This is a genomic window from Nocardia sp. NPDC050793, from assembly GCF_040654065.1.
Taxonomy (GTDB): Bacteria; Actinomycetota; Actinomycetes; order Mycobacteriales; family Mycobacteriaceae; genus Nocardia.
Map to the genome: position 1 here is coordinate 586,377 of NZ_JBFAHG010000002.1, position 115,343 is coordinate 701,719.

A 115,343-nucleotide genomic window follows, 5' to 3' on the forward strand; every position below is an offset into this window, starting at 1 on the left:
TTCGCGGAACTCGTGCGGGCCGACGGCTCCGGCCCCGTCGCCGACCTCGGCTGTGGACCGGGGAGAATCGGCGCGCACCTGGCGTCGCTCGGCGTCTCGACCTTCGGCATGGATCTCTCACCGCGAATGATCGAACTGGCGCGCAAGGAATACCCGGGCCTGCGGTTCGAAGTGGGATCGATCGAGGAACTGGACATCGAGGACGGCGCGTTGGCGGGACTCGTGGCCTGGTATTCGATCATCCATCTGCCGCCGGAACGGGTGCCGCACGTGTTGCGCGAGTTCCACCGGGTACTCCGCACCGGAGGGCACGCACTGCTGGCGTTCCAGACGGCGGACGCCGCCGACACCGCGCTCGCTTTCGACCACAGGGTGACCCGCGCCTACTGCTGGTCACCCGACCGGCTCGCCGAGCTGTCGCGCGAAGCGGGTTTCACGGTGGTCGCCCGGATGGTCTGCGCCCGGCAGGCCGACGAACGATTCGATCAGGGATGCCTGATGGTCGCGAAGGTCGCCGATCCGGTGCGCTGATAATGCGCACGTCCCCGGGCGTAGCCGGGTAACTTTGGCACGGGTGCCCAGGTTTCTGTGGTGCGTCCCACCCGACAGCGTGGTCGATTGTTCATCGCACAAAATCTCCACCGTCGTCAGGGGGCGACACATATATGGAACTCATCGCACCGGTTGATGCCGTGTTCTTACTGGCCGAATCCCGCGAGCACCCGATGCACGTCGGCTCGCTACAACTGTTCGAACCGCCGGAGGGAGCCGGTCCGGAGTTCGCCGCGCAGACGCACCAGAAGCTGTTGTCCTGCCGCGAGATTCATCCGACCTTTCGCAGGCGCCCGGCCAACCTTCTCGGCTCGCCACAACTGGCCTGGACGCTGGACGACGAGGTAGAGCTGGACTATCACGTTCGGCGCATCGCGCTGCCCGCCCCCGGCAGCCAGGAGCAACTGATCGAGCTGGCCTCCGGGCTGCACAGCGCCCTCCTCGACCGGCATCGTCCGCTGTGGGAGATCCATCTGATCGAAGGGCTGCAAGACGGCCGGTTCGCGCTCTATTCGAAGATGCACCACGGCCTGATCGACGGCGTTTCCGCCCAGCGGCTGCTCCAGCGCACCCTGACCGACGACCCGTACTCGACCGAGACCCGCGTGCCGTGGAACCTGCCGAGCTCGCGACGCAAGAAGGAGCCGCAGCGATCCGGATTGCTCGGCGCGGCAAAGAATCTCGTCGCGGCCGCCGCGTCCGGCCCGCCGCTGCTGCGCGCCGCGCGGTCCGCGTTGCGCGAGCAGCAGGTGACCCTGCCGTTCGAGGCGCCCAAGACCATGTTCAATGTGCCGATCGGCGGCGCCCGCCGCTCCGTCGTGCGGTCGTGGCCGACGGAGCGAATCAAGCAGGTGCGCAAGGCGACCGGGACGACGATGAACGACGTCGTGCTCGCGATGTCGTCGGGAGCGCTGCGCGCCTACCTCGCCGAGCGAGGCGCGCTGCCGGACAAGCCGCTGATCGCCATGGTGCCGATGTCGTTGCGCTCGGCGGACGACACCGAGACCAACGGTGTGAAGGTCGGCGCGCTCCTGTGCAATCTCGGCACCCAACTGGCCGATCCGATCGCCAGGCTGCGGACGGTGAGCGAGTCCATGCAGAAGAGCAAAGAGGTGTACAGCGAACTCTCGCCGGTCCAGTCGATGGCGCTCTCGGCGCTGATGGTCAGCCCGATCGCGCTGAACCTGGTGCCCGCGCTCGTTCCGTGGACCACGCCACCGTTCAACATCGTCATCTCCAACGTGCCAGGCCCGCGCGAGCCGATGTACTGGAACGGCGCGCGGCTGGACGCCATCTATCCGCTGTCCATCCCGTTCGACGGCCAGGCCGTGAACATCACGCTCACCTCCAATGCCGAGAACCTGGACTTCGGTCTGGTCGGCTGCCGGCGCAGCGTGCCACAACTGCACCGCATGCTCGATCATCTGGAGGACGCGCTCGCGGAGCTGGAGAACGCGATCTGACGCAGGCCGCGGACCCCGCCAAGGAAGGGGTACCGCGACAAAACTAGAACGTGTTACTGTCGATCTATGGTGCCCCCACCGGTCGATGACGACGCCGCCGCGGCATGGCGATACCTGCGGTATGCGGCGGATTCGGCCGGTCGGGGCGTCCGTCCGCCGCGCGCGAGGCGAAGCCGGCGCGGCCACTATGCAACCCGTTCTAGGGCGTCCGCGGCCGCCGTGATCTGTTCGCGGCATAGGTAAGGGAGATCAGCACCCGATGCGTACCGAAATCTGCGACCGGCTGGGGATCGAGTTCCCCATCTTCGCCTTCACCCACTGCCGCGACGTGGCGGCCGCGGTCAGCAATGCCGGTGGGCTCGGCGTCCTGGGCGCGGTGGGCTTCACCGCCGAACAGCTCGAGGTCGAGCTCGCCTGGCTCGACGAGCACGTCAACGGCGTGTACGGCGTCGACCTGGTGATCCCCTCCAAATACGAGGGCAAGGGCATCGACGACCTGACGCCCGAACAGCTGGAGGCCAAGCTCGGCGAGCTGGTGCCCCAGGGCCACCGGGATTTCGCGGAGAAGATCCTGGCCGATCACGGCGTGCCGCACCTGCCCGCGGAGGAGCACCACAACCAGCTGCTCGGCTGGACCGCGACCACGGTGGCCCCGCAGATCGAGGTGATCCTGAAGCACCCCAAGGCCAAGCTGGTCGCCAACGCGCTCGGCACGCCGCCCGCGGACGTGATCGAGCAGATCCAGGGTTCCGGCAGGCTGATCGGCGCGCTGTGCGGTTCGGTCAAGCACGCGCTGAACCACAAGGCCGCCGGCCTGGACTTCGTGGTCTGCCAGGGCACCGAGGGCGGCGGGCACTGCGGTGAGATCTCGTCCATGGTGCTGTGGCCGCAGGTCATCGACGCGATCGGCGATATGCCGATGCTCGCGGCAGGCGGCATCGGCGACGGCCGCCAGGTCGCCGCGGCCATGGCCATGGGCGCGGCGGGCGCGTGGACCGGCTCGCTGTGGCTGACCGTCGAGGAGGCCAATGTGCCGCCCGCCCAGATGCAGACCTACATCGACGCGAGCAGCCACGACACCGTGCGCTCGCGCTCGTGGACCGGCAAGCCGTGCCGCATGCTGCGCAACGACTGGACCGACGCCTGGGAGTCGGCCGAGACCCCCGACCCGCTGCCGATGCCGCTGCAGATGATGGTGGCGCTGGACGGCGTCAAGCGCGGCCACCGGTATCCGGAGGCCGCGAAGGACGTCAACTTCAACCCGGTCGGTCAGGTGGTCGGCATGATGACCAAGGTGGAACGCTCCGCCGATGTGGTCCAACGGCTGATCAACGAGTACGTCGAGGCGTGCGACCGCCTCAACAAGCTCAACGGCTGATCACGAGGGCCATTCCGGCCAGCGCGCCGCCTTCTGCTCCAGCACCGGATCGGTGATGCCGCCCCAGCAGGCCAGCCGGTCGGCATCCCATCCGGCGAGCTCGGAGCCGTTGGCGTAGACGGATTGGAAGAACTCGAGCGCGGCGCCCACCGGGTCGGCGGTGCGGCGCGCGTTCGCGTAGGCGTAGTACGCGGAGTGGCCCGATCCGGATGCCACCCACCGTGCGCCCGCAGGCTTCAGCGTCCGGTCGGACAGCCCGTCCGGTTCCGGCGCGACGTAGGAGTAGAAGGTCGGCTCGGGCACTTTGTCGTCGCCGAACCAGAAACCGGCGCTGATCACCTCGCGCGAATAGGCTTCGCGGGTCACCGAATCGACGGACGACGGCAGGTCGATCCGGCGCGGCGAGAACCGCTGCACCGCGAGATCGAAGGTGTGCCAGAACAATTGGACGGGGCTGATCTTGCCGGAGTAGGTGGCGCTGAACTCCTCCAGTATCCGGCCGACCTGGCTGTGCACGCGAAACGCCCTGCGCGCCTTGTCCGGATCGTAGGCGGCGTGGTCGGTGTCGTCTTCGAACGGGCGGGCGGCGTCCGGCAGATCGAAGGGGTGCGGGTGCGGCATGACGACCTCGATGCCGAGGTCGTCGAGCCCGCCCATGACATCGGTGTAGAACGTGGCAACGGACTGCTGGAGTAGATCGATCTCCACCTCTACGCCGTGATCGGTCGCGATGCGCAGCACGTGGTCGAAGAAATCGAAGGAGATGGTGAACACCGGCCCCGCGCGGGCGGTGCCGAGCGGGACGGTGGTCCAGCCGCGGGCGGTGAGCCGGAAGGTCATGTGCCACCAGTGGTTGCGGCGGATGCCTTTGGCCAGGGCGACCTTGCCGACCACCTGGGCGAAACGGTGCAGCGTCTCCTTGGTCGGACGCCAGGATTCCAGCGGTATGTCGGGCAGCGAATCTGCTGACTCGGTCATGACGGAAACGGTACGACCGGCTCGGGCTATTCGCCAGCAAATCGCGGATGCGGCCTGCCCGCCCCGTCACCGACACCCGGCCAGTCCGATGACGGGACGGCCCGGCGCCGTGAGCGTCGGCGCCGGGTCTGCGGGGTCGCCCTGCGCGATCGAAGGTCCGGCCGCGCCGATCACCCTTCCCCGTGATCGGCCCGCGGCAGCGGGAGCTTCGAGCGCGTCGCGCGACGCCGTCCAGCCAGATTCAGCATACCTGTCTCAGACGCAAAGATCGACTATCTGTAATGAACAAGTGACCAACTAGCCCGGGAGTCGGCGCGGAGGAAGCCGCGCGAATCTGAGGGACTCAGACAGTCCGTTTCGTGCGATTTGCCGGTTTCAGGCGGTGGCCGCGTGCGCGTCCTCGACGTCGGTTTCCTCGCCGCCGAGCAGCTCCTCGAACCGGGCGATGACCTTGTCGTGGTACATCCCGAACAGGTCCTCGAACAGCGCGAGCTGCGCCTCCGACGGGCCGGAGCCGGATTCCCATACCGCGACGAGCGCCCGCCACACCAGCACGTGCAGGTCGGCGGCGCCTGCGAAGTACGCCTCGATCGCCTCGGGCACCTCGAGCACCATCTCGCCGATGGTGTTCATGATCGCGCGCTGCATGCTCAGCCCGAGCGCGGTCAGCAAACGCCGAACCAGGGCGACCTCTATGGCCAGAATCTGGCGGTAGTCCGGAACCTCCAGCCGGGCAAGGGCTTCCAGTTCGTCGATGGCCGCCTTCAGCTCGGCCGGGTCGATCTCCTGTTCGCTCGCGGTGTACGCGAGCAACGTCTCCATGACGATGCCGCGCTGCACGTCGACGATGTCGTGGAACATCTCGATCGCGACGTCCGGCATCGGTACCGAGAACCGGAACAAGTGGCGGTACACGTCGAGGCCGCCCGCCTCCCGCACATCGCGAATGGTGAAGCCCTTACCGCGACGCGCCTCGACGAATCCATACGATTCCAGCCTGCCCAAGGTCAACTGCGCGGTCGCACGATTCATATCGAACTCTTCGGCGACCTGGCGGACCGACGGCATCAAATCCCCCGGCTGATATTCCCCCGCGGCAACCCGGCGCGCCAGCTCGTCGGCAACGTCGGCGACTACCGTTTGGGATCCCATCGGATGCCACCTTTCGACTGTGTTACCAATACGTCCCAGACAGTCTAAGCGCTGCCGTACGAGACCGCATCTGCGTAACACCGATCCGCCCACAGTGTGAGGTGATTCATGAGGCCTCGTTTCGTCGCGCGCATTCGCGAGAAGCTCAGCGGGACAACCACTCCCGCCACGCGGGCAGGATCAACGCGGCGATCGCGTCGTAGCCGCCCGCTCCGGGGTGCGCGCCGTCGCCCGCGCGCACCTCTCCCATCCACACCTCGTTCGCACGCAATTCGTGGTGCACGCGTACGTACGGCGTTCCGGCCGTGGCACAGATCTCGGCGAAGCGTTCGTCGAGGCGTGCGGTGCGCGCGTTGTGGGCGTCGTCGTCGATCGGCGGCGGCGCGACGACCAGTGCGGGCCAGCCGCGCTCGGCGGCCGAGGCGAGCACGGCGATCAGATTGGCGGCCGACGCGTCGGGTTCCACACGCGGCGAACCCTTCTCGTGCATGGCGTCGTTGACGCCGAACGAGAAGACCACTCGCGCCTCGGTCCCCTCGAGCAGCCGCGGCGCGCACTCGGTCTGCCAGCGCGCGGCGATGTCCGCCGAGGTCTGGCGCCGGACGCCGAGGTTGTATCCGGTGAAGGGCATGGCGTCGGCATGCGCGGCGACGCCGAGCCGTCCCGCCCATCCGTAACACAGCGGATCGCCGACGCCCGCGACGAACGAGTCACCGACGAAACAGATACGAAGATCACGAGCCACCGGTCGATCCTCTCGCGTCCGGTCCTGCGCCGGGATCCCGGCCGCTCGAAATTCGGGCGAGGAAGGCAATAAGATCGGCGTGTTCGACCGGGAGGGAGTGACGTTGTCAGGGGAATCGGTGAGTCAGGCGTTCGCGCCGCCCGCGTGGTTCACGGAATTGTTCGCCCATCGGCGCTGGATCCGCCGGTCTGGACCGTTTCCGCACGTGTACGTGCGCGATGTCTTCGTCGACGACTTCTACCAGCGGCTCGCCGACGAATACGAACGCGTGCACGCCGCGCGGGCGGGCTCGTTCGAGAGAGTGGCCGACAACTACAGCGCCGACGCGATTCCGCTCACCGATCTGCGCAACGGACCGCTGGCACTGTTCACCTCGCGGGAGTGGCACGACCTCATCGCGTCGGTGGCCGGCGTGGAAGTGACGGGCGACGTGGAGGGTTCGATACACCACCACGCGCCGGACAGCCCGGCGGGCTGGCCGCACAACGACCTGAACCCGGCGTGGTTCTCGGGCACGGCTCCGGGGCCGGGTGAGGTGCGGTTGCCGGATTCGAGCGTGAACACCAAGACCGGAACGAAATCCGACGGCGTCACCGCCCGGGAGACCGTGCGCGCCGTCGCTGTGCTGTTCTATCTGGGCAATCCGGGCTGGCAACCGGGCGACGGCGGGGAGACCGGGTTGTACGCCAACATCGCCGATCCCGCGCCGACGCTGGCGGTGCCGCCGCTGGACAACTCGATGGTGCTGTTCGAATGCACCCCGCGGTCCTGGCACACCTACCTCGGCTACAACCGGGCGCCGCGCAGCAGCATCGTGATGTGGCTGCACCGGCCGAAAGAGGACGCGATCCAGCGTTGGGGAGGAGACCGCATTGTCTACTGGTGACTCGGCCCGCGGCGACCGGCGGGTCTGCCTGCTCACCGGTGCGGGCGGCACGCTGGGCGACGCCTTCTGCCGCGCCCTCTACACCTCCTACGACATCGTCGCCGTCTGCGGCGCACGCATACCCGCGACGCCCTCGCAGCACGAGTGGTTCGTCGATCCGTTCGATCCGCGGGCCGTCGTACCGGAGAACGATTCCCGGGTCTTCCTCATCCGTTCCGACCTGACCGCGCCGGGCGAGGTCGAGCGCGTCATCGATCTGGCGCTGGCCAAGTTCGGCGGCATCGACCTGCTGGTCAACAATGCCGCGAGCCTGCGGCTGCATCCACAGGGGATCATCGACGGAGACACCGCGATAGATGACTTCGAATCCCAGTTCGCACTGAACGTGGGTGTGCCGCTGCGACTCTCGGCCCGGCTGGCGCAGCGCGGCTGGATGCACGACAGCGAAGGCAACCGCGCGCGCAACCGCAACATCGTCAATGTCTCCAGCCTCTCGGGCTCCAAGGTGTACCCGGGCGGCCAGGCGGTGTACGCCGCGTCGAAGGCGGCGCTGAACCATCTGACCCGGCACCTCGCGGCGGAGTTCGAGGAATTCGGCGTCCGCGCGAACGCGGTGGCCCCGGACAGCTTCCCCGCCCGAGTTCCGACGGAGAAGGTGCTGCAGGCGATCGTCGAACTGGACGCGGGCGCGATGAACGGAGGCGTGTACAGCGTCGTCGCGAACTGAGCCCGCCGGGCCGGCGCGGCGCCGTCTCTGGCAGTGTGATCAGGGGCAGAAGCGGCACAGCGCGACGCCGTATCGCCGCGGCGTGTTGGTGCCGATCGCCCACGGCGACCTGCTGCATACTCACGGAAACGTGAGCCAAGGGGTCGCCGAGCCAGCGCCAACTCGATCCGAAAGTGCCGATACGACATGCGAGTCGACGGACGGGAGATCCCGGTAACGGGCAATCTCCTGGAACCGCTGATCCGGCGGACCACGGACATCGTCCGGGTCATGCTCGCGGCGCTGTGGCTCGGCGTGGTGATCGCGGCCTCCTTGATCACCAGACCGGAGTGGCTGGCGCTGGAGCGTTCGGTGTCCGGCATCGTCGACTTCCTCACCCCGGACCAGTCCAACCTGGTCTACCTGATCTACGGCATAGCGATCCTCATCCTGCCGTTCGCGATCCTCATCGAACTGGTCATCGGCGGGCAGTGGAAGCTGCTCGCGGGCTACGCCGCCGCAGGCCTCGTCGCCGGTCTGCTGCTCTCGATCACCGGCACCGGGCTCTCCGCACCGCAGTGGCACCTGCAGGTGCCCGACCGGCTCGACACCTTCCTTTCCCAGTTCCTCGACGACCCGCGCTGGATCGCGATGCTCGCCGCGGTGCTCACCGTCTCCAGCCCGTGGCTGCCGACCAAGCCGCGGCGCTGGTTGTGGTTCCTGCTGCTGGCCTTCGCGCCGATCCATCTCGTGGTCAGCACCGTCGTGCCCGCGCGGGCGATGTTCGGGCTCGCGGTGGGCTGGCTGGTCGGCGCGGTGATCGTCTGGGTGGTCGGCACCCCTGCGCTGGAGGTGCCGTTGGAGGCCGCGGTGCGGGTACTCGCCAAACGCGGGCACACCGTCACCGGATTCACCGTGGTGCGGCCGGCCGGTTCGGGTCCACTGGTGCTCGCGGCCGCCGTGACCGGTCCGGAGCGCCAGCTGACCGTCGAGATGTACGGCAAGAACCAGCGCAGCCACGGCGCGCTGCGCATGCTGTGGCGCTGGCTCACCTTTCGCAGCAGCGAGACCGGGGCGCTGCACGGTTCCATGCACCGCGCCGTCGAGCACCGCGCGCTGATGACGATCGCCGCGGGGGATCTCGATCTCGCCGGTCAGCAGGTGGTCGCGGTCGCGGCGCTGGATCGCGGCTGGATGCTCTACGCGCACACCGACTCCGGCGGCGTCCCGATCGCCGAGACCCCGATCGAGCGGCTGCCCACGGTGTGGAAGGCGCTGGACGCGCTGCACGGCGGCCGGATCGCGCACGGCGACCTGCGCCCCGACGACATCCGCATCACCGAGGACACGGTGATGTTCAGCGGTTTCGGCAGCGCCGAGTTCGGCGCCTCGGACACCCAGATCCAATCCGATATCGCGCAGCTGCTGGTCACCACGGCCGCGATCTACGGCAAGGAATCCGCGGTGCGCGCGGCCATCGACGCGCTCGGCGAGCAGACCGTGCTCACCGCGACCCGCCGCCTCATCAAATCGGCCATGCCCTCCGGCATCAGGATCTCGATTCCGGAGTGGGGGTCGATCGTCTCCGAAACCCGCGACGAGGTGCGCAAGCAGACCGGCAAGGACCGGATCGAGGCCGATCAGATCACCCGGTTCTCCCGCAACCAGATCATTCAGCTGGTGCTGCTGATCGGACTGGTCTACGTGGCGTACCCGTTCATCAGCCAGGTCCCGACCTTCTTCACCCAGCTGAAGACGGCCAACTGGTGGTGGGCGCTGCTCGGGCTCGCCGTCTCCAGCCTCACCTACGTCGGCGCCGCCGCCGCGCTCTGGGCCTGCGCCTCCGGCATGGCGAACTTCCGCAACCTGGTCACCATGCAGATCGCCAACACCTTCGCCGCGACGACCACGCCCGCCCGCGTCGGCGGTCTGGCCTTGAGCGTGCGGTTCCTGCAGAAGAGCGGGCTCGGCGCGGTGCGCGCCACCGCGGCCGTCGCGCTGCAACAGGCGGTGCAGGTGATCACCCACATCAGCTTGCTGATCCTGTTCAGCGTCGTGGCGGGCACCTCGGCGGACCTCTCGCATTTCGTGCCCGATCCGACCATCATCTATCTGGCCGCCGGTGTCGGCGTCGGCATCATCGGCACGTTCATGTTCGTGCCGAAACTGCGGCGCTGGCTGAACAATTCGGTCCGGCCCCAGCTCCAGGAGGTGCTCGGCGAACTCGGCCAGCTGGCCAGGGATCCGAAGCGGTTCGCCATCATCGTGGCAGGCTGCGCCGCCATCACCCTCGGCATGGCGGGCGCGCTGTGGGCCAGCGTGGAGGCGTTCGGCGGCGGCACCACCTTCGTCACCGTCACGATCGTCACCATGATCGGCGGCACCCTGGCCTCGGCCGCTCCGACCCCCGGCGGTGTCGGCGCCGTCGAGGCGGCCCTCATCGGCGGCCTCGCCGCCTTCGGCCTCCCGGCGAACATCGCGGTGCCCGCGGTGCTCCTCTACCGTGTCCTCACCTGCTGGCTGCCCGTGTTCTGCGGCTGGTTCACCATGCGCTGGATGACCGCGAAGAACATGATCTAGGCGATGGAAGCGTTCGATCTTGCCGTTGGTTTGTGGTCGGTAGGGTCGGGTGCGTTTGTGGACCACGTCTTCGAGCGCGGCGGCGAAGGCTCGGGATCGGTAGCAGGAGCCGTTGTCGGTCAACACTTTCCGGACTGTGACGCCGTTGCTGGCGAACCGCGCGTTGCCAGAACGCGGCGGCGCTGTGTTGGCCTTCTGCGGGCAGGAGTTCGCTGTAGGCCAGCCGGGAGTGGTCGTCCAGGGCGGTGTGCAGGTAGTGATAGCCGATGACGGGGTGTTTGCCGGCTCTTCGCAGTTGAGGGTGTAGCGCCGAGAACATAGAGCTGTTGGGCGGTTGGATGTGAGTCGTCAGGAGGTGCGAGAGTTGTAGTTCTCGCGGTTTGCGAGGACCTCGGCCATGTGTGTTTGCGCCCAGTTTCTGAGCCCGCGCGTCATGTGGTGGAGCGAGAGGCCGAGGCTGGTCAGCTCGTAGGAGACGGTGACAGGGACGGTTGGCGTCACGGTACGGGTGAGCAGACCATCGTGCTCCAGCGACCGTAGCGTCTGGGTCAGCATCTTCTGGCTGACCCCGGCCAGAAGACGAGAGAGCTCGGAGTAACGCATCGCTTTCGGAGCGTCTGCGTGTGCTGCACCGGGCTGGCCAGGGCTGTTGTCGCCGCCCAGCGCACACAGGATCAGGACGACCCACTTGTCCGAGATTCGGTCGAGCAGCTGCCGGCTGGGGCACCCTGCCAGGAACGCGTTGTACTCCACCTTGGCCTGAGCCCTCTTCTGGGCCGCCTTCGTCGTCGTCACTGATCGCACCTCTCACCGATGGGTGGGTTACGCACTCCAAAGTGCCTACTTCCCGGCAGGAAGTTTCTCTCCAATGCTGATGCAGGGAGGCAGCAGGCGCTACCCCCAAGTGCACGACGAAAGGCAACAGGATGAGCACACCTTCCCTCTCTCTTCCCGGCGGCACCTGGACTCTGGGTGACCTGACCGTCACCCGGTTCGGCTACGGCGCCATGCAACTGGCCGGCCCGTGGGTCATGGGGCCGCCCACCGATCGCGAGGGTGCCCTGGCCGTTCTGCGTGAAGCGGTCGGCCTCGGTATCACCCACATCGACACCAGCGATGCCTACGGGCCGCGCGTCACCAACGAGTTGATCCGCGAGGCACTGCACCCTTATCCCGAGTCGCTGCACATCGTGACCAAGGTGGGCGCGACCCGCGACGAGCAGGGTGGCTGGCCCACGGCCCGGCGACCCGAAGATCTGCGCCGCCAGGTCCACGACAACCTCGAGTCCCTCCGGCTCGACGTACTCGACTTGGTCAACCTCCGGCTCGGCAACGCCGAAGGTCCCCAGCCCGGCTCGCTCGCCGAGGCGTTCGAGACGCTCGTGGAACTCCAGCAGCAGGGCCTGATCCGCCACCTCGGGGTCAGCAACGCGACCGAGGAGCAGGTCACCGAGGCACAGAGCATCGCGCCGATCGTGTGCGTGCAGAACATGTACAACCTCGCCCACCGCCACGACGACAAGCTCATCGACCGGCTCGCCGCCGACGGCGTCGCGTACGTGCCCTTCTTCCCCCTCGGGGGCTTTACCCCGCTTCAGTCCTCGGCGCTCTCGGCGGTCGCCGCTCGATCGAAGGCGACACAGATGTCCGTCGCGCTGGCCTGGCTGCTGCAGCGATCACCGAACATCCTGCTCATCCCCGGCACGTCATCGACAGCGCACCTGCGCGAGAACATCGCCGGCGCGGGACTCTCCCTCTCTCATGAGGACTCGACCGAGCTGGACGACATCGGCCGCTGATATCGACGTGGATCAGGTCGCCGGGGTGGGGGTGTTCGTAGCGGCGCACGGGTTGGCTGGTGGCCCGGTCCAGCCATCGCAGCCGGGCCAGCCGGTAGCGGGTCAGGATCCGGTGCACCGTCGAGGGGTGCAGGCCCAGCAGGTAGCCGATGCGGGCCGGTCCCCATCGGCGCAGGACCCGGAGTTTGATGATGCGCCGTTCGGTGCGGGTCGGTGTTCGTCGTGGGCTGTGGTGGGGGCGGCTGGACCGATCGGTCATCGCGGCCGCGCCGGCCTGACGGTAGCGGTCCTCGACGACACAACGAGCCAGCCGCAACCGACCCAACTCCGACAACGGGGCATTACGGTGGGACACGAAGACCTCCGATCGGTGAATGCGTTTGCTTGGCAGCTCGCACTTCACCCGGAGGTCTTCACCCTTGTCAGCCCGACACGCCGTCACCAACCTCTGTGGTCAATACATCTAGACGAGTGATTCCTATCGTCAGTGGTCGTAGGCGGTGAGTGATCGGCTGGTCGGGGCGTTGGTGGTGAGGTTGTGCCAGATCGCGGCGGCCAGGGCGAGCAGGCGCTGGGCGGTTCGGGCGAACAGGCCGGCACGGGTGCGGGCGCCGTGGGCTTCGAGGGAGAGCTGTCCTTTGCAGGTGTCGTAGACCGATTCGATGAGTTGGCGGATGCCGCCGAGGTTGCCGCTGCGGTGGGGTTCGCCTTTGCGGTCGGGGCGGACGAAGTGCACGCCCTCGAGCGCGGCCATGCGATGAAACTCTTTGCCCGCCAACCCTTTATCGCCGATCAAGGTGCAGTCGGGCGGTAGCATCGCCCGGTCGTGGGCGTGACCGATCAGTTCGGCAGCGACCTCACGTTCACCGATTTTCGGGTCGGCGAGGCACCAGGCGATCGGCATACCGTGGGCAGTGGTGATCAGATACAGCTTCACACCCCAGTACCAGCGTGACAGTGCAGTGCAGTAGCCGTAGTTGGCGAACCCGGCCAGTGCGGATCGTTTGACGGTGGGCACCGAGGTGCCGCACGGGATCGGGGTGGCGTCGATGAACCGGAACTGGTCACTGGTGGCCGAGACCTGCGCGGCCAACTGCTCGATGGTCGCGGCGATCAAGGGCCCTGCCGCGTTGATCCGCTTGTTGTAGCCGGGCTGGTGGGGCAGGTACGGAAACAGTGTGCCCAGACGGGCGAAGCAGAACCGCAGCCAGTGGTGCTGGGACGGAAAACCCAGCAAGACCTGGGCCACCGCCAGGCAGATCAGCTCGGCATCGGTCAGCTTCTTCGGCCGACCCGGTCGCCGCGAGTGCGTCTGCGCCACGTGGTCATCGACATGGACGTACAGTGCGGTCAGAACGGTATCGAGGTCTTTCGTCACAAATCGACGTCGATACCCTTCTTCCTCTCGAAACTCGACTGCCCACGCCGAGTTTCCGAATGGGCTCATCCATGGCCAGGCGGCGGTTCGTCCAGCCGCTGCGTTGCATCCTGTTGAGCTCGCTCCACCTCGTCCTGCCAGCCGGACTCTCCGAACCAGCGTTCATGTCCGGGGCCTGCGATCTCTGCGCGTTGGAAGTCGTGGACTGGATCACCGTGACGCCACTGTGCGCGGTCGACGAGACCGGAATCGACCTGTGGATAACGGATTACGTTGGGTATCCCGGTTGCCGAGACTTCGATCCGTCTCACAGCATCTGCGCGGAGGAGAGTCTGCTGCCATGTTCTGCAATCGTCGATTCGGAACCCGATCTTGCTTCGGCAGCGTGCACAAGCGATATTGGCTCCCCCCGAGCCTGTAATGCCGAGGCAGCCGAGATCGTCGTCTGTGTCGACGAGCAACACCGTGTCGCGGGTATCGCCGGGATTCAGCACATACTGCGCGCCTTCCGGCCCCAGATAGCGCCGCCCATCCGGCCGGACGTAATCGATCGGTGGATATGTGTGCACAGCGAAGGTGCCCGCTATCATCCGCGCCGGTAGAAGCTCCCAGATCTGGTGCGGAAGTTCGGGCAACTCCTCATCGCTACGCCACGGGACTTCGCGAAGCGGGACGCTCACCAACACGCCGCACCCGACGCAAACGAAGACCCACATGATGCCACCATCGGCCAACGTCCTCAGCCGCGCAACTACGGGTTACCTCTGGTGGGACGGGGTTGCCTCTGCCAGAGGTAGCGCCCATCCATTCGAGGGCCGTCGATCAACTCCTATTCGGAATCACTCGTCTAGGCGTACCTTCGTTTTCGCTGCGGCCATGCGCGGGCTATCGGCGGACTGCGTCCGGCAGTGTCAATTCGGCGTACTCCACCTTCGCTCCGGCCATGCGCGGGGCAATCGAAGGACTGGCGTCCGGCAGCGCTCTCTACTCCTTCGTCGCGAGGAGGATTCCGGCGATCGGGGGGACGGTTGCGAACTCGATCGAGCGGAAACCCGCTGCTGACAAGGGCTCTCGGTAGCGGCGGATGTCGATGGCGGCCAAGGGGTCGGCGTGGTGGTCGGCTGCGGTGTCGTGGGTGCGGCGGGCCGCGAACCGGGACATCGCGCGGATCGCGGCCGGTAGTACCCGGCCGGTGGGGTGGGTGTCGGCGAGCAGCAGCCTGCCGCCGGGGCGCAGCACGCGATACATGTGGGCGAGCGCGGCCTCGCGTTGCGCCTCGGGGATGTGGTGCATGACGAAGGTGCAGGTCACCACGTCGAAGGAGGCGTCGGGCAGGTCGAGGGTCTGCGCGGGTCCGAGCTCGAAGCGGCAGTTCGGCTGTTTCGTGCGCGCGGTGGCGTAGGCGATCATCTGCGGCGACGGATCGCGGCCGACGACCTCGCCTTCCGGACCGACGCGGGTGGCGAGTGCACGGGCGAGATCGCCGGGACCGCATCCGATATCGAGCACGCGGTTGCCGGGTGCGGCACCGCTGCGGGCGATGAGCTCGGCGTCGAGCGCGTGCCCTCGGCCGAGCACGAACGCGGAGCGGATGACTCGATAGCCGCGCGGGCGGGTGATGAGGATGCCGATCTCGGTGGGTTGATTGTTTACGGACTGTTGTGTGTTTCCGGACATATGTTCATGATCGAAGGTGGCCGCCGCGGCGACCAGAAGCAGAAGTACGGAATCCGTCCGGTTCGGGACATCGCGGCCCGATCCGTCCGGAAACGCAGGGATTGACGATGCACGAGACCACTGACCGCAGGGTGCGGCGCACCAGGGCGACATTGCACCGGGCGCTGATCGAACTACTCCTCGAACGCTCCTACGAGCGAATCACGGTGCGCGACATCCTGGATCGCGCCGACGTCGGACGCTCCACCTTCTACGCGCACTTCCGCGACAAGGACGATCTGCTGCTGGTGAGCAGCACCGAGTACCTGCGCGCGGCCATCACCGCCGCGCGCCCCGACGACCCGGCCGCACCGCCGCCTTCGGTGCCGCTCGCGCCGATCTACACGCTGTTCCGGCTGGCCTCGGAGCATCCCGAGGTGTATCGCGCGCTGCTCGGGCGCAAGGCGGGCGGCCAGCTGCTGCGCGCCACCCGCGGCATGGTCGGCCGAGTGCTCACCGAACAACTGTCCGGTCGCTTCGCCATGGACGACGAGGAATTCGCCGCGATGGTGAACTTCCTGTCCTGGGGCGTGGTCGGCACGCTCGGCGCGATCGCCGACGCGGACCCGCCGATCCAGGCGGACGTCGCCTACCGCCGGTTGGAGTCGCTGCTCGGTCCCGGCCTGGCGGGACAGCTCCGAGTGGGTTGAACCCCCGCCGTTCCGCGCGCCTGGCGCGGCGATTACATCGGGTGCTGTGTTCGTATGGGCGCGTTGCGCACTCAGTTACGGACGAGGTCGATGGCGTCCGCTGCGGTCAGGCAGCCTGCGGTGACGAGTTCGAGATTGGCGAGGGCCGCCTCGTGGGCGGCGGGATCGACGCCGGTCACGCAGTCGGCGACGGGGTGGACCGTGAAACCGAGATCCGTCGCGTGGCGGGCGGTCTGCTCGACGGTCAGGTTGGTGGCCACGCCGGTGAGGAACAACGTGTCGAGGCCACGCTCGGTCAGCCAGTCGGCGAGGGCATTGCCCGCGAGCCCGGAGAGTTTCTGATTGTCGTAGGTCGCGCTGGGCTGACCCGCCATCTCCGTGATGAGCTGGGTGCCGGGCGATTCCGGGCGGAACTCGGTCTGGGCCGCGCCGACCGATCGCATGAAACCGGTGTTGCGCACCAGCGCACCCTCGCCGACAGGGATGGTGAAGCGAGTGAAGATCACCGGGACCTCGGCAGCGGCGGCCGCGGCGTGAAAGTCCACCGCGCGCGGCACGACACCGCTGGCCGCGACCGGCGCGGCGAGCATCGGACCGAAGAATCCCTCCGGCCGGATGACGTTGACCTGCCAGTGCAGGGCCAGCACGGCGGCGCGGATGCGTGGAATCGCCATCCGCCGATCCTGACGCATCCGCGCCGCGCGCGTGGCCGGTTTCCACGACCCAGTTCACGGAAACCGGCGCGCAGGCAAGGTACTAGGACGAATAGTCCTTGCGCAGCTGGACTTTCACCACCTTGCCGCTGGCGTTGCGCGGCAGCTCGGGCACGATCACCAGGTCCTTGGGGTGCTTGTACCTGGCCAGGTTCTCGTTGAGGTACGGCTCCAGCTCGTCCAGGGTCAGCTCGGCGTCGGGGTCGATCAGCGCGACCACGGCGACGGGCACCTCGCCCCACTTCTCGTGCGTGCGCCCGACCACGGCGGCCTCGCGAATCTTGGGGTGCCCGAAGAGCACGTTCTCCACCTCGGCGCAGTAGATGTTCTCGCCGCCGGAGATGATCATGTCTTTCTTGCGGTCGACCACCCAGACGAACCCCTCGTCGTCCGCGCGGACCAGATCGCCGGAGTGGAACCAGCCGCCCGCGAAGGCCTCCGCGGTGGCTTCCGGCTTGTTCCAGTAGCCCTGCATGAGAGTCGGTCCGCGATAGACGATCTCGCCGACCTCGCCGGGTGCGACGTCGTTCATCTCGTCGTCCACGATGCGGGCCTGGATGGTCGGGATCGGCTTGCCCACCGAACCGAGCTTGCGCAGCGCGTCCCCGCCTTCCAGCACGCAGGTGATCGGCGACATCTCCGTCTGGCCGAACACCGCGACGTTGGCGGCGTTCGGGAAGCATTCCGCCATGGCGCGCAATACCGAGTCCGACGCGGGCGCCGCGCCCCAGCTGAGCATGGTCAGCGCGAGCTTGCGGTCCTTCACCGTTGGCTCGGCGCAGATGGCCTGCCACTGAGCGGGCACGCAGAACGCGGTGGTGGCCTGCTCCTTCTCGACGGCGTCCAGGAACTCGGTGGGATCGAACGCGCCGAGCGGATGCAACACGGTCTTGCCGCCGAGCAGGAAATACGGTGCGAGACTGCCGAGTCCGGCGATGTGGAACAGGGGCGAGGTGCAGAAGCCGATGGATTCGGGTCCGAGATCCATGGCCCGGATACAGGTCAGCGCCTGCGCGTTCATGTTCGCGTGTGAGAGCACCGCGCCCTTCGGGCTGCCCGTGGTGCCCGAGGTGTACATGATCAGGGAGGGGGTGTCCTCGGGAATGTCCAGCGGCGTGTGGGCCGTCCCCTCCTCGGCCAGCACGTCGTCGTAGCCGAGCACGCCTTCGCCACTCTTTCCGCCTATCACGATGCAGGTCTCCAGCGCGGAGGCCTGCGCGAGCATGGCGGTGGCCAGCGGCCGCAAGACCGTGTCGGTGACGATGGCCTTGGCCCCGCTGTCGCCGACGATGTAGGCGACCTCCGGCGGGGTGAGCCGGAAGTTCACCGGCACCGCGATGGCGCCGAGCGCGTTGATGCCGAAGACCGCCTCGATGTATTCGGGGTAGTTCAGCGCGAGGACGATCACCCGGTCGCCGAACCCGACGCCGCGCCTGGCCAGCGCGTCGGCGAACTTCTGCGAGCGCTCGTGCAGCTGCTGCCACGTCGTGTCCACGCCACGGAACCGAAGGGCGACCGCGTCCGGGCGCATCTGCGCGTGGGAGGCGATCTGGTTGTTCCAGTGGTTGCGCCGCGACCTGAACGGCTCGTCGAGCGCCTGTGCACCGGTGGTCATGCCACGTACTCCTCTCGGACCGCCTGCCGCGTCCGCCGGCTGGCCGATCGCGTGGGCTGAGTTGAGACGAGAATAACAACTAACTTAACCGAGCAGCAAGAGATCAAGAGATGAATCATCGTTAATTGACTCAATGCGGTTCCATGGTCGACAAAACTGCCTCCAGCTGCGATTTTGCAGGGATCATTCGTCTTCATTCGCTCCCATCGAGCGATTCACACGCACTTAGTCATGCGAACGACGACTCACTTACCAGTTGTACGCAAGCCGATTCTCGTGTCACCATCATGGCGTCGGGGCGGGCCGGCACGCCCGCGCGGCACGGCTTTGCGGCGCGCCGAGCCGCCACGATTCGACGAACACAAGCGGTTCCGGCAGCACAGCGGTTCGGGCGCAAAGCGGTTCGAGGAACACAGCGGTTCCAGCGACACAGCGGTTCGGGCAACAGCGGTTCGGGCAACACAGCGGTTCGGGCAACACAGCGGCGAGCGATCCCCGGACGCCGCCGTCACACGGAGGAGAGCGCAATGCTGCGTACCAGGTTCACCGAGGAATTCGGGATCGAGCACCCGATCGTGCAGGGCGGCATGATGTGGGTCGGCCGGGCCGAACTCGTCGCCGCCGTCGCCAACGCGGGCGGGCTCGGCTTCATCACAGCGCTGACCCAGCCGACCCCCGATGCTCTGCGCGAAGAGATCGAACGCACCCGGGAGCTGACCGACAAGCCCTTCGGCGTGAACGTCACCATCCTGCCCTCGATCAACCCTCCGCCGTACGCGGAGTACGTGCAGGTCATCATCGAAAGCGGCGTGCAGATCGTCGAGACGGCGGGCAGCAATCCGGAACCGTTCCTGCCGTACTACAAAGAGGCCGGGATCAAGGTGCTGCACAAGTGCACCAGCGTGCGGCACGCGCTCAAGGCGCAGACGATCGGCGTCGACGGCGTGAGCATCGACGGCTTCGAATGCGCCGGTCACCCCGGCGAGGACGACATCCCCGGTCTGATCCTGATCCCCGCCGCGGCGCGCGTGCTGGATATCCCCATGATCGCCTCCGGCGGCATCGCCGACGCCCGCGGCCTGGTCGCCGCACTCGCGCTCGGCGCGGACGGCGTCAACATGGGCACCCGCTTCCTGTGCACCGCGGAGTCGGCGATCGACCAGAAGGTCAAGGAGCAGATCGTCGCCAACAGCGAGCTCGACACCCAGCTGATCTTCCGCACCCTGCGCAACACCGCGCGCGTCGCGGACAACGCGATCAGCCGCAAGGTGGTCGAAATCGAAAAGGCTGGCGGCACTTTCGAGGACGTGCGGGAACTGGTCGCGGGAGCGCGTGGCCGCCGGGTCTTCGAAGAGGGCGACCTGGACGCCGGCATCTGGTCGGCGGGTCTGGCCCAGGGCCTGATCCACGACATCCCGACCTGCGCCGAGCTGATCGGCCGCATGGTGGCGGAGGCGGAGGAGCTCATCAGCGCTCGCCTCACCTCCATCCTCGCCTGAGCCGCGCCGTCGACTCCCGGCCAGGCGCGCACGCCCTCGGCGGCGATGGTCTCCAGAGCGGTCATATCCCGCTGCGCCCGGCACGGTGAGCCGGATGGAGCGGAGAGCCGCGGCGGCTCGGCGACGGCCGCGCCAATAGGTCGGTGCCGGGACGGCGCAAGCGCAGCAACCGCGCCGGAGTCGCGGCGAGCGCGGCGCAGCAGCGCAGCACGTGGGCAGCGTCGGCGTCCGCTCGGCGCGCGTGGCACGGCGGCTTCCGGCACGGTTGTCACGGTAAGTGACGGGCTGGCTTCCGGAAAGCATCCGGGCGACACGCGGGGGATCGGAAACTCCTGGCGTGTCGCCAAACGCGCAGGCGCGCAGCGGAAAACGGACGTTTTCCGGCCCCTCCCCGGTGCGGCATAATCGCGAGGGTACCGTTCCCGGGCCGCGAACCGCCGGGAGACGGGGAGGGAGGACGAGATGCGGCCCAGTCACCCGGACGGGCGAAGTGATACCGATCGAAACGGCCATACCGACGTGCGCGGCAGGCGTGCCGCGCTCACCGACGCCGCGGTGGCCGCGATCGCCGAGCTACTCGGCGTCGAGCCCGCGGCCGCGTCCACCGGTACGCCGTTCGCCGAACTCGGCCCGAGCTCGGCGCAACTCGCGCGGCTGACCGCACAGCTCGAGGACGCGATGGGCGTCGAGGTGTCGCTGGAAGCCGTGTACGACCACCCCGATATCGAGCAGCTGGCCGCGTTCCTCGCGATGCCATGACGGCGGGCACTCCGTCCACGCAGCCACCGGTCGCCATCATCGGCATGGCGTGCCGGGTACCCGGCGCAGCGGGCTTGGACGAATTCTGGCGACTGCTGACGAGCGGGCGCGACGCCACCGGCGATCCACCGCCGGGCCGCGCGGTGACCAGGCGGGCCGGCTATCTCGACGACATCGAGTGGTTCGACAACGACTGGTTCGCCATCTCCGCCCGCGAGGCCGCGCTGATGGATCCGCAGCAGCGCGTCGCGCTGGAGGTATCCGTCGAAGCGCTCGACGACGCGGGCATCGGCTATCGCACGCGCGGTTCGGACGCGGCGGTGATCTTCGGCGCGTGCGGATTCGACCACGGCGTCACGGTGCTCGGCGGCGGCGAGCAGGACCCGCCGTACGCGGTGACCGGTTCGGCATTGAGCATCATCGCCAACCGGCTGTCCTATGCGCTGGATCTGCACGGGCCGAGCCTGGTGGTGGACAGCGCGTGCTCGTCCTCGCTCGCGGCCGTGGATCTGGCCCTGCGGCTGCTCGCGGACGAGACGGTGCCGCTCGCGATCGTCGGCGGCGTGAATCTGACGCTGCTCCCGCACACCTCCGACTATCTGGCCGAGAGCGGATTCCTCGCAGCCGACGGACGCAGCAAACCGTTCTCCGCCGCGGCCGACGGCTACACGCGCAGCGACGGGTGCGGCGTGCTCGTTCTGCAGCGCACCGCCGACGCGCATCGGGAGGGGAACCGGGTGTACGCCGAGATCCTCGGCGCGGCAGTCGGTTCCGACGGACGATCGGACGGCCTCCACGCGCCGAACGGGCGCGCCCAGCGCGAAACCATCCGCACCGCGTGGTCCCGCGCCGGGCTCGACCCGCGCGACGCGGGCTACATCGAATGCCACGGCACCGGAACGTCTCTCGGCGACGCGGTGGAAGTGGGCGCGCTCGCCGCGGTGCTCACCGGCGAGAATGCCGCGGACACCTGGATCGGCTCGGTGAAGTCCAATCTCGGTCATCTCGAGGCGGCGGCCGGCGTGACCGGGTTGATCAAGACCGCGCTGTCGATCCACCACGGTGTCATCGCGCCGACCATCCACTTCGACACCCCGAATCCGCTGCTGAAGCTCGACGAGCGCGGCCTGCGGGTGCCACGGGAGCCGGTCGACTGGAGCGCGACCCCGCCGCGGGAGCGGCTGGCCGGGGTGAGCTCCTTCGGGTTCGGCGGGACCAACGCGCACGCGGTGTTGCGGGGGTATCCGGAGACGGCGGCCTCGCGCGGCGAGCAGCCCCCGCTGCTGATCCCGGTGACCGGGCGCGACGTAGCCGATCTGCAGATCCAGGCGCTGTCGCTGGCGCAACGGCTCGACGCGGCGGACGAGTCCGCGGCGAGTGCCTTGGCCACGGCGGCGGCGCGGTTGCTGCCCGAACACGCGCGCGCAGGCGTACTCGCGCATGACCGGGCGGAGGCGATCGCCGGATTGCGCGCGCTGGCCCGCGGCGAGAGCGGCCCCGGGATCACCGGTCCCAGCACGGGCAGGCAGCGCGGCGGTGTGCTGTTCCTGTTCTCGGGGCAGGGTGGGCAGCATGCGCGGATGGGGCGGGCGTTGGCCGCGCGCTATCCCGTGTTCGCGCGCGCACTCGCGGAGGTCGCGGACGCGATCGCGGCACAGGGCGGGCCGCGGGTGTGGACACCGCGCTACGGATTCGGTCTCGGCGGAGACGGCCGCGCGGCCACCGAACTGGTGCAGCCCGCGATCTTCGCCTACCAGGTGGCATTGGCGAAGTTGTTGGACTCCTGGGGCGTTCGTCCCGACGCCGTCGTCGGACACAGCCTCGGCGAGATCGCCGCGGCCGCGGTGAGCGGCGGGTTGACGCTCACCGACGCGGCGCGGGTCGCGGTGCAGCGCAGCCGCGCCTTGGCGCGGCTCGACGGACAGGGCGCGATGGCGTTGCTGGAGGCGACGCCGGACGAGGCGAAGCGGCTGGTCGCGCCGGTCCAGGCCGAGGTTGGGATCGCCGCGGTGAACGGACCGCGTTCGGTGGTGGTGTCGGGGACACCGCGCTATGTCGACACCATCGTGCGGCGGGCGAAGCGCCGCGGCATGTTCGCGCAGCGCATCACCGTCGACTTCGCCGCGCACAGCCCGCAGGTGGCCTCGGTGCTCGCCGAATTCGTCGATGGGTTGGCCGATTTGGCGCCGCGCGCCCCGCACACGCCCGTGTACTCCACCGCGCGTCGCGCCGCCGTACTGACGACGGCCGCGCTGGACCGCGACTACTGGGCCGAGAACGCCTCGGGCACCGTGGAACTCGCGGCGGCGCTGGAGCGCGCCGCCGCGGACGGACTGGCAACCGTGCTGGAGCTGGCCCCGCACCCCGTCCTCACTCCGGCGGCCCGGGAATTGCCCGACTTCCGTGATGCCACGCATCCGGTGGCGGCCCGCGACGACGAGGCAGGGACCTTCCTGCGCTGCCTGTCCCGGCTCTACGACGAGGGTCGCTCGCTCGACTGGTCCGCGAGTGGACCGTATCTCGGCTCGCCGCCGCGAAGACGCTGGCAGCGTAGTCAATTCGCGTTGGTGACACAGACGCGCACGGAGACGACGATCCCGGCCTTCCGCCCGGACTCGCTGGACGACCATGTGGTGCAGGGCATTCCGACCGTCCCGGCCGTGTACTGGATCCGCAGACTGCTGCACCTGGCGCACGGTGCGGCGGCCGGGATGATCGCCGATTTCGTGGTCAACGAACGCGCCGACCTGACCGTACTGACCGCCGCCGAGTACCACGCGGACGACACCGGCGTGCGGGTGCGCGCGGGCGACACCGTACTCGCTTCGGCGCGTCCCGCACCGGGACCCGCTCCCGCCGACATCGTCGCCTGGATGCGCGCCGTCGACGCGAATCGCGCTGCCCAGCATCGGATGCGGCCGTTGGCGCCCGGCGCCTTCTACGACGCGCTGCGCCGCAGGGGACTGGAGTACGGTCCGCGATTCCGTTCGCTCCGTTCGCTTTCGGCGACGCCTGGCTGCGCGGTCGGGCACTTCGACGCGGCCGAATTGCACAGTGCCGCAACCCTGGACGGTTGTCTGCATCTCCTCGCCGCCGCGGAAGGCGCACTGCCCGACGGACTCGTCCCGCTACCCATCGCGATGGACGCGGCGTGGGTGTCCACCGAGCCGGGGCGCGTCGCGGCCGAGGCGCACGCCGTCGTCCGTGAGCGCACAGCGCGTGGGTTGATCGGCGACATCGTCGGTACCGATCAGCACGGTGTGCCAGTCCTGGCGTTCTCCGGTGTGCGCGTGCTTTTCGCCGACGCGGCGACGCTGGATCACGTTGGCCAGGGTGACGATCTCGCCGACGGGGAACGCGGCGTCTTCCGCATCGAAACGTGGCAGCCGGTCGTCGCGGACAAGCCGAGCGCGGCGCGAACACCGCGAAATAGTTCCGGCACGAACGCGTCCGGTGTCGCACATCTCAGGCGAACGCTCGTGGTCGGGGAATCCGATCTCGCCGTCCGCCTGTCCCGTGCGCTGGAGCGCTCGCTGCCGACCGAACGGATCGCGCGCGAACCCGATGCCGCGAGCGCCGCTCTCGCATCGGTATCGCCGGCCCGCGATGCCGCCGACCGCACCGCGCTGGTGGTCGTCTGGCCGGACGACAGCGCGGATCTGACCGCGACGACATCGCTCGGCCGGGTGCTGGACCTGCTGCAACGCGCCCAGTCCGACACCTCGATCGTCTCGCTGACGGTGGTGCTTCCGGCACGTGCACGGCGCGGCGGGGTCATCGCCAACGCCCTGGCCGGACTCACTCGCACGCTGCAACTCGAATCGGGCCGCGAGGTGCGTTTGGTGTGGGCCGACTCCGATCCGCGCACGGTCACCCGGCTCACCGAGCTCGTCACCGAGCCCGACGACACTCTTCCGACGGAACTCGAAGTGGCCGAAGGCGAGACGGCCGTCCGGCGGTTCGTCCCGGCCGCGCCCGATGCCGCGCCGATCGTGATCGATCCGAGCGGAACCTACGTGGTGACCGGTGGTCTCGGTGCGCTCGGAGCGGTAGCGGTGCGCTGGCTGCTCGACTCCGGCGCGCGCGACGTGGTGGTGCTGACGCGTTCGCCCCGCCCGGTGCCCGCAGTGCTGGACGGGTCCGAGGATCTCGTGGTTGTCGTCCGCTGCGATGTGACCGACCGCGGCGATCTCGCGAACGCGCTCAACGACATTCGCGAATGCGGCTCCACCATCCGGGGCGTGGTGCATGCCGCGGGTGAGCTGGAGGACGCGGCCTTCGATGCCGTGAACGCGGATCAGCTGGCGCGGATGTTCGCGCCGAAGGTCGGCGCCGCGGCCGACCTGCTGGCGCTGACCGCGGCCGACCCGACCGATTTCGTGCTGCTGTTCTCCTCGGCCACCGGCGCTTTCGGCGCACCGGGCCAGGCCGCCTACGCCGCGGCCAACGCCGCGATGGACGCGATCGCGGCGTCGACGGATGGCGGTCGCGTGCTCAGCATCGGCTGGGGAGTGTGGACATCGGGCCTCGCGGCGGCGGCAGGCGGCGCGGAGCATCTGCGACGAGCCGGGATCGCCGCCCTCGACGCGGAGCGCGGCGCGGCGATGCTGGCCAAGACCTTGCGGTACCGCGGACCGTATCTGCTGGCATTGGACTACCCGCCCACCGGCCACAGGTCCCCGGTCGCGGACCGGCTCCGCGAGCTCTTCGGCGAATCGGTATCCGGTCGGGTTCCGGACGGGATCGGTGAAGCGGCCTCTACATCGCGGGCAGGCTCGAGGACCTGATCGTGGTGGAAGGCCGCAACCACTATCCATCCGATATCCCCGAGCGCCTGAGAAGTCAGTCCTCGGTGCGGCCGAGCAGACGGTCGGTCTCGCGGCGCTCGCGTTTGGTGGGGCGACCGGTGCCGCGATCTCGGCGCGGCATGGTCGCGAGGATCTCGCGGGAGGGCGGCGGCGGGCTGCGGTCGATCAGGCACTGCGCGGCGACCGGAGCGCCGACGCGCTTGGTGATGACCCGCTCGACGATCACGATGCGTTCGACACCGCCTGCCCGGATACGGATTTCATCACCCGGCCGCACCGGTTGGGCGGGTTTGGCCGTCGAGCCGTTGACGCGGACGTGCCCGCCTCGGCAGGCCTCCGCGGCCGCGGACCGGGTTTTGAACAGGCGTACCGCCCAGGTCCAGGAATCGACCCTGGCCTGCGACGGAGCAACCTGTTCTCCCTGTGGCACTGGACCAGACTATGCGTACTGCCGTCGCCGCTCCAGCCGTGCGGCGGGCGACGACGGATCTCGTCCGACGGTGTTCGTCAGTCCACGATGCGACGCGCGGTGACCACCATGTCCGGACGCAGCGGGGTGTAGGACACCGGCTGGCCCGACTGAACGGCGTTGAGCAGCTTGCCGTCGCCCGCGTACAGGCCGACGTGGCCGCCGCCGTTGGTCACGACGATGTCACCGGGCTGCAGGTCCTGGAAGGCGACGGGAGCGCCGACATGGGACTGCTCGAAGCTGGTGCGGGGCAGCTCGATGCCGGCCTGCCGGTAGGCCCACTTCACGAGGCCGGAGCAGTCGAAGCTCGACGGACCCGCGGCGCCCCAGGAGTACATGGCGCCGACCTTGGACTTGGCGGCGTCGAGAGCGATATCGCCCGGGCTGTTCTGCACCTCGAACGGGTTGGGCATCTGGAAGTTCGGGAACTGCGGCGCGGCGAGCGGCGCCTGCGGGGCGCCGTTCTGCGGCGCGGCGAGCGCCTGCTGAAGCTGCTGGTTGAGCTGCTGGACCGGCGCCTCGAACTCTTGGGGGACCGGCACATCGAAACCACCGATGCCGGGGATGTTGATCGTGGCGGCCATCGCGGGCACCGCGGGCATCGCGCCGGTAGTGGCGGCCACCGCACCCATGACGAGAGCACCCTTCACGGAATTCGGCAGTCGCGATTCCCGCTGCAAGCTGTGTTTACCCACCGAGCTGAGTCTCCGATCTTCCTGCTCTTCCGCCGACCGGGTTAGCTGACGGGTTCGGGCCGGGAAGATCGGCCCTACCACTCCGGCCCTGCGACCTTTGCGGATTCACCCCAGACGAACCTGTGGGTCCCCGGTACGACAGCCGGATCCTGGTGGCCCGGCAGCCGATTAGGCGGTGACTCCATGGCGCCACTCCACTTACGAAGCGACTCCCTCCACGAAGTCACGAAGAGATTACGATGCCCGGCGTGGTGTTGTCCAGCGCACAGAGCGGCTATTTCGGAGTCTTGTGAAAATTCACTGGACGACCGGGCGAAATGCTGCTTGGCCCGTTAGGTCACGGCTAGGTCTCGGTGGGAACGGCAACTGTTACGAACCGCGCGAGGCCGGTTCACGATCGCGAGTCGCGATCGGCGACCGCTCGCTCCAGCTCCAGGATCCGCCCGCGCGCCTCGGCGAGTTCGGCTTCGAGCCTGCCCACCGCCAGCTCGAGTTTGCCCAACGCCATCACCAAGGGGCCGACAGCGAGATCGGCGACCAGTTGCGGGTCGTCGTAACCCTGTTCGATGGCGACGAGGATGTTGGACCGGATCAGCCCGGCCTGGATCGCGCCCGCGGGCACGGTCCACGACTCGACCACCTCGGCGGTGGTGTGGGGAGCTGACTCCTCGGACATAACCCCTCCGTTCCCGCGCCGACCGTTCACCGAACCGACCCAAGCGTAAAGACTTCCGCGCAGAAGACAAGCGCGAAATACCCCTCTCTACGACATCACGTAGAGATAGGAAGATTCCCGTGTCCGAACGCGCTACGGTGTGTGGGCATGGACCCCGTGCGCAACCCGTATGCACCCGGGGCGGGTCAGCGCCCGCCCGAACTGGCCGGGCGCGACAAACAACTCGCCGCCTTCGACATCGTGCTCGAGCGCATCGCACGGGGCAGGCCCGAGCGCAGCGTGATGCTCACCGGATTGCGCGGCGTCGGAAAGACCGTGCTGCTCAACCAGCTTCGCTCGGCCGCCATCTCGCGCGGCTGGGGCACCGGCAAGATCGAGGCGAGACCGGATCAGGAACTGCGCAGACCGCTCTCCTCCGCGCTGCACATGGCCACCCGCGCCATCGCCATGGCGCACCGCAATCCGGAGCGGGTCGACGATTTCCTCGGCATTCTCAAGGCCTTCGCGTTGCGGGCCACCGCCGACAAGGGCATGCGGGAGCGTTGGCAGCCCGGCATCGACGTGCCCGCGGTAGCGGGACGCGCCGATTCCGGCGACATCGAGATCGATCTGGTGGAGCTGCTCAAGGAAGCCGCGGCGCTCGCGGGCGACATCGGCGTCGGCATGGCGATATTCATCGACGAGATGCAGGACCTCGGCGCCGCCGACATCTCCGCGATCTGCGGCGCCTGCCACGAACTGAGCCAGGACGGCGCGCCGCTCATTGTCGTCGGGGCGGGTCTGCCGCACTTGCCCGCGGTGCTCTCCGCGTCGAAGAGCTATTCGGAGCGGTTGTTCAGCTACCACCGCATCGATCGGCTGGACCGGGAGTCGGCCGACCGGGCGCTGATCGCACCCGCCGAGCGCGAGGAGGTGAAGTTCACCGAGGAGGCGCTGGAGGCGCTGTACGAAAAGGCCGATGGATATCCGTATTTCGTGCAGGCCTACGGCAAGGCGGTCTGGGACCAAGCGCCGGAGAGCCCGATCACCGCCGAGGATGTCGAGGTGGCCTCTCCCGCGGCCGAGGAGGAGCTGGCGGTCGGGTTCTTCGGATCGCGTTACGAACGGGCAACCCCGGCGGAGCGGGAGTACATGCGGGCCATGGCGGATCTGTCCGGCGACGACGGCCCGGTCGCGACCGCCGCGGTGGCCGCCGAGCTCGGACGCAAACCGGCCTCGCTCTCGCCCGCGCGCGACGGCCTGATCAAGAAGGGGCTGATCTATTCGGCCGAGCGCGGCACGATCGGCTTCACGGTCCCGCATTTCGGACGCTATCTGCGCAGCGTGTGATCGCCGCTTCGACGGGGGCGCACCCACCGGAGGACGTGGTCCGTCCGCAGCCCGCGCCCGACCGGAGCGCACAAGCGTATTCATCTTTCTATCAAGATCATTAGAAATCGGTAGAAATCCATACGCCCATTCACCTACCGGTGAGTAACCAACTTTCCTACACTCGAATGTGATTCTGATCACGTCCGAGGAGGACACCATGGCGACTGCCGCGAAAGTCGACGCCACCGAAGAACAGGCTCGCGCACTTGTCGAGGAATCCCGCGAAACCAGCTGGGCCAAACCGTCGTTCGCCAAGGAGATGTTTCTCGGACGGTTCCGGCTCGATCTGATCCACCCCTACCCGCGGCCGAGCGCGGAGGACGCCGCCCGCACCGAGGCCTACCTGGCGCGGCTGCGGCCGCTCTGCGAGAGCATCGACGGGGCGGTGATCGAGGCCGAGAGCCGCATCCCGGACGAATACGTCAAGGGTTTGGCCGAACTCGGCTGCTTCGGCCTGAAGATCCCCGAGTCCTACGGCGGCCAGGGCCTGTCCCAGTACGGCTACAACCGCGCGCTCATGCTCGCCGGCTCGGCGCATCCCAGCCTGGGCGTGCTGCTCTCCGCGCACCAGTCCATCGGCGTGCCCGAGCCGCTCAAACTGGCGGGCACAACCGAGCAGAAGGCGGAGTTCCTGCCTCGCTGCGCGGCGGGCGCGGTGAGCGCGTTCCTGTTGACCGAGCCCGACGTCGGTTCCGATCCGGCTCGCATGGCGAGCACCGCGACCCCGACGGCCGACGGCGAGGCCTACGAACTGAACGGCGTGAAGCTGTGGACCACCAACGGTGTCGTCGCCGAACTGCTCGTGGTGATGGCGCGGGTGCCCAAGAGCGAAGGGCATCGCGGCGGAATCTCCGCGTTCGTGGTGGAGGCCGACAGCCCCGGAATCACCGTCGAGCGCCGCAACGCATTCATGGGTCTGCGCGGCATCGAGAACGGCCTGACCCGTATGCACAACGTGCGTGTACCGAAGCGCAACCTCATCGGCAGGGAGGGGGACGGCCTCAAGATCGCGCTGACCACGCTCAACGCGGGCCGTCTCGCCATCCCGGCGTTGTGCACCGCCGCCGCCAAGTGGTCGTTGAAGATCGCCAGGGAGTGGAGTGCCCAGCGCGTGCAGTGGGGCAGGCCGGTCGGCGAGCACGCCGCGGTGGGCGAGAAGATCTCCTTCATCGCCGCGACCACCTACGCGCTGGAAGCGGCGCTCGACCTCTCGGCGACCATGTGCGACGAGGCCCGCAACGACATTCGCATCGAGGCCGCGCTCGCCAAGCTGTGGGCCAGCGAGATGAGCTGCCAGATCGCCGACGAACTGGTGCAGATCCGCGGCGGACGCGGCTACGAGACCGCCGCATCGCTCGCCGCCCGTGGCGAGCGGGCCGTCGGTGCCGAGCAGCTGCTGCGCGACCTGCGCATCAACCGGATCTTCGAGGGCTCCAGCGAGATCATGCGGCTGCTGATCGCCCGCGAGATGGCCGACGCGCACATGGCTGCCGCCGGCGCGCTCGTCGACCGCAACGCCGAGCTCAAGGACAAGGCCAAAGCCGCCGTCGGCGCCACCGGCTTCTATGCCAAGTGGTTCCCGCAGCTGGCCGTCGGCGCGGGCACCGTCACCGGCACCTACGCCGAATTCGGTTCGCTGGCCAGGCATCTGCGGTTCATCGAACGCAGCTCCCGCAAGCAGGCGCGTTCCCTGATGTACGCCATGGCGCGCTGGCAGGCCGGGCTCGAGTACCGGCAGAACTTCCTCGGACGCATCGTCGACATCGGCGCCGAGCTGTTCGCCATGTCCGCGTCCTGCGTGCGGGCCCAAGCGCAGCTCGCGAGCGGAGGACCCGAAGGGCACGCGGCCGTCGAGCTCGCCGACACGTTCTGCCGCCAATCGCGCGTCCGGGTGCGCAGGCTCTTCGACGCGCTGTGGGAGAACACCGACGACGAGGACCGCACCCTCACCAGGGGCGTGCTGGACGGGCGATACCAGTGGCTGGAGGACGGCATCTTCGACCCGAGCGAGGGCACCGGGCCGTGGATCGCCGAATGGCAGGTTGGCCCGTCCACCGAGGCCAATCTGCTGCGTCCGTTCCTGCCTTCGACGCGAACCCACGCCACGTAGGGGTCGGCGAGGAGCGCCCGGTGGGACTCGCCCCCACCGGGCGTCACCCGAATCTGCGCGAGTGTTGCCGATTCGGTAGAGAGACATAGATTGCCGACCCCGGTGTGTCCGCAAAATCTAGAGGTTTCTAGGAGGTTCGGTAGGCAGCCCGATACGAAGGTCGCGAAGCGGCCGTCGAGCAGAATCTATATCTATCTAGCTGTCGCGCTAGGTTTTCGTAGATTCTCCTGCGAAGGGGTCGATCGACCGAAACCGATCGACCGGCGGCCTCGGTTGGACAACGTGTCCATAACGTCCGGTATGGACAGCTAACGGCGCGGAAATGGATATCGAACAACCTGTCAAGACGCTCCGGCACAGGTGCCAGGCCGCAGGGGAGAGAGCCAATGTCGACGATCGCCCGCCGCGCCGCCGATTACGACGGCCACCGTGTCACCGTGTCGGCCGACGACGGTGTCCCGATCGCGGTCCGCACCTTCGGCGCCGACGACGCGCCGCTCACCATCGTGTTCGTGCACGGGCACTGTCTGCACACCGAATCGTGGTCCTTCCTGCGGGAACAGCTGACCCGGCAGTGGGGCGACGCGATCAGGATGGTCTTCTACGATCACCGCGGCCACGGCGCATCCGGCGTGGCCCACCCGTCGACCTACACCATCGACCAGCTCGGCCACGATCTCGACGCGGTGCTGCGCGCGGTGACTCCGGTCGGCCCGGTGGTGCTCGTCGGACACTCCATGGGCGCGATGGTGCTGCTCGCCTACGCCCGGCTGTTCCCGGAGGCCATCGGGACGCGCGTGGTGGGCGTCGGCCTGATCGCGGGGGCCGCCAACGGGCTCACCGAGGTCGGCGTCGGCCGCCTGCTGCACCGGTACGCGGTCGTCTCGCTGCAAGCCGCGGTGCTGCGCGCGCCGCGGGTCATGCAGGCGTCGAAGCGGTTCTCCCGGCGCATCTTCGAGCCGATCATGCGCGAGGCAGGCTTCGGCACCAGGAAGATCAATCCGAGGATGATCGCCGTCGCGACGGCCATGCTCAATGAGACGCCGCTGCTGACCATGTCCAGCTTCCTCGGCTCGCTGATCACCTTCGACGAGACCGCGACACTGCACCGGCTCGGCAGCATCCCGGCGCTGGTGCTCGCGGGCTCGGCCGACATCGTGGTGCCCTTCGCGCACTCGGTGGTGCTGGCCGCGCAGCTGACCAGCTCCGAGCTGGTCCGGGTCGAAGGCGCGGGGCACAGCGTCATCCTGGAGCGCGCCGAGGAGGTCGCCCTGTCGATCGTCGCCTTGGTGAACCGGGTTTCGGCGACGATGACCACCCCGGGTCCGGAGTACGCCGCCGCGAGCTGATCCTGCCGAACTTCGCCGGTGCGGTTGCGAACCGCCGCGGGCGCGGGCACCCTCGAATCACCCCCCGAAGATGCGGGCAACATATCCGCAAATCTGAGAATCCCGAATCGCACGAGCTTGTTCGGGATTCTTTCTGTACTGTGTTGTAGATCACGTTGTGTGGTGAGTCACACGACTCGGTGGCGCGCGGCCCTGGGGAGATCCCCGGAACCGCCCGTGCTGGCCGGGCTCGCACGGCCACCGGGGAACTCAGGAGGTAACGATGACACGCAGCGATATCGCGGAACTGCGCTACGCGGTCAACCAGCTCCGGCAATCCATCGGCGCACTGCGCACCCACTACGGCGACGCGAAGACGGTGCGGCGACTGGAAAACGACCTCGACCGGCTCGTCATCGATGCCGACGAGTTCGAGCAGTCGCCGCCGCCCGAGGTGAGTCAGCGTGCCCAGGAGACCATCTACGTACCGGACAGCAAATCCGACGAGGCGGCCTGGATGGGCGCACAGGACGAGGGCCTAGGCTTCCACTCCCGCCCGCGCACCAAGTAGCGCCTCGACAGTGGTGCTCGCCCATCGATTCGGGCGAGCACCGCTGTGTATCGGCCGCACGGGATCTCTGCCCGACCGACGACGCGCCGTGGTCGGCCGGGTCGACACCACAGGCGGTCCAATCCGGTCGAGCCCGTGGAACCGCGCGATCCATCGTCGTTGTCGCAGAAGCCGATTCGAAGCGGCACTGCCGGGACCGGCGCCTGTCGCGTCCGGCCCGGAGTCACCCCGAGGCGCGCACGCGAACCGCGGTCGGATCGAGATCGCCGAGTGCGAAGCCGGGGCCATCCAGCGGTCTTCCCACCGCTCACACCGCGCGGACCAGGGCCGCGGCCGAAATTCCGTCGCCGCCTGGCCATCCAGCCGTAGCCGCATTCGGCCTCGTGTGTGGCGCAAATCATAGGCGGCAGGCCGGGTCGGTATTGCCAGGACCGCGCTCGCGCAATAGCTGACGTGTCGTATGGTGCTCAGCATCACATTGGATCGCGGGCGGTATCGATTCCGTCCGCACAGCAGATCAGCGAGGCATCCACCTGTGAGTGCCGCACCGACCGCCACCCCCCAAGGGACCGGCGTTTTCAGCAAGACCAGGGCCCGAATCTCCGAGCGCACGCTCCGCACCGACCGCTGGTGGGTGCCGCCGCTGTTCACCATGCTCGGGCTGGCCGCCTTCGTCATCTACGCGACTGTCAGATCGTATGTGCGAACGGCATATTGGGTGCCGGACTACCACTACCTGACGCCGTTCTACTCGCCGTGCCTGAGCGTCTCGTGCGTCCCCGGCTCCAGCCACTTCGGCGAACCCTTCCCCGAGCTGCCGATGTGGATACCGCTTGGCTTCGTGGTACTGCCCTTCCTGCTCGGCTTCCGTTTGACCTGCTACTACTACCGCAAGGCCTACTACCGCGCGGTGTGGTTCTCCCCGCCGGCCTGCGCCGTGGCCGAGCCGCACGCCAAGTACACCGGCGAGACCCGGCTGCCGCTGATCGTCCAGAACGCGCACCGCTACTTCTTCTATGTGGCCGTGGTGGTTTCGGTGATCAACAGCTACGACGCGATCGTCGCCTTCCACGGCAAGGACGGCGGGTTCGGCTTCGGCCTCGGCAACATCGTCCTGCTCGGCAACGTGATCCTGCTGTGGGCCTACACGCTGTCGTGCCATTCCTGCAGGCACATCGCGGGCGGCAGGTTGAAGCACTTCTCGGCCCACCCGGTGCGGTACTGGTTCTGGACCCAGGTGTCCAAGCTCAACACCCGTCACATGGCGCTGGCGTGGACCACGCTCGGCACCCTCGTGCTGACCGACTTCTACGTGATGTTGGTGGCCAGCAACACCATTTCGGACCTGCGGTTCATCAACTGACCGCTCGACTCAGGAGTACTCGCGGCAATGCCAGAAGTGGAACGGCACAAGTACGACGTCGTCGTTATCGGTGCCGGTGGCGCCGGACTGCGCGCGGTGATCGAGGCCCGCGAACACGGGCTCTCCGTCGCGGTGGTGTGCAAGTCCCTGTTCGGTAAGGCGCACACCGTGATGGCCGAGGGCGGCTGCGCCGCCTCGATGGGCAACGCCAACGAAAAGGACAGTTGGCAAACGCATTTCAGGGACACCATGCGCGGAGGCAAGTTCCTCAACAACTGGCGCATGGCCGAACTGCACGCCCAGGAGGCCCCGGACCGGGTCTGGGAGCTGGAGACCTACGGTGCGCTGTTCGACCGGACCGCGGACGGCCGGATCAGTCAGCGCAATTTCGGCGGCCACACCTACCCGCGGCTCGCGCACGTGGGCGACCGCACCGGTCTCGAGATCATCCGCACCATGCAGCAGAAGATCGTCTCGCTGCAGCAGGAGGATCACGCCGAGACCGGCGACTACGAGTCGCGCATCAAGGTGTTCGCCGAGTGCACCATCACCGAGCTGCTCAAGGACGGCGACCGGATCTCGGGCGCGTTCGGCTACTGGCGCGAATCGGGCAAGTTCGTGCTCTTCGAATCGCCCGCGGTGGTGCTCGCGACCGGCGGCATCGGCAAGTCGTACAAGGTGACCTCGAACTCGTGGGAGTACACCGGCGACGGGCACGCGCTGGCGCTGCGGGCCGGCGCGACGCTGATCAACATGGAGTTCCTGCAATTCCACCCGACCGGCATGGTGTGGCCGCCCAGCGTGAAGGGCATCCTGGTCACCGAGGGCGTGCGCGGCGACGGCGGCGTGCTGAAGAACACCGATGACAAGCGGTTCATGTTCGACTACATCCCTTCGGTCTTCAAGGGCCAGTACGCCGAGACCGAGGCCGAGGCCGATCAGTGGCTGAAGGACAACGACTCGGCCCGCCGTACGCCGGACCTGCTGCCGCGCGACGAGGTGGCCCGGGCGATCAACTCCGAGGTCAAGGCCGGGCGCGGCACCGAGCACGGCGGCGTCTACCTCGACATCGCGTCCCGGCTGCCCGCCGAGGAGATCCGGCGCCGCCTGCCCTCGATGTATCACCAGTTCAAGGAGCTTGCCGACGTCGACATCACCAAGGAGCCGATGGAGGTCGGCCCGACCTGTCACTACGTGATGGGCGGCATCGAGGTCGATCCGGACACCGGCGCCGCGACGGTGCCCGGACTGTTCGCGGCGGGCGAATGTTCCGGCGGCATGCACGGCTCGAACCGTCTCGGCGGCAACTCGCTGTCGGATCTGCTGGTCTTCGGACGCCGGGCCGGGCTCGGCGCGGCGACCTATGTGGAACAGCTGACCGAGCACCCCGGGGTAGCCGACGCCGATATCGCGGCGGCGGCGAAAGCCGCTCTTGCGCCGTTCGATCCGCCCGCCGACGGCTCCGGCGAGAATCCCTACACCCTGCACACCGATCTGCAGCAGGCGATGAACGACCTGGTCGGCATCATCCGCAAGGAACACGAGCTCGAGCAGGCCATCGAGCGTCTGGATGGGCTGCGGAAACGCTTCGAGCTCGTCACCGTGGAGGGGCATCGGCAGTTCAACCCCGGCTGGCATCTGGCCATCGATATGCGCAACATGCTGCTGGTCAGCGAGTGCGTGGCGCAGGCCGCGCTGCTGCGCACCGAGAGCCGCGGCGGGCACACCCGCGACGACTTCCCCGCGATGGACGCGGCCTGGCGCAACAAGCTGCTGGTCTGCGCGATCGACCCAGCCGACGCGTCGGCCACCGTGCCCCGGGTGCGGGTGACGCCGGAGGATCAGAAGCCGATGCGCGCCGACCTGCTGGCGCTTTTCGACCTCACCGAACTCGAAAAGTATTACAACTCCGCCGAGCTTGCCGGCCATCCGGCCAGTTCGGTCACAGAAGGTGAGGCGTAGCAATGGGTTACGACGCCAAATTCCGCGTGTGGCGCGGTGATCAGGACGGCGGCGCGCTCGAGGACTTCACCGTCGAGGTGAAGGAGGGCGAGGTGGTGCTCGACATCATCCACCGGCTACAGGCCACCCAGGCGCCCGACCTAGCGGTGCGGTGGAACTGCAAGGCGGGCAAGTGCGGTTCGTGCTCCGCGGAGGTCAACGGCCGTCCGCGCCTGCTGTGCATGACTCGCATGTCGACTTTCCAGCCCGACGAGCTGATCACCGTGACGCCGTTGCGCACCTTCCCGGTGATCCGCGATCTGGTGACGGACGTGTCGTTCAACTACGAGAAGGCGAGGGAGATCCCGTCGTTCACTCCGGCGCCGGATCTGAAGCCCGGTGACTACCGGATGAGCCAGGTGGACGTGGAACGCTCGCAGGAGTTCCGCAAGTGCATCGAGTGCTTCCTCTGTCAGAACACCTGTCACGTGGTGCGCGACCACGAGGAGAACAAGGAGGCGTTCGCCGGACCGCGCTTCCTGATGCGCATTGCGGAGCTGGAGATGCATCCGCTCGACGTCGCCGATCGCCGCGAATTGGCCCAGCAGGACCAGGGTCTCGGCCTGTGCAACATCACCAAGTGCTGCACCGAGGTGTGCCCGGAGAACATCAAGATCACCGACAACGCGCTGATCCCGCTCAAGGAACGGGTGGTCGACCACAAGTACGATCCGCTGGTCTGGCTGGGGAACAAGCTCTTTCGGCGCTGAGCCTTAGATGGCGGCCTTACGGGGCGGCCTTACAGGGCGCCGATGACAACCGGCCGGGTTTCGGCCCGGCCGGCCGGCGCACCCGTTCACAGCGTCGCGACGACACCTATGGCGACAAGCCACACCAGCGCACCGACGAACAGGGCCGACAGCAGTGAGCTGGTGAGTACATACACGCCCACCGATGACACCGCGAAGAGCAGCGCGACGATCAGCCATTCCACCCAATCGTCCGGCCGCAGCTTCTTGTACCGGGGTGGGGAGTTCTTCAACCCACGGTCCACAAGCTGTGGGCTACCCGCTCTTGGCCGAGGTAAACGTGTAACCGTTGTCGAATCTGCTCCGTTTCGTGATCTCTACGTCAAAGATGATCACGGTCCCGGATACGTCACGGCCCGGCCCCCGGGCTTTCGCGCCGCCAGGCCGGGCCGTCGAACGTCAAGGTAGATCGAACTCGCCGTCGTGCACCCCCGCGGTGAAGGCGACCCATTCCCCCGGGGTGAACACCAGCACGTGACCGTCCGGGTCCTCGGCACTGCGCAGCGCGACGTGACCCGCCGCGAGCAGCGCCACTTCCACACCCCCGGATCCCGCGCCGCCCGCGCTGCGCCACTCCGCGCCGGTCAAATCCACTGTGGCGCCGAGCTTGCCGTGCGCGGTGTCCTCGGACATGCTCACGGACGGGCGAATTCGCCGTCGGCGACGCCCGCCGAGAAGGCGTCCCACTCGCTTGGCGTGAAGACCAAAGCCGGACCCTCGGGATTCTTGCTGTCGCGCACACCGACCTGCCCGCTGGGCAGGAAGGCCACTTCCACGCAGTCCCTACTGCCCGAACGGGTGCTCTTGATCCAGGTCGCGCCGACGAGTTCGGTGCTCATGCCGCACACTCCTTCGCTAACTGCCGAAGCAGATGTCTACTGGGTTGGATGTCCAGCGCAGAGCGCTGGAGGCACTCGTGTGCCAGGTGGTAACGCTGAACATCGGCCGGTCTTTCGAGGTAGAGGTCCCCGGTGAAGCCTTCTACGTACACCACCGGAGGCTCGACCTGATGTCCCTTGCTGTCGGTGCCGAACTTCAGAACGGAGAACGGACCCGTGGAATCGCCGAGCGGGACGCCGGCCGCGAACGGCAGGATACGCAGGGAGACATTGGGTCTGGTGCTGAAATCGGCGAGATGACGTAGCTGCGCCGCCATCACTTTGGCGCCACCCACCGCACGGTGCAGCACGGACTCGTGCAACACCACGTCCACCGTAGCCGGTGAGGCCTTCCTCGTGACGAGAGCTTGGCGTTGGATGCGTAGTTGCACGCGCCGCTCGATTTCGTCCTCGGTGTCTTCGGGGTAGCAGAGCCGGTTCAGTGCCCGCGCGTAGTCGGGGATCTGCAACAGGCCGAGCACGAGCTCGGGTTGGTAGGAGCGCAGCTCCCGCGCCGAAGCTTCCAAACCGACATAGACGTCGAAGTTTTCGGGGATCAGATCGCCGAAGGCGTGCCACCAGCTCTTCACCGCGGCCTGCTGCGCCAGGCCCTTGAGCCCGTCGCAGAGCTCGCCGGGGATGCCGTAGATGCGACACAGCTCCTGGATGTCGATGGTGCGGATGCGGTCGGCCTGCCCCTTTTCCAGCCGCTGCAAAGTGCTGGCGCCCCACTCCATCAGGCGGGCGGCGTCGGCGATGGTGAGCCCGGCCTGGGTACGCCAGTCCCTGAGGTATCGGCCCAACTGCCGACGCGGTAGGGTGGAGGAGCCGTTGTCGGAGGCCGCGGGCGAGCGGTGGGTCTCCGAAACCGCGCGCTCCGAATTCGCTGCTGTTCCTGCCGAACTCGCTGACACAGTACGCTCCGTTCTGTGCTCGGACTCCTCACCCGAGGCGATCCGGGGCGCACCAACAAGCTCGGTTCCCCGTGACTTCGCTTGGGCAATAAGGGCAATGGGGCTTCGTGTGGCACTGCTGGCGTTGTCCAACGTCGGTGGCGGACTTCTTCATCCACTATGGAGAATCCTGCCCTCCCGGTTGGATTTCGTGCTGGGAATTCGCGCGAAATCTTCTGAGATCCCCGAACACTGCCGTGTCGTGGCGACTGCAGTGGTGTGCTGGAAGTGTGCTCGGATCGAGCGCCGCACCCGAAACGGACCCAGGAACGAGGAGTCATGGCCGTACACGTCATAGGGTCGTCGTTGATGACCAGCGATCTGACCCCGCATCGAGCGCGCAGCGTCGGACAGGAGAGCTGGGTGGTCTCGTACCTGCCCGGGCGCACACTCACCTGCGCGCAAGCGGTTGCGGCGCTGCGGGTTGCCGAAGTGGTGCCAACCCTGCTTGACACCGTCGGTGGGCTCGCCGACGAGGTGGGGCTCACCGCGCTCGAGGCGGTCGGCATGGCGGTGCACCAAGCGCCGTGGGACGAAAGGCCTGCGCCGCGGCGCCCCCGACTATTCGGCGCCGCCCGCGAGCGGGTGGGAGTCGCCTGATGCAATCGACGAATCTGAACATGCACGTCGCCGGACTGCTGGTCTGCGGACGCGACCCAGGCGTGATGACCGACGAACAGGCCCACGCGGCAATGCAATTACATATCGACTGCACCGTCGACAGCTGCCTGGTGCGCCGACGGGCCAGGACCACGCTGGTCGAATCCGGCAAATGCGTCTTGGACGAGCGGGCGCTGCAACTCTGAGTCAGTGCCAGGTGTGATCGGTGAGCGGAGTACGCGGGCCGAATTTCGGCTTGAATGCCAGGCCGCTGATCTCCAGCAGACGGATAGCCCGATAGCGATGGGGGCGAAGGGGTTCGAGGTACTCGACCATCGCCTCGTCGTCGATCGGGCGTCCGAGCAAGGTCCAGCCGACGACGGCGGACAAGTGATAGTCGCCGACCGAGAGCGCGTCGGCGTCGCCGTAGACGCGCTGGGCGGTCTCGGCGGCCGTCCATATCCCGATGCCAGGCACCGAGCACAGCCTGCGTGCCGCTTCCGCCGGATCCTGATCTGCGGTGCGCTCCAGCGACTCCGCGAGCCTGGCCGCGCGCACGATGGTCTGCGCGCGCTGGGGACCGACGTTCGCGCGGTGGAAGGTCCAGGACGGGATGCGCCGCCAGGTTTCGGCATCCGGTGGCAAGCGTAATCCCTCCGGAGCGGGCCCCGGCGCTGGTTCACCGAACTGACGCACCAGCTTTCGCCACGAGGCGCGCGCCGAGATGGTGTGCACCTTCTGTTCGAGAACGGCGGGCACAAGTGATTCGAGAACCAAGCCGGTCCGCAGCATGCGCAGACCGGGGAAGCGGCGGTGCGCCTCGACCACCTTGGGATGCTCAGGAGCGAAATCGGACAGGTCCTCGTCGAGGCAGAGCATGTGCTCGAGCCGGTCGAGGAATTCGGCCGCGCCGGGCCCCCACGCTTGCCCGCGCACCGAACACCGGTCGTCCTGGACGAGCCGGTAGGTCACCGGACCGCTCGGCATTCGCGATGCATGCCAGTGCGCGCCGTCGGCGGTCTCCCGGTGGCAAGGGTCGCCCGCCCCGCGGCGCAGCGGCGCGATGGTGTGCGCGAGATCGATCGGGCGGTCGGACCGCACCGTTCGAAGCAGGCCGGACCGCGCGGCCATCGCTATCTGTTCGCGCACGGACCCATTGTCCTGGTGTCCGGTGAGGCGAGCGCACCGGGCCGGTCGTTTGCGGCAGATCGGCTCGGGCGCGCACTGTGCTGCGCGCGCTACGACGCCCGAATTTCGTAACGTGATCAATTGGCGTCGCGATATTCGTTCGATCGGCAAACAGCTGGCAGTCGACACAATGGAGGATTGAATGATCACCAACGCGCTCAACTGGCTGCTCAATGCATGGGGGAGCGTCTTCGCGGGCAGCTCCGGTTACCAGATCCCCCCTGGCACGCTGCCCTTCGGCAGCTGAGGCAAGCATGCGCACTCGCCGCGCATATTCCGCGGCGAGTGCGCGAAATCCTCACTCACCCAGCAGAAATTGCGCCAGATGTCGCCCGGGTCGACCGGTCAGCTCAGCGCTTTGGGTGCGGCACGAGAATCCGTCGGCGAGGAATATCGCGTCTTCGGCGGCGTCACGCAGTGCGGGCAGCAATCCATTACCGGCCACCGCTACGGAAATGTCGTAGTGGCCTTTCTGCATTCCGAAATTTCCGGCCAGGCCGCAACATCCGCTGACCTCGGTCACTTTCGCACCGGTGCGGGTCAACACCCGGCGATCCGCATCGAAACCGACCACCGAATGCTGATGGCAATGCGGCTGGACCACCACCTCGGCGTCCGGCCGCGACGGTGGACGCCAGTCCGGGTGTCCGGCCAGGAACTCGGCGAGCGTGCGGACGGCCGCCGCGGTGGGCGCAGCGCGCGGGTCGTCGGCGAGGAGTTCGGGCAGGTCGGCGCGCAGGACCGCGGTGCACGAAGGCTCGAGGCCGACGACGATGCCGCCCGCGCGAACGTGCTCGTCCAACTCGACAACGGTGGCGCGGAGTTTGGCGCGCGCACCGTCGAGTTGTCCGGTGCTGATCCAGGTCAGGCCGCAGCACACCCGTCGCCGTGGGATGCGCACGCGGTGGCCGAGCGATTCGATCAACGTCACGGCGGCCTGTGCGATGTCGGGGTCGAAGGCGTCGGTGAAGGTGTCGACCCAGAGGAGTACATCGACCGGGGGTCGGGTGTCGGTGTTCGAGGCATCGTCGCGTGCGATCGCGGTGCCGGTCGGAGCGGTGTTGTCGCTCGAGGCATCGGCTGATGCGGCGCTGAGGGGATTGCCGAGTGCGGGGGTTCGCTCGAACGACAGCAGCGCACGCGCCCGTTCGGTGCGACGGAAGGGACGGTCGGCCAGCCGGGGTATGTCGCGGCGCGGGTCGATACCCGCCGCGCGCAGGCCGATTCGGCGCAACCGGTCGACACCGGCGATCGCGTTGGCGGCGCGCGGTATTCGGCTCGCTGGTCCGAGCCAGCGGGGCAGCCAGCCGAGCACGTAGTGGTCGAGCGGGCGCGGCCTGCGACGGTAGCGGCGGTACAACGCCTCGGCCTTGTAGGTCGCCATGTCGACGCCCGCCGGACAGTCGGAGCGGCAGGCCTTGCACGAAAGGCACAGGTCGAGCGACTCCGCGACGGCCGGCGCTGACCAGGGCAGCTCGCCGCGCACCACCTCTTGCAGGACGCGTGCGCGTCCGCGTGTGCTGTCTTTCTCGTCGGCGGTGGCCAGGTACGACGGGCACATGAAGCCGCCGGCGGCGGAGCTGTCGGCGCGACATTTGCCGACGCCGACGCAGCGGTGCACCGCGGTGCCGATGTCGCCGTCGTCGTGTGGGAAGGCGAAGCCGCCCGCGGCGGGAACGCGCGGCAGGCCCGCGACGCGCAGGTCGGCGTCGACCGGGCGCGGCTCGACCAGCACGCCGGGGTTGAGCACGTCATCGGGGTCGAACAGCGCCTTGTATCCGGCGAAGGCCGCCAGCGCCTCAGGGGAGTACATCACCGAGAGCAGTTCCGAACGGGCCCGGCCATCGCCGTGTTCGCCGGACAGCGAACCGCCGTAGCGCATCACGAGTTCGGCGGCGTCGAACACGAAGGCGCGGAAGCGTCGCGGCGCTTCGGTGATCGGCAGGTCGAGGCGCACGTGGATGCAGCCGTCACCGAGGTGGCCGTAGAGCAGGCCGTCCACACCGTGCTGTGCGGTGAGCTCGGCGAAATCGCGCAGGTAGGCGCCGAGATGTTCGGGCGGGACGGCGGAGTCCTCCCAGCCTGGCCAGGCCGGGCGGCCGTCGGCGGTGCGTCCGGCCAGACCGGCGCCGTCGGCGCGGATCCGCCAGAGCGCCGCGGTCGCGGCGGCGTCGGTGACGATGCGGTTGTCCAGCGCGTGCGTGGTCCGGCACAGTGTCTCGGCCACCGCGAGCGCTTCGGCCGCGTTCGCACCGGTGGTCTCCACGAACAGCCAACCATCGCCACGCGGAAGTTCGGGCACCGAACCGACATGCGCGCGCACCACGTCGACGAGCCGGGCGTCGATGCCCTCGACCGCGATCGGCGCGCACGCCATCACCGCGGCGACATCGTCGGCGGCGGTGGCGATGTCCGGGTAGCCGAGCACCGTGAGCACGGTGGCGCGCGGCAGTTCGACCAGCTCGACCTCTGCGTCCAACAGCAGCCCGCAGGTGCCCTCGCTGCCGACGAACGATTTGGCGAGGGATGAACCACGTTCCGGTAGCAGATGTTCCAGGCCGTAGCCGGAGGCCTGCCGTTCGAAACGGCCGAGGTCGGTGCGCAATACCGCGAGGTTGGACCTGGTGAATTCGGCCAGCCCGGGCACCGCGGCGGGGTCGTTCGCGAGGACGCGCTCGGTTCCGGTTCCGTCCAGGATGCGCAGTTCGCGCACGGTGTCGGAGGTACGGCCCCACGCCACGGCGCGCGGCCCGCAGGCGTTGTTGCCGATCATGCCGCCCAGGGTGCAGCGGTTCTGCGTGGAGGGATCGGGACCGAGCCGCAGCCCGTGCGAGCGGGCCGCGCTCTGCAATGCCGATAGCACGACGCCCGGCTGCACCCTGGCGGTTCGCCGGTCCGGGTCGATGCGCACGATCCGGTTCATGTGACTGCTGAAGTCGAGCACCAGGCCGGGCCCGATCGCGTTGCCCGCCACCGATGTTCCCGCGCCGCGCGCGGTGACCGGGAGGCCGTGTTCGCGAGCGAAATTCAGGGTTTCGGCGACGTCGGAGTCGGTGCGGGGGAAGACCACCGCGGTAGGCGGCACACGGTAGTTGGACGCGTCGGAGGAGTACTCCGCGCGTCGCCGGGGTGACGCGTCGACCTCGCCGTCGACCCGTCCGCGCAGCGCTGCCAGCATCCGCTCGTCGGTCACGATGTCAGCCTAGGCGCGGGAGAGGCGACCTCGGCGACAGCGACGGACTGGTGGACCGAGATCGAGTGCGGACGCGTCGGCGCGGTTACCCAGGCAGCGCGGCTTTGGAACCCGGGCTGGTGTCCGTCGATCGGGGCTCGGCCAGAGCGGCGCTCGGCTGGTGAACGGGGTTGGCCGGGTTGGCGAGGCTGCGCGGGTTGGCAGGGCCGGGCGGGTCGGCGAGGCTGGACGATCGGGTCGGCGGGGTCGGCCGGGTCGACGAGGTCGGGCGGCCGGGTCAGCGGGGCTGGCCGGGTCGGCGAGGCTCCGCGGGTCGGCGAGGCCGGACGATCGGGTCGGCCGGGTCGGCGAGGCCGGGCGGCCGGGTTGGCGAGGCCGGGCGGCCGGGTCGGCGAGGCCGGGCGGGTCGGCCGGGCCGGGCTACCGGGCGAACGCCGAAGCGGAAGCTCGGCCGCAGAGCGGGCTGCTTGTTCGCCGAGCGCGAATCCAGGGGCGCGCCGGAATCGACTTGATCTCAACCATCGTTGAGGTCCTAATGTCGGTGACCAGCAGTTGGATGACGGGGGTCGAGAGGGAACGATCGTGAGTATCGAATCGGTGGCGTGGAGCCAGATGTATCGGCGGATGAACGCGCCCGACGAGCAGCGTCCGTTCAGTCTCGCCACCGCGAAGCGGATCCTCCGGTTCGCCGCGCCACATCGGCGGCGGATCGGGGTGTTCCTGGTGCTCAGCGTGATCTCCGCGCTGCTCGCGGTGGCGACGCCGGTGCTGGCAGGCCGGGTGGTGAACGACATCGTCGGCGGGGCCGCGCCGCGGGTGGTGGCGACGGTCGCGGCGATCATCGGCGTGCTCGCGGTGCTCGACGCGGCGCTCGGGCTGGCCATCCGCTGGCTGTCGTCGCGGATCGGCGAGGGCCTGATCCTCGATCTGCGCAGCGCGGTGTTCGACCACGTGCAGCGGATGCCTATCGCGTTCTTCACCCGCACCAGGACCGGCGCGCTGGTGAGCAGGCTGAACAACGACGTGATCGGCGCGCAACGCGCCTTCAGCGACACGCTCTCCGGCGTCGTCGCGAACCTGGTGACGCTGGCGCTCACGCTAGGCGTGATGCTCAGCATCTCGTGGCGGATCACGTTGCTGGCGCTGGTGCTGCTTCCGGTGTTCGTGATCCCGGCGCGGCGGATGGGCAACCGGCTTGCCGGACTCCAGCGTGAGGCGGCGCAGCTGAACGCGGCCATGAGCACCCAGATGACCGAGCGGTTCTCCGCGCCGGGCGCGACCCTGGTGAAGCTGTTCGGCCGTCCCGAACAAGAATCCGACGAGTTCGCGCTGCGGGCGCGGCGGGTGCGCGACATCGGTGTGCGCACCGCGATGCTCCAAACGGTGTTCGTCACCTCGCTGACGCTGGTCTCGGCCCTCGCGGTCGCCCTTGTCTACGGGCTCGGCGGCTGGTACGCGCTGCGCGGGCAGCTGGACGCGGGCGCGGTCGTCGCGCTCTCGCTGCTGCTGACCAGGCTGTACACGCCGCTGACCGCGCTGGCCAGCGCCCGGATGGAGATCATGTCCGCGCTGGTGAGCTTCGAGCGCGTCTTCGAGGTGCTGGATCTGCGTCCGCTGATCGAGGACGCGCCCGACGCGATCGCGGTGCCGGAGGGTCCGGTCGCGGTGGAGCTGGACGGCGTGACCTTCGCGTACCCGTCGGCGGACAAGGTGTCACTGGCCTCGCTGGAGGAGGTCGCGACGCTGGACACCAGGGGCGGGGTGGACGTGCTGCACAATGTGTCGCTGCGCGCCGAACCCGGGCAGCTGGTCGCACTGGTCGGCTCTTCGGGAGCCGGGAAATCGACCATCGCCCAGCTGGTTTCGCGCCTGTACGACGTGGACGGCGGCGCGGTACGGCTCAACGGCGCCGACGTGCGGAAGATCGGCGCGCGCTCGCTGCACGAGACGGTCGGCCTGGTCACCCAGGACGGGCACCTCTTCCACGACACGATCCGCGCGAACCTGCTACTGGCCCGCCCCGAGGCGACCGAGACCGAGCTGTGGGACGCGCTGCGGCGGGCCCGCCTGCACGATCTGATCGCCGGGCTGCCGGACGGGCTGGACACCATGGTCGGCGAGCGCGGTTACCGCCTCTCCGGCGGGGAACGCCAGCGCCTCACCATCGCCAGGCTGCTGCTGAAGCAGCCGCGCGTGGTGATCCTCGACGAGGCGACCGCGTCGCTGGACTCGACCTCGGAAGCCGCCGTGCAGGAAGCGCTTTCGGAAGCGCTCGAGGGCCGCACCGCACTGGTCATCGCGCACCGCTTGTCCACGATCCGCGCCGCCGACCAGATCCTGGTGCTGGAGGACGGCCGCGTCGTGGAGCGCGGCACCCACACCCAGCTACTGGCCGCCGAAGGCCGCTACGCCGAGCTGTACCGCACCCAGTTCGCGGACGATCCGGTCACCATCGCGGCCTGAGCGGGTCTGCTTGGCAGGCCGCGTCGGGGCGATCTCGACGCGGCCTGCTGCCTGTCCGGCTCAGAACTCGCCCGCGACGCCCAAAACCGTGCGGCCGGAGTGCTTTCCGCTCTTGATGTCGGCCAGCACGGATGCCGCCTCGGTGATCGGTGCGTAGCTTTCCAGGGTCGAAAGATGCTGGGGGCGGAGATCTTTGCCGAGGCGCGACCAGAGTTCGCGACGCTTCTCGATCGGCATGTTGACCGAGTCCACGCCGAGCAGTGCGACGCCGCGCAGGATGAAAGGCATGACCGTGGCGGGCAGGTCGTGGCCGCCGGTGAGGCCGCTCGCCGCGACCGCGCCGCCGTAACCGATGCAGCTGAGCACGTAGGCCAGCGATTTCCCGCCGACGCTGTCGACCGCGCCAGCCCACCGCGCCTTGGCCAGCGGGCGCAGGTTCGCCTCGGGATCCTCCGGCAGGCGGCCGATCACCTCGTTGGCGCCGAGTTCGGACAGCAGATCGCCCGCGTCCTTCTTGCCGGTGGACGCGATGACCTCGAAGCCGAGACCGGACAGGAGGTCCACGGCAACGGTGCCGACACCGCCGGTCGCGCCGGTCACCAGGATCGCGCCGTCATCGGGGGTGAGGCCGCGGGCGAGCAGCGCCTGCACGCTCATCGCCGCGGTGAAACCCGCGGTGCCCAGTGTCGCGGCGTCGCGGGTGGTCAGGTCGTCGAGCTTCACCACCCACTCGTCCGGCACCTTGGCGTATTCGGCGAAGCCGCCGTTGTGCGAGACGCCGATACCGTAACCGTGCGCGACGACCTGGTCACCCGGCGCGAAGTCGTCGGACTCGGAGGCGATGACCTCGCCGGTGATGTCGATGCCGGGCACGATCGGGTAGTTGCGGACCACACCGCCGCCCGGCGTGATGGCGAGTCCGTCCTTGAAGTTGGCGCTCGAGTAATGCACCTTGATCGTGACAGTGCCCTGGCCGAGGAATTCCTCGTCGACCCGCTGCCGCGTCAACACGATCCCGCTGTCCGATTCGTGTGCCACCATCGCCCAGAACTCCATGCGGTCGAGCATACGAGGATCGGCGTCCCCTCGCGGCGGTCATGGCGCGGCCGCCTGGTACCCCGCGTGGCGCTGCGCCTATTGGGCGGCTGCTCGATTTCTGGGGCCATGACCGCGGCTGGCCCGACGCCATGCGCCGGAGACAACTGGCTCATCCGCGGCGCGCCACCGGTGGGCCGACGGCGGCGCGACTACTCCTCGGGCACGAACTCCAACCGCACGCCGAGCAGGCGCACCGGACGGTCGAGCTCGAAGCGGTCGATGATGCGCAGGGCGGTCTCGGTGATGGTGGCGACGTCGGCGGTCGGTTCCGGGAGTTTGGCCTGTTTGCTGCGGGTGTAGAAGGTCTCGGTCCGCACCGTGACGGAGACGCGGATGCTGATCCGCCCGGCTTCGGCCATTTCCTCGGCGACCTCGGTGGCGATCCGCGCCACCTGCGCGCGGATCTCGGCGGGATCGGTGAGATCGTGCGGAAAAGTCTCGGACTTGCTGCGGCCCACCGGGATTCGCGGCTCGGTGGTCACTTCCGTGTCGCCTTTACCGTGGCCGAGCACCCAGAGGTAGGGGCCGGTGGTGGGTCCGAACGCGTCGGCCAGGCGGTGCCGGTCGGCCGCCATCAGGTCGGCGACGGTGTGGATATCGAGTTCGGCGAGGCGGGCGGCGATGCGGCTGCCGATGCCCCACAGGGCGTCGGTGGGGCGGTGCGCCATCACCTCGTTCCAGTTGGCGGCGGTGAGCCGGAACATGCCCGCCGCCGCGCCCGCGCCCGGCGCGTCCGAGGATTTACCCGCGGACTTGGCGAAACCCGTCGCGAGCTTGGCGGTGAGTTTGTTGTCGCCGATGCCGATCGAGCAGGTCAGGTCCAATTCCGCGATGGCGCCGCGGATTTCGCGGGCGAGCAGTTCCGGATCGTCGGTGTCGGCGGCCAGGAACGCCTCGTCCCAGCCCCACACCTCGACCCGGCCGGGAAACGTGCGCAGCAGCGCCATGATCTCCTCGGAGGCTTCTTCATAGGCGGCCATGTCGAGCGGCAGGAACACACCCTCCGGGCATTTGCGTAGTGCGCTGCGCAGCGCCATGCCCGCGTGGACGCCGTAGGCGCGGGCGGGATACGACGCGCAGGTCACCACCTTGCGCGGTTCGTTCGGGTCGCCGCCGCCGCCGACGATGACCGGCAGCCCGCGCAGTTCCGGATGGCGGCGGAACTCCACCGCCGCCTGGAACTGGTCGAGATCGACGTGCAACAGCCACCTGGCCACCTATCCGTCATACCGCACGGGTATGACACCCAGGCACTTTTCGCGGCACACGGCATTGCACCGGCCGGAAAACAGAACTAAATTCTGGGTATGAAGATCCGAGATCGGTTGCTGCTGGCGGCCGAGCGCCAGTTCGCCGACCACGGGGTGCTGGACGTGACGCTCGCGCAGATCCGCGAGGCGGCGGGCGCCAGCGTCGGCGCGCTCTACCATCACTTTCCGGACAAGGCGGACCTGTACCGGCAGGTGTGGGCGCACGCGCTGACCGATTACCAGCAGCACTTCTGGGTGGTGGTCGGCCAGAGTACCGACGCGCGCGAGGGAATTACCGGAGGCGTGCGGGAGCACCTGCGCTGGGTGACCGAAAACCAGCACCGGGCAAAGGTTCTCACCTCGGCCCGCCCGCCCGGCGTCCGCGAGAGCGAAAGCAACCGCACCTTCATGACCGACATCGCCCGCTGGTACCGCACCCATGCGGCGTACGGCGCGGTGCGCTCGCTGGATCTGGATCTCGTCTACGCACTCTGGCTCGGCCCCGCGCAGGAGTATTCGCGGCAGTGGCTGGGCGGCAACATCCGCACCGCCCCGACGGAGGTCGGCGCGGAACTGGCCGAGGCGGCCTGGCTGGCCCTCGACGCCGGATCGACACCGAAAAGAATGGAGCGGCAATGACCGTCGGCACCTCAGCACTCGATTTCCGCCAGGCCGAACAGGTACTGGCCGCGCAACCTTTCGCGGGTCTTGTCGGCACCGAGATCACCCGATTCGGCGACGGCGCCGCCACTCTCGTCATCCCGATCCGGCCCGAGCTCGGCCAGCAGTTCGGCTTCGTGCACGGCGGTGTGCTCGCCTACGCGGCCGACAACGCACTCACCTTCGCGGCCGGGACGGTGCTCGGCGCGAACGTGCTGACCGGCGGCTTCACCATCACCTATCTCCGCCCGGCCGCGGGTGTGCGATTGCGAGCGGAGGCATCGGTGACGGGGTCGACGCGTCGGCAGGCGGTGGTGCGGTGCGAGATCTACGCGGAGTCCGAGGAGGGCGAGGTGGTGCTTTGCGCTGTGGCGCAGGGGACTACGCGCAGTGTTGAGCGGGAGCTCGGGGGCGCTTGATTGCGTGCAGGGTTGGTTTTGTCCGGGCGGGGCGGTGGTTGCGTGCGGGTTCGACTTTCGACCAGGCGGGTCGGTGGTTGCGTGCGGGTTCGACTTTCGACCAGGCGGGTCGGTGGTTGCGTTGGTGGACGTGGTTCCGGGGGCTAGGGCTGCACAGTTCACGCGCGCCTACCCAGGTTTGCCTCGAACGGTGCTGGGCACGTCGGGTGCCGTACCCGGCTTACCTCCCGCGGTTGGGTGCGCGGGGTTCGGCTTCCGGCGTGGTCATCCGGCTGTGGTTGCGTTCTCCGGGGTAAGAGGGTGGGGGCTGTTCGGTGATAGGTGCGGGGTTTTGGTGTCGTGGTGCGACCCGGAAGCGGGTTCGCCGTTCACCATGTGAGATGGCTGGGGTCCCGGAAAATCGACGGTAGTCATATGGTGGCTATTCGATCGTGGACAGCAACCATTTGACTACCGTCGAATCCATTTCTCTATCGACGGTAGTCAAATGGTGGTTGAGGCCTTGACAGACCAACGAGCTCTTCACACCCACTTGCACTCTCTGAACGCAACCACAGCCAGTCGACCACGCCGGAAGCCGAACCCCGCGCACCCGACCGCGGGAGGTAAGCCGGGTACCGCACACGACGTGCCCAGCACCGCTCCGAGGCAAACCGGGGTAGGCAGACCTCCTGAGCGCCTGCAACATTGGGCGGAAACCCCGGGTAGGCGCACCCCTTGGGCACCCGCAACACCGGGAACCGTCACCCCACCGCAACACCCGCACAAATCGCGCCCCACCGAGAACCGGTTTGGCGCAACACCGCTTCCCACACACCCACCACACGCCCCACAGAGGCACCGCCTATGTGGCGCGTGTGGAGAATATGTGGCACCAGTCAGTCGCAACGAAACCCGGCTCGGCACATCCCCTTGGTCACCCGCAACGGACCGTCACCCCACCGCAACACCCCACCGAGGACCGGTTCGGTGCACCACCGCCTCCCACACACCCACCACACGCCCCACAGAGGCACCGCCTGTGTGAGGCGTGTGGAGAGTATGTGGTAGCAGTCAGGCGTAAACGAAACCCGGCTGGGCACGCCACCCTGGGCTACCGAAATCGTGGGAATCCGCAAGCCCGCCAACGCGACCCGAGAAGGGCCGGGCACGGTCTACCGCACCCGGCCCAACCACCTCACGCGCTAGCAGCGAACGCAGGCCGATCCACCGCAGGCTCCACAACCGGTTCGATGGCGTAGGCCAAGATCTCCGCCACATCGGCAACCGGCCGAACATCCAGCGCCGCAAGCACTTCGGCGGGCACCTCGTCCAGATCCGGCTCGTTGCGGGCCGGGATGAACACGGTCTTCAGCCCCGCGCGTTGAGCGGCGAGCAGTTTCTGCTTCACGCCGCCGATCGGCAGGACCCGGCCGTTCAGCGTGACCTCGCCGGTCATACCGACATCCGAACGCACCTGTCGGCCGAGCGCCAGCGACACCAAGGCGGTGACCATGGTGACGCCCGCGGACGGGCCATCCTTGGGCACCGCGCCCGCCGGGAAGTGGATGTGGATGTTGCGGTCGAGCACCGACGGTTCGATGCCGATCTCCTCCAGGTGCGAGCGCACGTAGGTCAGCGCGATCTGCGCCGATTCCTTCATGACGTCGCCGAGCTGGCCGGTCAGGGTCAGCGAGCGTTCGCCCTCGGCGGCGTTGGCTTCGATGTAGAGGACGTCGCCGCCCGCGCCGGTCACGGCAAGGCCGGTCGCCACGCCGGGGACCGCGGTGCGTTCCACCGAATCCGGGGTGAAGCGGGGACGGCCGAGGTAGTCCTTCAGATCGCCGAGACCGATAGTCAGGCGGCCGGAAGAGATTGTCGGCGCCACGGTTTCGGGCGCGTCATAACCGAGCTCCGGGTCGTAGCCGAGTCCGATGCCGGACACCGTTGCGCCGGAACCGATTTCGCCCTCCGAGAGCCGAGTCGCCGCCTTGCGCAGCGCCTTCGCGATCAAGCGCTCCATCTGCCGCACGCCGGCTTCCCTGGTGTAGTTCGCCGCGATCTCGCGCAGCGCCTCCTCGGTGATGGTCACCTCGTCGGCGGTCAGCGCGTTACGCTCCAGCTGCCTCGGCACCAGGAAGTTGCGGGCGATGGCGACCTTGTCGGCCTCGGTGTAACCGTCCACGGTGATCAGTTCCATGCGGTCCAGCAGCGGACCGGGGATGGTCTCCATGACATTGGCCGTCGCGATGAACAGCACGTCGGACAGGTCGAGATCCAGATCGAGGTAGTGATCGCGGAACGTGTGGTTCTGCGCCGGATCCAGCACCTCGAGCAGGGCTGCCGCCGGGTCGCCGCGGAAATCGGAGCCGACCTTGTCGATCTCGTCGAGCAGCACGACCGGGTTCATCGAGCCCGCCTCTTTCACCGCGCGCACGATGCGGCCGGGCAGGGCGCCGACGTAGGTGCGGCGGTGGCCGCGAATCTCGGCCTCGTCGCGCACGCCGCCCAGTGCGACGCGAACGAACTTGCGCCCCAACGCCCGTGCCACGGACTCACCCAGCGAGGTCTTGCCGACACCGGGCGGACCGACCAGCACCAGCACCGCACCGGAACCGCGTCCGCCGACGACCTCCAGCCCGCGCTGAGCGCGCCGGGCCCGCACCGCCAAGTACTCGACCATGCGGTCCTTGACCTCGTCCAAGCCGTGGTGGTCGGCGTCCAGCACCGCGCGGGCGGCCGCGACATCGGTGGAGTCGGTGGTCTTCTCGTTCCACGGCAGCTCCAGCACGGTGTCCAGCCAGGTACGGATCCAGCCGGATTCCGGGCTCTGGTCGCTGGCCCGCTCCAGCCTGCCGACCTCGCGCAGCGCCGCCTCGCGGACCGACTCGGGCAGGTCGGCCTGCTCCACGCGGGTGCGGTAGTCCTCGGCGCCATCGGGCTCGTCCTCGCCGAGTTCCTTGCGAATGGCGTTGAGCTGTTGGCGCAGCAGGAATTCGCGCTGGGTCTTCTCCACGTTCTCGCGGACCTCGTCACTGATCTTCTCGGTGACCTCGGCCTCGGCGATGTGCGCCTTTGTCCACTCGATGAGCTTGGTCAGGCGCTTGGTGACATCGGGAGTCTCGAGCAGTTCGCGCTTCTGATCGGCGGTCAGGTACGGCGCGTAACCCGCGGTGTCGGCGATCGCCGACGGGTCGGTCAGCTGGTTGACCGCGTCGATGATCTGCCACGCTTCGCGGCGTTGCAGCACCGAGACGACCAGCTTCTTGTATTCGGCGGCCAGCTCCTTGGTGCGGCCGTCCGGGGCGGGCGCCTCGACCGGCTCGGCCTCGACCCACAGCGCGGCCCCCGGCCCGGTCACCCCGTGGCCGATCTTGGCGCGCCGCTCCGCCTTCAGCACCGCCGCGGGCGCTCCACCGCGCATCCGGCCGACCTGTTCGATGGTCGCGACGACGCCGTAGGAGGCATAGCCCTCGGTCAGTCGCGGCGCGAGCAGCACCGCGTCGGTCTTGGCGGCGCGCGCGGCGTCGATCGCGGCCTGCGCCGATTCGTCCAGTTCGATGGGCACGACCATGCCCGGCAGCACGATCGGATCGGTCAGGAACAGCACCGGCAGATTCTGAGGTGTAGTCACGTGTTCGACCCTTCCAAAAGTTGAGCGATGCCTACTCAACCCCACCCATTCCGGGTTTGTTCCACCCCTTCCTGGACGTTCGCTCAGGGCGAAGGCTTGATCGAAACGCGGCCGTCTGTGACAGTGCCCGCCCCTGCGTTGACACCCTCGCGAGCGCAATGAGAATGTGGGGACCTCTACAGCTCACGGCACTAAGGGGAACCGAGGATGGACACTCTCGCGTCCGGGGTGTTCATCGACTGGGAGGAGCTCACCGGCCAGACGAAGTTCGTGGTCGACCTGGTCACTTTTCCTATCTTCAGCGCACTCGCGGGCTGGCTGACCAACTGGACCGGCGTGCTGATGCTCTTCTGGCCGGTACAGTTCCGCGGCGTCCGCGTGCCGGGCCTGCAGGTGCTGTACCCGTACCTGCCGCGGCGAGTGCAGGTGCTGCCGACTTTCTCGCACGACGGACGCAGGCTCGGCTTCCAAGGCTTCATTCCGGCGCGGGCGGAGAAGATGGCGAGCATCTGCGTCGACAAGGCGCTGATGCGAATCGGCAGTCCGCGGGACTTCATTCACGAGCTCGATCTGGACGGAATCGCCGACTACATCGCCGAGCTGGCGCGCAAACAGGTGCGGCCGCTCGTGGACGAGGTGATGTACCGGGAGAACCCGGACCTGTGGCGCTCGGTGCCGCGACAGATGAGACAGGTCATCTACCAGCGGGTCGACCGGCAGCTGCCGAGACTGTGCCGCAGGGGCTTCGACTCGCTCGGCGACAACATCGATCAGCTCATCGACATCAAGAGCTTCGTCATCCGCTATCTGCGCGAGAACCCGTACATCCTGAAGGATCTCACCACCACCATCGCGGCACCCGAGCTGAAGTTCATGGTTCGCATCGGCCTGCTCGGTGCGCCGTTCGGCCTGCTGATGGCGCTGTATCTGCATGTGCACGACCGCATTCCGGTGCTCGGCTGGGTGCCTGCCTGGGTGATCGTGCTGCTCAGCGCGGCCGCGATCGGCGTGATCGTGAACGTCATCGCGGTGAAGATGGTCTTCGAACCGGGCGAGCCGCAGCCGCGCTACAAGTACCTGTGGCGCCAGGCCCTGCTGGCCAAGCGTCAGTCACAGGCCGCCACCGACCTCGCGCGCATCCTGGCCTACCAGGTGCTCACGCTGCCCAATCTCTCCGCGGAACTACTGGAGGGACCGAACGGAGACAAGACACGTCAGCTGATCGAGCGACTGATCTCCGAGGAGATCCACCGTCAGCTCGGGCCGACGCATTCGATGGTGCGCGCCGCGTTCGGCAAGCGGCAGTTCGACAACCTGACGGTGGGCGCGGCCGGGGCCGCGGTGGGTTTGGCGCCGAGCATGGTCGAGGACGAGGAGTTCGCGCGCGAGCAGGCGAAGAAGATCGACGAGTTCGCCGCGCGCAAGCTTCAGCAGCTGAGCCCGGGCGAGTTCATGGAGATGTTCTACGCCTCGGTGGAGCAGGACGCCTGGCTGCTGTACCTGCACGGCGCGGTGCTCGGATTGGCCGTCGGAGCGGCCCACCTGGTGCTTTTCGGCTGGTGAGACCGGTCGAGAAATACAAGCACGCGTGCTTGCATTTTTTTCGCGGCGCTGCGATGCTGGGTCACACCTGGCACACGCGGCGGTGTGCCCGCGATCGGCAAGGGAATTCATGGCTGACCTCGAGGCGCTGCTCGGCGATTTCGCCGACGAATGCGCGGACCTGGAACGACTGGTCGCCCCGCTGGCCCCGCAGGACTGGGGTCGGCCGACGCCCGCACCCGGCTGGAGCATCGCCCACCAGATCGGGCACTTGACCTGGACCGACGAGATCGCCACCGTCTCGGCCTCGGACGCCGAGGAATTCGCGAAGCAGGTGGCCGCGGCCGCGCCCAAGGCGCTGACCTTCGTCGACGAGGCGGCCGAGGACGCCGCCACGATGCCGCCCGCCGAACTGCTCGAGCGCTGGCGCGCCGGGCGCAAGACCCTGATCGAGGCGCTGCGCGCGGTGCCGGCGGGCACCAAGCTGCCCTGGTTCGGCCCGCCCATGAGTCCGGCCTCGATGATCACCGCCCGGCTCATGGAGACCTGGGCGCACGGCCAGGACGTGGCCGACGCGCTCGGCGTGACCCGCGAGCCGACCGCTCGGCTGCGCAGCGTCGCCCACCTCGGTGTGCGGACCAGGAACTTCGCCTATTCAGTACGGGGCAAGGCGGCGCCCGTGGAGGAATTCCGCGTCGAACTGACCGCCCCCGACGGCACGGTGTGGACCTGGGGGCCGGAGGACGCCGCGCAGCGGGTGACCGGGTCCGCGCTGGACTTCTGCCAGCTGGTCACGCAGCGCCGCCACCTCGACGACCTCGCGGTGCGCGCCGTCGGCGCGGACGCGGCAGAGTGGTTGACGATCGCTCAGGCCTTCGCCGGACCGTCCGGGGAGGGGCGGGCGGCCGGACAGTTCGCCTGAGCCGATCGCCCCGAAAAGCGGGCAGCCCGGCCGGACGACGTCCGACCGGGCTTCACCCGACCCGATCCGAAAACTCGGGAGCGGGCGAGCGCCATACTTGGGTGCGCCGTTCGCGTCGACGGCCGGACGACGTTGGCCGGGTGTCTAAGAGTGGCAGTCGAGAATGACGCTCGCCAGCTAACCGCTTTTTACCCTCTCTTCAACCGGCAGAAACATCCGTAGCGCGGTCTATTGTGATCCTGCTCGCACGGATGCGGTCCAAGATCGGGCAGCGTCGTAACCTGGACATGCGTTCGGTTTTCAACGGTGCGGGCCGATTACGCGAGGGGAGTCGGGGCGGAGGGAAAGGAACGCATCGTGACGACACACAATCCTGCTCAGATCGTGCGTCATACCGCGATCGTGCTGGCCGGCGCGGCCAGCCTCAGCCTGACCTTCATTTCCGGCGCGTACATCGTGAACCAGATGGCCGATACCCAGCGCTCCGGCACGGTGCAAGCCGCGCCGTCGCCCGCGCCCGTCGTCGAACCTTTCACGCCGCACCCCGGTCCCCGGACCGCCGTCACCGTGCTGAACGGCGAGGCGCACGTGCTGCCGGCGACCTACCAGGCCGCCGTCTTCCCGGCCGGAACGACTGTGCCGCAACCTGATCCGGCCGCCGCGCCGACCCGGCCCGCCGGACTCGGCGGTCGATTGGGGCTCGGCACCGCCTACCTCGGCGCACAGGTCGCCCCGGTCCACACCAACACCGTCGCGTTCACCGTGGACACCAACGTCTTCTCGGCGCTCACCGGCCTCGTGCTGTCCGAACCCGTACGCGACACCCTCGGCATCCACCTCGACCCGGCCGGAATCACCCAGCTCCGCACCGAATTCGACACCCGCACGGGCGAACTGTCCCTCGTCTTCTCCGACGCCAACCTCGGCGAATACACAGTCCAACTCCAGCGCCACCCAACCCCATCCAACAGCGCAACCCCGCCACCCAACCCGGAAGCCCTCACCGACCACGATCCCACCGCCACCATCTGACATCTCCTCACCGGAGGTGGCGCGCACCGAGGCGGTAGGGAAGTACTGTCGGGTGGCGTGTACGACTTTTGCGTGATCGGGGGCGGGATCGTCGGGGTGGCGACGGCTCGGCGGCTGGTGGAGCGGTATCCGGGGGCTCGGCTGGTGTTGGTCGAGAAGGCCGCGGGGCTGGGGGTGCATCAGACGGGGCACAACAGTGGGGTGATTCACTCCGGGATCTATTACGAGCCGGGGAGCCTGAAGGCGGAGCTGTGCAGGCGGGGTGCGCAGTGGACGAAGGATTTCGCTGCGGCGCAAGGGATTCCGTACGAGGTGTGCGGAAAACTGCTGGTGGCCACCGATGCCACGGAATACGAGCGGATGCTGGCGCTGTACGAGCGCTCGGTCACCAACGGGGTGAAGGTCGAGCTGCTCGACGCCGCCGAACTGGTCCGGCGCGAGCCCCGGATCACCGGCGTCGGTGCGCTGTTCGTGCCTGGCACCGGCATCGTCGATTACCGGAAGATCACCGCGGCGCTGGCCGAGCAGGTCCGCGCGGCGGGCGGTGAGATCGTGCTCGGCGCCGAGATCACCGCGATCGAGGAAACCGATACGGCGGTGATGGTCTCCGGCCCGGCCGGTGCGTGGACGGCGCGCACCCTCGTGGTCTGCGCAGGCCTGCAAGCCGATCGGATGGCGCGACTGGCGGGACTGCCGATCGACTTTCGCATCGTTCCGTTCCGCGGCGAGTACTACCAGCTGCCGCGGGAGCGCGCCGGACTGGTGCGGACGCTGATCTATCCGGTGCCCGACCCGAATCTGCCGTTCCTCGGCGTGCATTTGAGCCCGACCATCGACGGCGAACTCACCGTCGGCCCGAACGCGGTGCTCGGCTTGGCGCGCGAGGGCTACCGCAAAGGCAGCGTCGACCTGCGGGACGCCAAAGAGATCGTCGGGTTTCCCGGCATGCACCGGGTGGCTCGCACGCACGTCGGAACCGGGCTGCGCGAACTGCGCAACTCGCTGTTCAAACGCGGTTACCTGGCCGAATGTCGCCGCTACTGCCCGGAACTCACGGTGGCCGACCTGCGGCCCCGCCCGGCGGGCATCCGCGCCCAGGCCGTGCTGCGCGACGGAACTCTGGTGCACGACTTCATGATCGAACGCACCGCGCGCTCGGTGCACGTCCTCAATGCGCCGTCGCCCGCGGCGACTTCGGCCATGCCGATCGCTGAGTACATCGTCGATCGGATCTGAATCCACCAAGCAACCGGCCGGTCGCGAATCTGGAAAGCCCGCTCCCCCGAATTCACCGCAACCGCTCGAATAAAGAGGAGAGTTGTAGTACTTTTGTCGCAGCCGTGGATCAGGGAGGGCCTATGGGCCACATCAAGTACGCGAGTGACGTCGGGGCTCCGGTAGAAGTAGCGTTCACGTACACGGACAACCACCAGTTCGTGCCCGACTGGATGTTCGGCGTCGCTTCCTTCGAGCCGACCGGCGAGGTGGACCAAGGTCTCGGCGCCCTGTTCGCGACCGCAGCGAGACTCGGCCCATGGCGTCCCACGATCTCCTGCGAGATCACCGAATACCGCCGCAATGTGGTGATCGGGTATACGCTGCGTGGGCGGCTGTCGGGCACACTGACGCTGCGTTTCGACCCGCTCGGCTATGGACGGTCGGTGCTGACCTCCGAAGCGGAGTACGCTGCACCTCGCGGCTTCCTCGGCCGCATGTGCGCACGCTTGGTCGACAGTGCCGTGCGATCGGCGCTACGTCGGACCGAGTCTCAATTGCGAAGGGAGATAGAGGAATTCCACGGTACCGATCTTGTCGGTCGGATTGCGTAGGGTGCCAGCCATGATCATCGTGAGCACCGACGGATCCTGCCTCCGAAATCCCGGCGGCGCTATCGGCTGGGCTTGGGTCAATCACCAAGGGGGCACTGCGCGCAGCGGGGGAGCAGCGACGGGGACGAATCAGATCGCCGAGCTACGCGCGATCCTGGAAGCCGTCGACGCACACCCCGGCGCCGAACCCCTTCTGATCGAAAGCGATTCGCTCTACGCGATCAAGTGCGCGTCGGAGTGGATCTCCAGCTGGCGGCTGAACGGCTGGCGCACCTCGACCGGCGGCGCCGTCAAGAACGTGGAGATCATCAAGCAGATCGACCGAGCCATCTCGAGCAGGCCGGGTCCGGTCCGATTCCGTTGGGTGCGTGGCCATGTCGGCAACTACTTCAACGAGATGGCCGACACCTTGGCCGGTGAGGCGGCCCGCAAGGCCGCGGCTTCGGCGGCCGCTGAGGTCGACACCCCCGAACCGACCGCCGTGAGCGCGGCGGAGAACACGGTTCGGCTCGCGCCGAAGACCGTGGCGAAAAGCTCTGCACCGCAACACAAGACCACCGAGCCGCGGGCCTCGGGGAAGGCGGTCGCGTCGGCTCCTCAGACCTTGACCCTGTTCTGAGCAGCTCCGCGACCGCATAGCAGGACCGCCCGAAAGACCTCCGGCGGTGGTGACTGGGCCCACCGCCGGAGGCGCTTTCGGAAATTATCGGATCAGTTACCTGGCTGCGGCTGCTGGGTCGGAGCCTGGCCGGGCGCGGGAGCCGGAGCGGGAGCGCCGCCGGGCAGGCCGGTGCCTGCACCCTTGAGCATCGGCGAGTCGAGCTTGCTCACCTTCCACTTGCCGTCTTCGTTCTGCAGATCCGCGACGATCACCACGAACTGCCGATCCGGCTGCTGCTGGCTGAAATTGGTGCGGAACTGGGTCAGCGTCACCAGCACCTTGGCCTCGCTGGTGTTGCCGGACTGGTACCCGCACTGCACGTCGTCGGCCCAGGACTTGACCTGCGCCTGCACCATGGCGTCGGTGAGCGCCTTGGTCGCGTCGTCGAACTCCTTCAGGAACTCGCCGGTGGAGCCCTCCTTGACCTTCGCGAAGTAGCCCTCGAGGTCCTTGGAGTAGTCGTAGACCGAGACGTCGCGGCCGAAGTCGCAGGCCGCGCGGGTGGCGTCGTTCACGGCCGCGAGCTCGTCGGATTTCTTCTGGGCCTGGAGATAGAAGACCACCACCGCGGTGACGGCCGCGACGAGCAGGATGCCCGCCACGAATGCCGCGATCACCGGCAGCAGATCGGACCGGCCCTGGCCCGCCGCGGGCGCAGGCTTCGGCTTCGGTTCGCTCTGCTTCTCGCCCGCCTTCCCCAGGTCAAGCTTGGCCGTCTCCGCGTCGCTCGCCCCTGCCGCGCTCTTCTCCGCGGCGGGCTCGACGTTCTTCGTGGTCTCGGCGTCTTTATTGGTGTCGGCGTCGTCGGTGGACATCGATAAATCCTGCACTTTCCCGGCGCGCGGACGCACCGTGTCGGCTCGCCGGTCCGCATGGGCGAACCGTACGCGTTCTACCAGCGAGTATGCCGGGCCGATGGCTCAGCCACCGGCCGGGGTGCACACTCACCGCACCGGGGGGAGGGTCCGCTCGTTCGGATCCACGCCCGGCGGCATCTGGGCGCCGTTGTTCGGCACGTCCGGCCGCGGGGCGTTCGCCGCACCGCGGATCTGCTGACCCGGCGGCGGGTTCACGCAGTAGTTCCACTTCGGGATAGTGCCGTCCTGCACGACCTCGTTGCGGATCTGCGGGGTGTCGTACGTGCAGTACGGCCGCGGCCAGATGTCGATGATCGCGTGGAACTCGTTGTCGTGCGCCGGGATACCGAGCGCCTCGACGCCGAGTGCGAGCGACGGGAACAGCGCCCGAAGCGCGGGCAGCCGCAGCTGCGCTGCCTTGGTGATGGCGACGAAGTTGGTGGCGAGGCCGGTGATCGGATCCGACGTCTTGTCCAGCACCGCGCCCAGGCTCGCCAGCTGGCCAGGCCCCGAGTCCAGAACGCTCTGCAGCTCCGCGTTGGCCGCGTTGAACTGCGCGAACAGCTCACCGGAGTTAGCGGTGAGGGTGGCCAGATCCGGCTGCGCGTGCGATGTGGTGTCGGCGATGGTGCGCAGGTTGGTGATCAGGCTGGTGGTCTGCGGCAGCAGCGAGTCGAGACCCGCGGTGGCCAGGCTGATGCCGTTGACCAGGCCGCGCAGCTGATCCGGGCCGCCGCTGAGCGCGATGTCCAGTTCGGCGAGGATGACGCTGAACTTGTCGGGATCGACCTGCGCGATCAGCTCGCTGGTGTTGTCCAGCACCGACCACACCGGGGTCGGCGTCTTGACCGTCTCCGGATCGAACTGGACCACCGCGCCGTCGGCGAGGAACGGGCCGCCCTCGGTGCCGGGACGGAAGTCGATGTACTGCTCACCCGCGGCGGACAGGGCCTGCACCGCAACGTCGGTGTCGACCGGGATCTTGTACCGGCTGTCGATCTCGGCCATGGCGGCGATGGCCTGCCCGCGATCGGTCAGCTCGATCGAGGTGACCTTGCCGACGCGATAGCCGCGCAGGGTCACGTCATTGCCGGGCTGCAGACCGCCGGAGCGGTCCAGGTTCACCGTCACGGTGTAGCTCGACCGAAGCGGATTGATCCGCATGACGCTGACCAGCAGATACGACGCGCCGACGAGCAGCACGATCACCAGGCCGATCGCCGAGAGGATCAGCTTGTTCGACCAGATCTTCGACAGCGCGCTCATCGGTGGCCTCCCGTCACCCGCTGCTGCACGAGTTGCAGCACCTGGATCAGGCTGCCCGCGAAGTCCTGCAGGTCTTCCAGGTTCGGCAGCCTCCCGTGCTGCGGATCGGTCAGCGCGCTGAGGTCGAGGTTGGTCGCGGTGGCGTACACGGCGAAGCTGCGGCCGCGGAAGGTGGCGTCCACCTTCGGGCGGATCTCGTGCAGACGGTCCATCAGGAGGCCGAAGTCGTCGCCCGTTCGCGCGAGCGCGTCCATCAGCGCCTGGGTGTTGTCGAGCAGAACGGCCAGCTGGTCGCCGGTGGTGTCGGCGTAGTCGCCGAGCGCGGCGCTGGTTGTCGAGATCTTGGTCAGCAGTTCGCCGATGGCACGGTTGTTCTCGGCGATGGCGCCGATCATCTGGGGCAGCGTGTCGGCCACCTGACCCAGCTCCGAGCGCCGCGAATCGAGTGTGTTCGCCAGCGTGCTGAACTGGCCGAGCACCGCGTCGACCCGGGCGGTGTTGTCGTTCAAACTGCCGACCACACCGGTCAATTCGGTGATCAGGTGCGCGACCTGCGGCCCGCGCCCGCCGACGATGGAATCCAGTTCCGAGGTCAGTTTGGTGAGCGAGGCGATGCCGCCGCCGTTGAACAGCATGGACACCGAGATGAGCAACTGTTCGACGGTGGCGCCCGCCGAGGTCTCTTCCAGGGTGAGGGTGTCGCCGTCGTGCATCATCGGCGCACCCGGTTCGACCTTCGGCTTGGACAGCGCGACGAACACGTCACCGAGCGGGGTGGCCTGGCGCAGCTCGGCGGTGCTGCCCTTGGGCAGTTCGATGTCGCTGCGGATGCTCAGGTCGACGACCGCCTGGAAGTTCTTGGTCTTGATGTCGGTGACCACACCCACATCCGAACCGCCGATCTTCACCTTCGCCTGGTCCGGCAGGTTCAGCGCGTTCTCGAACACGGCGTGCACGGTGTAGGTCTCGCCCGCCTGCCCCGGCTTGGGCAGCGGCAGATCCTCGACGGTGAGACCGCAGCCGGAGGTGATGCCAACCCCGGCCACCGCCGCGATGGCGACGAGCGCCCTGCGTGCCTTGATCGTCATGCGGTACGTCATTTCGTCAGTCCAAGCAGTGCGGCGGTGAGCCCGTAGTCGGGTCCGAAGTCCTGCATATTCCCGGTGCGACACCCGTCGGCCCTCATCTGGATCCGTTCGCAGAACAGCGCGACGATCTCGCCGTTGAGCGCGGTGCCGATGATGGCATGCAGGCGCACATAGCGGCCCTCGCGGTTCATGATCCGATCGACGTTCTGCAGGGCCATCGGCGCCACGTCGGTGACCTCGGTGAGGCCGTAGGCGTTGTCCCTGAGCTGCTGGGTGACGTTGGTCAGCCCGGTCAGGCTTCCCCCCAGCTGATCCTGGTAGTCCACGAGCGTGGTGCTCGTGTTGGCCAGGAAGTCGTTGAGCTGCTGGAGCGTCGCCTGCAGACCGGGCGCCTGCTCGGCGAGCAGACCGGTCATCTGAGTCACCCGGTTGCTGAAATCGCGCACGGACTGGTCGTTTTCGGCCAGCATCGTGGTCAGCTCGTTGAGCTTGATGATGATGTTGGAGATCGCGTCCTTGTTGTCGACACCGACCTTCAACGCGCCGGAGAGAGCGTTGAGGGTGTCCCGCATCTTCTGGCCGTTGCCGTTCATCATCGGGTAGAGCACCCGGCCGGCAAGTGGGCCGAGTCCTTCGGAGCCCTCCTGCGGCGCGAGCGCGGCGGCGAACTGATCGATGGTCTTGATCATCGTGTCGAGTTCGACCGGCGTTCTGGTGCGCGCCTTGGGCAGGTGCGTGCCCTCGCTCATCGCCTCGCCCTCGGTGTAGACGGGGGTGAGCTCGATGTGCCGATCGGTGACGATCGACGGCGAAACGATCGCCGCCTCCGCGTTCTTCGGGATTTTCACCCCGGAATCGACCGACAGATGCACCTCGACGAGGGTGCCCTTCGGCACGATCTTGTCGACCTTGCCGACCTGGAGTCCGAGCACTGTGACCGGGTTGCCCTCGTAGATACCCGCGATGTTCTCGAAGTCTGCGGTGATGTGCATGGTGCCGCCGAGCGCGTCGTTCACCGAGGTGGGCAGCAGCGAGCAGCTGCCGACCGTCAGCGCGGCGGCGCTGACCGCGAACAGCTTCGCCGCGGTCGCGAGTTTGCCTTTGCTGGCGAATTTCATCACTGGCACCCCTCGATGGCTTGTGCGAAGCACAACCAGTTGTCCGGGAACAGCCACGGCAGACCGACGTCGCCGTACGGGCCGCTGCCACCCCACGAGTTCGCGAGGTAGCGCACCGTGGGCGGCATGATCGACAGCAGTCGATCCAGGTTGTCTTTGTTCTTCTGCAGGCCCTCGGCCATGGTGTTCAGCTGCTGGATGGTCGGGCCGAGCTGGCCCTCGTTCTCCGCGCCGATCTGCTGCAGCTGCTTGCTCAACGTGGCGATGTTGTCGAGCAGCTGACGCAGCAGGTCCTGCCGCTCCATCACCCGGTTGGCGATGGCCTCGCCCTGGGTGATCACCAGCAGCACGCTGTTGCGGTTGTCGCCGAGGATCGTGGTGACACGGTCCAGGTCCTTCAGCAGCTTGTCGACCTCGCCGCGGCGGGTGTCGATCACCTTGGCCAAGGCGCCGACGCTGTCCAGCGCCTGGGCCGTCAGCTCGGGCGACGCGCCCATCGACTCGTTGATGACGTTCAGCGATTCGGCGAGCTTGGCGGTGTCGAGCGCCTCGAACTTCGGGGTGCCGATCTGCACCACGTCGGCGAGGTTGTACGGAACCGCGGTGTTGGACAGCGGGATCCGGCCGTCCTTCAGTCCGGAGCCGTCGCCCGGATCGAGGTCGACGTACCTGGCGCCGAGCAGGGTGGCCATCTTGATCGAGGCGCGCGCGTCGGGACCGAGCTTGACGTTGTTCTCGACGTTCAGCGTGAGCAGCACATGGCCGCCTTCGAGCTTCGCGCCGGTCACCGTGCCGACCGGAACGCCGGCGGCGTTGACCTTGTCGCCGACCTTGATCCCGGCCGCCTGCACGAACTCCGCCTTGACGGTCTGCTCACCGACACCGAGCATCCGGATGATGCTCGACGCCATCAGCAGCACCACGATCAGGACGGCGCCGATGACGCCGAGCCAGAAGTAGCGGTTGCTGTCGAAGCGGTTCTTGACCTTCGCGATCATGGGCGGCACACCGCCGAGTGCGCGTTGCCGCCGATCTGCGAGAACAGACCGCGAGGGAAGAGCACGCCGTACAGCGAGACGTCGAGGCCGCACAGGTAGGCGTTGGCGTAGCCGCCCTCGGAGGTGTGCCTGCCCGCCGCCACGAGGATGTTCGGCACGTCGATCGCGGCCTGGTCCAGCTTGGCGCCGTTGTCCAGCAGCAGCGTCAGCGCGGCGCTGGTGGAGTTCTGCGCCGCCCGCAGCTTGGGCTGGATGTTGTCGACCATGCCGACCAGCGACGAGGTCGCGCTCGCGATCTGCTCGGTGGACGCGAGCAGGGACTGGCCCTGGTCGTAGAGTCCGCCGATCAAGGCCCGGGTTTGGGTCACCAGGGTCTCCAATTCATCACCTCGTTGGGCCAAGCCCGCCATCACACCGGACAGGTTGACGATCACGTCGGACAGGATCGCGTCGCGACGCTGGAAATCCGTCGCGAGCTGGGCGGCCTGCACGATGAACGAGCTCAGCGAGACGTTGTCGCCCTGCAGCGCCTGGATGAACGTCTCCGAGAGGCGGTTCACCTGCTCGGGCTGCAGAACCTGGAACAGCGGCTGGAATCCGTTGAGCAGACCCGACACGTCGAACGACGGCTCGGTCCGCTCCAGCGGAATCGACGCGTTGTTCTTCAGCGGCGCCGGGTTGGACGCGCCGCCGGGGGCCAGCGCCACGTAGCGCTGGCCGATCAGGTTCTGGTAGCGGACCAGCGCCTTGGTGTCGTCGTAGACGGTCTGGTCGCTCTCGACGATGAACGTCACGTTCGCGACCGACTCCTTGGTCCGGTCGTCGCGCGCCAACTCGATTTTCTCGACCTTGCCGACCCGGACACCGGCCATGCGCACGTCGTCGCCTTCGCGGAGACCGAGCACATCGGTGAACGTCGCGGAGTAGGTCTTGGTGTCGCCGGGGACCACGCGCGCGAGCGTGTTCCAGACGACCACCGTCACCAGGATGGACACGATCGCGAAGAGCCCGAACCCGATCAGCGGTTTGCGGATGCTCATGCCCGCGCCTCGCTAGCGCTCGGCACCGGCATGCGCATTGCGCGCTGGCACATGATTCGCTCACTACGTTCGCTCATGCCCGCCCCTCGCTAGCGCTCGGCACCGGCATGCGCATTGCGCGCCGGTGCATGATTCGCTCACTCATCGGGCCGCACCACTTTCGGACACTTGCAAGGTTCCGCCCTTCAGAATCGGACTCAGCAGCAGGTACTCCGCGGTGGTCGGCTTGCGGCCGAGCAGCTGCTCGATCGCCGCGTCACCCTGATAGGAGATCGGGCCGGCCGCCGCCGGCGCCGCCGCGGGGGCGGGGGCTATGCCTGGCAGGCCGGGCAGCATCGGGAACAGACCCTGCAGCGGCGTGCCCGCGAACGGCTGCTGCGCGTTCTCCTGCAGGTCGGCGACGACGCGGCCCGGGTCGGGCATGGTGACGCCGGGGATCAGCGGCAGGCCGGGCATCGGCACCACCGGGGGAAGGCCGGCCGCAGATTCCAACGCGCGCGGTCGCAGGTTCTCCGGCAGCGGCGGCAGCTCGTTCACCTCGGGCGCGGTGGCGCAGCTCGGGCCTGCCATCTCGCCGTAGCGCGGGCAGTCCGCGACGGTGTACGGCTTGTACGGCGTCAGCGTGATACCGGCGTTCCAGACCTGTTGCTGCTGCGGACCCCAGTGGAAAGTGGTGCTCATCGCCCTGGTCGACTCGCTCAGGTTCAGCAGCGTCCTGGTGATCGCGTCGGGGTCGGCCGTCAGCGCGCCGAACATGTCGGCCGTGCCAACGGTGACCTGCTTGCCGACGTCGGGATTGCGGGCGAACAAGGCGTTCACCGTGTCCACGGTGCCGCCGGTCCCGGTGATCAGCGCGACGAGCTCGTCGCGGCGATCGGCGATGGTGCTCGCGGTCTGCACCGAGCTGCCGAGAACGTCGAGCAGTTCGGGCGCCGACTGGTTCAGCGCGCGGAACGAGCCGGAGAAGTCGTCGAGCAGCACGCCGAGATCCGGAATCGACTCGTCGACCGCCAGCACCCAGCGGTCCAGCCGCTCGATGGTCGAGCCCGGCATCCGACCGCTGCCGTCCAGCGCCTGCGAGAGGGTGCCGAGAACGCGGCCGAACTGCACCGGGTCGATCTTGTCCAGGATGTTGCGGACCGTGGTCAGCGTGTCCTGCAGCGCGATCGTGCCCTTGCTGCGGTCCTCCTCGATGACCGAGCCTTCCTTCAGGTAGGTGTCGGACGTTCCGTTGAAGACCAGTTCGATGGACGTGACGGCGAACAGGTTGCTCGGCACGACGCGCGCGGTGACGGTGGACGGGATGTCGCCCGCGTACTCCGGCTTCAGCTCGATCTGCACCTTCTGCAGTTCGCCCTTCGCCGCGACCTCGACCTCGTCCACGACGCCGACCAGGACGCCGCGGAACTTCACATCGGCTTCCGACGGCAGGCCGTCACCGGTGGTGGTCAGGTTGGCGACGACGTTCACCTTGGGCACGAAGTAACCGGTGTAGCGCGCCATGAGGAAGCCGAGCACCAGCGCGAAGACGACCAGCCCGCACACGCCGGCGATCAGCAACTGCCGCATCGTGGGCCCGCGCCCACTGGGATCGATGATCATCTGGCCCTTACCCCGAGATCCGGATTCCGGGGTTGACCCCCCAGATCGCCAACGTCATGAAGAGATCGGCGAAGACGACCAGGATGATGCACATCTTGATCGCCCGTCCCGCCGCGACACCGACGCCTTCCGGGCCGCCGGAGGCGAAGAAGCCGTAGTAGCACTGGATGAACGTGGTGATCGCGACGAAAACGATCGCTTTGAGCAGCGAATACAGCACGTCGGTCGGTATCAGGAACTGGTAGAAGTAGTGCGCGTAGGTGCCGCTGGCGGTGCCGCCGACCAACTGCACGGTCAACGAGCAGGAGAGGTAGGCGGTGGCAAGGCCGAGGCAGTACAACGGGACGATCGCGACGATCGCCGCGAACATCCGAGTGCTGACCAAGTAAGGCAGCGGCCGGATGGCCACCGACTCGAGCGCGTCGATTTCTTCGGAGATGCGCATCGCGCCGAGCTGCGCGGTGAATCGACAACCTGCCTGGGCGGCGAAGGCCAGTGAGGCGAGTAGCGGGCCGAGTTCGCGGGTGGTCGCGAAGGCGGAGATCGCACCGGTGATCGGGCTGAGGCCGAGCAGATTCAGCGAGGTGTAGCCCTGGATGCCGACCGTCATGCCGCCGAACGCGCTCAGGATCACGATGACGCCGATGGTGCCGCCACCGACGACGAGGTTGCCGTTGCCCCAGGTGACGTCGGAGAGCAGCCGCCATACTTCCTTGGGGTACTGCTTGAGCGCCAGCGGAATGGAGCCGACGGACCGCAGGAAGAAGAACACCTGATGGCCGAGCCGGGCGACGAGATCGACCGGTGCCTGCGCGGAACGCTTGAGTCCCTGGAGTGGCCGCAGTAGCGGCGGTACGTAGGTTGATGACACCGGCTCAGACCACCTGTGGGGGGAAGAGTGCGTTGTAGACCTGGGTGATGATGAGGTTCACGCCGAAGAGCATCAGCGCGGAGCTCACCACCGCCGAGTTCACCGAGTTGGCGACACCGCCGGGGCCGCCGCGGGTGTTGAGACCGGTATCGCAGGCGATGATGGCGGCCAGCAGGCCGAAGATCAGCGACTTCACCAGCGCGACGAGCAGGTCGCGAGTCACGGCGAACGACGAGAAGGTACTGACGTAGGAACCAGGCGTGCCGCCCTGGGCGAAGATGTTGAAGATGTAGCCGGTCAGGAAGCCGACGAAGACGACGAAGCCGCAGAGCAGCACGCTGACCAGCATCGCGGCGCCGAGCCGCGGTGCGACCAGGCGGCGCATCGGATCGACGCCCATCACCTTCATGGCGTCGATTTCCTCGCGGATGGTGCGCGAGCCGAGGTCGGCGCAGATGGCGGATCCGACCGCGCCCGCGATCATGATCGAGGTGACCAGCGGCGCGCCCTGCTGGATGATGCCGAGGCCGTTGGCCGCGCCGATGAACGACGTCGCGCCGACCTGACCGGCGACAGCGCCGACCTGGATCGAGACAATGACACCGATGGGAATCGCGACGAGCAGCGTGGGGGCAGCGGCCACATTGGCCATGAAGGCGCACTGGCGCACGAATTCACCGAAGGGGAACCGCCGTCGAAAGATAGCGATGACCAGTTCCGCCACCGCGGCGATCCCCATCGTGATCTGACGGCCGAAGGTCTCCAGTGACCGCTTGGGGTGGTCTTCCCAGTACGACCTCGTCCAATCGACCGCTTCACTTATCCGTGATCCCGTGGGAGGACTCTTGGTCGACTGCACTGCCTAACCCCTCTCGACGCCGGTTGCTCACCCCGACGACTTGTTTGCTTGACGCACCTTACTACGGAGTAGTGCAGAACACACCATCGTCATGTGATTGCAGTCATAGATACGAGTCACCTTCGGGAAACCTCATGAGAACGCTGCGGCTCCTTTGTCTCCAGCACCAAAATTAAGCGGCCAAGTTTTAGAACGAGTGACAGTTGAAGTGCCGCGATATGGGACTTCAGTTCTATCACCGATCAATTACTCGGAAATCATTCATCTAAAATCAAGTGTCATTCGAATGTCTTGCGCAATGAGTTCTACTCAATCAGAAAGGCATTGGGCGTGTCGTCCAATCAAGCCCTGTAATAGAGATTCGCTATCGCGATTACGATTCGGCGGCACCTCCGTGGCAACCTCGGTACGAGACGCGCCCGAGACCGAATACTGACACGATGGATGCGACAGATTGATATCGTGCGGGCTTCCGACATCTGGAGGGACATGTTCAGCAAACTCGTCAAGGCGGCCAACGCCGTCTTCGCCGTCGCCCTCGGCGCGGCGCTGCTCGGGACGGGCGCGGGCCCCGCGGCTGCCGCGCCGCCGGTGATCGGGGGCGGATCCGGCATCATCATCGACAACATGTTCGAGTGCACCGTCACCACGGTGGGCCACGACAGCGCGGGCAGACTCGTCGGGCTGACCGCGGGACACTGCGGGGACGCGGGTGCGAAGGTGTACTCCGAGGCGGATCGCGGCGCGGGTCAGATCGGTCGTTTCGTCTACTCCAACTCGGAGCTGGACTACGCCGTCATCGAGTTCGATCCGGGCGCGATCACCCCGGTCAACCGGATCGGCAATGTCACCATCACCGGTATCGGCGGGCCGGCCCAGTTCCCGATGATCGTCTGCAAGGAAGGCCGCACCACCGGCAACACCTGCGGCATCGCGTGGGGCGACGTGTTCGGCACCAATGTCGAGACCTGGACCCAGATGTGCGTCGTCGAGGGTGACTCCGGCGCTCCCGTGGTGGCGGGTTCCACCCTGGTCGGCATGGTGAACGCCTACCTGGCCATCGCCTGCTTCGGTCCCGAAGTCGGTACCAACATGAGCGCGATCATGAACGATCTCAACGCGCGGGGTGGTCCCGGCTCGGGCTACGTGCCGATCTGATCGGTCACCTGAAGACTGCGGGGAGCGGGCGACATCGCCCGCTCCCTTTCTTCATCTCCATGGGCTTCAGCGCTACGAGGCTTCGGCGCTGCCGTGCGATGCGTCGCCGACGAGCCTGTGCGGCGGTGCCACCGCGGGACCCGCCACCGCGCACTGCGGCAAGCACTCGACACTCCCCGGATCCGGCACGCGGCGCGGCGGACGCAACAGCACGGCGGCGATCAGTGCGCCGGCCACCAACAACCCGGAGCAGATCCACATGGCGGTCTCGAACCCGTCGTCGAACGCGGCCGGGTCGGTGAGGGAACCGGAGAGGCCGGCCAGCCCGGGCAGCGCGGCGACCGCGAGCAGTTGCGCGGTCCTGGCCACGGCGTTGTTCACCCCAGAGGCGATCCCGGCCTCCGATGCGCGCACCGCGCCGAGCACAGCGCCGGTGAGCGGCGCGACGAGCACCGCGAGACCGAGCCCGAAGACCACCACACCGGGCAGCACGTCGCCGACGTATCCGGCATCAGGTCCGATGCGGAGCAGCAGCACCAATCCCGCGGCGGCCAGCAGCGGTCCGAGCGTCATCGGAATGCGCGGTCCGTGCACCTGGGCCCACCGCCCCGCGGGCGCCGACAGCGCAAGCATGATCAGCGTGACCGGCACCGTGGCCAGCCCGGACAGCAACGGCGAATAGCCCGCCACCAGCTGGAGTTCCAGCACGAGCAGGAAGAAGACACCGCCGAGCGCGGCGTAGACGGCCAACGTCACCAGATTCGCCGCGGTGAACACCCGCGAACGAAAGAGCGCGGGCGGCACCAGCGGATGGTCACTGCGCAGCTCGATCACCACGAACACCGCCAGCAACAGCACGCCCGACGCGGCGAGCAGGGGCATCGCGTCGATCAGCCCGAAAGTAAGCGCGCCGAGGGCCAGCGCGACCACCACCGCGCCCGGAACGTCTAGCCGCGGAACGGCGTTCGGGTCGACGCTCTCCGGCACGTGGCGCAGCGCGACGACCACCACCACCGCGACGAGCGGCACGTTGATGAAGAAGATGGACTGCCAGCCGATCCAGTCGATCAGCCAGCCGCCGAGGAACGGCCCGAGCGCGCCTGCCACCCCGCCGAAACCGGACCACAGCCCGATCGCCGCCCCTCGATCGCGCTCGTCGAGCGAGGACGAGATCAACGCCAGGCTGCCCGGCGTCAGCATCGCCCCTGCCACGCCCTGGAGCACTCGCGCAGCCACCAGCATCTCGATGTTCACGGCCGCGCCGCACAACACCGAGGCGACCGCGAAACCGACCGCGCCCCAGACGAAGACCTTGCGCCTGCCGAGTTTGTCGCCGAGCGAGCCGCCGAGCAGGATGAACGAGGCCAGCGTCAGGGTGTAGCCGTTGAGCGTCCATTGCAGACCGGCCACATCGGTGTCGAGGGATTCCCCGATGCGTGGCAGCGCGATGTTGACGACGGTGGCATCCAGCGAGGCGACCGAGGAACCGAGGATGGTCGCCAGCAGGATCCACCGCCCGGTCGCCGAATGCAGCCGGGGCAGCTCCGGGGCGATGGTCACCGGTCCAACCTAATGTCCGTCGTCAATCCGCGCATGACGGGAGCGCAGGCGGAGGTACGCCTGATGCGGGTTACAACTCCTCGACACAGACCACGAAGCGGCGCTCGGAGTACTCGAAGCCGATGCCGCTGTCACAGACGCTCGCGTCGGTCGCGCCGGTGCTGATATTGGTCACGCGCACGCCCTGGGTGCCGCGCTCGGTGCAGTCGATCCGCTGCGGGTCGTCGCCGCCGACATCCATGCAGCCGCCGACCACCCAGTCGATGTCCAGGCACAGCGCGCCCTGCTGCACGCCGTTGATGGTCTCGGCGTAGTAGTTGTCGCGGTCCGCCGGGCAGGTCGAGCTGGACGCCGTCTTGCCGATGACCTTGTAGTTCGATGCCCGGCTTCCGCAGGAGGCCTTCGCGATGGTGGCGTTGGTCGTGGTGCCGCCCAGGGTGACGCAATCGCCGATGGATGCCTCGAAATCGGTGTTGCCGCCCGTCGGGGTCGGCCGGCCGGAGGTGGGCCTGGCGCTCGACCTGGGCGCGGAGGTCTTCGGGGTGCTGGTGTTGACGGCGTCGATGGTCCCGCTGTCCACCGCGGGCTGCGCGGTGCCGCTGATCGTCGAGCTACAGGCCACGAGGGCGAACACGGCGGCGGCGGTTCCCACCGCGAGCGCGATTCCGGATAGCAGTTGACGAGACACGTACAGTCCTCCCGAGCTGTAACGCTCCGAACTCACACCCCCGTAAGAATCCGAAGTTGACGATCTGATCTTCAAATATCACGCCATGCATACACCATCAGCGATGCGGTAGTCGAGTCGAAAGACGCTCGGTGGGCGCAGCGAAGAGGGCGTGCAGCGGCCCGGCCCCGGCAGCAACCATCTGGGTATGGTGGGCACTACGGTGCGAAAGGGGTTGACCGTGAAGCTGATTGGCGCACTCATCTGCTCGGCCACCGCGGTCGGCGCCTCGTTCGCACTCCCCGCCGTCGCATCGGCAACCGATGTGCATTGCAGTTCGGAGTACGGCGCCGACATCACCGTCATCGATGGTCGCGCCGGTTGCCGGGCCGTCACCGACACGCTCGGGCGAGCGCGTTCTGCCGGTTTCGACGGCGTCGGCTATGCCCGTGCAACCTCCGGAGCCACCGCGCTCGGCATCGGCGCGGCGGGCGGCGTCGGCGCGAGCGAAGGCGCGGGCGGGATTCCGGTCGCGATCGGCTTCGGCCCCGACGCGCATGCCCTCACCTCGATCGACGATCCCGACCCTGGCGACGGCAGGACCATCGCGCTGTCCATCGCCTTCGAAGGATCGCGTGCGCAAGTCAGTACCCAGGAGGGCACCGTGGTGTGCCTCGGCGCGGCGGCCTTCGCCTGGAACACAGCCACCGGCGTTTCCTGCCTCGCGACGCCGTTCGGCCGCTGGGGCGCGCTGCACTGACCTCTCCGATCGAACCGCCGCCGCGGGCAACTCGTAGGTAAGGGCATGGCGACCGAGACCGCCGCGCCCGCCCCGCCCCGCCTGTCTTCACTGCACGCGCTCGCGGCGGGGCTGGACTTCGAACGGTATTTCCGCTGGCGGCGAGCCCGCGAGGGGGATCCGTTCTACGTCCGCTTCCCCGGGTTCGGCGCGGTGCTCTTCACCGGAACACCGGACGGCGCGCGGGAACTGTTCCGCGCGCCGACGGATCTGCTCGAACCGCCGCGGCCGAATCCGATCGAGCCGCTGGTGGGACCGGCCTCGCTCATCCTGACCTCGGGTGCCCGGCACCGGCGCGATCGGACCCTGCTCGCGCCCGCCTTCCACGGTGCGCGGATTCGCGCCTACGGCGAGCTGATCCGGGCCGCGACGCTCGACGAGATCGACGGCGGCACGACACCGTGGCGACCAGGGACGCGGATCGATTCGCGCGCCGCGGCGCGCTCGATCACGCTGCGGGTGATCCTGGAGGCGGTTTTCGGCGTGCGCGCCCGCGAGCGACGGGTCGCCTACACCGCCGCGATCACCGAGTTCCTCACCGCCTTCTCCGGCCCGCTGCTGCTGGCGCCCGCGCTGCGCCGCGGCGCCTTCGGCCGCGCCCCGTGGGATCGGTTCGTCGCGGCGCGCCAACACCTCGATCGGCTGATCCAGGCCGATCTCGCCGAGCGCAAAGCCACTGCGCGCCAGGACGACTCCGACATCCTCGGCCTGCTGCTGAGCACACGCTACGACGACGGAAGCGCCCCCACCGACGCCGAACTCGGCGATCAGCTGCGCACCCTGCTCGTCGCCGGGCACGAGACCACCGCGACCAGCCTGGTCTGGGCGCTCTACCACCTGCACCGCGCACCCGAAGCACTGCGCAGGCTGCGCGCCGAACTGGGCGAGGCGGGTGATTCGCCCGCCGATCTCGCGGGGTTGCGCTATCTCGACGCCGTCTGCCAGGAGACCTTGCGACTGCACCCGCCGGTGCCGATCGTGCTGCGCCGGGTGACCGAGCCCGTCACGCTGCGCGGTGTGCGTGTGCCCGCGGGCGACACGATGGGCCTCGCGCTGCCGCTGCTGCATTCCGACCAGGACACCTGGGACGACGCCGCGCGGTTCCGGCCCGAACGATTCCTCGACCGCCGCTACAGTCCGTTCGAGCTCGCACCGTACGGCGGCGGACATCGACGTTGCGTCGGCGCGAGCCTGGCCGACTACGAACTGCGCGTCGTGCTGGCCACGCTGCTTCGTCACGTCCGGCTCGCGCTGCCGCCGCGCTACGCGCGCGGACGGACGCCGCTCTCGGTGCCGCACAACATCGCGACCGGGCCGCATCGGTCGATCCCTTTCGACGTCGTCGAGTGATTTCCGTCACGAAATAGGTTGATCTTGCACGAAACCGGACGGACCGCAGGTTGCCGCCCCGGCGTCCGAGTTGCCGACCTGACCGGGTCGTTTATCCAAAGGCACTGACCGTCAATGTCTTATGTGTTTCAGGACACATCTGATCGTCCAGACGAATAACCGAATATCGGCACTGGCTTCCTGTCGTGCCGGGACGGTATCAATGAATGGGGTCGGGCCGTCATGCCTGTTGGGCGCTTCGCAGGCCCTCGGCAATACCCGTGGCAGCTCCGATGGACTCGCGACATGGATCGTGGGCGCCCGAGCACCAAACCGATGAGACATCTCGCTCGCGTACGCGCGCGTGAGAGCTGGAATGGACGAAAACCTATGCAAGCCGCTTCGAACAACAGGTCGCTGTCGAGTTTCCGCGAGGAAAACCGGCTAGCCCGCCGCATTCGGCGGGGCGTCCTCTTGTCCGCGGCGATCGCGGCGGCCGGTGCCATGATCGTCGCTCCCGCTCAGGCCGAGCCGGGCGTTTCCGGAGTCGGTTCGGGATCGGCGGCCGCGGCCACCGATCCCGCTCCGCAGGCCAACTTCGCACCGCCAACCATCAACATCGCCGACGGCGAGACCGTCGGCGTCGCACAGCCGATCATCATCACCTTCCAGGAGCCGGTGACCGACCGCGCCACCGCCGAGAAGGCGATCAAGATCACCTCAGCCAAGGACGCGCCCGGCCACTTCTACTGGTTCAGCGACAAGCAGGTGCGCTGGCGGCCGAACGACTTCTGGCCGGACAACAACGACGTGACCGTGGTGGCGGGCGGCACGACGAGCTCGTTCCGCATCGGCGACGCCCTGATCACCACCGCCGACGACACCACCAAGACCATCACCATCACCCGCAACGGCGAGGTGGTGAAGGAAATGCCGACCTCGTTGGGCAAGCCCAAGTACGAGACCCCGAACGGCATCTACATCGTCGGCGAGCGCAACCGCAAGATGATCATGGACTCCTCGACCTACGGCGTGCCGATCGACGCGCCCGAGGGCTACAAGCTCGAGGTCGAGTACGCCACCCGCATCTCCAACAGCGGCATCTTCGTGCACGCCGCCCCGTGGTCGGTGGGTCAGCAGGGCGTGTCGAACGTCAGCCACGGCTGCCTGAACGTGAGCACCGAGGACGCTCGCTGGTTCTTCGAGAACGCGCAGAAGGGCGATCCGGTCATCGTGCAGAACACCGATGGCGGGACGCTGAACTCGCGCGACGGCCTGGGCGACTGGAACTGATTCCCGGGCGATAGCCAGAAGACGCCGACCGCGCACAAGCGCGCGGTCGGCGTTCTCGTTTTCCGCGCGCGTACTCGCCGCCAAATAGCCGCTCGCGGATCGCGGTTCGACGGCGACCGGCAAACTGGTCGGATGTTCAGCGCGCCCGTCGGGCGGTGTTCACCGAACATCTGCTGTGCGCGTCGTAGAGTCTCCGCCGTGCGTACACGGCCGGAGCGAGTGCTACCGCAACCCCGCGGCAGGAGATTTCGGGGCAAGCCGTGGCAGGACTACGGGCTGTCGAATTCATCACCAATGCCGAGTTCGTGCCGGGCGATCGGATCATCGGAACAGGATCGGCACATATCGGACTTCAGAATATCTATCCTGCAAGGGCTTTCACGAATATCGCACAGCAGTTGCAGTCGATAGCCGACCGCCAGATCACGCCGAAGCTACCCAAGTAAGTTCCCGCGACGACACGAGGAGACGACAGCATGGCGACGGTGCATTTCGACCGGGTGACCCACCGGTATTCCGGTGCGCCTGCGCCCGCTGTCGACGATTTGGAGCTCGAGATCGACGACGGGGAGTTCCTGGTCCTCGTCGGTCCGTCGGGTTGCGGCAAGTCCACCAGTCTGCGCATGCTCGCCGGGCTGGTACCGGTGGAGAGCGGGCGCATACTGATCGACGGCCGCGACGTCACCGGTCTGCCGCCGCAGGCGCGCGACGTGGCCATGGTATTCCAGAGCTACGCGCTCTACCCGAACATGACCGTCGCGCAGAACATCGGCTTCGCGCTGCGCGATACGGGAGTTGACCAGGCAGAGGCCGCCGTTCGGGTCAAGGAGGCCGCCGAATTGCTCGCGCTCGAGAACCTGCTCGACCGCAAGCCGGCGAAACTCTCGGGCGGGCAACGCCAGCGCGTCGCCATCGGGCGGGCCATCGTGCGCAGGCCACAGGTCTTCTGCATGGACGATCCGCTGTCCCACCTGGACACCGAACTCCGCGTGCGCACCAGAGCCCATATCGCCACTTCGCAGAAGCACCTCGGGACCACCACCGTCTACGTCACCCACGACCAGGTGGAGGCCATGACCATGGGCGACCGGATCGCCGTGCTTCGCGAGGGCAGGCTGCAGCAGATCGCCGCCCCGCGCGAGCTCTACGGCGACCCGGACAACACCTTCGTCGCCGGTTTCATCGGCTCGCCCCGCATGAACCTGCTCGACGCGCCCGTGCGCGACGGCGCCGCTGTGCTCGACAACCTCCGAATCCCGTTGCCCCGCAGCGTGCAGGCAGGCGGTCGAGTCGTCCTCGGCATCCGCCCCGAATCCTGGGAAGTCACGGCCGATCCCGCGACCGGCCTCACCGTCACCGCTCAAATCCAAGAACTCGGCGCCGAATCCTTCGTCTACGGCCACGCGACCTCCGAGGACTGGCGCAGCCGCACCGGCAATGTGGTAGCCCGCGTCGACCGCCGCTTCCGGATCGCCCTCGGCGACCCGCTCCACCTGCATCCCAAGCCAGACGAGATCTTCTTCTTCGACCCCGAAACCGAATCCCGTCTCCGCTGAACCGGTTTCGGCGGCGATCACCAGATTTTCACGCGTTCGGCGGGCTCCAGGTAGAGGGCGTCGCCGGGGCGGACGTCGAAGGCTTCGTGGAAGCTGTCGATGTTGCGGACTACGGCGTTGCAGCGGAATTCGGGCGGGGAGTGGGGGTCGACGGCGAGGCGGCGGATCGCCTCTTCGGAACGAGCCTTGGTGCGCCAGACCTGGGCCCAGCCGTAGAAGACGCGCTGCAAACCGGTGAGACCGTCGATGACCGGGGGCTCGGCGCCGTTCAGCGAGATCTTGTACGCCTCCAGCGCGATGGAGAGACCGCCGAGATCGCCGATGTTCTCGCCGATGGTGAATTCGCCGTTGACGGTGTGCTCGTCGGCCAGGTCCTTGGGGGAGAGCACGCTGTACTGATCGATCAACGCCTTGGTGCGCTTGGCGAATTCGGCGCGGTCGGCGTCGGTCCACCAGTCGATCATGTTGCCGTCGCCGTCGTACTTGGCGCCCTGATCATCGAAGCCGTGGCCGATCTCGTGACCGATCACCGCGCCGATGCCGCCGTAGTTGGCAGCGTCGTCGGCGTTCATGTCGAAGAACGGCGGCCGCAGAATCGCCGCGGGGAAGACGATTTCGTTCATGCCCGGGTTGTAATAGGCGTTCACCGTCTGCGGAGTCATGAACCATTCGTCGCGATCGACCGGCCCACCGAGTTTCTTCAGATCGCGATCGTGCTCGGCCGCGTATCCGCTGCGGTAGTTGCCGACCAGGTCGGCGGGGTCGATCACCACGGCGGAGTAATCGCGCCAGCGCTCCGGATAGCCGATCTTCGGGGTGAACTTCTCCAGCTTGGCCAGCGCCGCCTCCCTGGTGTCCGGCCCCATCCACGCCAGCTCGGAGATGTTGCGGCGGTACGCCTCCTGGAGATTGGCGACGAGCTCCACCATCCGAGCCTTCGCCTCTGGCGGAAAGTGCTCGGCCACATACAGTTTGCCGACCGCCTCGCCGAGCAGTTCCTGCACCACGGAGACGCCGCGCTTCCAGCGCTCCCGGTTCTCCTGGGCGCCGGTGAGGGTGCGGCCGTAGAAGTCGAAGTTCTCCTCGACCACGTCGTCGGTGAGATACGGTGCGCGCGAACGCAGGACGCGCCACGCGGCCCAGGCGCGCCAATCGGCCGGATCCTCCTCGGCCCAGGTCTGCGCGAAGGTGCGCAGGTACGAGGGCTGGCGCACCACCACTTCGGCGAACAGCTCGTCGCCCGGCTTGCCCGTGCCCTCGGCGAGGGCCGAAGTCCAGGCGCTCCAATCGAATTCGGGATTCTCGGCGACCAGCGCGTCGAATGTGGTGAGGTTGTAGCTGAGTTCGGCGTCGCGGCGGCGGACCACGTCCCAGTGGCCTGCGGCCAGCTTGCGTTCCAGCTCGAACACCCGCTGCCCGACCGTATCCAGGTCGCCGGGCAGCAGCGCGGCGACGCGCGGATCGGCCGCGGCCAGCGCGAACATGCGATCGATGTGCGCGATGTACTTCGCGCGGATCTCGGCGAATTCGTCCTGGCGGTAATAGGACTCGTCGGGCAGGCCGATGCCGGACTGGCCCGCGTGCACCAGGTAGCGATTGGAGTCCTTGTCGTCGGTGTCGACGTAGACGCCGACCGCGCCGCCGACGCCGGTGCGCTGGAGCCGCCCGAGCAGCGCGGCGAATGCGCTGCGATCGGCGACCTCGTGCACGGCGGCGAGTTCGGCGGAGATCGGCGCGAGCCCGGCGGCGGCCACGGTTTCGGTGTCCAGGAAGCTCGAGTACAAGTCACCGATCTTGCGCGCGTCGCTACCCGGCTCGGCCGCCTCGGCCGCGGCGTTCTGGATGATGGCCTTGACGTCCAGCTCGGCCTGGTCGTACAGCGCGCGGAAGGCGCCGTCGACCGCGCGATCGGCCGGGATCTGATAGTCGTCCAGCCATTTACCGTTGACATGCACGAACAGGTCGTCCTGCACCCGGACGGAGTCGTCGAGATGGGACAGGTCGAGGCCGGAGAGGCTGATCGGTTCGGAAGTCACGATCTCCAGTATGCCGATCCGGCGTGAGCGCGCGAGGTGGCAACCGCCGTGGACGCGGCCCGTTCACGCAGAGTGAACCCCCGGCCGCGCGGGCGACCGGGGGTGGGCGATCAGGCGGGCAGGATGATGCGGTCGAACTCGCCGTCGTACGCGCCGGCGAGGAAGGCTTCCCACTCTTCGGGGGTGTAGGTGAGGGTGACGTCGCCGTGGCGGAGCGTGGTGGTGCCGTCCGCGGCGGTGTGAACGATCAGGTCGGTGTGCGTCCGTCCACTGGTGAGCAAGGTCAGGAACGACGTCCATGCGTTCGCGGTGACGGTGATGATGGGCTCTTCGGCGGGGCGGTTGGCCGGGTTGCGGCGGTATTTGCTGTCACGGATGAGCACCGCATCACCATCGAACCGGACCTCGACGCATTGGTTGCCGTTGTTCGATCGGCTCGACGTGAACCAGCCGGTGGATCCCGGCCGGGGGCTAGCGGTGGTGGCCATGGGCAGGATTTTACCCGAGCGCGTGCCGTCTGATCAGGGCCAATGATTCGTCACGGGTCAGCGATTGCTCCAGTGCGCGCAGGTACGCGAAGCTCAGATCGCGCACCAGATCGGGGTCGTCGACCGCGCCGCCGAACACCGCGCTCTCGGCCCAGCCGAAGGTGGGCAGCTGCACGCCCGCGAAGTCGATCAGGTGGAAGCTGCAACCGCCGAGGGTGGCGCCCGCGGTCGCGGCGAACGGGATGACGCGGACCTCGACGCTGTCCAGCTCGTCGATCAGCTTGGCCAGGTGTTCGAGCTGGCCGTGCAACACGGCAGGGCCGCCGGTCTGCTGCAACAGCGCGGCCTCGCCGATGACGGCGGTGAGTTCGACGCGGTCCGGCCCGCGCAACCGGTCCTGGCGGCGCATGCGAATGGACACCAGCTGTTCCACCTGCACGGGACGGATCATCACGTCGGCGCTGATGAGCGCGCGGGCATAGGCCTCGGTCTGCAGCAAACCCGGCACGATCAGGCTGTCGTAGCTGCGGATGCTCTGCGCGCCGTGCTCCATGCCGTACAGCCGCTGGAGTTCGGGACCGATCAGCGCGGTGGATTTGGCCCACCAGCCGCGCTGTTTGCTGGCGTCCAGCAGGGCGAGCAGTTCGGTGCGCTCCTCGGCGGTCACCTCGAGCAGTTCGAGCACGGGACCGATGGTGTTGCCGGTGAGTACCCGCCTGCCCTTCTCCACGTGCGACCAGTTCGCCGGGGTGAAACCGACCCGCTTGGCGAAGGTCGCGGAATCGAAGCCGCGCTGCTCACGCAAGTCGCGAAGGCGCAGCACCAGCTCCCAACGCGCGACGGTGGGCGAGACGGGTGCCATAGCACGGGATGCTACGCCTCCGCAACACGCCATCGTGTGACTATTGTCAATCCAGTTGCGCAGGGCTAGGGTCGACACCAGCGGCCGATTCACCCGTCACGTTCACTCCGCATCGAGGCGAGGTACGTCATGAGCACGTTCCGCATTGAATCAGGCAGTCACGGCCCGCTCGGAGCACCGGACGCCTCGCCGACGCACGCGGCCGCCGAGGAGTACACAGCCAACCAGGACGCCTTCGCCCGCTGCCGCCACTACCGCAAGGACAACGGGCTGTACGCCGTCGTCGACCCGGCGCTCGGACGCATCATGCTCGAGGTCGGCGCGGTCGGCGCGGTCGTCATGCCCGCCTCCCTCGGCACGAAGGTGCGCGCGCTGCTCACCACCGGAGGACGCCGCGGCGGCCCGATCATCGCGCATCCGCGTTCGGGGCGCTGGACGTTCCTGACCGGTCCGACCGACAACTCCTACCTGGACATGGCGCTCTTCGCCGACCTGTTCCGCGTCTGCGCCTCGGTCGCCTTGCCCGGCAGCCGAATCGTGCTGCCATCGCCCGCCGACGAGCACACCGGCTACCGCACCTGGGTCGCGCGGCCAGACCGGGACTTCCGGCCGGAGCTGCCGGAGGTGATCGCCGCTACCAGGGCGGCGGCGATCCCGTCCAAGGACGCATGAGTTTCGCCTACGGCGTCGGCCGCGGCGTCAGCGTGACGCTGAAGCGATCCTCGATGTTCTGGTTCCACTTCCGCTCGCACTCGTCGATCTTGGCCTGATCGTTGCCCGCCTTGTCCAGGCAGTCGATCAGGTCCTTGCCGCCGGAATCGACGAAGAAGCTCCAGCCGACGATGGCGATCAGGATCGAGCCGATCAGGGCGAGCACGCTCAAGATCGCACCGGTCACGGCCATTCCGGTCCCGCCTGCGGTGCCCCTTCTCGCCTTGGCGAAGGCGATGAGGCCGAAGATCAAGCCGAACAGGCCGAACACGGCGCCGCCGAGGATGGTCCAGAAGCTGAGCAGCGCCAGGATGCCCAGGACCAGCGCGGTGATGGCGAGACCCTTGCCTTTCGGCGATTCCTGCCAGTAGCCGCCCTGTCCTGGCGGGGGATACCCGCCGGGCGGCGGATACTGCCCTGGCGGCGGAGGATATTGGCCGGGCGGGGGATATTGCGACATGGACTTCCTCTCAGTCGGTGCCGCTGGGGAACTCGCTGCGGGTCTCGCGGGTTCTGCGGGGGCGTTGTGCGGCGGTCGCCTACTGATCGCGCTCCCTACGTTCGGATGTTAATCGGACATTCCGAACGACGGATCGCTCATTGTCCGCCGAGTCGCGCGTGCATCTCCCAGACCAGGACCTCCGCCGGGCCATGCGCGGTGATGCGCTGGCCGCCACTGCGGGTCAGGCGCACCGCGTCGCCCTCGTACAGCGGTCCGACGCCTTCCATCTCCACCTCGCCGCGGGCGACGAAAAGATGCAGGTACGGCGCGTCCGGCAGGTCGATCACCTGTGGCGCCGCACCCGGCTCCGCGCCGGGCATGCGGGCCACGTGCAGCGCGGAATGGCTGCTGTTGATCGCGATGGCGGTGCGATCGCGGTAGCGCGGCAGGCCCGAGGCCACCGTAACCAGACCGCCGCCCGCCAGCTCGTCGTCGACTTCCAGCTGCTGGTAGCCGGGGGTCAGGCCCGGCTCGTCGGGCACCACCCACATCTGCACGAAATGCACCGGCTCCTGGTGCTCGGCGCTGTTGTCCAGCCGCCAGGAATCGTTCTTCTCCGAATGCAGGATGCCGGTGCCCGCGCTCATTCGCTGGGCGAGGCCGGGGTAGATGACGCCGCTGTGTCCGAGCGAGTCCTGGTGCACCAGGCTGCCGCCGAGGACCCAGGTGACGATCTCCATGTCCCGGTGCGGATGGGTGTCGAAACCCTGCCCGGGCAACACGATGTCCTCGTTGTTCACCAACAGCAGGCCGTGATGGGTGTTCTCCGGGTCGTAGTGCTCTCCGAAGGAGAACGAATGCTTCGAATCCAACCAGGACACCCGCGTTTTCATGCGGTCACCGCCACGGTGGACATCGATGTGAGGCGTAGTGAGTGTGGACATCGGGGTCCTCCTCTCTCCGACCGTGCACCGATCACCTTTCAGGGTAGGAGCACTCGAGGTCGCGGTACTCCTGATTCCTAGTAAATTGTCCTGCACTCGGCATTTTACGCGAGCGACCAGCGGGTGAACGGCAGGCGACCAGTACCGACCGGTGCGGTGAAGCGGGAACAGGACACGTAGGGTAACCGGCGACGGAGCCCTCTCCCGACGGCGCCGGGTTCGTAACACGATGCGCCCCAACGGAACCGGAGGTGAGAGCCGAAATGCGACGGGAGGCGCTCGATCGCATCGAGCGGCAGCTCCGCTCCGAGGCGCGCCGTGACGGCATCAGCGACTTCGTGGTCGGTGTCGCCGTGTTCCGCGACCGGAAACTCCTTGTCGTCCGGCGGGTGCCCGACGACTACCACGGCGGCTTGTACGAACTGCCCGGCGGCGGCGTGGAATCGGGGGAGACCTTCGCCGAGTGCGTGGCGCGCGAATTGTTCGAGGAGACCGGGCTGCGGGTGCGCAGCATCACCGAGTTCCTCGGCGGCATCGACTACGCCACCCGCACCAAGCCGAGGGTGCGCAAGTTCAGCTTCCTCGTCGAGGTGGAGCCAGGCGAGGTGGCGCTGGCTCCCGGCGAACACGACGCCTTCGCCTGGATCGACGCGGGCGCGCTCGACGAGCTGCCAATGGCGCCCGATATGCGGGCGGCCGTCAGTTCCCTGGTCAGCTGGGGCTGATCGTGGGCGTACCTCCGGCTGCGTGCACCGGAGAGGGCACAATCAAGGCGGTGTCGATCGGTCGCCAAGAAGACAGCCCGCCCGCCGACGCGCCACGCGTGTCGTTGCGAACGGCGCTGCGCGAGAGCCCCGGCGTGGTGCGCTTGGCGATCGTGCGCTTCGCCGGACAGTTCGGCGACGGAATGTTCCAAGCCGCGCTCTCCGGCGCGATCCTTTTCAATCCCGAGCGCGAGACCGACCCGCTGGCGATCGCCGCGGGCTTCGCCGTTCTGTTGTTGCCGTATTCGGTGATCGGGCCCTACGCCGGCGCACTGCTCGACCGCTGGGATCGGCGCGCGGTGCTGCTGGTGGCGAATGTGCTGCGTGGCGTGCTGATCGGCGTGACGAGCGTGTGCTTGGTCGCCGGGATCGCCGAGCCGCCGCTACTGCTGCTCGCGCTGGCCGTGATCGGCATCAGCAGGTTCGTGATGGCGGGCGTCTCGGCGGCGTTGCCGAAGGTGCTGGCGCAACAGTGGCTGGTGCCTATGAATTCGGTGTTCGCCACGGTGGCCTCGGGGTGCGCGGCCGCGGGCGCCGCCATCGCAGTGGCCGTCATCGGGGTGATCGGGGCGGGCGATTTCGCCTCCGCCGTGGCCGTCGCGATCAGCGCGATCGGTTCGGTGCTCGGCGCGCTGCTCGCGGCGGGCTTCCGGTCCGGCGTGCTCGGCCCGGAGGACGGCAGCGCGGTTCGGGAGGGAACCGTGCACGCGATCATCACCGGGTTGCGTACCGGCGCGAGCGCGGTGTGGCAGTCGGTGTCGGTGACCACGGCGATGATCGGCATCGGCACGCACCGCGTGGTGTTCGGAGCGAACACGCTGATCATGGTGCTGGTGTTGCGGCATGTTCCCGGCGGTTCCGGGCTCAGCAGCGGCCTGATCGGCTTCGGGGTGGCAATCGCCGCGACGGCCGCCGGCATGCTGGTCGCCGCCGTCGTCGCGCCGCTGGTGATCCCGCGGCTCGGCCGATCGCGCACGGTTGTCACCGGGCTGGTGGCGGCGATGATCGTGCAGCTGACCCTGGTGACGCCCATCGCCGTTGCCGAAGCGGGCGCGGCGGCCGAGCGCGCGCATCATCTGCTGCTGGCCGGCGCCTTCCTGTTCGGGCTTGCCGGGCAGACGATCAAACTCACCGGCGACGCCACCATGCAGATAGATATCGATGACGCTCGCCGCGGACAGGTGTTCGCCCTGCAAGACACCGTCTTCAATATCGCGTTCGTCTCGGCCATCGCGCTGGCCGCCGTGCTGATCCCCGACGACGGGCGCTCGCTGCCGGTGGTCGTGGCGGGCGCGGTCGGGTACGGGCTGGGGATCCTCGCCATCGCGCTGAACAGCAGGCGGCGGGCGGCCGTGCGTTAGAACAGCGAGTGCGAATCCCCCGACAGGTCGGGTGTCGGTGCGGGCGGTTCGGTCGACGGCGCGGTCTCCGTCGGCGGCGTGGCGCCGGGGCGGGCCGGGCGGTCGGACCAGATCGGATGCTCCGATCCGAGCGGCACCGAATGAGGCCACGGCTCGGGAAGATTCGGGGCTGGCGGCAGGTCTGGCGGCGACGTCGGGTGTTCCCACGGAGGAACCTGATGCATGGCGCCTGCGTGCGCGGCCGGTTCCGGGTGTATCGGGTAGTCGGCGAGGGCTTCGGTGACGGCGGGGGCCGCACCGTACTGCGGGGTGGCGAGCGGATCGGGGCCGGTGCGCACGATCCAGTCGAGCGGTTCGCTGGACGCGTCGGCGGCCGAGCCGGTGATCTGGTGATTCCAGGTGCCGTGGCCGGTGGGATCGGTATAGAAGTGGTCGAGCACGCCGTCGTCGTCGAGATCGAGCGCGGCCACGTCGGCGACGCCGGTGCCTTGCGAATCCCACATCGCGTCGTCGACCAGGCCATCGCCGTCGAAATCCAGCTGGATGGCGTCGGCGGTGCCGGTGCGAGCCAGGTCGAGATCGGCCGGTGACGACCAGACGTGGACGGCGCCGTCGCCCGTCCCGAATCCGTACTCGATGTCGTTCATATCTGCTTGGACGCGACCGGCCCGAATCCGGTTCCATCACGCTCGCGATCGGCTCAGCACGGCGCACGGCCGGAGGGCGTCCGTTCCGGTAAGTTGATCACGCTGCGACCGATTCGACCAGGGAGTCAACACGTATGGGAGCGCTGCCGCGGAAGTTGGAGTCCCCAGCGCTCTTCGTCGTACTGCTCTCCGGAGTGCTGACGGTCCCCGCGCCGGCGCAGGCCGCTCCGCATCCGTGGGCGCCTCCGCCGGTGAACCTGTGCGGTGAGACGGGCTTCGATCCGCTTGCCCGCGAGCCCGATCCGAGCCTGCCGCCGCCACCGCAGATCGTGCTTCCTCCGCAGATCGACATTCCGGTGCCGATCCCGGAGATCACCCCGGTGCCCGTACCGGACCCGCCGCAGGACACCACCCGCATCGTTCCCGAGCCGCTGCCCGAGGATCCGTGCCGCAATCCGTGTCCCGATATCCGCGACACGCCGAAACCGGAGACAGCGGCTTCGGACCCGGAGCCGCCCGAGGCGCCCGAGCCCGGCGGCACCGGATCGAGCTCGGGCAGCGGCAGTGGTTCCGGCACCGGCAGTTCGGGCTCCGGCAGTCCGGGATCGAGCAATTCGGGATCGGGCAGTTCGGGATCGGGCTCCGGCAGTGCCGATTCGGGCAGCGGCTCCGGCTCGGGCAACAGCGGAATCCAGTTGCCGCGCATCGAGTTCCGCCCGGAGATCGAGCCGATCCCTATTCCTGTGCCGGGCGGTCCCGGCGAGGAGCCCCAGCCCCCGCCGCCGCTGGCCGTGCGCCCGATCCAACCGGGGCCGGTGGCCGAGAGCATCGGCGAACCGTTGGTCAACGAGGTCGAACTGGTCGGCCAGGTCACCGGGCACGGCTCGGACAACCGCACCGATATGCGCTGGCAGGTCGACGGCACCGACCTCGGCCTGATGTGGGAGACCAAGCCGGGCGAGGTCGCCGTCGTCTTCGGGGACACCTTCGGCGAGGGCTGGGTGACCGGAGGCGCGGGCGGCCCGGACTGGCGCAGCAACGTACTGGCCTACAGCACCGACCGCGACCTGTCCGACGGCCTCACCATCGACACCATGGTGCAGGACAGCCGATGCCACGCGGCCGAGATACTGAGCAGCCGCAAGATCAAGAACTGGGAGACCACCGTGATCCCGACCTCCGGGTTCGCGATCGGGCAGCGCCAGTACCTGAGCTACATGTCGGTGAACAGGTGGAGCCGCATCCCCGGTCTGTGGCGGACCAACTACGGCGGCATCGCCTGGTCCGACGACAACGGCAGCACCTGGACCAAAGATCAGTACGCCAGGTGGGACAACCTCTTCGGCATCGGCCAGTTCCAGGTCGCCGCGATGGTCCCGCAGGGCGACTACGTCTACATGTTCGGCACGCCCAACGGGCGGGTAGGCATGGTCGGGTTGGCCAGGGTGCCGAAGAATCAGGTGCTGAACAAGACCGCCTACCAGTACTGGGTGCACGGCAGCTGGGCTCCGATCATCGAAAACCACGCGACACCACTGTTTCTCGGCATCGCGAGCGAGGTATCGGTGCGCTACGACGCGGCCGCGGGCAAATGGCAGATGGTGTACCTCGATTCGGCGCAGGGTGCCATTGTGCTGCGGGAAGCTGCTGCACCGCAGGGCATCTGGACCGATACGGTGCCGTTGGCCTCCACCTCGGACTACCCCAAGGCATACGGCGGCTTCATCCACCCGTGGTCGTCGGGACGGGACCTGTACTTCACCATCTCGGCCTGGGACACCTACAACGTGTATCTCATGCGCGCCGACGTGAGCGCCCCGAAGTGATCAGCTGACCCGCAGGAAGCGCAGGCGCTGACCGGGTCTGGCCTGAGCCACCGCGTCGACGTCGGCGTCCAGTACCACCGCGATCACCGGATAGCCGCCGGTGATCGGGTGATCGGCGAGGAAGATCACCGGCTGACCGCTCGGCGGCACCTGCACCGAGCCGAGAGCCATGCCCTCCGTGCGCAATTCGCCTGCGATCCGCCGCCGCAACGGCGGTCCGCTGACGCGGTCGATCCGAGCGCCGACGCGGTCGGTGTCGGGGGACACCGACCACTCGCCCGCGAAAAGCACTGCGGCGTCGTCGAACCAGTCGTCGCGCGGACCGAGCAGCGCGCGCACGGTGACTGTCCCGCCGGAGGGACTGGCGACGGGCGCGAGGTCGACGAGCGGCAGCTCGCGCGGGACGGGCCCGATCGGCAGCCGCTCGCCCGCGCGCAGCGGTTCCGGCCCGATGCCGGACAGCGTGTCGCGGCTGCGCGATCCGAGTACCGGCGCGACATCGATGCCGCCGCGCACCGCGACGTAACTGCGCAGCCCGTTCGGCGCCAAGCCGAGCCGAAGGGACTGTCCCTCTTCGATTTCCAGCACACTGGCATGGCCGACCGGGATGCCGTCCAGCACCGCCTGGGCGGGTGCGCCGGTAACCGCGACGGTGTGGTGCCGTTCGGCGCGCAGCACCAGTCCGCCGAGCAGCACCTCGATCGCCGCGGCTCCCTCTGGATTCCCGACCAGCCGATTCGCCAGGCGCAACGACGCGCGATCGGCCGCGCCAGCGGGTCCGACGCCGGAATCGAACCACCCCGGACGGCCGAGATCCTGGATGGTGGCCAGCGGACCGACCCACTCGACGAACATCATTCGGCCACCTCGAAACGGACCCGACCGCCCGCGCGGATCAACGCGGGCGGATCGCGGTCGACGTCCCACATCGGCAGTTCGGTGCGGCCGATCAACTGCCAGCCGCCCGGTGTGCTGCGCGGATACACCGCCGAGTAGCCGCCCGCGAGCGCGACGGCGCCCGCGGGTATCGACGTGCGAGCCGCGTCCCTGCGCGGGACGGTCAGGCGGCCGTCTGGGGACTCGAGGTAGCCGAAACCCGGTGCGAATCCGACGAATGCGCAGCGCCATACCGTGCCGGTGTGCGCGGCGATCACCTCGTCCTCGGTCATGCCGAGTAGTTCGGCGACATCGGCCAGGTCCGCTCCGTCATAGCGCACCGGAATGACTATTGGTTCAGGAGAATCGTTGTGCGGCAGTGTTTCACGGGAAACATCCGGCGAATCATGCGCGCGCTGAATGTCTTCCAGCACCGAGCAGATCTCGTGGCGCACCGACTCGGCGTCGCCGACCGAAACCAGGGTCACCAGCACGGTTTCGGCGGCGGGCAACACGTCCTGGATGCCCGCGGGCGCGTTGCCGCGCAGCGCGTCCGCCAACCCGGCGGCCAAGGCGGGCTCGCTCGGCGCGACAAGCAATGCTCGATCTCCCGCGGTGCGAATGTATTGCTGCCAGGGCGATTTCCGATCCCTCATCGCGACCCTGGGCTTCTCATCGCTACGCTGGTTTCTTTCATCGCTACGCTCCCGGCTCACGCGAACGGCTCGACCGGCACACCCGACTCCGCGAGCGACGCGCGAATCCGCCGTGCCATCTCCACCGCGGCGGGGGTGTCGCCGTGCACGCACAGGCTGGCCGCGCTGACCGCGACCTCGCCGCCATCGATCGTGCGCGCGGTGCGTGACGCCGCGATCGACATCGCCTGCGCCACAGCCTCTTCGGCGTGCAGTACCGCGCCGGGCAGGCCGCGCGGAGCCAGCGAGCCGGACGCGGTGTAGGCGCGATCGGCGAAACCCTCGCCGACGAACCGGATCTTCGCTTCGGCGGCGGCCGTCTCCAGCTCCGTCCCGGCCGGGCCGAGCAGCGCGAGCTCGGCGTCGTACTCGGCCAACGCCGTGATCAGCGCCTCGGCCAGCTCCCGATCCGCCGCGGCGGCGTGGTACAGCGCGCCGTGCGGCTTCACGTAGCGGACCCGGTCGCCCGCCGTCTTGGCGAAGGCGTCCAGCGCACCGATCTGGTACAGCACCTCGTCGCGCAGCTCGGCGGGCGCGACGGCGATCGCGCGCCTGCCGAAACCGACCAGATCGCGGTACCCGACGTGCGCGCCGATCCGCACGCCATTGCGCACCGCCGTCGCGCAGGTGGCGCGCATGATCGACGGATCGCCGGCATGGAAGCCGCAGGCGATGTTGGCGCTGGTCACGATGTCGAGCATCGCCGCGTCGTCGCCCATCGTCCACGGGCCGAAGCCCTCGCCGAGATCGCTGTTGAGATCCAGCGCCATCGGTGTCCTCCCGCCGTCGATCCTGCGCGTGCCCGTGACATTGTCGTCCTCGCGCGCCGCACCGGCCAAACAATCGACAGACCGCACCTTCCGCCACGGATGGTCGCACCGCTCGGCGGCAAGTACCCTCGGAGCAATCATGGCCACGTATTTCGATCCGAAGTCATGGTCACCGCTGTGGGCCGTCGACTTCGGCAAGCGCCTGTTCGATCAGTCCTGGCTGGAGCAATGGATCGCGACGACCACCTCGTGGGTGGATCCGGTCGTCGACCTGGGCTCGGGCACGGTCACTGCGCTGATGCCGGACGCGCTGATGACGGTGCTGAGCGAAGGCATCCTCAGCAGGTTCGGCGGTCAAGAGGTCAACGCCACCCTGCTCGGCCACGAGGTGAACGCGACGTTGCAGGTGCTGAAGGTGCGCAGACGCGGAGCGCACTTCCAGACCAAGACGGTGCTGTCACGCCTGAGCTGGGACGAACATCCGATCGAAGCGGTCACGGTGATCGCGCACGGCGTCCGTCTGATCCCGGGCGTCCCGACCAAGTTGCGAGCGTCTCGGCTGGACCTGGAGGCCACCGTCACCACGGCGGCCCTGGTCGGCTGGCTGAACACCCTGCCGCTGGACTGGCAGCTCAGCGTGCACGCGAGCGGCCTGATCCTGGCCAGGCACCGAAGCCGCCGGTTGACCGCGCTGGTCGACGCCGCGGTCGAGAACAATCTGCTCACCATCGAGATCCACCGGGCCAACTGGTTCGGCGTCCGGATACCGCGGCGCGTGATCACCGCGCCATCGCTGCTGCTGGAGAACCTGCCGCGGCACACCCGCATCACCGACGCCGTCCGCGAGGGGGACCTGGTCCGATTCCGCGCGGACCTGCCGGAGACGACCGGCTCGTTCGACTTGGCGCAGATCCGCAACGCCATCGTCGCGGGCACCACGCTCATCGTCTTCTGAGTCTTTACCCTGAGGTCCGCGAAAGCCCTTTCAGCTCTGCGACTTCCACCATTCCAACAGCGCCGCCTCCGCTTCCTCGCGGGTCAGCGGGCCGCGGTCGAGGCGCAGCTCCTTGAGAAAGCGCCACGCCTTGCCGACCTCGGGGCCGGGTGGCAGGCCGAGCAACTCCATGATGGCGTTGCCATCCAGGTCGGGGCGGACTTTGGCCAGATCCTCGTCCTGCTGGATGCGCTCGATGCGCGCCTCGAGGTCGTCGTAGGTCGCCTGCAGGGCCGCGGCCCTGCGCTTGTTGCGGGTGGTGCAGTCCGCGCGCACCAGCTTGTGCAGCCGGGGCAGCAGCTCGTCGGCGTCGGTGACGTAGCGGCGCACCGCGGAATCGGTCCACTGGCCTTTGCCGTAGCCGTGGAAACGCAGATGCAGGAAGACCAGCCTGGCCACGTCCTCGGTGAACTGCTTCGGATACTTCAGCGCGCGCATCCGCTTGCGCACCATCTTGGCGCCGACCACCTCGTGATGGTGGAAGCTGACGCCGCCGCCCGGCTCGTTGCGCTTGGTGTCGGGCTTGCCGATGTCGTGCAGCAGCGCCGCCCAGCGCAGCACCAGGTCCGGATCGCCGTCCTCGAGGTCGATGGCCTGCTGGAGCACCGTGAGTGAGTGCCAGTACACGTCCTTGTGCTGGTGGTGCTCGTCGATCTCCAGCTTCATGGCGGGCACCTCGGGCAGCACCCGCTCGGCGAGACCGCTCTCACACATCACGTTGATGCCGTCGATCGGGTGCGCACCGCCGATGAGCTTGTCGAGTTCGGTGCGCACCCGCTCGGCGGTGATGCGATCGATCTCGTCCGCCATCGCCTCGATGGCCGTGCGCACCCGCGGCGCCAGTTCGAAGCCGAGCTGGGAGACGAAGCGGGCGGCGCGCAGCATGCGCAGCGGATCGTCGTGGAACGAATCCTCCGGCGCCGCAGGGGTGTCCAGCACACCGGCCAGCAGCGCGTCCATGCCGCCGAGCGGATCGACGAACTCGAGCGAACCGTCCGCGGCGATCTTCACGGCCATCGCGTTGACGGTGAAGTCGCGGCGCACCAGATCGCCCTCGAGTGTGTCGCCGAAGGTGACCTCCGGATTGCGCGAGACGCGGTCGTAGGAGTCGCTGCGGAAGGTCGTGATCTCCAGCTGCTGATCGGCCTTTGCCGCGCTGACCGTGCCGAACGCCAGGCCGCCGGTATCCCACAGGTGGTCGGCCCATCCGCGCATCAGCTCCTGCACCTGCTCGGGCCGCGCGCTGGTGGTGAAGTCCAGATCCGTGCCGAGCCGTCCGAGCACCGCGTCGCGCACACTGCCGCCGACCAGATACAGCTCGTGCCCGCGCGCCGCGAACATTTCACCGAGTGGCGTGAGCACGTCGGCGAGCCCGCCGAGGGTGACCGCCGCCGCGGCGAGCAACCGGGTACGCCGCTCCTCGGAAGACGACGGAGCTGGATCGGTCACTTGCGCATCCTCGGACTTGGACGAAACCACGAAGCAGCAGCTTACCGAGCCGGGAAAAGCGAATTTCCGGCACGCGGCCGAACGCTGGCATCGAACCGAACGCGACGTCCATCCCACCGGACCAACCTGTGGCTACGACCACTGCGGGCGGTCATTGAAACGAGCCCCCATTCGCACATTCCCGACCACCTCGAGGACGAGTCCTACGAGCCCGTTCGCGGCCGTCTCGGAATCGACGCAACATTCCATCCCTACCCACCCACCACGGAGCGAGCCCGACGAGCGACCGTTCGCGGCCGTCTCGCTTCCCAGCGGCCGAAGCGCATGCGACGAAGTCGCGAGTCTCGGCCGCTGGGGAGCGAGACAGAGAGGGCCGCGAACACGCCGCGCGCCAGCGCGGCAAATTGAACACAGTAGGATTGCTTGGTGTCTCCGGCCGATCGCGCGAACAGTCGACGCCGCCAGCCTCGGCGCCGCGGTTCGGCGGCCAACGCGGCGAAACCGCGCATGCGTACCGTCCGGGAGACTTCCGCGGGGGGATTGGTCGTGGACGGTCTGGACGGACCGAGCGATAAACGCAGCGCTGCCTTGATCGGTCGCACCGATCGCCGTGGCCGGTTGCTGTGGTCGTTGCCGAAGGGTCATATCGAGGAAGGCGAGACGGCGGAGCAGACCGCGATCCGTGAGGTGGCCGAGGAGACCGGCATTCACGGCGTGGTGGTGGCCGAGTTGGGCAGTATCGATTACTGGTTCGTCACCGAGGGCCGCCGGGTACACAAGACCGTGCATCATTATCTTTTGCGTTCCGTCGGCGGCGAGTTGTCCGACGCCGACGTGGAGGTCACCCAGGTCGCGTGGGTTCCGTTGACGGAACTGGATTCTCGTCTGGCCTACGCCGACGAACGCAGACTGGCCGAGGTGGCGAACCGGTTGATCGACCGGATGGAGACCGGCAAGCGATGACCCAGACTTTTCGGCATCGCGCAGCGATTCCGTGGGGGGTGGTGGCCGGGCGACAGGTGGGCCTGTTCCGGATCATCGTGGCGGTCCTGACCCTGGTCGGTTCGATGACCGCCGTGCCGGTGCTGCTCGCCGCCCCTGGGAGTGCGCAGCCGAATGGGTCGAACAACTCCACGACGCCCAAATTCGTGAAGCTGTCGCTGGATTCGGTGACACCCTCGGCGGTGACCACGACCAGTGATTCGCTGCTCACGGTGTCGGGCACGGTGACGAACATCGGCGATCGCGTCGTCGACGACATCAGCGTCCGTATCCAACGGGCGGCCGCGGTGTCGGCGCCGAGCGGGTTGCGCTCGGCGTTGCGGCTGGACCAGGTCAACTACGAGCTCACCGGTCCATTCGAGGATGTGGTCGAACGGCTCAGTCCCGGGCAGCGCAAGCAGTTCACGTTGAGCATTCCGCTGCGGCCGGGCGACGACGCGTCGTTGCAGATCACCGAGCCCGGCGTGTATCCACTGCTGTTGAACGTCAACGGCGAGCCCGCGTACGGGAGCCAGGCTCGGCTCGACGACGCCCGGTTCCTGTTGCCGGTCCTCGGCCTGCCCGCAGCCGGGCCGGACGCCCCGCCGCCGGTGCCCGCGCCGACCGACGCCCCGGTGGCGACGACGCTGCTGTGGCCGCTGGCAGACCGGCCGCGGATGGTGGCGGGCGCGCCGGGTTCGGTGAACGGAAAGGTCGAGCTGACCGACGACGAGCTGGCGGCCTCGCTCGGCAAGGGCGGTCGGCTGGAACAGCTGCTCGGCGCGCTGGAGTCGGCGCTCGGTTCAGGGGCGACCCGGGATCGCGGGCTGGCCTCGGCGGTGTGCGTCGCCGTCGACCCGGATCTGCTGCTCACCGTGCAGGCGATGACCAGGGGTTACCGCGTGCTCGCCAGCCCGTCGGATCCGGACGGCGCGACGCGCGAGGGCACCGGCTCCGAGCACGCGCAGACCTGGCTGGACCGGTTGCGCGCGCTCGCCTCGTCGGTGTGCACGGTGGCATTGCCGTTCGCGCAGGTGGACGTGACCGCGCTGGCGGCGGTGAACGATCCCGAGCTGTCGGCGCGCGCGTTGCACGCGCCCGCGGAGATCATCGATTCGATCCTGGCGACCCGCTCGCTGCGCGGTGTCAGCCTGCCGGATTCCGGCAGCATCGACATGAGCGGCGGAAAGTTGTTGCGCAGCCACGGGTTCGGCACCGCCGTACTGGCCGACACGGCCGCGGTGCCGGTCGGCGAAGCGGGCTCGGCGGAGTACAGCAACGGTCGCGGGGCCGCTGTAGCGGAGACCGACGTCGCCGAGTCCGCGGCACCCGAAATGGTCCGGCTGCCGGACGTCACCGCGCAGCCTGCGCCGGAGCAGTCGCCCCCGGCCGTCGAACCGGGCGCACCGCCCGCCGCCCAGCCCGACCCGGCCCTGCACGCGGCGACCTTCGACATCTGGTCGGCTACGGCGCTGGCAGCGGTCGGTTCGAATCCGCCGACGCCGTCGTTCACGCCGGATCGGGTGCGCTACGACGTCACCAACGACTCGCGCGCCGCCCGCCTCCAGGACGCGCTGGGCGCGGTGTCGTGGAGCGCGCTGCATCCCGAACCGGGCAAGCCGCGCTCGCTGCTGCTGATGCCGCCGCAGCAGTGGGGCGCCAACCGGGACGAGGCCGCCGCGCTGCTCGGGCAGCTGGAGCTGCTGATCAGGAACAACCTCGCGACGCCGCGATCGTTCCCGGATCTGCTCGCCCAGCCGCCGGACGCGCAACCTCACGAGCTCGACTATCTGCCGCAGGCGGCGGAGGACGCGGTGCCCGCGCGATTCGTGTTGCCGACCCGCGACCAGGGCCACCGGATCACCGAACTGATGCGGGCGCTGGTGGACGTGCCGGAAATCGAGCCGACGCCGCGCCAGTTCCTCACGCCCCTGCGCGACGACCTGCTGCGGGTCCTCTCCCTCTCCGATCGCCGCACCGGCAACGCCACCCAGCCGGACACCTTCGCGCAGCGACGGCTGGATCAGACGACGCGCACGATGAACAACATGTACCGGTCGGTGACGGTGCTCCCGCCGGGCGGCGTGTACACGCTGGCTTCCGAGCAGAGCCCGCTGCTGCTGGTCGCGCGCAACGATCTGCCGGTCGCCATCCGCATCAGGTTCCGTATCGAGGCGCCCGCCGAGACGAACATCACCGACATCGGCGAACAGCAGCTTCCGCCGAAGGGCACGCGGTCGTTCCAGATTCCGACCGAGGTCAGCGACAGCCGCAACCTGGTGATTCCGATTTCCCTCACCACGCCCGACGGCGTCGCACTTGGCAACGCCACCTCGGTCTCGGTGCGTTCGAACGCCTACGGCCAAGCCTTGGCCATAATTACGGCATGCGCCGGACTGCTGCTGTTCCTGTTGGCCGGGCGTCGGCTCTGGCGGCGCTTCCGTGGCGAGCCCGATCCCGCCGACGAGGGTTTCGACCCCGGCATCAGGCGTCGGGTGAATAGGTACCGGCGTGCGCGCAAGCGAGTACTACGCGAACAGGAACACGGACACGATGAGGGATGATCGATCGGATGCCCTCACCGTGCGGGACAATCGGAGCATCGTCGCGCCCGCTCCGGCGCGGGCGCGTCGACCAGCACGGCGGGGAAGTCTCGATGGGCGAAACGCCGATCGGGCATGCCTGATGCGCAGGTCCGGTACGACACAGGAGGCATGATGAGCGACGATGATTTATCCGCTCATCGGTCTCGATCTGATGAACGACCTGACGGGCCGCCCGCCCGCCGGGCGCCCGCCGCGCCTTGGGAGCGGGTCCGGCCGCAGAGCGAACCGCAGGAGGATCCGGGCATGACGCACCGGGACCCCTACGGCGAGTATCCGAGAGTGCCTCGGGTCAGCCGCCCCTCCGGGCCGCCACAAGGCGGTCGGACGGCGCCACCCTCGGGGCCGATGCCCGCCCAGCGCGGCCCGAGACCCGGACAGTCCGGCCCGATGCCCGCCCAGCGCGGCCCACTTCCCGGACAATCCGGACCCATGCCCGCTCAGCGCGGTCCCGTCGGCCGCCCGCCCGTGCCGCCGCAGCAGCCCGGCGCCGCGCCGCATCCGGGTCAGCGTCAGTACCCGCCGCAGCCCGCCGGTCCCGGCGGCCCGCGCCCCGCGCCACAGGGTCGCCCCGCGCCGCCGGCACAGCAGGGCAGGCCCGCGCCCCCTCCGCAGCAGGGACGACCCGCGCCGCCGGCCAGCGTGCCGCCCGGCCAAGGCAGGCCGATCCCGCGCCCCCCTGCGCCGCCGCAGCGCTTCGCGCCGCCGCCCAACTACGCCCCGCAGCAGCCGAACCCGGTGCCACTGCGGTCACGTCCAGGGCCCGCCGCGCGCAACTCGGCCCAGGCCGACCGTCCGACGACCCACGAGTGGGCGGTCACCGAGGCCGAACCGGAGGCGCTCGAGAGCAAAGCGAGCACGGAGAGCACGAACGCTCGGCTGCTCAGGGACTCCGGTTCGATCGCGATCGCGACGCTGATCAGCCGCGTCACCGGTTTCGGCAAGCAGCTGCTGCTCGCCGCGGTGCTCGGTCCGGCGATCGCCAGTGCCTTCACCTCGGCGAGCCTGATCCCGAACATGATCACCGAGCTGGTGCTCGGCGCCGTGCTGACCGCGATGGTGGTGCCGACGCTGGTGCGCGCCGAGAAGGAGGACCCCGACGGCGGGACGGCCTTCGTCCGGCGCCTGGTCACGGCCGCTTTCGTGGTGTTGATGGGCGCAACCCTGCTGGCGACGGCCTCGGCGCCGTTGCTGGCGACGCACGTCTTCGTCGCCGCCGACGGCAAGGTCAACACCCAGCTGACCACGGCGCTGACCTTCTTGTTGTTGCCCGCGATACTCTTCTACGGCATGTCGGCGCTGTTCACCGCGATATTGAACACCCGCCAGGTGTTCAAACCAGGCGCGTGGGCGCCAGTGCTGAACAACATCGTCGTGCTCGTGGTGCTCGGCCTCTACGCGGTGACGCCCGGCGAGATCACGCTCGATCCGGTGAGCATGAGCGATCCGAAGCTGCTCGTCCTCGGCATCGGCGTCACGCTCGGCGTGTTCACCCAGGCGGCGACCCTGCTGCCCGCGATCCGCCGCGAGGGGATCGACCTGCGGCCGCTCTGGGGCGTCGACACCCGCCTCAAACAGTTCGGCATGATGGGCGCGGCCATCATCCTGTACGTGCTGATCAGCCAGGTCGGCTTGGTCTTCGCCAACCACGTCGCCTCGACGGCGGACGAGGCGGGCCCGGCCATCTACTCGCTGGCCTGGCTGCTGCTCCAGCTGCCCTACGGCGTCCTCGGCGTCACGGTGCTCACCGCGATCATGCCGCGGCTGAGCCGCAACGCGGCCGAGGGTGACACACCCGCCGTCGTCGACGACCTCTCCGTCGCGACCCGCCTGACGATGATCGCCCTCGTCCCCGTCGTCACCTTCCTGACGCTCGCGGGACCGCAGCTCGGCGAGGCGCTGTTCGGGTACGCGCGCTTCACCGGCGACGCCGAACGCCTCGGCTACGCGGTGAGCTGGTCGGCCTTCGCGCTGATTCCCTACGCGCTCGTGCTGATCCACCTGCGGGTGTTCTACGCGCGCGAGCAGGCGTGGACGCCGACCTGGATCATCCTCGGCATCACCGCCGTCAAGATCGCCTTCTCGGCGCTGGCGCCGTTCATCGCGGACAACAGCGATCAGGTCGTCATCGTCCTCGGCGTCGCCACCGGCCTCGGGTTCACCGCGGGCGCCATCATCGGCGGCTACCTGCTGCACCGCAGCCTCGGCGATCTGCGGATGGCGAACGTCGGCCGCACCGTCACCCGGGTCGTGCTCGCGTCGATCGCGGGCGGCGCGGTGATGCTGATCGTGGACGAGGTGCTCGGCCTGGAGCGGCTCTCGGAATCCATGGGCGGTCCCGGATCGCTGATCCGTGTGACGATCACCGCGATCGTCATGTTCGCGACGGCGTTCGGTCTCATGCGCCTGGCCGGTATTCCGGAGATCGTCGCCATCACCGTGGCCATCTCCCGTCGCCTCGGTATCACGCCGCCGGCACCGGATCTGGACCTCGAAGGACGGGTCGAGGACGAGTACGCCACGCAGGTCTTCCGCAGGCCCGATCCGTACATGTACTCCGGCTTCGATCCGTACCTGGATTCGCAGGCCACGATGGTCTTGCCCGTGATCAGACCGGATGCTGTTGACCGCACCGGGCGGGGGGAGTTCCCGTACCCTGTTCGGCAGAGAAGCACAAGTGGCGAATTCGCCGGAACTTCGACATACCAGGGCGAAGGAGGAACCAGGGTGAGCGACGACGCGGCGGTGGGCGGCGTCCCAGCCGCCGATCCTTCTGCGACCAAGGCCGGCGGCCTGTCCATCGACCATCCGCCCGCCGCGGAGAACCCGTCGGAGCCCGAGCATACGAACGAGGAAGCGATCGGCACGCCCGCTACCGACGGGCAGCATGGTGCGAACGAGACCTCACATCAGGCGCCGCCGCGCGACCCGATGTACGACACCGGCATGATTCCCATTCCGCAGCTGCCGCCCACCGCACCGGAAGCGACGGGTTCACGTCGAACTCCGCGCGGCCCCAAGCTGATTCCGGGGGCTTCGGTCGCGGGCGGTCGCTACCGGCTGCTCGCCAGCCACGGCGGCTCGCGCGGACTGAAGTTCTGGCAGGCGCTCGACATCAAACTCGACCGCGAGGTCGCGCTCACCTTCGTCGACGCCGACCAGAAGGCCACCGACAACTCCGGCCACGACGGACCGCAGGCCATCCTCTCCCGCACGCTGCGGCTCGGCCGGATCAATTCGCCCGGCCTGGCCCGCGTTCTCGACGTGGTGCGCGGCAGCTCCGGCGGCATCGTGGTCGCCGAGTGGACCCCGGGTCGCTCGCTGCGCGAGATGGCCGAGACGGTGCCGTCGCCGATCGGCGCGGCGCGCGCGATCCGCGCACTCGCGTCGGCGGCCGAATTGGCCCACCGCGGTGGCGGTTCGCTCTCCATCGATCACCCGGACCGGGTGCGGATCAGCGCGTCCGGTGACGCGGTGCTCGCCTTCCCCGGCACGCTGTCCGATTCCGACGCGCAATCCGACGTGCGCGGTCTCGGCGCGATGCTCTACGCGCTCATCACCGCGCGCTGGCCGATCCGCCCGGGCGGCATGACCGGCACCGCCGCCACCGTCGGCGGCTTGCGCCTCGCCGACTTCGGCCCGGACGGAACGCCGGTGGAGCCGCGGCAGATTCGGCCCGAGGTGCCCTTCGAGATCTCCGCGGTCGCGGTGCGCTCGCTGGAGTCGAACAAGGGCGTGCGGACCGCGGCCACCGTCCAGCACGTGCTGGAGCAGGCTTCGGTCGTCGACCAGAAGACCGATTTCATTCCGGTTCTGCGGCTCGGGCAGCGGGCGCAGCCGGTCAACACCGACGATTCGCTGGCCGATCCGGAACTGCTCGCCGCCGAACGCGAGCGGTCGCAGCGCATGATGTGGATCATGGTCGGACTGGGGATTCTGGCCGCCCTCGTGGTCGGCATCGTGATCTGGTGGATGGTAAGCGTTTTCGCGCCAGGCGCGACCAACGCACCGCTGGACGAGCAGCGCAATATCGGTCTGACCACCAACAGTTCGGCGTCGCCGACCACGCCGCCGGGAGCGATCCCGGGCAATCAGGCGTCCGGCGGCGTCCCGGTCCCGGTGACCGGCGCGACCGTGTTCTCCCCGGAGGGCACGCCGGACAACGTCAGCGGCGTCGGCGCGGTGCTGGACAACGATCCGGCCACCGTCTGGCGCTCCGATCAGTACTTCCAGCAGTTCCCCGCTCTCAAGAAGGGCGTGGGACTGCTGGCCACGCTACCGAGCCCGGCGAAGCTGACCAACGTCTCGATCACCTCGCCGAGCCCCGGTACGTCCGTGGAAATCCGTACCTCGCCGACGAATTCGCCGACGCTGGACCAGACCCAGCTGATCGGCGCGGCCCAGCTGACCGACGGCGTCACCGAGATCCCGGTCAACGCAGACCAGTCCGCTCGCTACGTGCTCGTCTGGATCACCGGTCTCGGCAACTCGGGAAGCCAGTTCCAGACGATGATCGCCGATCTGCGGTTCGACGCCGCGCCCTGATTCCATCCGACCCGCGGGCCGAATTCTCGCCTGTCCCGGTGTAACCCATCCCGAGTGGTCTTGTTGCTGCCACTTCGGCATCCCCGATATGATCGGCTCGCGCTCTCGGCAGGGGAGCTTCCCGGGACCTGGTTTTTTCGATCCCGGATGCTGCGAAATATTTTCGGCGACGACCGCTTCGTGCTGTCGTCGGTGGAGCGCACGTCCAAGGGGTTGGTCTTGTCGTCCGAATTGAACGAGGATTCCCACGCGGGAAGTTCGCGGGTCGCGTCCCGCGAGCGCTCGTTCGCGCTCGGCGAGCTCACCGACAAGGAACTGCTCAGCGCCCACGCGCGCGGCGAGCGCCACGCCTTCGCCGAACTGCTGCGCAGGCACAACGACCACCTCTGGCAGACCGCGCTGCGCACCTCCTACACCCGTGAGGATGCCGCCGATTCGCTTCAGGACGCACTGCTTTCCGCGCACCGCACCGCCGGATCGTTCCGCGCCGAGGCCGAGGTGCGCAGCTGGCTGCACGCGATCGTGGTGAACGCTTGCCTGGATCGGATCCGGCGCAACAAGACTCGGCGGGCGATCGCGCTGTCACCGGAGACGCTGCCGGAGCCCCGCGACGAACGCGACGAGTTCGCCGAACTGGAGATGTCGATCGTGGTGGATCGCGCGCTGTTCTCGCTGCCGCCCGATCAGCGCACCGCTCTGGTCGCGATCGATCTGGAGGGGTATAGCGTGTCGGAGGCGGCCGCGATGTTGGGGGTTCCGGAGGGCACCATCAAGAGTCGCTGTGCCCGCGGCAGGCAACGCCTGCAAGAACGGTTGGAATTTCTCCGTGATCCGGGGAACCGGAAGTAGTGGCGATGCGTCATTAATAGTGACCAACACCTGAGCGATGTAGATGTGGTGCCCGGGAGTTCCCGCGGCCCGACCGCGGCAGACAAGACAGTTACGTCGGATGAGAGCACTGGAGGTGCGATGGCGACCCGGTCCGTACCGCAGCCTCCATTTTCACCGGAACTGCTGGCCGACCTGCACGCCGACAACGTGGACCCCGAACTCGGCGCGCGACTGTGGCCCGCCGTCCGCGCCGATTCGGACGCCGTGCGCTACCTGCGCTCGCTGGACGAGGTGACGACGCGGATTCGCGCCTTGCGCACCGACGAGCGCGTCCTCCATCCGATGCCCGAGGACGTTTCCGAACGACTGGCGGCCTTCGTCAGCGAACTCGAGCTGAGCGAGGAGCCGACCGAGCAGGTCGCCACCATTCATCGGATCGGCGCCGCGGCATCCGGGAACGGCGCCGGACAAGGGCACGACGCCGCGAGCGGAAATCACAGCGGTGCCGAAAGAGATAGCACTGCCGAAACACCTAGCGCGCCAACGCCTTCCGAGGAGCCGACGGAGAAGCTGGCGACACCCGTCTCGCTCGACGAGCGTCGCGGAAGACGGTTGCGCTGGTTCGCCGCCGCGGCAGCCGTCCTCGCGGTGATCGCGGGGACCAGCATCGGCGTCCAGCTGCTCCGCGGCGACGAAGTGACGTCCACCGCGCAACCCACGCCGAGCAACGGGCCCCTCGGCGACGATCTGACTCCCACGGCCGCGCTCGCCGCCCTCGGTCGCAACGACGTCACCGGGCCGCTCGGCAACCGAGCCGCACTCAACCGCTGTGTCGCCGCCACGGGCCTGGACCGTGGCGTCCTCGGGTCGATGAACATGAAGTATCAGGGCAAGGACGCGGTGCTCATCCTGCTCACCGGTCCCGCACAGAACAAGGTCACGGCACTCGTGGTCGGCCCCGGCTGCACCACGGGCGACCCGCAGGTGAAGAACGTCACCGACATCGGCTGACCGCATACGGCCGGGCCGGCGCGGGAACAACAACGTTTACGCTGTTGTTGACCGTCACGTTCCCCTCAGATCTTCTCGGAAGGGCCCCATGAGCGAGCTCCGCGAGCGAACCACCGACACGGCCACGGCAGTTCGCGACCTGATCATCGTCGGCTCCGGCCCCGCGGGCTACACCGCGGCCGTCTACGCCGCCCGCGCCGAACTCGAGCCGTTGCTGTTCGAGGGCACCCAGTTCGGCGGCGCGCTGATGACCACGACCGAGGTCGAGAACTTCCCCGGTTTCCGCGACGGCATCATGGGCCCCGACCTGATGGACGAGATGCGCGAGCAGGCCAAGCGTTTCGGCGCGGACATCCGCACCGAGGACGTGGACGCCATCGACCTGAGCGGGCCGGTCAAGACGGTCACGGTGGGCGATCAGACCTACCAGGCGTACGCGGTCATCCTGGCCATGGGCTCGGCCGCGCGCTACCTGAACGTCCCCGGCGAGCAGCGACTGCTCGGCCGCGGCGTGAGCGCCTGCGCCACCTGCGACGGCTTCTTCTTCAAGGGCCAGGACATCGTGGTGGTCGGCGGCGGCGACTCGGCCATGGAGGAGGCGACCTTCCTCACCAAGTTCGCGTCGAGCGTCACCATCGTGCACCGCCGCGAGGAGTTCCGCGCGTCGCGGATCATGCTCGAGCGCGCCAAGGCCAACGAGAAGATCAAGTTCGTGCTGAACGCCGAGGTGCTCGAGGTGCACGGCGAGAACGCGGTGACCAGTCTCACGCTGCGCGACACCCGCACCGGCGAGACCTCCGAGCTGGCCGCCACCGGTCTGTTCGTGGCGATCGGCCACGACCCGCGCAGCGAGTTGGTGCGTGGCCAGGTGGAGCTGGACGGCGAGGGCTACGTGCAGGTCGAGCACCCGACGACGGCGACCGAGGTTCCCGGCGTGTTCGCCGCGGGCGACCTCGTCGACCATACCTACCGGCAGGCCATCACCGCCGCGGGTACCGGCTGCCGCGCCGCGATCGACGCCGAGCGCTGGCTGGCCGAGCAGGGTGACATCACCGCCAACACCCTGGACGCCGCGGGCCAGCCGGTCGCCGTGCCGACCAACTGATCTTCGCTCTCACCGATTCACCAAGGAGAAAACCCATGTCCGAGAACACGGTCACCGTGACCGACAAGTCCTTCGCCGACGCGGTGCTGCTCAGTGAGAAGCCCGTGCTCGTCGACTTCTGGGCGGATTGGTGCGGTCCGTGCAAGATGGTGGCCCCGGTGCTCGAGGAGATCGCGAGCGCGAACGCCGACAAGCTGACCATCGCCAAGCTGGACGTGGACGCCAACCCGGAGACAGCCCGCGAATACCAGATCCTTTCGCTGCCCACTATGATGCTTTTCCGCGGCGGCAAGCCGGTCAAGCAGATCGTCGGCGCAAAGGGCAAAGCGGCCCTCCTCCGCGAACTGGAAGGCGAGATCTGACGGCGCGATTCCACGACGCGCCGTAGGATTCCTGCACCCCCGTAATTGTCGGATTGCGGGGCAGGTCTGAGACAATCGACCGACGCTCCGGTCGTGCGAGGGTGTATGCCGTCGCATGAGTGGGTACCCGGGTTGACGGAAGGAAAGGGCTCTCACGCATGCACCGACTTCGTCACGGTGATACCGGTCCAGCCGTCGCTGAGGTTCGGAGCACCCTGGCAAGTCTCGGCTTCCTGCACGCACACGCCATCGGCGCCGATCAAGGCGACGCACGCGAGTACTGGAAGGACACCGAAGCCTCCTTCGATCATCACCTCGACTCCGCGGTCCGCGCGTTCCAGCAACATCGCGGGCTGCTCGTCGACGGTGTGGTGGGTCCGGCCACTTACCGGGCCCTGAAGGAGGCGTCCTACCGCCTGGGCGCGCGCACCCTGATCTATCAGCTGTCCGCGCCGCTGTACGGCGACGACGTCGCCACGTTGCAGCGCAAACTGCAGGACCTCGGCTTCTACGTTCATCGGGTGGACGGGTACTTCGGCCCGCACACCCACGAAGCGCTCACCGCTTTCCAGCGCGAGATCGGCCTGTCCGCCGACGGCATCTGCGGTCCGGACACGCTACGTTCGCTGGAGTTGCTCGGCGCGCGCGTCACCGGCGGCAATCCGCATCGCATCGCCGAAGAAGAGGTGGTGCACCGGGCGGGGCCGCAGCTCACCGGCAAGCGGATCGTCATCGATCCCGGCCTCGGCGGTCCCGACAAGGGATACGCGGTGCCCACCGAATTCGGCGACGTCTACGAGTCGGAAATCCTGTGGGATCTGGCCAGCAGGCTGGAGGGCCGGATGGCCGCCACGGGCATGGAGACCTTCCTCTCGCGGCCGTGGGGCGCCAATCCCACCGACGCCGAGCGGGCGGAGACCTCCAACGCCTTCGACGCCGACCTGATGATCTCGCTACGCTGTGCCACCAACCCGAGCCCGTCGGCGAACGGCGTGGCCAGCTTCCATTTCGGCAACTCGCACGGCTCCGTCTCGATGATCGGGCAGGTGCTGGCCGGGTTCATCCAGCGCGAGGTGGTGGCCCGCACGTCGTTGCAGGACTGCCGTACGCACTCGCGCACCTGGGATCTGTTGCGGCTCACCAAGATGCCCACGGTCCAGGTCGACATCGGCTACCTCACCAACGAATACGACGCCTCGGTGCTCACCAATCCGCGGATGCGCGACGTCATCGCCGAAGCCATCCTGATCTCGGTGAAGCGCCTGTACCTGCTGGGCCAGGACGATCAGCCCACCGGCACGTACACCTTCGCCGAGCTGTTGGCCGAGGAACTGGCCGCCGCCGATCGAGCCTGAACACCATCTATCCGAACGAAAGCCTCTGCCGACTGCGGTCGGCAGAGGCTTTCTCGGCTCAGCGGGCGCCCACCCTGGTGGGAGCTGTCATGGACGCGGCGGCGAGCAGCTGGTCGAGCGCCCGCTCCACGTCTTCCTTCCAGCCGTGATCGGAATCCAGCTCCAGGCGCAGCCGCGGGAAGCGGTGGTGCGGCGCGACGACCTTGAACCCGAACTCCTCCAGCAGGTCCGCGTCGATCATGCAGGTCTGCGGTGAGCATTCGGTGGGGGAGGCCGCGGCGGAACCGCGGACCGGCGCGCCGATTCGTTCCATGAGGGTCATCGAACCAACCAAACGGTCCGAAAGACGAGTGGCCGGCGGCTCGGTGCGAATGCCGAACGCCTCCAAGGCTCGGACACCGCGGCGCACCAAATCCGCCACCACGGCCTGCACCAGTCGGTGCGCGATGTCCTCGTCCCGGTGCGGGAATTCGGTGCGCAGTGTCGTCAGGAGGATGGCGTCCGGGCTGACGGGGGAGGTGGGGAACAGCGACGCCCGCGGCACGGCACTGGGCGGAGAGTACAGCGCACAGCCCGCCACGTTGCCGTCCACGTGCGCCACCTGGCCGCACGATCCCCACTCCAGCATGACCGTCGACAGCCAGGCTTCCTTTTCGAAGACCGGATCACTGAACGACCGCGAATCCTCCGCGACGGCGGGATCGATCTCCCAGAAGACACAGCGACGAGCATGCGCGGGCAGCTTGTCCAGTCCGCCGAGAGTAAGTGCTGTGACGCTGGTCGACACCGCTCTGCTCAGCCTCCAGCTGTCCGATTCATCCACGCTCACGCCGCATCAACGTCTTCTCGCCAGCAAGAATAAGCGATCAAGCGAACCCGCCTCATTCCACGTCGCTGTGCTGTTGGTCGGAGTCCTCGTGCCGGACCGATGGCGTGCGCAATGCCGGTGCGGCACCGCGGTTTTCGACGCCGTCACAGTGACGTTTCGACGTCGGGCCCGTACTTACGGTGAACACGGGGCTATTTTGCCTTTTCTGTCACTGACTGAGCTGCTGTTGCTCCATCAGATCGACGATGCGTTCCAGATCTTCCACAGACCCGAACTCGACGACGATCTTGCCCTTGCGTTTGCCGAGGCTCACGGTGACCCGAGTGTCGAACGAATTCGACAGGCGCTCGGCCACGTCCTGTAAACCAGGCATGTGGATCGGCTTGCGCCGGGGCGCCGGGGGAGTGGCCGCATCCGGGTCGCGGTTGGCCAGTGTGACGGCTTCCTCGGTGGCCCGCACGGAGAGCCCTTCCGCGACGATGCGAGCGGCCAGCACCTCCTGTGCATCGGCGCCCGCTTCCAGTCCGAGCAGGGCGCGCGCGTGGCCGGCGGACAGCACGCCCGCCGCGACCCGCCGCTGCACCGGGATCGGCAGCTTCAGCAGACGGATCATGTTCGTGACAACCGGACGGGATCGACCGATCCTGGTGGCCAGTTCTTCGTGGGTGACGTCGAATTCCTCGAGCAGCTGCTGGTACGCGGCCGCCTCTTCCAACGGATTCAGCTGCACCCGGTGAATGTTCTCCAGGAGAGCGTCGCGCAACATCGACTCGTCGGCGGTCTCCCGGACGATCGCCGGGATCGCTTCCAGACCGGCCTCCTGGGAGGCGCGCCAGCGCCGCTCGCCCATGATCAACTGGAAGCGGTCGACGCCCGGCCCGACGCGGCGCACCACGATCGGCTGCATGAGGCCGAATTCGCGGATGGAATGCACCAGCTCGGCGAGCGCCTCGTCTTCGAAGACCTGGCGCGGCTGCTTCGGGTTCGGCTCGATCTGGTCCGGCGGAATCTCGCGGTAGACCGCGCCGCCGGAGGAGGCGAGCTCGGCCTCGTCGGCGGTTTCGGCGGGATCGGGGACGCGGTGCAGGTACGCCGAAGCGGGCTGCGGACCGACGGGGTCGAGACCGATCACAACGTTGGCCGCGGCGCTGCCGAGACCCTGCGTGGCCGCGGGCCCCGTCGGGATCAGCGCGGCCAGACCGCGCCCTAGCCCACCCTTCTTCGCCTGAGTCATCGGCCCACCGAGTCCTTCCCTCGTTCGCCACCGATCCGGGTCACGCCGACCCGGGTCGCCAGTACCCGAATCACTCCGCGCCGTTCGCGGCCTGCCGGGCCATTGCCCGCTGGGCCATTTCACGTCCGGCGTCGAGGTAGCTCATCGCGCCCCGGGAGCCTGGATCATAATCGAGCACGGTCATGCCGTAGCCCGGCGCCTCCGAGACCTTCACGCTGCGCGGAATCACCGAGCGCAGCACCACATCGCCGAAGTGGCCGCGCACCTCCTCCGCGACCTGGTCGGCGAGCTTGGTTCGGCCGTCGTACATCGTGAGGATCACCGTCGACACGTGCAGCTCGGGGTTCAGGTGGGCCTGCACCAGGCCGATATTGCGGAGCAGCTGACCGACGCCCTCCAGCGCGTAGTACTCGCACTGGATCGGGATCAGCACCTCCTTGGCGGCGACGAGCGCGTTGACCGTCAGCAGGCCGAGGGAAGGCGGGCAGTCGATCATCACGTAATCGATGTCGTAGCCCGCGATATTGGCCTCCTGGATAGCCCCCTTGAGACGGCCTTCCCTGGCGACCATCGAGACGAGCTCGATCTCCGCACCCGCGAGATCGATCGTCGCCGGGATGCACAGCAGCCGCTCGTTGTGCGGACTCTGCTGGATGGCGTCCTTGACGGAGACCTCGCCGATGAGTAGTTCATAGCTGGAAGGGACACCCGAGTGATGCTCGATGCCGAGCGCAGTGCTGGCATTGCCCTGCGGATCGAGATCGATCACGAGCACCTTCATCCCCTGATGCGCCAGGGCCGCGGCAAGATTCACCGCCGTGGTCGTCTTACCGACCCCGCCCTTCTGATTCGCGATGGTGATGATCCGTTGCTCGCGAGGTTTAGGCACTGTCACCTTTCCTGGATGCAATATCTGACTTGCGCGCTGAGCTTCGGCCGCTATCGGGGTCTCGCTCGGGGAGATGTGCCCGAACGGTGTGCTTCCGAATGCGTCCGCGTCGAAGTTGCTGGAGTCCAGCATCCCCGGCACGCGCGACATGGTTTCCCGTGAAACATTCGCCGGACCGTTCGACATAGACAGCTCCTAACCCGAGAACTACAGAGCACGTGCTCTCGGCCCATGCCGACGCCGTGTCTTCAACAGCCTGTGTCGGATCGAACATGATGCTCCATCGGGACGGCGCCCGATCAACCGAGCGGAGCTGTCCCGCACACCCACATCCCACCGTGGCATCAACGCTCACGCCCGACGCACACTAGCTTGCCAGCACTGAGCGCTAGAAGAAAGTTGAATCGCGACGACACGCAGATAGCCGCGAATCAGCGTTGCGCACCGCAGGAATTCCGGCGGGGTTGGGTGGTTTCCACTGGGGGGATGGGGGTTCGGGGACGGCGGGATCTTGGTTTTCGAGTGGGGTGGGGGCGGTGCGCTGGTGCAGTTTGGTTGGCGCGGGGTTAGTTCCTTCGACGAAGGTGCTAGTTGCGGCGTTGTCGGATGCGGATCGAAGTATCTGCTGGGCAACGGGCGGGCGATGTTTCACGTGAATCAACGTGCGTTCGGCTCGGGATCGGGTCGCTGTCGTGTTGGTTCCGAAGTGGTGGTGGTGCTTCGGAGATGGCTCAGAAGTCGTCCGCTTGGCGATCCGGCGGTTGTCGTCGGTTGATGGCGTGTCGTCGGTTCGCTGTCGTCGCTCCGGTGTCCGAATCTCGTTGCTCGTCGGTCGCGGCCGATTGCCGCTCTCCGTCTCCCTTAGCTCATCAACCTCCGGTCATCGGTCGTCACTAGTTATCGATTGACTTGTCGACGGCATCGGCATCGGCATCGGCATCGGCATCGGCATCGGCATCGGCATCGGCATCGGCATCGGCATCGGAGGGTGTGGGTTGCCAACAGCGCCAGGGAAGTCCAGCGCGCGGGTCGCTCATGTGCAATCGACGGGGCGCCGCTGCACTCTCCGAGAAGCCGCCCCGACGTAGCCGACATAGAAGACCGATCCCCTCGAGGGACACTGCTCCGAATCCTCCGCTACGACAGCGCTCCGAACGCCACGCTGGTTCGACGCGACCGCTCTGTCGCAAAACTCTCGGAACGACCGCTCTGGGAGATGCGCTCCCGGCACGACCGTTCTGTCGCAGCGGATCCGGCGCGCCACCCGATGCACCTACCCGGGCGCACCCACCCCGATACCACTGACTCGATGCAGCTGACTCGGTCGGCACCACCGCAAAAGCACGGCGGCGGCACAGCTGCGAGCCAACCAGCGCAGCTGAACAGTTCGGAGCCCACACCGAAAGCGTCCAGACCCCAACACCAGTCAGCGAGCGCCGAGCGAGTCTTCGAAGGAAGTCCGAGACCCGTCGCGCATCGACCCACCATTCAGTTCGAGTGCCAACACTTGCCATCGATGCTTCACGTGAAACATCGATCGAACGCTCCCTATCTCCCCGAGGGAAAGTCTCGGCACGCTCCCATATCGAGCCGCACAGCCGCCCCACCACACCAATCACCCGTCCATCACAGCTCGTCCGCACCCAAGACCAGGTCGAAGCTGCGCTGGACGCCGCTGCGGAAGGTCGACGACGGTGCGAATCGCATTGATGCCGGGTCGTATACGCAGGAGCACGCCAATGCTCGGCCCCCGCAGCCAAACGCGACCGGGCAGACGCGAGCGCGCCAGTCCAACGGGGGAGAGCGCCAGGACAATCCACGTCGGTTCGCACAAGACCCGCCCGAACCGCAGCCCCGTCCCGACTGGCTGGCTTCAGCTCGGCTCCGGTCCCGGTCCGGCCCAAGCTCCGCCTCCGCTTAGGTCCGGAACGGGTTCACCTCCGACCGCGGCTCCAACTCCACCCCGGTCCCAACTCCAACTCCGGCCCCCGGCTCTAACCCTGCTGCGGCTCCAACTTCAACCCTCGCACCAACTTCACCCCGGGTCCCAATTCCCGCCCCGACCCCCACTCCGGCTCCGACCCCCACTCTGGCTGCGGCGGCGGCTCTGGCTACGGCGGCGGCTCTGGCTACGGCGGCGGCTCTGGCTACGGCGGCGGCTCTGGCTACGGCGGCGGCTCTGGCTACGGCGGCGGCTCTGGCTGCGGCGGCGGCTCTGGCTGCGCTCGCATACGCTCGCGCTCCACGCACCGGGCGATCGAGCCCGATGTTTCACGTGAAGCATTGGCGGTGGGCCTATCGGCTGCATCGTCCGCAAGGCAGCACTGCCGCACGATCACGGTCGCTCGAAACGATCAGTCGGGTGCGGCGGTTATCGGAGGAGGCGAGCGAGTGGCGCGTTGCGAACTCTGCCTCCTCTATTCACGGCGATGGATCAGACGGAGCCCGCGGACCGATGGCTTCCTCCGGGAACCTGATTGCTCCGCGTCGGCGTTAATGCCGCGCTCGCCGGCGATGACAGGCCCCAGCAGTGGCGGTGCCGGTGATCGCCTCGCTGCGACGGGACACCGCGGCTTGCTCATGAGGACCGAAACTTGCGTTCGTGTCTCGCCCACGACCGAGGGCGCACTGCGACCATCGGGGGAGGGGAGCGTGCCGCGAGTCGGAGCTCTGCCTGCTCTATTCGCCGCAACGGATCTGACGGAGCCACGGACTGAAGGTTTCGTCCGTGCCCCGCCGTTGCCCCGCGTCGGCTCGAATGCCGTGACTGATGGTGGCCGCGGCAGGTGGCCGACCCGGCAGCGGTGTTGGTGACCGTCTCGCTGGGACATGGCACGGCGGCTCGCCCCGCGAGGACCGGCATTCTGCAGCGGTACGTTCCGCGGACTCGTGCGCGCAGTCACGACCGTTGTTTCACATGAAACAGGCCGCAAAGTCGGACGGCGGAGCGAATCATGCCGACGTGCCCCGCGAGGTCCGGATGGCGTCTCGCTGTGAGTGCTTGCGTGAAACTCTCGCTGCGAGCGCTTGCAAGACAAGGAGCGAATGACGCCGACGGCGGGCCGGCGCCCTCGACGAGCGAGCCGCGGTGTCTCGTCGCAGCGAGGCGATCGCCACCGCCACCAACGCCGAGGAGCGTTGGTCCGCGGGTTCTGCGCCACCGCGCAGCTGCTCGCAAGGACTGTGCCGCCATGCCATGCGCTCGTACGGCTGGACGCCTCGGCAGCTCTCGCTCGCACAGCGACCAAGCTGCCCGCACCCACCGGCAGCAAGCGACACACGTCGACCACCGGATGGTCAGATCCCGTGCAGCCACGAGCCCCTGCCCGGACCCGACAACGTCGTCACGGACCACCTCAGCTAGACGGCCCCAATCTCGCCGCCTCACGACTAGCCTCGCCGACGCGGCACGGGACCATATTCCAGCGGGCCGCACGCATCCGCTGTACGTCCACCCACACAGAGACACAACGGCACCTCCGTCCGGCCGACCCCCACAGTGACCGCCAGATGCCACATAGGCGATCGTTCGGACGCGGAGGCGAGTTCTATATGCCGCACGGCAATGGTCGACACAGCACGCAGCAGGACACCCACACGCCCCACCGCGGGTGAGTAGTCCACACATCACCGGAACCGCACGAGCGATCCGTCTGCATACGGGCCGCGAAGACTGGAGCCGGCTGATATGCCGTCGCGCTGAATCGCCTGGCGCTCGGGAACACCCCGTCGACGCCCGCGACGCATCCGCTGGTGCTCACCTGCGGAACACCGCGACGGCTCCACTCGCGGTCACAGTTCGGAGCGCCGCAGTAACGACCCCCCGTGGGTGACCGCTCGAACGGCGTGCGGCCACTCAACAGCCGATGAACGCCCACCGCGTGCGGCGCGAATCAATTACCCGCAAATGAGATCGACCACCCGCGCGCTGGACCGAATCAAATCCCAGCGCCACACCGAAGCAAACAGGTCGACGGCCGGAAGCAAACGCCGTCACGGCCCGGTGGGTCCGAACTCGACAACAGGCCAGGCCCAGCGATCAAGACAGATCACCCGGTCGGCTCCGACGGTTCGAGCCCCACACAGACGAGGTAGGACCCGCCTACTTCCCACCCGCTCGCCGCCGCTCGACCCCCCGGCGCAGCACCCCACCTTCGGCGCGGCGCGACTCCGCACGACGCCGGGGCGCGCGTTCCGCCCGCGGCAAGCGTTCCGCGCTGATCACCACCGTCGGTGTTTCCAGCACACCGACTCCGCATTCGAGGACCTCGAACTTCCCCGCGCCGGCGCGGATGAGCAACTCGCCGTCGCGCTCCAGTTCTTCGGCTGCGCTCACGCCCTTCAGGGCGAGCATGCGGCCGTGGTCGCGGAGGAGGGGGAGGGACCACTGGGCGAGTTTGGCGAGCGGTGCCACGGCGCGGGAGGTGACGATGTCCGCGCCGCCGGCTTCTTTCATCACGCCGGATTGCTCGGCGCGGCCGCGGACGACGGTGATGTCCAGTCCGGTCGCTTCGATGAACTCGCTCAGGAAGACGGTGCGGCGCAGCAAGGGCTCGACCAAGGTGATGCGTAGGTCCGGGCGGACGATGGCCAAGGGGATTCCGGGAAGACCCGCACCGCTGCCGATGTCGACGACGGTCGCCCCTTCCGGCATGAGTTCGGCGACGACCGCGCAATTGAGGATGTGCCGATCCCAGAGCCGTGGCACCTCGCGGGGTCCGATGAGACCGCGCTCGACACCGGCGGTCGCGAGGGAAGCGCAGTACCGACGGGCGATGTCGAGCCGATCGCCGAAGACCGTGGTGGCTGCCGGGGGTGGCTCCAGCTCGGTCGGCAGCGCGGCGCTTCCACCGATTTCTCGTTCCACGTGAAACATCCTTCCGAGCTCGAGGTCGACCAAATTGCACATGGGGGAGGGCGGGGTTGCGCGCCTCGACCGAATGGCCGCGGCGCCCCGGCATGGAGAAGGCCCCCGGTCCGAAGACCAGAGGCCAATCCAATCATCAATCGTCAGCGTGACGAAACGCGCCGTCCGCTGGGTAGGCCCGGCGATCAGCCCGGAACGACCACCACGAAACGGTTGGGCTCCACGCCCTCGCTCTCGCTGCTGACTCCATCGATCGCCGCGACGGCGTCGTGCACGATCTTGCGCTCGAACGGCGTCATCGGCGTGAGCGATTCCGGCTCACCGGATTCCAGCACCCGCTTGGCGGCGGCGGTGCCGAGCGCGCTGAGTTCGGAGCGACGCTGGGCACGCCAGCCCGCGACGTCCAGCATCAAACGGCTGCGTACACCGGTGGCCTGCTGCACGGCGAGCCGGGTCAGCTCCTGCAGCGCGTCGAGCACCTCACCGTTGCGGCCGACCAGCTTCGACAGATCGCGTCCGCCATCGATGCTGACAACGGCCCGGTCGCCCTCGACGTCCAGGTCGATGTCACCGTCGAAGTCGAGCACGTCGAGCAGCTGCTCCAGGTAGTCGCCTGCGATCTCGCCCTCTTCGATCAGGGCTTCCTCTGCATCGTTCACCACGTCGCCGGCATCCGCTCCGGCGTTCACCATCGTCGTCGCCACGGTGGCGTCCCCTCCGTCGGTTTCAACAGTCATTTGGATTCCTTCATCTGTCCATCGCGCGCGCCGGGCGCTCGGCGCCGGGCGGTAGCGCGATCAAGGGTGGCTCGGCGGTCAGCGGCGACGCTTCTGGTTGGCCCGGCCCCGTCCGCCGGAGCGCTTCTGCCCACCGGGCCTGCGCTGTCCGGAGGCTTTGCCTGCCGCGGACTTCGGGGTGCCGTTCATCGACGGTTCCGCATCGGACGGCTCGGCGTCGGCGGCGGTCGCCGTCGGCTTCTTCTTCGTGCTCACCGGCTTGGCGCCGGGCTTCGGCGCGTTCTGCGCGCGCTGCTCGAGCTTGGCCTGTTTCTTGGCCTCTTCTTCCTTCGCCATGCGGCCGAAGACGAGGTGCTGCTGGCCGTAAGTCCAGATGTTGTTGGAGACCCAGTAGATCAGGATGGCGATCGGCAGGAACGGACCACCGACGAGCACGCCGAGCGGGAAGACCCACAGCGCCAGCTTGTTCATCATCGCCGCCTGCGGGTTGGCGGCGGCCTCCGCGCTCTGCCGCGCGACCGAGGCGCGAGCGTTGAAGTGAGTCGCCAGACCGGCGATCACCATCAGCGGGATGGCGACGAGGGCGATGCTCAGCCGGCTCGGAATGCCGCCGTAGTCGGCGAAGGCGAGCAGTTCGTTGGCCGGGGTGGTGATGAACGCCGAGATCGGCGCGCCGAAGATGCGGGCGCTCAGGAAGGACTGGACGTCGGCCGCGTTGAAGACGTAGTTCGCGGTGTTCGCGTTCTCCTCGGGCGTCATGCCCAGCTGACCGAACCCGTGCCCGGTGCGGTTGAACGAACGCAGGACGTGGAACAGACCGAGGAAGACCGGCACCTGCGCCAGGACCGGCAGGCAGCCCATCAGCGGGTTGAAGCCGTGCTCCTTCTGGAGCTTCTGCATCTCCAGCGCCATCTTCTGGCGGTCGTTCTTGTACTTCTTCTGCAGCTCCTTGATCTGGGGCTGCAATTCCTGCATCTGCTTGGTGGTCCGCACCTGCTTCACGAACGGCTTGTAGAGCACGACGCGCAGCGTGAAGACCAGGAACACCACCCCAAGCGCCCATGCCAGGCCGCTGTCCTTGCCGACGCCCGGAATGAGCGCGAAAGCACGGTGCCAGAACCACAAGATCCAGGACACCGGGTAGTAGATGAAGTCGAGCACGGCTCTATGCACTCCCGTCGTTCGTATCGCCGATCGCCGCGTGCGGCGATCCTTTACAAGCGTGTGGCGCCGACGTCGGGGCGTCGGCCGCAGCCTCGTTCCGTCCGCGCTGCTTGCGCTCGGGAACGGGATCCCACCCACCAGAGTGCCAGGGCGCGCATTTGGCCAATCGCACGACCGTCAGTCCGAGGCCAACGAACAGCCCTCGGGTTCGCAACGCGGTCACCGCGTATTCGCTACACGTCGGGGTGAAGCGGCACACCGGCATCCGGGTGGGGGAGACATAAGTCCGGTAGAGCTCGATCAGGAAGATCAGCGTACGAGCGGGCAGCCGGGCCAGGGGAGCGGCGAACTTCACGACGAGACGTCCGCGTCAGCGGGCACGACGGTGACGGGCCTGGCCCGTCCGTCGGTCCGGCCGGGACCCTGTGCGACACCGAGTTTGCGCAATCCGCTGCGCAACTGCCGCAGCAGTTCGTCGGATTCCGCGTTCGCGGCGCCGGGCAGTGCCCGGATCACGATGTCGGCGTCCGCGGGCAGTTCGCTGATCACCTTGGCGCACATATGACGCAGGCGGCGGGCCACCCGGTGCCGAACCACCGCGGAGCCCACCGCCTTGCTGACAATCAATCCGAACCTCGGCCCGCCGACACGAACGATCGCTCCGGTTGCTACCGGAGCACCGTGTCGTTCATCAGCGCCCACAACTCCGTCATACCCGTGCACGAGCGCGTGTACGACCAGATCTCGCCTCCCGATTCGCTGGCCGCGGCGCACCGTCCGGGAGAAGTCGGCACTTTGATGCAACCGATACGGCTCAGGCAACACCCGAGCGTCCGAGAGCGAGGATCAGGCAGTGAGGGAAGCGCGGCCCTTGCGGCGACGCGCCGAGACGA

Annotated in this window: 99 protein-coding genes, 3 pseudogenes and 1 riboswitch (2 of these 103 cut by a window edge); of the genes and pseudogenes, 48 read left to right on the forward strand and 54 right to left on the reverse strand. The window is 68.1% G+C overall.

From position 1 onward, the window contains the following. The 3 genes from AB0H50_RS08180 to AB0H50_RS08190 form a co-directional block, all read left to right on the forward strand. Positions 1–531 carry the 3' portion of a class I SAM-dependent methyltransferase gene (locus AB0H50_RS08180; protein ID WP_357448499.1) on the forward strand. Its footprint begins 120 nt before the window's first position, so only the last 531 of its 651 coding nucleotides appear in the window; its start codon lies off the left edge, out of view; its stop codon occupies positions 529–531. A gap of 134 nt (positions 532–665) precedes the next feature. Continuing rightward, positions 666–2,015 carry a wax ester/triacylglycerol synthase family O-acyltransferase gene (locus AB0H50_RS08185; protein WP_357448501.1) on the forward strand — a complete coding sequence of 450 codons (1,350 nt, stop codon included), beginning with the start codon at positions 666–668 and terminating at the stop codon, positions 2,013–2,015. A gap of 259 nt (positions 2,016–2,274) precedes the next feature. Next, complete coding sequence (locus AB0H50_RS08190; RefSeq protein WP_357448503.1) at positions 2,275–3,393, forward strand: nitronate monooxygenase family protein; 1,119 nt, start codon at positions 2,275–2,277, stop codon at positions 3,391–3,393. On the opposite strand, the gene AB0H50_RS08195 is transcribed toward AB0H50_RS08190, so the two are convergent. The 3 genes from AB0H50_RS08195 to AB0H50_RS08205 form a co-directional block, all read right to left on the reverse strand. Beyond that, complete coding sequence (locus tag AB0H50_RS08195; protein WP_357448505.1) at positions 3,394–4,371, reverse strand: DUF5996 family protein; 978 nt, start codon at positions 4,369–4,371, stop codon at positions 3,394–3,396. A 375-nt stretch (positions 4,372–4,746) separates the two neighbouring features. Beyond that, on the reverse strand, positions 4,747–5,523 hold the full coding sequence (locus AB0H50_RS08200; protein WP_357448507.1) for a GntR family transcriptional regulator: 777 nt from the start codon (positions 5,521–5,523) through the stop codon (positions 4,747–4,749). A gap of 145 nt (positions 5,524–5,668) precedes the next feature. Beyond that, entirely contained in the window at positions 5,669–6,268 is a 600-nt protein-coding gene (locus AB0H50_RS08205; RefSeq protein ID WP_357448509.1) for a GDSL-type esterase/lipase family protein, read from the reverse strand. A 118-nt stretch (positions 6,269–6,386) separates the two neighbouring features. Here AB0H50_RS08205 and AB0H50_RS08210 point away from each other — a divergent pair, with 118 nt between their 5' ends. The 3 genes from AB0H50_RS08210 (at position 6,387) to AB0H50_RS08220 (ending at position 10,440) form a co-directional block, all read left to right on the forward strand. Then, a complete protein-coding gene (locus tag AB0H50_RS08210) occupies positions 6,387–7,154 on the forward strand; it encodes a 2OG-Fe(II) oxygenase (RefSeq protein WP_357448511.1) in 768 nt (255 codons plus the stop codon). Beyond that, entirely contained in the window at positions 7,141–7,881 is a 741-nt protein-coding gene (locus AB0H50_RS08215; RefSeq protein ID WP_357448513.1) for an SDR family NAD(P)-dependent oxidoreductase, read from the forward strand. The genes AB0H50_RS08210 and AB0H50_RS08215 overlap by 14 nt, the downstream gene beginning before the upstream one ends. Positions 7,882–8,067: 186 nt before the next feature. Further along, a complete protein-coding gene (locus AB0H50_RS08220; RefSeq protein ID WP_357448515.1) occupies positions 8,068–10,440 on the forward strand; it encodes a lysylphosphatidylglycerol synthase transmembrane domain-containing protein in 2,373 nt (790 codons plus the stop codon). Here AB0H50_RS08220 and AB0H50_RS08225 read toward each other — a convergent pair. Then, positions 10,441–10,708 (reverse strand): annotated as a pseudogene (locus AB0H50_RS08225) (DDE-type integrase/transposase/recombinase); the annotation flags it as partial. 80 nt (positions 10,709–10,788) lie between these two features. Next, positions 10,789–11,235 carry a helix-turn-helix domain-containing protein gene (locus AB0H50_RS08230; RefSeq protein WP_357448517.1) on the reverse strand — a complete coding sequence of 149 codons (447 nt, stop codon included), beginning with the start codon at positions 11,233–11,235 and terminating at the stop codon, positions 10,789–10,791. Positions 11,236–11,366: 131 nt separating this feature from the next. On the opposite strand from AB0H50_RS08230, the gene AB0H50_RS08235 reads away from it, so the two are divergent. Continuing rightward, positions 11,367–12,239, forward strand: coding sequence for an aldo/keto reductase family oxidoreductase (locus tag AB0H50_RS08235; RefSeq protein WP_357448519.1), 873 nt, complete (start codon positions 11,367–11,369; stop codon positions 12,237–12,239). Here AB0H50_RS08235 and AB0H50_RS08240 read toward each other — a convergent pair. From AB0H50_RS08240 to AB0H50_RS08255, 4 genes and pseudogenes are all read right to left on the reverse strand, one after another. Then, a pseudogene (locus AB0H50_RS08240) lies at positions 12,238–12,594 on the reverse strand (leucine zipper domain-containing protein); the annotation flags it as partial. The gene AB0H50_RS08235 and the pseudogene AB0H50_RS08240 overlap by 2 nt on opposite strands. A 129-nt stretch (positions 12,595–12,723) precedes the next feature. Beyond that, on the reverse strand, positions 12,724–13,617 hold the full coding sequence (locus tag AB0H50_RS08245; protein ID WP_357448521.1) for an IS982 family transposase: 894 nt from the start codon (positions 13,615–13,617) through the stop codon (positions 12,724–12,726). A gap of 65 nt (positions 13,618–13,682) precedes the next feature. Next, complete coding sequence (locus AB0H50_RS08250; protein WP_357448523.1) at positions 13,683–14,333, reverse strand: hypothetical protein; 651 nt, start codon at positions 14,331–14,333, stop codon at positions 13,683–13,685. A gap of 268 nt (positions 14,334–14,601) precedes the next feature. Next, a complete protein-coding gene (locus AB0H50_RS08255; protein ID WP_357448525.1) occupies positions 14,602–15,294 on the reverse strand; it encodes a methyltransferase domain-containing protein in 693 nt (230 codons plus the stop codon). A 107-nt stretch (positions 15,295–15,401) separates the two neighbouring features. Between AB0H50_RS08255 and AB0H50_RS08260 the strand changes: the two genes are divergently transcribed. Then, complete coding sequence (locus tag AB0H50_RS08260; RefSeq protein WP_357448527.1) at positions 15,402–15,983, forward strand: helix-turn-helix domain-containing protein; 582 nt, start codon at positions 15,402–15,404, stop codon at positions 15,981–15,983. 71 nt (positions 15,984–16,054) lie between these two features. Here AB0H50_RS08260 and AB0H50_RS08265 read toward each other — a convergent pair whose 3' ends face one another. Both AB0H50_RS08265 and fadD5 read right to left on the reverse strand, forming a co-directional pair. Further along, on the reverse strand, positions 16,055–16,657 hold the full coding sequence (locus tag AB0H50_RS08265; protein WP_357448529.1) for a cysteine hydrolase: 603 nt from the start codon (positions 16,655–16,657) through the stop codon (positions 16,055–16,057). An 82-nt stretch (positions 16,658–16,739) separates the two neighbouring features. Then, complete coding sequence (fadD5, locus tag AB0H50_RS08270; protein ID WP_357448531.1) at positions 16,740–18,311, reverse strand: fatty-acid--CoA ligase FadD5; 1,572 nt, start codon at positions 18,309–18,311, stop codon at positions 16,740–16,742. Between the two features lie 527 nt (positions 18,312–18,838). Between fadD5 and AB0H50_RS08275 the strand changes: the two genes are divergently transcribed. The 3 genes from AB0H50_RS08275 (at position 18,839) to AB0H50_RS08285 (ending at position 25,356) form a co-directional block, all read left to right on the forward strand. Continuing rightward, the gene (locus AB0H50_RS08275; RefSeq protein ID WP_357448533.1) at positions 18,839–19,810 is read left to right on the forward strand and encodes a nitronate monooxygenase; all 972 of its coding nucleotides are present in this window, start codon (positions 18,839–18,841) and stop codon (positions 19,808–19,810) included. 462 nt (positions 19,811–20,272) lie between these two features. Continuing rightward, positions 20,273–20,569: an acyl carrier protein gene (locus AB0H50_RS08280; RefSeq protein WP_357448535.1), complete on the forward strand. Its 297-nt coding sequence runs from the start codon at positions 20,273–20,275 to the stop codon at positions 20,567–20,569. Continuing rightward, positions 20,566–25,356: a type I polyketide synthase gene (locus AB0H50_RS08285; protein ID WP_357448537.1), complete on the forward strand. Its 4,791-nt coding sequence runs from the start codon at positions 20,566–20,568 to the stop codon at positions 25,354–25,356. The genes AB0H50_RS08280 and AB0H50_RS08285 overlap by 4 nt, the downstream gene beginning before the upstream one ends. Positions 25,357–25,411: 55 nt before the next feature. Here AB0H50_RS08285 and AB0H50_RS08290 read toward each other — a convergent pair whose 3' ends face one another. From AB0H50_RS08290 to AB0H50_RS08300, 3 genes are all read right to left on the reverse strand, one after another. Then, positions 25,412–25,807 carry an RNA-binding S4 domain-containing protein gene (locus AB0H50_RS08290; protein ID WP_357448539.1) on the reverse strand — a complete coding sequence of 132 codons (396 nt, stop codon included), beginning with the start codon at positions 25,805–25,807 and terminating at the stop codon, positions 25,412–25,414. A gap of 77 nt (positions 25,808–25,884) precedes the next feature. Then, complete coding sequence (locus AB0H50_RS08295; protein WP_357449372.1) at positions 25,885–26,478, reverse strand: NlpC/P60 family protein; 594 nt, start codon at positions 26,476–26,478, stop codon at positions 25,885–25,887. Between the two features lie 78 nt (positions 26,479–26,556). Then, positions 26,557–26,726, reverse strand: a riboswitch (cyclic di-AMP (ydaO/yuaA leader). Between the two features lie 206 nt (positions 26,727–26,932). Next, a complete protein-coding gene (locus AB0H50_RS08300; protein ID WP_357448541.1) occupies positions 26,933–27,217 on the reverse strand; it encodes a hypothetical protein in 285 nt (94 codons plus the stop codon). Positions 27,218–27,364: 147 nt separating this feature from the next. Here AB0H50_RS08300 and AB0H50_RS08305 point away from each other — a divergent pair, with 147 nt between their 5' ends. The 7 genes from AB0H50_RS08305 (at position 27,365) to AB0H50_RS08335 (ending at position 36,671) form a co-directional block, all read left to right on the forward strand. Next, on the forward strand, positions 27,365–28,546 hold the full coding sequence (locus AB0H50_RS08305) for an ATP-binding protein (RefSeq protein WP_357448543.1): 1,182 nt from the start codon (positions 27,365–27,367) through the stop codon (positions 28,544–28,546). A gap of 199 nt (positions 28,547–28,745) precedes the next feature. Continuing rightward, a complete protein-coding gene (locus tag AB0H50_RS08310; RefSeq protein ID WP_357449374.1) occupies positions 28,746–30,698 on the forward strand; it encodes an acyl-CoA dehydrogenase family protein in 1,953 nt (650 codons plus the stop codon). 386 nt (positions 30,699–31,084) lie between these two features. Then, positions 31,085–32,047, forward strand: a complete 963-nt coding sequence (locus tag AB0H50_RS08315; RefSeq protein WP_357448545.1) for an alpha/beta hydrolase — start codon at positions 31,085–31,087, stop codon at positions 32,045–32,047. 262 nt (positions 32,048–32,309) lie between these two features. Further along, positions 32,310–32,597: a hypothetical protein gene (locus AB0H50_RS08320; RefSeq protein WP_357448547.1), complete on the forward strand. Its 288-nt coding sequence runs from the start codon at positions 32,310–32,312 to the stop codon at positions 32,595–32,597. Between the two features lie 535 nt (positions 32,598–33,132). Then, complete coding sequence (locus AB0H50_RS08325) at positions 33,133–33,960, forward strand: hypothetical protein (RefSeq protein ID WP_357448549.1); 828 nt, start codon at positions 33,133–33,135, stop codon at positions 33,958–33,960. 27 nt (positions 33,961–33,987) lie between these two features. Continuing rightward, positions 33,988–35,922: a fumarate reductase/succinate dehydrogenase flavoprotein subunit gene (locus AB0H50_RS08330; protein WP_357448551.1), complete on the forward strand. Its 1,935-nt coding sequence runs from the start codon at positions 33,988–33,990 to the stop codon at positions 35,920–35,922. Between the two features lie 2 nt (positions 35,923–35,924). Beyond that, positions 35,925–36,671 carry a succinate dehydrogenase/fumarate reductase iron-sulfur subunit gene (locus AB0H50_RS08335; protein ID WP_357448553.1) on the forward strand — a complete coding sequence of 249 codons (747 nt, stop codon included), beginning with the start codon at positions 35,925–35,927 and terminating at the stop codon, positions 36,669–36,671. Positions 36,672–36,757: 86 nt separating this feature from the next. On the opposite strand, the gene AB0H50_RS08340 is transcribed toward AB0H50_RS08335, so the two are convergent. The 4 genes from AB0H50_RS08340 to AB0H50_RS08355 form a co-directional block, all read right to left on the reverse strand. Further along, complete coding sequence (locus tag AB0H50_RS08340; protein ID WP_357448555.1) at positions 36,758–36,943, reverse strand: hypothetical protein; 186 nt, start codon at positions 36,941–36,943, stop codon at positions 36,758–36,760. A gap of 166 nt (positions 36,944–37,109) precedes the next feature. Continuing rightward, positions 37,110–37,343 carry a DUF397 domain-containing protein gene (locus AB0H50_RS08345; RefSeq protein WP_357448557.1) on the reverse strand — a complete coding sequence of 78 codons (234 nt, stop codon included), beginning with the start codon at positions 37,341–37,343 and terminating at the stop codon, positions 37,110–37,112. Between the two features lie 2 nt (positions 37,344–37,345). Then, positions 37,346–37,549, reverse strand: a complete 204-nt coding sequence (locus tag AB0H50_RS08350; protein ID WP_357448559.1) for a DUF397 domain-containing protein — start codon at positions 37,547–37,549, stop codon at positions 37,346–37,348. Beyond that, entirely contained in the window at positions 37,546–38,391 is an 846-nt protein-coding gene (locus tag AB0H50_RS08355) for a helix-turn-helix transcriptional regulator (protein WP_357448561.1), read from the reverse strand. Before AB0H50_RS08355 ends, AB0H50_RS08350 begins: the two co-directional genes overlap by 4 nt. A 459-nt stretch (positions 38,392–38,850) precedes the next feature. Between AB0H50_RS08355 and AB0H50_RS08360 the strand changes: the two genes are divergently transcribed. Continuing rightward, complete coding sequence (locus tag AB0H50_RS08360) at positions 38,851–39,141, forward strand: hypothetical protein (protein WP_357448563.1); 291 nt, start codon at positions 38,851–38,853, stop codon at positions 39,139–39,141. Next, on the forward strand, positions 39,141–39,347 hold the full coding sequence (locus AB0H50_RS08365) for a hypothetical protein (protein ID WP_357407323.1): 207 nt from the start codon (positions 39,141–39,143) through the stop codon (positions 39,345–39,347). Before AB0H50_RS08360 ends, AB0H50_RS08365 begins: the two co-directional genes overlap by 1 nt. A gap of 1 nt (position 39,348) precedes the next feature. Here the strand turns inward: AB0H50_RS08365 and AB0H50_RS08370 are convergent, their stop codons facing one another. Then, positions 39,349–40,272: a DNA-3-methyladenine glycosylase 2 family protein gene (locus AB0H50_RS08370; protein WP_357449376.1), complete on the reverse strand. Its 924-nt coding sequence runs from the start codon at positions 40,270–40,272 to the stop codon at positions 39,349–39,351. A gap of 355 nt (positions 40,273–40,627) precedes the next feature. Beyond that, positions 40,628–43,507: an FAD-binding and (Fe-S)-binding domain-containing protein gene (locus AB0H50_RS08375; RefSeq protein WP_357449378.1), complete on the reverse strand. Its 2,880-nt coding sequence runs from the start codon at positions 43,505–43,507 to the stop codon at positions 40,628–40,630. A gap of 597 nt (positions 43,508–44,104) precedes the next feature. On the opposite strand from AB0H50_RS08375, the gene AB0H50_RS08380 reads away from it, so the two are divergent. Continuing rightward, positions 44,105–45,985, forward strand: a complete 1,881-nt coding sequence (locus AB0H50_RS08380) for an ABC transporter ATP-binding protein (RefSeq protein ID WP_357448565.1) — start codon at positions 44,105–44,107, stop codon at positions 45,983–45,985. Between the two features lie 60 nt (positions 45,986–46,045). Here the strand turns inward: AB0H50_RS08380 and AB0H50_RS08385 are convergent, their stop codons facing one another. Beyond that, positions 46,046–47,041: an oxidoreductase gene (locus AB0H50_RS08385; protein ID WP_357448567.1), complete on the reverse strand. Its 996-nt coding sequence runs from the start codon at positions 47,039–47,041 to the stop codon at positions 46,046–46,048. A gap of 191 nt (positions 47,042–47,232) precedes the next feature. Further along, entirely contained in the window at positions 47,233–48,300 is a 1,068-nt protein-coding gene (locus AB0H50_RS08390) for a DNA polymerase IV (protein ID WP_357448569.1), read from the reverse strand. A 90-nt stretch (positions 48,301–48,390) separates the two neighbouring features. Between AB0H50_RS08390 and AB0H50_RS08395 the strand changes: the two genes are divergently transcribed. Together AB0H50_RS08395 and AB0H50_RS08400 are read left to right on the forward strand one after the other, a co-directional pair. Continuing rightward, positions 48,391–48,972, forward strand: a complete 582-nt coding sequence (locus AB0H50_RS08395) for a helix-turn-helix domain-containing protein (RefSeq protein WP_357448571.1) — start codon at positions 48,391–48,393, stop codon at positions 48,970–48,972. Continuing rightward, positions 48,969–49,412, forward strand: a complete 444-nt coding sequence (locus tag AB0H50_RS08400) for a PaaI family thioesterase (RefSeq protein ID WP_357448573.1) — start codon at positions 48,969–48,971, stop codon at positions 49,410–49,412. The genes AB0H50_RS08395 and AB0H50_RS08400 overlap by 4 nt, the downstream gene beginning before the upstream one ends. Before the next feature lie 1,177 nt (positions 49,413–50,589). On the opposite strand, the gene lon is transcribed toward AB0H50_RS08400, so the two are convergent. Beyond that, positions 50,590–52,965 (reverse strand): endopeptidase La, encoded by a 2,376-nt coding sequence (lon, locus tag AB0H50_RS08405; protein ID WP_357449380.1) that lies wholly within the window; start codon positions 52,963–52,965, stop codon positions 50,590–50,592. 267 nt (positions 52,966–53,232) lie between these two features. Here lon and AB0H50_RS08410 point away from each other — a divergent pair, with 267 nt between their 5' ends. The 6 genes from AB0H50_RS08410 (at position 53,233) to AB0H50_RS08435 (ending at position 58,969) form a co-directional block, all read left to right on the forward strand. After that, positions 53,233–54,588 carry a hypothetical protein gene (locus AB0H50_RS08410; protein ID WP_357448575.1) on the forward strand — a complete coding sequence of 452 codons (1,356 nt, stop codon included), beginning with the start codon at positions 53,233–53,235 and terminating at the stop codon, positions 54,586–54,588. A gap of 109 nt (positions 54,589–54,697) precedes the next feature. Continuing rightward, positions 54,698–55,489, forward strand: a complete 792-nt coding sequence (locus AB0H50_RS08415; RefSeq protein ID WP_357448577.1) for a TIGR03084 family metal-binding protein — start codon at positions 54,698–54,700, stop codon at positions 55,487–55,489. A gap of 357 nt (positions 55,490–55,846) precedes the next feature. Next, complete coding sequence (locus tag AB0H50_RS08420) at positions 55,847–56,521, forward strand: hypothetical protein (protein WP_357448579.1); 675 nt, start codon at positions 55,847–55,849, stop codon at positions 56,519–56,521. Positions 56,522–56,578: 57 nt separating this feature from the next. Then, positions 56,579–57,757: an L-2-hydroxyglutarate oxidase gene (gene lhgO / locus AB0H50_RS08425; RefSeq protein ID WP_357448581.1), complete on the forward strand. Its 1,179-nt coding sequence runs from the start codon at positions 56,579–56,581 to the stop codon at positions 57,755–57,757. Between the two features lie 122 nt (positions 57,758–57,879). Further along, entirely contained in the window at positions 57,880–58,350 is a 471-nt protein-coding gene (locus AB0H50_RS08430; RefSeq protein WP_357448583.1) for an SRPBCC family protein, read from the forward strand. Positions 58,351–58,360: 10 nt separating this feature from the next. After that, positions 58,361–58,969: a ribonuclease H gene (locus tag AB0H50_RS08435; protein ID WP_357448585.1), complete on the forward strand. Its 609-nt coding sequence runs from the start codon at positions 58,361–58,363 to the stop codon at positions 58,967–58,969. 92 nt (positions 58,970–59,061) lie between these two features. Here AB0H50_RS08435 and AB0H50_RS08440 read toward each other — a convergent pair whose 3' ends face one another. The 9 genes from AB0H50_RS08440 to AB0H50_RS08480 form a co-directional block, all read right to left on the reverse strand. Then, positions 59,062–59,826: a hypothetical protein gene (locus AB0H50_RS08440; protein WP_357448587.1), complete on the reverse strand. Its 765-nt coding sequence runs from the start codon at positions 59,824–59,826 to the stop codon at positions 59,062–59,064. 129 nt (positions 59,827–59,955) lie between these two features. Then, positions 59,956–61,134 (reverse strand): MlaD family protein, encoded by a 1,179-nt coding sequence (locus AB0H50_RS08445; protein ID WP_357448589.1) that lies wholly within the window; start codon positions 61,132–61,134, stop codon positions 59,956–59,958. Then, positions 61,131–62,222 carry an MCE family protein gene (locus AB0H50_RS08450; protein ID WP_357448591.1) on the reverse strand — a complete coding sequence of 364 codons (1,092 nt, stop codon included), beginning with the start codon at positions 62,220–62,222 and terminating at the stop codon, positions 61,131–61,133. The genes AB0H50_RS08445 and AB0H50_RS08450 overlap by 4 nt, the downstream gene beginning before the upstream one ends. A gap of 8 nt (positions 62,223–62,230) precedes the next feature. After that, on the reverse strand, positions 62,231–63,340 hold the full coding sequence (locus tag AB0H50_RS08455) for an MlaD family protein (protein ID WP_357448593.1): 1,110 nt from the start codon (positions 63,338–63,340) through the stop codon (positions 62,231–62,233). Then, the gene (locus AB0H50_RS08460) at positions 63,340–64,338 is read right to left on the reverse strand and encodes an MCE family protein (protein WP_357448595.1); all 999 of its coding nucleotides are present in this window, start codon (positions 64,336–64,338) and stop codon (positions 63,340–63,342) included. Before AB0H50_RS08460 ends, AB0H50_RS08455 begins: the two co-directional genes overlap by 1 nt. Continuing rightward, the gene (locus AB0H50_RS08465; protein ID WP_357448597.1) at positions 64,335–65,378 is read right to left on the reverse strand and encodes an MCE family protein; all 1,044 of its coding nucleotides are present in this window, start codon (positions 65,376–65,378) and stop codon (positions 64,335–64,337) included. Before AB0H50_RS08465 ends, AB0H50_RS08460 begins: the two co-directional genes overlap by 4 nt. A 141-nt stretch (positions 65,379–65,519) precedes the next feature. After that, a complete protein-coding gene (locus AB0H50_RS08470) occupies positions 65,520–66,980 on the reverse strand; it encodes an MCE family protein (RefSeq protein WP_357448598.1) in 1,461 nt (486 codons plus the stop codon). 7 nt (positions 66,981–66,987) lie between these two features. Further along, positions 66,988–67,851, reverse strand: coding sequence for an ABC transporter permease (locus AB0H50_RS08475; protein ID WP_357448600.1), 864 nt, complete (start codon positions 67,849–67,851; stop codon positions 66,988–66,990). A 4-nt stretch (positions 67,852–67,855) separates the two neighbouring features. Continuing rightward, positions 67,856–68,674 (reverse strand): ABC transporter permease, encoded by an 819-nt coding sequence (locus AB0H50_RS08480; protein WP_245668569.1) that lies wholly within the window; start codon positions 68,672–68,674, stop codon positions 67,856–67,858. Between the two features lie 525 nt (positions 68,675–69,199). Between AB0H50_RS08480 and AB0H50_RS08485 the strand changes: the two genes are divergently transcribed. Beyond that, positions 69,200–69,868, forward strand: coding sequence for a S1 family peptidase (locus AB0H50_RS08485; RefSeq protein ID WP_357448602.1), 669 nt, complete (start codon positions 69,200–69,202; stop codon positions 69,866–69,868). 72 nt (positions 69,869–69,940) lie between these two features. On the opposite strand, the gene AB0H50_RS08490 is transcribed toward AB0H50_RS08485, so the two are convergent. After that, positions 69,941–71,422, reverse strand: a complete 1,482-nt coding sequence (locus tag AB0H50_RS08490) for an MFS transporter (RefSeq protein WP_357449383.1) — start codon at positions 71,420–71,422, stop codon at positions 69,941–69,943. Between the two features lie 76 nt (positions 71,423–71,498). Further along, on the reverse strand, positions 71,499–72,116 hold the full coding sequence (locus AB0H50_RS08495; protein ID WP_357448604.1) for a hypothetical protein: 618 nt from the start codon (positions 72,114–72,116) through the stop codon (positions 71,499–71,501). A gap of 220 nt (positions 72,117–72,336) precedes the next feature. On the opposite strand from AB0H50_RS08495, the gene AB0H50_RS08500 reads away from it, so the two are divergent. The 5 genes and pseudogenes from AB0H50_RS08500 to AB0H50_RS08520 all read left to right on the forward strand — a co-directional run bounded on the left by AB0H50_RS08500 (position 72,337) and on the right by AB0H50_RS08520 (position 77,072). Beyond that, entirely contained in the window at positions 72,337–72,855 is a 519-nt protein-coding gene (locus AB0H50_RS08500) for a DUF6764 family protein (protein ID WP_357448606.1), read from the forward strand. A 45-nt stretch (positions 72,856–72,900) separates the two neighbouring features. Further along, positions 72,901–74,244 carry a cytochrome P450 gene (locus AB0H50_RS08505; protein WP_357448608.1) on the forward strand — a complete coding sequence of 448 codons (1,344 nt, stop codon included), beginning with the start codon at positions 72,901–72,903 and terminating at the stop codon, positions 74,242–74,244. A gap of 369 nt (positions 74,245–74,613) precedes the next feature. After that, positions 74,614–75,516, forward strand: coding sequence for a L,D-transpeptidase (locus tag AB0H50_RS08510; RefSeq protein ID WP_357448610.1), 903 nt, complete (start codon positions 74,614–74,616; stop codon positions 75,514–75,516). A gap of 302 nt (positions 75,517–75,818) precedes the next feature. Next, positions 75,819–75,962, forward strand: a pseudogene (locus tag AB0H50_RS08515) (ABC transporter substrate-binding protein); the annotation flags it as partial. Positions 75,963–75,992: 30 nt separating this feature from the next. Further along, positions 75,993–77,072 (forward strand): ABC transporter ATP-binding protein, encoded by a 1,080-nt coding sequence (locus AB0H50_RS08520; RefSeq protein ID WP_357448612.1) that lies wholly within the window; start codon positions 75,993–75,995, stop codon positions 77,070–77,072. Positions 77,073–77,089: 17 nt separating this feature from the next. On the opposite strand, the gene AB0H50_RS08525 is transcribed toward AB0H50_RS08520, so the two are convergent. From AB0H50_RS08525 to AB0H50_RS08535, 3 genes are all read right to left on the reverse strand, one after another. Continuing rightward, the gene (locus AB0H50_RS08525) at positions 77,090–79,108 is read right to left on the reverse strand and encodes a M13-type metalloendopeptidase (RefSeq protein WP_357448614.1); all 2,019 of its coding nucleotides are present in this window, start codon (positions 79,106–79,108) and stop codon (positions 77,090–77,092) included. 110 nt (positions 79,109–79,218) lie between these two features. Then, entirely contained in the window at positions 79,219–79,596 is a 378-nt protein-coding gene (locus tag AB0H50_RS08530) for a DUF397 domain-containing protein (RefSeq protein WP_357448616.1), read from the reverse strand. 10 nt (positions 79,597–79,606) lie between these two features. Then, complete coding sequence (locus AB0H50_RS08535) at positions 79,607–80,458, reverse strand: Scr1 family TA system antitoxin-like transcriptional regulator (protein ID WP_357448618.1); 852 nt, start codon at positions 80,456–80,458, stop codon at positions 79,607–79,609. Between the two features lie 129 nt (positions 80,459–80,587). Between AB0H50_RS08535 and AB0H50_RS08540 the strand changes: the two genes are divergently transcribed. Continuing rightward, on the forward strand, positions 80,588–81,130 hold the full coding sequence (locus tag AB0H50_RS08540; RefSeq protein WP_357448620.1) for a hypothetical protein: 543 nt from the start codon (positions 80,588–80,590) through the stop codon (positions 81,128–81,130). Positions 81,131–81,137: 7 nt separating this feature from the next. Here AB0H50_RS08540 and AB0H50_RS08545 read toward each other — a convergent pair whose 3' ends face one another. Further along, positions 81,138–81,629, reverse strand: a complete 492-nt coding sequence (locus AB0H50_RS08545; protein WP_357448622.1) for a DUF4190 domain-containing protein — start codon at positions 81,627–81,629, stop codon at positions 81,138–81,140. Positions 81,630–81,766: 137 nt separating this feature from the next. Next, entirely contained in the window at positions 81,767–82,555 is a 789-nt protein-coding gene (locus tag AB0H50_RS08550; RefSeq protein WP_357448624.1) for a pirin family protein, read from the reverse strand. Positions 82,556–82,806: 251 nt separating this feature from the next. On the opposite strand from AB0H50_RS08550, the gene AB0H50_RS08555 reads away from it, so the two are divergent. Next, on the forward strand, positions 82,807–83,280 hold the full coding sequence (locus AB0H50_RS08555) for an NUDIX domain-containing protein (protein WP_357448626.1): 474 nt from the start codon (positions 82,807–82,809) through the stop codon (positions 83,278–83,280). A 56-nt stretch (positions 83,281–83,336) separates the two neighbouring features. Further along, entirely contained in the window at positions 83,337–84,680 is a 1,344-nt protein-coding gene (locus AB0H50_RS08560) for an MFS transporter (RefSeq protein WP_357449385.1), read from the forward strand. Here AB0H50_RS08560 and AB0H50_RS08565 read toward each other — a convergent pair. After that, positions 84,677–85,327: a hypothetical protein gene (locus tag AB0H50_RS08565; protein WP_357448627.1), complete on the reverse strand. Its 651-nt coding sequence runs from the start codon at positions 85,325–85,327 to the stop codon at positions 84,677–84,679. The genes AB0H50_RS08560 and AB0H50_RS08565 overlap by 4 nt on opposite strands. Before the next feature lie 134 nt (positions 85,328–85,461). On the opposite strand from AB0H50_RS08565, the gene AB0H50_RS08570 reads away from it, so the two are divergent. Continuing rightward, entirely contained in the window at positions 85,462–87,153 is a 1,692-nt protein-coding gene (locus tag AB0H50_RS08570; RefSeq protein WP_357448629.1) for a DUF4185 domain-containing protein, read from the forward strand. Here the strand turns inward: AB0H50_RS08570 and AB0H50_RS08575 are convergent, their stop codons facing one another. From AB0H50_RS08575 to AB0H50_RS08585, 3 genes are read right to left on the reverse strand one after another with little or no spacing between them, the layout of a single operon-like run. After that, positions 87,154–88,011, reverse strand: a complete 858-nt coding sequence (locus tag AB0H50_RS08575) for a biotin-dependent carboxyltransferase family protein (RefSeq protein ID WP_357448631.1) — start codon at positions 88,009–88,011, stop codon at positions 87,154–87,156. Further along, on the reverse strand, positions 88,008–88,685 hold the full coding sequence (locus tag AB0H50_RS08580) for an allophanate hydrolase subunit 1 (RefSeq protein WP_357448633.1): 678 nt from the start codon (positions 88,683–88,685) through the stop codon (positions 88,008–88,010). Before AB0H50_RS08580 ends, AB0H50_RS08575 begins: the two co-directional genes overlap by 4 nt. Before the next feature lie 56 nt (positions 88,686–88,741). Beyond that, the gene (locus AB0H50_RS08585) at positions 88,742–89,494 is read right to left on the reverse strand and encodes a 5-oxoprolinase subunit PxpA (RefSeq protein WP_357448635.1); all 753 of its coding nucleotides are present in this window, start codon (positions 89,492–89,494) and stop codon (positions 88,742–88,744) included. 139 nt (positions 89,495–89,633) lie between these two features. Between AB0H50_RS08585 and AB0H50_RS08590 the strand changes: the two genes are divergently transcribed. Continuing rightward, positions 89,634–90,449 (forward strand): hypothetical protein, encoded by an 816-nt coding sequence (locus tag AB0H50_RS08590; RefSeq protein ID WP_357448637.1) that lies wholly within the window; start codon positions 89,634–89,636, stop codon positions 90,447–90,449. 30 nt (positions 90,450–90,479) lie between these two features. Here the strand turns inward: AB0H50_RS08590 and AB0H50_RS08595 are convergent, their stop codons facing one another. Next, positions 90,480–91,937, reverse strand: coding sequence for a CCA tRNA nucleotidyltransferase (locus AB0H50_RS08595; protein ID WP_357448639.1), 1,458 nt, complete (start codon positions 91,935–91,937; stop codon positions 90,480–90,482). A 426-nt stretch (positions 91,938–92,363) separates the two neighbouring features. Here AB0H50_RS08595 and AB0H50_RS08600 point away from each other — a divergent pair, with 426 nt between their 5' ends. From AB0H50_RS08600 to AB0H50_RS08635, 8 genes are all read left to right on the forward strand, one after another. Then, positions 92,364–92,900, forward strand: coding sequence for an NUDIX hydrolase (locus tag AB0H50_RS08600; protein ID WP_084501546.1), 537 nt, complete (start codon positions 92,364–92,366; stop codon positions 92,898–92,900). Continuing rightward, positions 92,897–95,482 (forward strand): DUF6049 family protein, encoded by a 2,586-nt coding sequence (locus AB0H50_RS08605; protein ID WP_357448641.1) that lies wholly within the window; start codon positions 92,897–92,899, stop codon positions 95,480–95,482. The genes AB0H50_RS08600 and AB0H50_RS08605 overlap by 4 nt, the downstream gene beginning before the upstream one ends. Positions 95,483–95,953: 471 nt before the next feature. After that, a complete protein-coding gene (locus AB0H50_RS08610; RefSeq protein ID WP_357448643.1) occupies positions 95,954–100,066 on the forward strand; it encodes a lipid II flippase MurJ in 4,113 nt (1,370 codons plus the stop codon). Positions 100,067–100,213: 147 nt separating this feature from the next. Further along, positions 100,214–100,915: an RNA polymerase sigma factor SigM gene (gene sigM, locus AB0H50_RS08615; RefSeq protein WP_357448645.1), complete on the forward strand. Its 702-nt coding sequence runs from the start codon at positions 100,214–100,216 to the stop codon at positions 100,913–100,915. 120 nt (positions 100,916–101,035) lie between these two features. Next, positions 101,036–101,908, forward strand: coding sequence for a hypothetical protein (locus tag AB0H50_RS08620; RefSeq protein WP_357448647.1), 873 nt, complete (start codon positions 101,036–101,038; stop codon positions 101,906–101,908). 88 nt (positions 101,909–101,996) lie between these two features. After that, positions 101,997–103,013, forward strand: a complete 1,017-nt coding sequence (trxB, locus tag AB0H50_RS08625) for a thioredoxin-disulfide reductase (protein ID WP_357448649.1) — start codon at positions 101,997–101,999, stop codon at positions 103,011–103,013. Positions 103,014–103,048: 35 nt separating this feature from the next. Further along, entirely contained in the window at positions 103,049–103,375 is a 327-nt protein-coding gene (trxA, locus tag AB0H50_RS08630) for a thioredoxin (protein WP_357448651.1), read from the forward strand. A gap of 158 nt (positions 103,376–103,533) precedes the next feature. After that, a complete protein-coding gene (locus AB0H50_RS08635) occupies positions 103,534–104,730 on the forward strand; it encodes an N-acetylmuramoyl-L-alanine amidase (protein ID WP_357448653.1) in 1,197 nt (398 codons plus the stop codon). 58 nt (positions 104,731–104,788) lie between these two features. Here the strand turns inward: AB0H50_RS08635 and AB0H50_RS08640 are convergent, their stop codons facing one another. The 10 genes from AB0H50_RS08640 to rpmH form a co-directional block, all read right to left on the reverse strand. Then, positions 104,789–105,517, reverse strand: coding sequence for a GNAT family N-acetyltransferase (locus AB0H50_RS08640; RefSeq protein WP_357448655.1), 729 nt, complete (start codon positions 105,515–105,517; stop codon positions 104,789–104,791). A gap of 250 nt (positions 105,518–105,767) precedes the next feature. Beyond that, on the reverse strand, positions 105,768–106,793 hold the full coding sequence (locus AB0H50_RS08645; RefSeq protein ID WP_357448657.1) for a ParB/RepB/Spo0J family partition protein: 1,026 nt from the start codon (positions 106,791–106,793) through the stop codon (positions 105,768–105,770). A gap of 70 nt (positions 106,794–106,863) precedes the next feature. Continuing rightward, positions 106,864–107,868, reverse strand: coding sequence for an AAA family ATPase (locus tag AB0H50_RS08650; RefSeq protein ID WP_357448658.1), 1,005 nt, complete (start codon positions 107,866–107,868; stop codon positions 106,864–106,866). A 707-nt stretch (positions 107,869–108,575) separates the two neighbouring features. Next, positions 108,576–108,719 carry a hypothetical protein gene (locus AB0H50_RS08655; RefSeq protein ID WP_357448660.1) on the reverse strand — a complete coding sequence of 48 codons (144 nt, stop codon included), beginning with the start codon at positions 108,717–108,719 and terminating at the stop codon, positions 108,576–108,578. A gap of 3,065 nt (positions 108,720–111,784) precedes the next feature. Next, entirely contained in the window at positions 111,785–112,558 is a 774-nt protein-coding gene (gene rsmG / locus AB0H50_RS08660; protein ID WP_357448662.1) for a 16S rRNA (guanine(527)-N(7))-methyltransferase RsmG, read from the reverse strand. Between the two features lie 176 nt (positions 112,559–112,734). Next, positions 112,735–113,241 carry a protein jag gene (locus AB0H50_RS08665; RefSeq protein ID WP_357449387.1) on the reverse strand — a complete coding sequence of 169 codons (507 nt, stop codon included), beginning with the start codon at positions 113,239–113,241 and terminating at the stop codon, positions 112,735–112,737. A gap of 123 nt (positions 113,242–113,364) precedes the next feature. Beyond that, entirely contained in the window at positions 113,365–114,447 is a 1,083-nt protein-coding gene (yidC, locus tag AB0H50_RS08670; RefSeq protein ID WP_357449389.1) for a membrane protein insertase YidC, read from the reverse strand. A 4-nt stretch (positions 114,448–114,451) separates the two neighbouring features. Then, positions 114,452–114,805, reverse strand: coding sequence for a membrane protein insertion efficiency factor YidD (gene yidD / locus AB0H50_RS08675; protein ID WP_357448664.1), 354 nt, complete (start codon positions 114,803–114,805; stop codon positions 114,452–114,454). Continuing rightward, entirely contained in the window at positions 114,802–115,275 is a 474-nt protein-coding gene (gene rnpA, locus AB0H50_RS08680; RefSeq protein WP_357448666.1) for a ribonuclease P protein component, read from the reverse strand. The genes yidD and rnpA overlap by 4 nt, the downstream gene beginning before the upstream one ends. A 21-nt stretch (positions 115,276–115,296) precedes the next feature. Next, positions 115,297–115,343: the final stretch of a 50S ribosomal protein L34 gene (rpmH, locus tag AB0H50_RS08685; RefSeq protein ID WP_006550910.1), read on the reverse strand. It continues 97 nt past the right edge of the window; the window shows 47 of its 144 coding nt (coding positions 98–144); its start codon lies off the right edge, out of view; its stop codon occupies positions 115,297–115,299.

Coding starts and splice junctions, on each gene's coding strand:
- AB0H50_RS08440 (WP_357448587.1), bottom strand. CDS start 59,826: ATGTCCACCGACGACGCCGACACCAATAAAGACGCCGAGACCACGAAG.
- AB0H50_RS08550 (WP_357448624.1), bottom strand. CDS start 82,555: ATGTCCACACTCACTACGCCTCACATCGATGTCCACCGTGGCGGTGAC.
- AB0H50_RS08265 (WP_357448529.1), bottom strand. CDS start 16,657: ATGGCGATTCCACGCATCCGCGCCGCCGTGCTGGCCCTGCACTGGCAG.
- AB0H50_RS08280 (WP_357448535.1), top strand. CDS start 20,273: ATGCGGCCCAGTCACCCGGACGGGCGAAGTGATACCGATCGAAACGGC.
- AB0H50_RS08650 (WP_357448658.1), bottom strand. CDS start 107,868: ATGTCGAACGGTCCGGCGAATGTTTCACGGGAAACCATGTCGCGCGTG.
- AB0H50_RS08250 (WP_357448523.1), bottom strand. CDS start 14,333: ATGTGGGTCTTCGTTTGCGTCGGGTGCGGCGTGTTGGTGAGCGTCCCG.
- AB0H50_RS08300 (WP_357448541.1), bottom strand. CDS start 27,217: ATGTCCGAGGAGTCAGCTCCCCACACCACCGCCGAGGTGGTCGAGTCG.
- AB0H50_RS08320 (WP_357448547.1), top strand. CDS start 32,310: ATGACACGCAGCGATATCGCGGAACTGCGCTACGCGGTCAACCAGCTC.
- AB0H50_RS08430 (WP_357448583.1), top strand. CDS start 57,880: ATGGGCCACATCAAGTACGCGAGTGACGTCGGGGCTCCGGTAGAAGTA.
- AB0H50_RS08545 (WP_357448622.1), bottom strand. CDS start 81,629: ATGTCGCAATATCCCCCGCCCGGCCAATATCCTCCGCCGCCAGGGCAG.
- AB0H50_RS08385 (WP_357448567.1), bottom strand. CDS start 47,041: ATGGAGTTCTGGGCGATGGTGGCACACGAATCGGACAGCGGGATCGTG.
- AB0H50_RS08375 (WP_357449378.1), bottom strand. CDS start 43,507: ATGCTGGCAGCGCTGCGCGGACGGGTCGACGGCGAGGTCGACGCGTCA.
- AB0H50_RS08190 (WP_357448503.1), top strand. CDS start 2,275: ATGCGTACCGAAATCTGCGACCGGCTGGGGATCGAGTTCCCCATCTTC.
- AB0H50_RS08535 (WP_357448618.1), bottom strand. CDS start 80,458: ATGGCACCCGTCTCGCCCACCGTCGCGCGTTGGGAGCTGGTGCTGCGC.
- AB0H50_RS08570 (WP_357448629.1), top strand. CDS start 85,462: ATGGGAGCGCTGCCGCGGAAGTTGGAGTCCCCAGCGCTCTTCGTCGTA.
- sigM (WP_357448645.1), top strand. CDS start 100,214: ATGCTGCGAAATATTTTCGGCGACGACCGCTTCGTGCTGTCGTCGGTG.
- AB0H50_RS08410 (WP_357448575.1), top strand. CDS start 53,233: ATGGACACTCTCGCGTCCGGGGTGTTCATCGACTGGGAGGAGCTCACC.
- AB0H50_RS08305 (WP_357448543.1), top strand. CDS start 27,365: ATGGACCCCGTGCGCAACCCGTATGCACCCGGGGCGGGTCAGCGCCCG.
- AB0H50_RS08285 (WP_357448537.1), top strand. CDS start 20,566: ATGACGGCGGGCACTCCGTCCACGCAGCCACCGGTCGCCATCATCGGC.
- AB0H50_RS08590 (WP_357448637.1), top strand. CDS start 89,634: ATGGCCACGTATTTCGATCCGAAGTCATGGTCACCGCTGTGGGCCGTC.
- trxB (WP_357448649.1), top strand. CDS start 101,997: ATGAGCGAGCTCCGCGAGCGAACCACCGACACGGCCACGGCAGTTCGC.
- AB0H50_RS08310 (WP_357449374.1), top strand. CDS start 28,746: ATGGCGACTGCCGCGAAAGTCGACGCCACCGAAGAACAGGCTCGCGCA.
- AB0H50_RS08610 (WP_357448643.1), top strand. CDS start 95,954: ATGCCCGCTCAGCGCGGTCCCGTCGGCCGCCCGCCCGTGCCGCCGCAG.
- AB0H50_RS08530 (WP_357448616.1), bottom strand. CDS start 79,596: ATGGCCACCACCGCTAGCCCCCGGCCGGGATCCACCGGCTGGTTCACG.
- AB0H50_RS08335 (WP_357448553.1), top strand. CDS start 35,925: ATGGGTTACGACGCCAAATTCCGCGTGTGGCGCGGTGATCAGGACGGC.
- AB0H50_RS08520 (WP_357448612.1), top strand. CDS start 75,993: ATGGCGACGGTGCATTTCGACCGGGTGACCCACCGGTATTCCGGTGCG.
- AB0H50_RS08255 (WP_357448525.1), bottom strand. CDS start 15,294: ATGTCCGGAAACACACAACAGTCCGTAAACAATCAACCCACCGAGATC.
- AB0H50_RS08195 (WP_357448505.1), bottom strand. CDS start 4,371: ATGACCGAGTCAGCAGATTCGCTGCCCGACATACCGCTGGAATCCTGG.
- lon (WP_357449380.1), bottom strand. CDS start 52,965: ATGGTCGTGCCCATCGAACTGGACGAATCGGCGCAGGCCGCGATCGAC.
- fadD5 (WP_357448531.1), bottom strand. CDS start 18,311: ATGACCACCGGTGCACAGGCGCTCGACGAGCCGTTCAGGTCGCGGCGC.
- AB0H50_RS08540 (WP_357448620.1), top strand. CDS start 80,588: ATGAGCACGTTCCGCATTGAATCAGGCAGTCACGGCCCGCTCGGAGCA.
- AB0H50_RS08360 (WP_357448563.1), top strand. CDS start 38,851: ATGACCAGCGATCTGACCCCGCATCGAGCGCGCAGCGTCGGACAGGAG.
- AB0H50_RS08455 (WP_357448593.1), bottom strand. CDS start 63,340: ATGAAATTCGCCAGCAAAGGCAAACTCGCGACCGCGGCGAAGCTGTTC.
- AB0H50_RS08645 (WP_357448657.1), bottom strand. CDS start 106,793: ATGACTCAGGCGAAGAAGGGTGGGCTAGGGCGCGGTCTGGCCGCGCTG.
- AB0H50_RS08605 (WP_357448641.1), top strand. CDS start 92,897: ATGACCCAGACTTTTCGGCATCGCGCAGCGATTCCGTGGGGGGTGGTG.
- AB0H50_RS08635 (WP_357448653.1), top strand. CDS start 103,534: ATGCACCGACTTCGTCACGGTGATACCGGTCCAGCCGTCGCTGAGGTT.
- AB0H50_RS08295 (WP_357449372.1), bottom strand. CDS start 26,478: ATGGGTGCGGTGGCCGCCACTACCGGCGCGATGCCCGCGGTGCCCGCG.
- AB0H50_RS08260 (WP_357448527.1), top strand. CDS start 15,402: ATGCACGAGACCACTGACCGCAGGGTGCGGCGCACCAGGGCGACATTG.
- AB0H50_RS08330 (WP_357448551.1), top strand. CDS start 33,988: ATGCCAGAAGTGGAACGGCACAAGTACGACGTCGTCGTTATCGGTGCC.
- AB0H50_RS08315 (WP_357448545.1), top strand. CDS start 31,085: ATGTCGACGATCGCCCGCCGCGCCGCCGATTACGACGGCCACCGTGTC.
- AB0H50_RS08395 (WP_357448571.1), top strand. CDS start 48,391: ATGAAGATCCGAGATCGGTTGCTGCTGGCGGCCGAGCGCCAGTTCGCC.
- AB0H50_RS08445 (WP_357448589.1), bottom strand. CDS start 61,134: ATGAGCGCGCTGTCGAAGATCTGGTCGAACAAGCTGATCCTCTCGGCG.
- AB0H50_RS08185 (WP_357448501.1), top strand. CDS start 666: ATGGAACTCATCGCACCGGTTGATGCCGTGTTCTTACTGGCCGAATCC.
- AB0H50_RS08655 (WP_357448660.1), bottom strand. CDS start 108,719: ATGAGCGACCCGCGCGCTGGACTTCCCTGGCGCTGTTGGCAACCCACA.
- AB0H50_RS08505 (WP_357448608.1), top strand. CDS start 72,901: ATGGCGACCGAGACCGCCGCGCCCGCCCCGCCCCGCCTGTCTTCACTG.
- AB0H50_RS08370 (WP_357449376.1), bottom strand. CDS start 40,272: ATGGCCGCGCGGTCCGGCCTGCTTCGAACGGTGCGGTCCGACCGCCCG.
- trxA (WP_357448651.1), top strand. CDS start 103,049: ATGTCCGAGAACACGGTCACCGTGACCGACAAGTCCTTCGCCGACGCG.
- AB0H50_RS08465 (WP_357448597.1), bottom strand. CDS start 65,378: ATGAGCATCCGCAAACCGCTGATCGGGTTCGGGCTCTTCGCGATCGTG.
- AB0H50_RS08665 (WP_357449387.1), bottom strand. CDS start 113,241: ATGGTGAACGCCGGAGCGGATGCCGGCGACGTGGTGAACGATGCAGAG.
- AB0H50_RS08565 (WP_357448627.1), bottom strand. CDS start 85,327: ATGAACGACATCGAGTACGGATTCGGGACGGGCGACGGCGCCGTCCAC.
- AB0H50_RS08470 (WP_357448598.1), bottom strand. CDS start 66,980: ATGATCATCGATCCCAGTGGGCGCGGGCCCACGATGCGGCAGTTGCTG.
- rsmG (WP_357448662.1), bottom strand. CDS start 112,558: ATGTTTCACGTGGAACGAGAAATCGGTGGAAGCGCCGCGCTGCCGACC.
- AB0H50_RS08345 (WP_357448557.1), bottom strand. CDS start 37,343: ATGTCCGAGGACACCGCGCACGGCAAGCTCGGCGCCACAGTGGATTTG.
- AB0H50_RS08510 (WP_357448610.1), top strand. CDS start 74,614: ATGCAAGCCGCTTCGAACAACAGGTCGCTGTCGAGTTTCCGCGAGGAA.
- AB0H50_RS08350 (WP_357448559.1), bottom strand. CDS start 37,549: ATGAGCACCGAACTCGTCGGCGCGACCTGGATCAAGAGCACCCGTTCG.
- AB0H50_RS08435 (WP_357448585.1), top strand. CDS start 58,361: ATGATCATCGTGAGCACCGACGGATCCTGCCTCCGAAATCCCGGCGGC.
- AB0H50_RS08450 (WP_357448591.1), bottom strand. CDS start 62,222: ATGACGATCAAGGCACGCAGGGCGCTCGTCGCCATCGCGGCGGTGGCC.
- AB0H50_RS08200 (WP_357448507.1), bottom strand. CDS start 5,523: ATGGGATCCCAAACGGTAGTCGCCGACGTTGCCGACGAGCTGGCGCGC.
- AB0H50_RS08415 (WP_357448577.1), top strand. CDS start 54,698: ATGGCTGACCTCGAGGCGCTGCTCGGCGATTTCGCCGACGAATGCGCG.
- AB0H50_RS08220 (WP_357448515.1), top strand. CDS start 8,068: ATGCGAGTCGACGGACGGGAGATCCCGGTAACGGGCAATCTCCTGGAA.
- AB0H50_RS08365 (WP_357407323.1), top strand. CDS start 39,141: ATGCAATCGACGAATCTGAACATGCACGTCGCCGGACTGCTGGTCTGC.
- AB0H50_RS08275 (WP_357448533.1), top strand. CDS start 18,839: ATGCTGCGTACCAGGTTCACCGAGGAATTCGGGATCGAGCACCCGATC.
- AB0H50_RS08620 (WP_357448647.1), top strand. CDS start 101,036: ATGGCGACCCGGTCCGTACCGCAGCCTCCATTTTCACCGGAACTGCTG.
- AB0H50_RS08580 (WP_357448633.1), bottom strand. CDS start 88,685: ATGAGGGATCGGAAATCGCCCTGGCAGCAATACATTCGCACCGCGGGA.
- AB0H50_RS08585 (WP_357448635.1), bottom strand. CDS start 89,494: ATGGCGCTGGATCTCAACAGCGATCTCGGCGAGGGCTTCGGCCCGTGG.
- AB0H50_RS08400 (WP_357448573.1), top strand. CDS start 48,969: ATGACCGTCGGCACCTCAGCACTCGATTTCCGCCAGGCCGAACAGGTA.
- AB0H50_RS08460 (WP_357448595.1), bottom strand. CDS start 64,338: ATGATCGCGAAGGTCAAGAACCGCTTCGACAGCAACCGCTACTTCTGG.
- AB0H50_RS08485 (WP_357448602.1), top strand. CDS start 69,200: ATGTTCAGCAAACTCGTCAAGGCGGCCAACGCCGTCTTCGCCGTCGCC.
- AB0H50_RS08575 (WP_357448631.1), bottom strand. CDS start 88,011: ATGATGTTCGTCGAGTGGGTCGGTCCGCTGGCCACCATCCAGGATCTC.
- AB0H50_RS08235 (WP_357448519.1), top strand. CDS start 11,367: ATGAGCACACCTTCCCTCTCTCTTCCCGGCGGCACCTGGACTCTGGGT.